The following is a 115,343-nucleotide window of genomic DNA, read 5'->3' as shown; positions in this document are numbered from 1 at the left end:
GAAACAAAACCTACACAAATTGGCGTTTGCCGGGGTCTGGCTTGTTCACAAAGAGTAATGAATGAGCTAGGTTCCGCGCCAAATTCCGGTCGTCGGCCGGGAAAATCTTTAACAAGCTGAAGGTAACGGATGCCAAAGGAAGAAGTCCTGGAGTTTCCAGGCGTGGTCACAGAACTGCTGCCCAACGCGATGTTTCGCGTCAAACTGGAAAACGAACACGAGATCATTGCCCACACGGCCGGGCGTATGCGCAAGAACCGCATTCGCGTCCTGACGGGTGACAAGGTGCTCGTCGAAATGACGCCCTACGACCTGACCAAGGGTCGCATCACCTACCGCTTCAAATAGAAGCTGTCGCGGTCGGTGATATAGCGATGAGCGCACTGCAGAAACTCGTGCTGGCTTCCGGCTCACCCCGCCGCGTCGAGCTCCTGCAGCAGGCCGGCCTCGAACCTGATCGCCTTGCCCCTGCAAACATCGATGAAACGCCGCTCAAAAGCGAACACCCGCGTTCGCTTGCCAAGCGCCTGGCGCTCGGCAAGGCCGAAAAGGCGCATGAACGCCTTAAACAGGATGGCGAGGCAGAGGGCTGTTACCTGCTGGCCGCCGACACGGTCGTCGCTGTCGGGCGTCGCATTCTGCCCAAGGCCGAGATGGTGGACGAGGCCTCCAACTGCCTGCAACTCCTGTCCGGACGCACCCACCGGGTCTATACCGGGCTTTGCCTCATCACGCCGTCGGGCAAGCTTCGCCAGCGCCTTGTCGAATCGCGCGTCCGCTTCAAGCGTCTCTCGCATGAAGAGCTCGAAAGCTACCTGGCATCCGGCGAATGGCGCGGCAAGGCCGGTGGATATGCCATTCAGGGCCTGGCCGGAACCTTTGTCGTCAAGCTTGTCGGCTCCTATTCCAATGTGGTGGGCCTGCCGCTCTACGAGACTGTCAATCTGCTGGTGGCCGATGGCTACAAGGTCCATTTCAACTGGCTCTCCGGCGCCGGAGCGCATTGAAATGGATCAGCACCAGCCCGAAAAGGTCACGCCGCTGCGTCCAAAGCGCCCCTGCCCCGAATGCGGCAAGCCCTCGCAGCGTGCGTTTTATCCATTCTGCTCGAAACGCTGCAAGGATGTGGACCTCAATCGCTGGCTTTCGGGCAGCTATGCGATCCCCGGCCGCTCGATAGACGAAGAAGACGGCGACCCGGCCTGAACTCTCTTTCCGGAACGGACCATAAAAAAGCCCGGTCCAGAGGACCGGGCAATGTGCAGGCTGCCGGGGGGAAACCGGCCTTGCGGGAGTCAGGCCTGCATTGGGAAACTTTGAGCTGTCAGGGCTTCGGGTCGGTTCCGCCGTGGAGCGCTGTCATTCGCGTGCGTTCATAAGCGATTTCCTGCAGCGCCTGCGTTGCAAGCTTTCGCGGGTTGCGCAACGCCACCATGTCCACATCGCTACGTGTCAGGCCGATATCGGCAAGTTGCCAGTCGGACATCTCGGAGAGATGTCGCATTGCCGTTCGTACCTTCCAGTAACGCGTTGCCCTGGCCAGAAGCGATGCCGTAATCGCGCGCACCACGCCGGCCGGCTGCGCGACAGCGGTCATGGCGAAGGTCTGGGTTTCGGCGCGGGTCATCGTTCTGTTCCTTTGTGTCTTGAACGAAAAAGTGGCGAGCAGGCTTCTCTGTGAAATCGAGAGGCCCGCCCCATGAACAGGTACATGGTGTCAAAGCCTTATTGATTAGTCGAACGAATGTTTCTAATCTCTATCATCAACATCAATGATAGGTTTCGCCATGGCCGCCCCGCTCGACCTCGATCAGCTTTCCACATTCATCGCGATTGCCGACACGGGCAGCTTCACCCGGGCCGCCGAGGAGGTGCATCGCACCCAGTCCGCCGTTTCGATGCAGATGCGCCGGCTCGAAGAGCGCATCGGCAAGGCGCTTTTCCAGAAGGACGGCAGGACCAACCGGCTGACGGAAGAGGGCGAACGGCTTCTGACCTATGCGCGCCGCATGCTCCGGCTTAACCGCGAAACACTCGCAGCGTTCGACGATGCGAGCCTGGAAGGGCACATACGCATCGGCACACCGGACGATTATGCCGACCGTTTCCTGCCGGAGATCATGGCCCGCTTCTCACGCTCCAATCCACGTGTCGAACTTTCAGTGGCCTGCGAACCCACCACCAATCTTGTGGAGCACATCCGGCGCGGGAATCTCGATCTCGCTCTGGTGACCCACGACGATTCCAAGGGCGGGTCGGAACCGGTCCGCCGCGAACCCGTGCTCTGGGTGAGCTCGGCAAACCACACGGTTCACGAGCGCGAAGTGCTGCCCATGGCGTTCGGACGCCCCAACTGCCTTTGGCGGCGCACCGCCTGCGCGGCCCTGGAGGAGGACGGCCGGCAGTATCGTGTTCTCTTCACCAGTTTTTCGGCCACGGTCATCGCAACGGCCGTTCTTTCCGGTCTTGCCGTCTCGGTTCTGCCGGAATGCGCGTTGCGGCCCGGCATGCGCGTTCTGGGCGAGGCCGATGGTTTCAAGCCGCTGCCCGATTGCCATATCGGCCTGATGCGCGGCCATACCGGCCAGGTGGAGATCATCGATGCGCTCGCACGGCATATCAGCGAAAGCCTCGACAACCTCTCCGTCCCGGCTTTCATCGAAGAAACCGGCAGTTTCGACTTCCAGAGCGCCTTTCTCAATCCGCGTAGCAAACGGCTACGCCCCGGCCACGTGATGAATGGCTGGTAGGGAACCATGTGGATGGAACTTTCCCACGGGCTTGACCCTGCCTGCGCGGCCCGTCTCAATCCCGTGCCATGAACACATCCCGCCAAGCCGATTCGCAGAGCAATGTCGCGGAGTTTTCCGTCAGCGAGATTTCCGGTGCCCTGAAGCGTACCGTGGAAGACGCATTCGGCCATGTGCGTGTGCGCGGCGAAGTCTCCGGCTATCGCGGTCCGCATTCCTCCGGCCACGCCTATTTCGCCCTCAAGGACGACCGTGCGCGGCTTGAAGCCGTGATCTGGCGCGGCGTCTTCTCCAAGCTCAAATTCCTGCCGCAGGAAGGGCTGGAGATTATCGCCACCGGCAAGCTGACCACCTATCCGGGCTCGTCCAAATATCAGATCGTGATCGACAGCGTCGAGCCGGCAGGTGCCGGCGCGCTCATGGCGCTTCTGGAAGAGCGCAAGAAGAAGCTCGCCGCCGAAGGGCTGTTCGACGACAGCCGCAAGAAGCCCCTACCCTTCATGCCGCGCGTCATCGGCGTGGTGACCTCGCCCACCGGGGCTGTCATCCGCGATATCATCCACCGGATTTCCGACCGCTTTCCCGTGCACGTCATGGTCTGGCCCGTGCGCGTGCAGGGGGAGACCACCGGTGATGAAGTTTCCAACGCCGTGGCCGGCTTCAATGCACTGCCCGAGGGAGGCCCCCTGCCCCGGCCGGACCTCCTGATCGTCGCGCGCGGTGGCGGCAGCCTGGAGGATCTCTGGGGCTTTAACGACGAAGCCGTGGTGCGTGCGGTCGCAGCCTCAGACATACCGGTGATTTCCGCTGTCGGCCACGAGACGGACTGGACGCTGATCGACCTCGTCGCCGACCGGCGCGCACCCACGCCCACGGGTGCTGCGGAAATGGCGGTGCCGGTCAGGGCCGAGCTTGAAGCCTCCCTCGCCCGCCTTTCCGCGCGTCTCAAGGGCGCGATTTCACGCGAGGGCGACCGCAAGCGGCAGGCGCTGCGCGCGCTTTCACGCGCCCTGCCCTCTCCCGATCAGCTTCTTGCCCTGCCGCGCCGCCGCTTCGATGAAGCCGCAGGCCGGCTCGGCCGCGCCCTTTCGGCAGCAACACAGCGCAAGCGCATCGCATTCAACAGCCTGCGCCTTTCGCCCGCGACGCTTGAACGCCGCCTCATTGAGGCGCGCCGCCGCACCGCGGCCTCCGGCGAGCGGCTGCCGGGCGTGTTTCTTGCCCTCGTGCGCGCCCAGCGCACACGGTTCGACCGCGATGCGGCACGCGTTTCCCCCATGGCGCTCAACCAGCGCATTGCCCATTGGCGCGACCGTCTTGCCCAGGCCCGACGCCGGGCGGACACGCAGGTCGACATTCTGTTGAAGCAGGGGCATGCAAGTGCGGATCAGGCCATGCGGCTCGCCAGATCGCTTTCGCATGAAGGCGTCCTGGAGCGGGGTTTTGCGCTTGTGCGCGGCCCCGACGACCTGCCGTTGAAGCGTGCAACGGACATCCAGCCCGGCCTTGAACTACAGATCCAGTTTGCCGACGGCGTTGCCCGCGCGGTGGCTGCCAGCGATGGCCGCAAGGCCGTCCCTGGCACGAAGAAGAGCAAACCGCCGAATGACGGACCGAAGGGTCAGGGAAGTCTGTTTTAAGGCATCGGCCCGAAAAGCGGAAGCGGGACGAATACCAGTCATCCTTTACCGCATCGAAACCTTGAACCTTTAGCGTTCCGACGGAATGAGGATGGTGTGATGACGACAGCGCTGCTGGTTTCCGGCGTTTTGCAGAATTTGGGGATCGCCGCAGTCGCTGCACTGTTTTACGACATCGTCCTGCGCAGCTGCCCGACGCCGAGCGTGCGGCATACGCTGGTTGCACTTGTCTTCGCCGCCGGTGCCGTCGGCTCGATGACGCTCCCCGTGGAGGTTGCACCCGGCATCATCTTCGATTTGCGCAACGCTTTCGTCATTCTTGCCATGAGCTTCGGTGGATGGCTTGCTGTCGGCGCCACCACGCTTGCCGCTTTCGCCTACAGGCTCTGGCTGGGCGGTGCCGGGGCGCTCCCCGGTGGTGTCGGCATATTGATGTGCGCGGCTGCCGGTGTCGTTTTCGCCCTCTATTTCAAAGGCCGGCGCACCGGGCTTTTCGCATTCGCCCTGCTCGGTGTTTTCTGCGCCGCTTCGCTCGTTTCGATGTTTCTGCTGCCCTTTGAAACAGCCGTGGCCATCTTGATGAAAGTGGGTCCGGTGATGCTCGTCATGAACATTCTCGGCACCATGATTGTCGGCGGCATTGTTGATCGGCAGAAGCGTCAGTTTGAGCGCGAGAACACCCTAACGCGGGAAGCCTCCACCGATTCTCTGACACGGCTTGCAAACCGGCGCGCCTTCGACATGCGCGGCCCCGACCTGATGGAAGCGGCAAGCCAGCGCGGCGATGCCTGTGCACTGATGCTGATCGACATCGATCATTTCAAACAGATCAACGATGCGCACGGGCACGATGTCGGCGACAAGGTTCTGCAGCATCTGGCCGTTCTGGTCCGTTCCAATGTGCGAAAGACCGACCTCGTGGCCCGCTATGGCGGCGAGGAGATCGCGCTCGTTCTCCCCTCGCATGATGCAAAACGCGCCTTCGGCCTCGGCGAGCGCCTTCGCAAGGCCGTTGCTGCTACACCCTATCGCCACGAGGGGACGCTGGAGATTAATCTGAGCGTGAGCATCGGTCTCTACGCCAGCGACGGCTTCGAAGATGTCGAACCATTTGCGACTGCTTTCAAACGCGCAGACATGGCGCTCTACCGTGCCAAGGAAGCAGGCCGGAATCGCGTCGAGATCGCACTCGCCGCGTAATTCGCTCTCTGGTCAGCGGTCAATCCGTCTCCACCGCTGAAGCAGTTCCGCCTCCATCCCCTTGAAGCAGAAATACAGGGTTACGATCAGAAGCCCCTTGGTGACGATGGAAAGGAACTGCAAAAGCCCTCCATCGACGATGCCCATCAGGCCGTGGGTGGCGATGAGTTCCAGATTCGCCATCGCGATGTTGATCAACTGAAAAGACAGGAACGCGGTGGCGAAGGCGCAGAACGCCATGACCAGAAACAGAAACAGCCAATGGTAACGCGACAGTCGAAACAGCTCTTTCATCGGCCTTACCAAATCTCCCCCAGGCTTCACTTCAGATCGCCGCTCCCGCGACAGCGGGTGAGATTATACCCGCTCCCGGCGCCTTTCGCACTCGGGTGAACCCGGCTGGAGGTGCGGCAATGACGCTGTCAAAACCGGCGCGCGCGCCGCCCCTTCAATGCCCACTATGAAGCGGCCTACAGGCGCCGTCGCACCACACCGTAGATCAACAGGCTTCCGCCGATGATTGACGTGGGCTCCCATGCGCTCGTATCGATCGCAATCATGGCGCCGCCTCCGACAAGTTCGAGTGCATCGTGGACCAGTTTGCTGCGATCTTCAGGCGTCGCCTGGATCGCTTCCCTTCTGGCCCGTTCGGCATAGCCGCAGCAAATGTCTCGCGCATTGTGGAACAGGCGATTGAGATTCTCTGCCTCGGCAATCCAGTCCTCGGTCTCGCCGGTTCCCACAACAACATCCTGAAGCGCAGTCAGCAACCGGACCGCGACCCGTTCGTCCATCTGGGACTGTACGAGAAGCGCGCGCTCGCGCTGTGCAAATCTTTCGAAGAAGCCGCGAAAATCCTCAAGCCATCCCGGTGCATCGGTGTCGACCGTGTCGCGCAGGGCGATGACTTCCTCGAGATCCCTTGCGTAATCCGGATCGGCAAGCACCTCGGAGAAGGTCCGGCAGCCGATTTCCAGGATCTCGGCCAGCTCCTCGTTTGAGATGGGCCGGTCAGGCGGCGGGAAACTCAGCCACATCCGGTTTGTCGCCATCACCCAGAATTTCTCGTCGACCAGAACGCCCATATCATCCTCCCATCCGCAGGCATGCCGACAGTCTGTGAGAACGATCACCGATCGGCAAATGATAAAAAGGCGTAGGTTGCCGATGGCCGGACCGGCCCAGGACTCGCCAGCCGCGCCTTTTGGACAATCCCGAATCGCATCAAGGCTCGGCCTGCCGCTCAAGCACAGCCGGGCGTGGCAGCCCCACGCACGGTGGCAGACGTCAGAGCACCCAGCGCGCGAATAAGCCGGCGCGGCGATGAACGATGTAATCGGAATGGATCTTGGGGGAAATGGTACGGTTGGGTGGATTCGAACCACCGACCTCAGGAGCCACAATCCTGCGCTCTAACCAACTGAGCTACAACCGCACACGACCGGTGACCGGCAGCCGCGTCAATACGGGCAAATGATCGCTTTTTCAAGCCAAAAGAACAAAAGAAAAAAGACCGGGGGGAGGATCCCGGTCTTTTTCACAAGGGACCGAAGGGAGGAGGTTTCGGTCCCACTCGGCAGCGACGGGAGGAGGAGTGCGCTGCCGGACTTTTCTAAGCGCTAAACGCCTCAGGCGACGCGCAGTTCCTTGACGGTCTTCTCGAAGACGTCCTTCATCGGCTTGGCTACGGTTTCGGCCGACTTCTGCGAGGCAGCCTGAAAATCCTTGATCTGGTCCACAGCCACTTCCATACGCTTGCGCATGAAGTTGCTCTGCATCTCGATCAGCTCGGCGAAGGAGCGGGCGCCGGCCAGAGCCTCAAGATGGGCCAGGTTGGCTTCGGTACCCTCGCGCAGCGCGGCAATCGACTTCGAGGTGAACTCGTTGCCAGCCGATTTCGCATTCTCAAAGGTCGCCTCGAGAGCCTTCTGGGTCTCTTCGGCATTCACCTTCATACGGGCATAAACTTCTTTCGTCTGCTCGGCGCTCTTTTCGGCGAAAGCGCGGAACTGCTCGCTCGCCTGCGTCGCGTCAAACGTCGGGAACTCGACGGTCCCATTGTCCTTCTGCGTGGTCTTGGTCATATCCGCGGTCCTTTGGTTCTCGTTCATGGCGGTTCTCCTTAGGGTTGGCACCCGCCCGACAATTCATGGTGCCTATATAGCATCGCTTATTGTGCATTGCAACATCTATGTTGCGACGCAGCATTTCGCCCGCCTGCAGTTAACCAATCAGCGAGAATTCGTGCCCGCGCGCCATTGGCATTTGTGGACCTCGCCGCCACATGCTTTTATTAATAAGGTGTTAACGTCGTTGTCGGGATGCCGCGTTCTGCGGTTGAGGATGGCAGCCCGATGCTGTTTGAACCGTTGCGGTTGTCGCGCCCTGCGAATCTTCGGTCGACCCGCGTGAAGAAAAATAGTCTGGCTCGTTTGAATGGCGTCTGTCTCATATTCCTTCGTTGACATTGCGGTTCTGGATCAGGTGCGCGAGCGCTTTGCCGCCGGCGACGCACTGCTCATACTCACCACGGCACTCGACACGGTGATCTGGGCAAACGGCCCCGGGGCGGCAATGATCGGCCATCGCAACATCGACGAGGCGATCGGCGCCGAAAGCGGCCTGTCCATGACGACCCGGCGTCAGATCTCCGCCACCCCCGGCTTTCCGAGAATTTCCAGCGAACGCACCGTCGCCACGCGCCTTGGGCGTGGACTCAGATCGCCCATTGTCAATCTGAGCGCATCCACGGTCGTTTTGCCCGGTGGCGAAGAGGCTATCCTTCTCGCGCGCAAGGCGGTTTCGACCCGCATGCGCGAGGACAGTTTCCGCGCCACGGCTGCCGTTGAGGGCTTCGACGCCGCAGACCAGTTCGCCGCCCTTGTGGATGAACATGGCTTCGTTGCCGCTGCCTCAGGCAGTTTCCAGGCGCTCGGCATAGAGCGCGAAACGCTGCGCGCCCTGGTCGGCGAAGTGCGCGATGAGGAAGACCGGCTGGTCAAGCGCATGGTGGAGGGCGGCGGGCGCCGCCGGCCCGCCGCTTTTGCCAGGCTGACTGACGATCCCGCCTGGCATCTGCTTGTCGTCGTTGACGAGCAGAACGCACCGCTTCAGCAGGATGAGCCTCGGCCTCCGCAGCCGGTTCTCGCTGCCGGAGACACTGCGCCGCCACCGGCAGTTTTGGACACCGAAACCACTGTGGCCAGCGAGCTCGAGCCTGTTTCAGCTTCAAAAGAACCGGCCGGCACACCGGCACCGGTCGATGGCCTGCCGCCGGTCGAGAGCAACGGCGACGATGAAAGCGCGCCGGAAGGCCCACAGATCACTGCCGAGGGCGCCCCTGCCGGTCCGGTCGAAGACGAAACGAAAAGCGCGCCTTCGGCTCCGGTGGAGCGCCCACGAGGAACGGTCCGTTTTGCCTGGCGCACGGACGCGGAAGGCCGCTTTACCGCGCTGTCGGACGCGTTTGCCGAAGCGGTTGGCCCGGCGGCGGCCGATGTGATGGGCCGGCGTTTCCGCGATGTCTCAAACGCGTTCGGGCTCGATCCCGAAGGGCGCATTTCGGCGTTGCTCGAACGCCGCGACACCTGGTCCGGCAGAACCGTCATGTGGCCTCTGGAAGGTACGGATCTCAAAATTCCGGTCGATCTGGCCGCCCTGCCCATCTATGGCCGAGGCCGCATCTTCGAAGGGTTTCACGGGTTCGGTCTGGCGCGTATGAGCGACGCGGTGACAGACCCGGAGGGCATCGGCCTCGTGCTGACACCTGGCGCCCCTTTGCCGACACGCGACTTGCCGACGGACCCGGCCACGGAATCCGCAGACGAAGAGGCCACGGAGCCGCTGCCGCTCGATGACCATGGGCCGGCAGGGGACCTTTCCGAACCGGCACCGGAATCCGCCGCTGATGCTGAACACGAGCCGGTCAAGATCATCCGTCTCGCCGAACATCGCGCCGCACCGGCCACGGAAGGCGGGCTGTCGCCGACGGAGACGACGGCTTTCCGGGAGATCGGTGAGCGCCTGCGCCAGGAAAACCGGCAGGAACAGGAACCCGAAAATCTCGATGCTTCGCCCGACACCGTTTCACCCGAGACAGGCGATACGGAACCGGACATCACACCGGACGCACCCGGCGATGCTTCTGGCGATGTAAACGCAGAGGAAGAAGTGCCGGCGGCCTCGAAGAGCGAGGAACCGGTCAAGGATGACGCGCAGGCAAAGCCTGCCGGGAATCGTTCCGAGGATGCACCCTCCCCACAGGCGTCGTCTTCGGCCATCGTTCCTTCGGCGTTCTACACCATGCCTGCCGACAGTGACGAGAATAGCCCCGGCCTCCTGGCCGGCCTGCCGCTGCCCATCGTGATCCATGCTGGAGACACACTCCACTACGCCAACAGGGCCTTTTTCGATCTGACCGGCTACGCGGACTTGAAAGCGCTTGAGGCAAGCGGCGGTCTCGATGTGCTTTTCCCGGAAAGCTACGAGGTTTCGCAGGCCCCTGCCGACGCGCAGGCTCTGAAAATCAGAACCGCCCGGGGCGACGAACACGATGTGCACGCGCATCTTCAGTCTGTTCCCTGGCGCGATGGAAAGGCCCTGCTTCTTGCGCTGCAACCCACCGAAACCGGGACGGAAGCGGTTGCCGCAATGGCAGGAACTGGCACAGCCGATGCGCACGCCGAAGCGGTGAGCGATGCCGAGTTGGACGCCCAGACCGCCGAGCTGCAGATGCATCTGGCCGAGATGCGGGCCATCGTCGACACGGCGACGGATGGCGTGGTGGTCATCGACAATGACGGCAATGTCCGCTCGACCAACCGGCCGGCGGAAGCGCTTTTCGGTTTCGACGATCAGGATGTGACCGGCAAACCCTTCACCGCACTCTTCGCCATCGAAAGCCAGGGGGCAGTGCGCGCGCATCTGGAAAGCCTTTCCGACAATGGCGTTGCCAGCGTCCTCAATGACGGTCTGGAAGTGATCGGCCGTGAGGCTCAGGGGCGTTTCATCCCGCTCTTCATGACCATGGGGCGCCTGCCACACAGCAGCGGCTTCTGCGCTGTCCTGCGCGACGTCACGCAATGGAAACGCGCTGCGGAGGAGCTGACCCAGGCGCGCGCCGAGGCCGAGCGCGCCTCCTCGCAGAAGTCGGAGTTTCTGGCGCGTGTCAGCCACGAGGTGCGGACACCGCTCAACGCGATCATCGGCTTTTCCGAGCTGATGCTCGATGAAAAGTTCGGCCCCATCGGCAATGACCGCTACCGCGACTACCTGCAGGACATCAACCGTTCGGGCAATCATGTGCTCGACCTCGTCAACGATCTGCTGGACATTTCCAAGATCGAAGCCGGCGAGCAGGAGATGCACTATGAGGCGGTGTCGCTCAACGATGTGCTCGGCGAAACCGTGGCCATGATGCAGCCGCAGGCCAATCGAGAGCGCGTCATCATCCGTTCGAGCTTCGCCTCGAACCTGCCGGATGTGGTCGCCGACCCGCGCAGCGTTCGCCAGATCGCGCTCAACCTTCTGTCCAATGCGGTGCGTTACACGCCCGCCGGCGGCCAGGTGATCATCTCGACAGCCTATAGTTCTGACGGGTCGGTCATCATGCGCGTGCGCGACACCGGCATCGGCATGAACCCGGCAGAAATCGAGGAAGCGCTAAAGCCTTTCAAGCAAATCAACAGCTTGAAGCGCAAACGTGGTGACGGAACCGGCCTTGGCCTGCCGCTGACCCGCGCCATGGTGGAAGCCAATCGTGCCGCCTTTACCATCAACTCGGTGCCCGGCGAAGGCACGCTTGTCGAGGTTTCGTTTCCGCCGACACGCGTGCTGGCCGACTGAGCAGCCGGCCAGGCCACGGCCAGAAAAGATGACATTCGTAGTTTAGAATATTTCTAAACTAATGATATTGTTCGCATTTTTCTTGACGATCGGTGTTTTTTCCGCGAGATACAGCCGCACTGCGGAGCAAGAGCTGCGCATTCCCTGGGACCTTGAATCCCAAAGGTTTGGAGACACCAATGCTGACAAACAAACTGATCGCTGCCCGCGCCGGTCTTGCCGCGCTTGTCGCCGCGGGAACGCTTGCCACCACCCTGCCTGCAGCCCAGGCCGAGGGAACGGTGAACATCTATTCCTACCGCCAGCCCTTCCTCATCCAGCCGCTGCTCGACGCCTTCACCGAGAAGACGGGCATCGAGACCGAAGTCCTGTTTCTGGACAAGGGGCTTGAGGACCGTATTGCCGCGGAAGGCTCCAATTCGCCGGCAGACGTCATCCTCACGGTCGACATCGGCCGCCTGATGAATGCCAAGGAAAAGGGCATCACCCAGTCCGTCGAAGACGAGACGGTGAATTCCGAAATTCCCTCCGAGTTCCGCGATCCGGAAGGCCACTGGTTCGGCGTCACCACGCGCGGCCGTGTTGTCTATGCCTCCAAGGACCGCGTCGAGCAGGATACCATCACCTATGAAGAGCTTGCCGATCCCAAGTGGAAGGGTAAGATCTGCATGCGCAGCGGCCAGCACAATTACAACATCGCTCTGTTCGCCTCCATGATCGCCCATCACGGCGAGGAGAAGGCCGAAGAGTGGATGAAGGGCCTCAAGGCCAATCTCGCGCGCAAGCCGAGCGGCAACGACCGTGCGCAGGCACAGGCCATCTATGCCGGCGAATGCGATTTGGGCATCGGCAACACCTATTATGTCGGTCTCATGATCAACAATGAGAAAGAGCCGGAGCAGAAGGACTGGGCCGCCTTGATGAAGGTCCTGTTCCCCAATTCCGAGGATCGCGGCACCCATGTCAATATTTCCGGCATGGCCATGGCCAAGCACGCGCCGAACCGTGACAACGCGCTCGAGCTGATGCGCTTCCTGGGCAGCTCCGAGGCCCAGTCGATCTATGCCGAGACCAATTACGAGTATCCGGTTCTTCCCGGCGCCACGGTTTCGGAAACCGTGCAGTCCTTCGGCAAGATCAAGCCGGACAGCCTGCCGCTTGCCGAGATCGCAAAGAACCGCAAGGCGGCTTCCGAAATGGTCGACCGTGTCGGTCTCGATGACGGCCCGGCGAGCTGATCCATCTTTAACACGTAAAAGCCGGGTCCTTTGCGGGGCCCGGCTTTTTGCATTTGCGGGGACACCCGCAATCGTATCGCACCTGTTGCCATGACCCTCCAGCCAGCGCCGACAGCACCTCTTCGTGAACACCGTTTTCCCCGCGTTCGGGGAGAGCGCCACGGTGCCGCGCGGCTCGGCAGTCTCATAATCGCGCTGGCCGTCATCCTTCCCGTCGCCACGATCCTGTTCGTCGCTCTTTCCGGCACGGGCGAAGCCTGGCCGCATCTCCTGCGCTACGTGCTGCCACAGTCGCTCGGAACGACACTCGCGCTGCTCGGACTTGTCGCCATGGGCACGGCCGTCATCGGTGTCGGATCGGCCTGGCTGGTGGTCGGCTACGAGTTTCCGCTGCGCCGGCTTCTTGCATGGGCGCTGGTGTTGCCGCTCGCCGTGCCCACCTATCTGGCCGCCTATGCCTTTGGCGAATTCTTCCACTATGTCGGACCGCTGCAGAGTGCGCTTCGCGCCGTCTTCGGTTTCGAAAGCGCGCGCGACTACTGGTTCCCCGACATCCGCTCCACCTGGGGCGCGGCCCTTGTGGTGACATCCGTCACCTTTCCCTATGTCTATCTCACCGCCCGCGTCGTCTTCCTCATGCAGGGGCGCAACATCGCCGATGTGGCGCGCACGCTGGGCGCGCGGCCAGCGCGCGTCTTCTTCCGCATTCTCCTGCCCGTCGCTCGCCCGGCCATCGTCGCAGGTCTGGCGCTGGTGATGATGGAAACGCTCAACGACATCGGCGCGGTGGAATATCTCGGCGTTCGCACGCTAACGCTGTCGGTCTATTCCACCTGGCTCAATCGCGGGAGCCTTGAAGGGGCGGCACAGATCGCTTCCGTGATGCTGGTGATCGTTTTCCTGCTTCTGACAGCCGAGCAATGGGCGCGCCGCAAGCAGCGCTTTCACAGCGCCCGCGGCACCCAGATGCATGTGCGCCCGCCTCGTCTGCCGCTCAGAGGTTTCAAAGGCATTTTGGCAACCGGCGCCCTCATCCTGCCCATCCTGTCGGGCTTCGGCGTGCCTCTTTTCGTCTTTGGCCGCTATGTCTCGAAGCGGCTCTACCAGTTTGCGGATCCGCAGGTTCTGCAGGCATTCCTGACCAGTGTCACAGTGGCCAGCATCACCGCCATCGCGACCGTTGTCATCGCGCTGCTGCTTCTCAATGCCATGCGTCTCTCGCGCTCGCCCTACACCATGGCGCTCGTGCGGCTTGCGTCAATCGGATATGCCCTGCCCGGCACGATCCTCGGCCTCGGCCTGCTTCTCTCACTCGCCGCCATTGACAACGCGGTCGACAACGCTGCGCGCACCCATGGCGGCTTTTCCACCGGGCTTCTCCTGACCGGCACAGCGGCATCCATTGTCATCGCCTGCACGATCCGCTTTCTCGCACTGGCTGAAAGCGCGGTCCGCTCGGGTCTGGAAAAACTGCCTCCCAATCTGGATCAGGCCGCCCGCAGTCTCGGCAAGACGGCGAACCAGAGCGCCCTGACCATTCTCCTGCCGCTTCTGAAGCCCGCTATCCTGACGGCGGCCATCCTCGTCTTCGTGGACACGGTGAAGGAACTTTCTGCGACCATTCTCCTTCGCCCGTTCGGCTTCCGCACGCTCGCCACGCATGTTTATGAAAACGCGTCCCGTGGTGTGGTGGAGGATGGCGCCGTCGCCGCGCTCCTCATCATCGCCACGGCCATCGTGCCGGTGATCCTTCTGTCACGCCCCCTGATGCGCGACCACAACACCTGACACTCCCTTCCGAAGGCTTACGCATCCCTGCGCCGTGCACGCGTGGACGCACCGACAGTTCGGGCAAAAAAAAGCGCCCGATAAAGGGCGCCTGAAGGATCTTGAATGCTGTCAAAAACGGGGCTTGGCGAACATCTGCATGAACAGAAGGAACCTGTGTCCGGCTCGTCAAGTTAGCCGACACTATCGCGGGCAAACCCTTAACAGAACCTTACTGGAGCGCGGAGAAATTTACCGATCCGTACCACTTGTGAAGTCTCGGTAAATTTCGGCTTCATCCTTCCTTAACCAAGCCGCGCCGACATCAGGTGCTGAGCTCGGGAATGTCGCGGTAAAGGTCCAGCGCCTCGGGGTTGGCGAGCGCTTCCCTGTTTTTCACCGCGCGGCCATGAACGATGTCGCGCACGGCAAGTTCGGTGATCTTGCCGGATTTCGTGCGCGGGATGTCCGCCACGGCGACGATGCGCGCCGGCACGTGACGCGGGCTTGCTCCCGTTCTGATCTTGGTGCGAATCGTCTTCTCCAGCGCCTCGTCAAGCGTCACGCCATCGGCAAGCCGCACAAAAAGGACGACCCGCACGTCGTCTTCCCACTCCTGACCGATGCAGATCGCCTCCAGGATTTCCGGTAGCTGCTCGACCTGGTTGTAGATTTCCGCTGTGCCGATGCGCACGCCGCCGGGGTTCAGCGTCGCGTCGGAGCGGCCATGGATGACAATGCCGCCATGCTCCGTCCACTCGGCGAAATCGCCGTGGCACCACACATTGTCGAACCGGTCGAAATAGGCCGCGTGATACTTTTCGCCTTCTGGATCGTTCCAGAATCCGATCGGCATGGCCGGGAAGGCGCGCGTGCACACGAGCTCGCCCTTTCCTTTCTCAAGCGGACGCCCTTCGTCATCCCAGACTTCGACCGCCATGCCGAGCCCGGCCGCCTGGATCTCGCCGACCCAGACCGGCAGCGTCGGTACACCGAGCACAAAGCAGGACACGATGTCCGTTCCGCCGGAGATCGAGGCGAGATGGACGTCCTTCTTGATCCCCTCATAGACGAAGGCGAAGTTTTCCGGCGCCAGCGGCGAGCCGGTCGACGAGATCGTTTCGACCGTTGAGAGATCGTGGCTTTCCATCGGCTTCAGGCCGGCCTTGCGCACCGCATCGATGAACTTGGCAGACGTGCCGAAATAGGTCATGCCCTCGGCATCGGCATAGTCGAAAAGCACGTTGCCGTCGGGATGGAACGGAGAACCGTCATAAAGCAGCAGCGTGGCCTCGGAAGCCAGCCCGCTCATCAGCCAGTTCCACATCATCCAGCCGCAGGTGGTGAAGTAGAAGAGCCGGTCGCCGGGCTTGAGTCCGGCATGCAGGCGATGCTCCTTCACATGCTGGAGAAGCGTGCCACCCGCCGAATGCACAATGCATTTCGGGATGCCGGTCGTGCCGGAAGAAAACAGGATGTAAAGCGGATGCGAAAAGGGGAGCCGCTCGAAGGCGAGTTCCCCTGCCTCGTAGCCTGCCACCGCTTCGTCATAGGCCTCGGCCCTGTCGATCTTTGCGGCGGCCTCGCGCGCGTGCCCGAGATAGTCGACAATCAAAGCCAGCTTAACGCCCGGCAGTTTGTCGAGAACCGTCGCCGTCTTATCTGAAACATCGAAGGCCTTGCCGCCATACCAGTAGCCGTCGGGCGCTATGAAGACAGTCGGCTCGATCTGGCCGAACCGGTCGAGCACGCCCTGAATGCCGAAATCGGGTGAGCAGGACGACCAGACGGCACCAAGCGACGTGGCAGCGAGCATCGCCGCGAGTGTCTCGGGCATGTTGGGCATCATCGCCGCCACCCGGTCGCCGGCTTTCAGCCCCCTGTCACGGAAAAGCTGTTGCAGACGCGATACCTGCGCACGCAGCGCATCCCAGGAGAGCCGGCGCTCGACCCTGTCTTCGCCGCGAAAAACCACCGCATCGCCGCTTCCCGAACCGCGCAGAAGGTTCTCCGCGAAATTCAGCCGTGCATCGGGAAAGAACGACGCGCCGGGCATGCGCTCGCCATCGACCAGAATGCGCTCGCCCCTGTCACCGATAACGCCGCAGAAGTCCCAGACCAGCGACCAGAAGGCCTCACGATCTTCAACCGACCAGGCGTGGAGCGTGTCGTAATCGGGCAGGCTGCGCCCGGCCACCTTCTCGGCGCACCTCGCAAAAGCCGAGACGGGCGCCTCGTTCTTCCGGGTCTCAGATGGTCTCCAAAGCGGCTCGGCTGCCCTCATCCTGTCCTCCTCATTGCCGTTCAGGCGATTGCTCTTCTTATGCGTTTCCGCACAGGAACGGCAATGGTCTCATGCGAAACAATTCCCCGCACCGCAGGCCAACCGGCCATTGCATCGCAGAAAGCGGTGCAATACCCGCCTGCAGCGCGACAAGTCCTTGAATTGCCATACGCCATGTTTAAACCCGTAAGGAGCTGTGAAGTCGGTTTGCCGGCATCGCTGCACCGTGGCGTTTCAGAGCCACCAGTTAGACAGCGTTGAGTCCGGCCTCGAAATCGCCGGGCGGAGCGCCAGGGATGAGGTTCCATGCCCTCGTCGGCAATGAAGAAGAGCATATGGGCACTGGTGATCGCTGCCGTCATTGCGGTGGCAGTGCTGGTTTGCCTGCCGATCCTGGCCTCCACGCAGATCGTGCGCGACAGCGTGGCCCAGCAGCTAAGCGCCTGGAGCGGCTATCGCGTCCGGCTGGACGATGCCCCTCAGATCCGGGTGTGGCCCTCTTTCAGTGCGGTGCTGAACGACGTCGTTCTGTCCGACTGGAACGACGATGGCGCCGCCGCCGTCATGGAAGCAGAGCGTGTCGAAGTCGACCTTTCAGCGCTCGCGGCCCTGCGCGGCAAGGTCGTTTTCACCAAAATACGCCTTGTGCGTCCGGTCCTGCGGCTTGACGATACGGACGGGGTGATGCGCGTGCCGTCGATCCCGAATTGGGGCAGGCTCGCCCAGTCGGTGGAGGTGGCGCGCGAGCTGCTTGCAGCCGATCCCGCAGCACCCGACAAATCTGCGCTGCCGAGCGACAGTTTTGCGACGGTTGAAGTAGAGGACGGTCGCGTGATCACCCTCAGCGGGGCCAACAGACCGCCGCTTCTGAGCGGTTTCACCGGGACATTCAACTGGCCTGCGCTCAACCGTGCCGCCACCCTTTCCGCCAGAGGCATCTGGCATGGCGAAAGCATCACTGTTGACGCTTCCACGGAAGAGCCCCTCCTGCTGCTTGCTGGTGGAAAGACCGCCCTTTCGCTTTCGGTCAAAAGCGCGCCCCTGACGCTCTCTTTCAAGGGCGAAGCCGACCTCGTTGGCGGAGCCTTCGTCAACGGGACTCTGGAAAGCTCCGCCCCGTCATTGCAGCGGGTGCTGGAATGGACCCTGCTGGAAGACTGGCCCGGCAGCACGATCAAGCCCGCAAAGCTTCGCAGCACAATCATCGGCGACGCCAAACGCATAAAATTCGAGACCGCGGAGTTCAGCCTTGGGGACAGCAACGCAACCGGCGTGTTCGACGTGGCGTTTACCGATCCGCGTCCGACCATCTCCGGCACGCTTGCCTTCAATGCGCTCGATCTCGGCACGTTGCTGAAGACCCTAGCGCCCGAGCCCGACGCGCCAACCCAGGCGGCGGCCGCTCCGTGGGCGCATGATCTCAATTTCGATCTTCGCCTTTCGGCCACGCAGGCGACAGCCGGATCCGTATCGATGACCGACGTGGCCGCAACCGCACAGGTTCGCGACGGGCTGGTCAGCCTCGATATCTCCGACGCCACGGCTTTTGGCGGCGTGCTTCAGCTCGGCATCCGGCTCGACAATGTGGAAGGCCGCGATCATGCCGAGCTCCGCATTGCGGCCGAGAACATCGACGGCGGTCTGATGGGAGAGAAGCTCCATTTCACCGCCTTCATGCCCAAGGCCAAAGGGTCATTTTCCGTGTTTCTGAAAGGGCATGGAGAAACGCTGAACCAGATCCTTGAAACATCCGACGGCTCCATCTCGGCCAGCTTCGGCAAAGGCAGCATTGTCGGCCTCAATCTCGAGACCTTTCGGGAGCATAACGACAAGGGCAGTTTTTTCCCGCTGCAGGACATTGCCGATGGCGAGCTTGCCATCGAGGGTGCTGACCTGAAGGCCACCCTGGCTGGTGGCATCGCCTGGATCGATACCGCCGAAGCGCGGCTGACAACCGGAGAGAAGATCACAATCGGCGGGCTCGTGCCGTTTGCCGGCCGCGGCATCGCCCTTTCTGGAAGCATTCTTCCACCGGAGGCACCTTCCGGCGGGGAGACTGCCACGGAGGAAGACAGTCCGGCTCAGGGACCGCGCGAAACCTTCTTCGTCGGCGGTTCCTGGAACGCGCCCTTTATCGCACCCTTTCTGATCGAATAGCCCACCACCTGCGTCTGCCTTAGGCCGCCACCCTTATCGCCGCCTGCTCGTCGCGGCGACGCTGAATTTCCTGCCGCTTGGTGACAATCGATGCGGCAATCACGCCCATCGCCACGATCCCGATCAGTATGGTGCAGACCGCGTTTATTTCCGGCGTCACACCAAGGCGCACCTGGCTGTAGATCTTCATTGGCAGGGTTGTCGCGCCAGGGCCGGAAGTGAAGCTCGCAATCACCAGATCGTCGAGAGACAGGGTGAAGGCCAGCATCCAGCCTGAAATCACCGCTGGCAAAATCACCGGCAGCGTGACCTGGAAAAACGCCTTCACCGGCGTCGCGCCGAGATCGAGCGCAGCCTCTTCAAGCGACTGATCAAAGCTCATGAGGCGGGACTGCACCACCACGGCGACGAAACACATGGAAAAGGTGATGTGCGCGATGGTGACTGTGAAAAACCCGCGATCGAAATTGATCGCCACAAAGAGAAGCAGAAGCGACAGGCCGGTGATGACTTCCGGCATGACGAGCGGCGCAAACACCATTCCGGAGAACAGAAGCCGCCCACGAAACCGCGTGTAGCGTGTCAGCGCAATGGCCGCCATCGTCCCGAGCACGGTCGCCACCGTGGCCGACAGGAAGGCGACCCGTGCCGTCACCCAGGCCGCATCCATCAGGCCACGATTGGAGAAAAGCTCCACATACCACTTCGTCGAGAAGCCCGCCCACACCGTGACGAGACGCGACTCGTTGAACGAGTAGATCACCAGGAGAAGGATCGGCAGGTACAGAAAGGCAAAGCCCAGCACGAGCGACACGATGTTGAAGCGTCCCCAGCTTCCAGCCATGGCTAATTCCCCGCCTCGCGTGAGCGCGCCTGTGAGCGCTGGAAGAGCATGATCGGCACGATCAGGATCAAAAGCAGGATCACCGCAACGGCAGATGAAACCGGCCAGTCGCGATTGTTGAAGAACTCGGTCCAGAGGGTCTTGCCGATCATCAGGGTCTGCGAACCACCGAGCAGATCGGGAATGACGAACTCGCCCACAGCCGGAATGAACACCAGCATGCAGCCGGCCACCACGCCCGGCAGGGACATGGGGAAGGTCACCTTCCAGAACGCAGCCATGGGCGGGCAGCCGAGATCGCGCGCTGCCTCGATCAGCGACCCATCCATCTTTTCCAGTGTCGAATAGAGCGGCAGCACCATGAAGGGCAGATAGGAATAGACAATGCCGATATAGATGGCCGTCGTGGTGTTGAGGATGACGAGCGGCTCGTCGATCAGCCCCAGGAACATCAGGAACTGGTTGAGCAGCCCCTCCGGCTTCAGAATGCCGATCCAGGCATAGACGCGAATCAGGAAGCTGGTCCAGAAAGGCAGGATCACCAGCATGAGGAGCGTCGGCCTGATCGAGGCCGGTGCACGAGCCATCCCGTAGGCGATGGGATAGCCCACGGCCAGCGTGATCAGGGTCGAAACCGTGGCGGTCCAGATGCTCGAAAGATAGGCATTCACATAAAGCGGATCATCGAACAGCCAAAGATAATTGCTGAACGAAAGCGCGCGGACTTTCTCGAAAAACGCCGAAAATCCGGCGAACAGGTCGAAAACCGGCTGATAGGGCGGCATGGCGAGTGCCGGTTCCGAAAGCGAAATCTTGAAGACGATCAGAAACGGCGCAAGGAAGAAGACAAGCAGCCACAGATAGGGCAGAGCAATGATGAAGCGGGCTGCGATTGCGGAGAGAAAGCGCGCCATCGCCCGTTACCGCGTCAGCACGACACCGGCATCCGCCGGGAAGGACACCCATGCCCGGTCGTGCCATGTCAGCACATCTTCCACCGCACGGCGGCGGTTGATGCTGCTGGCCTTGACGATCCGGCCGTCATCCAGCTTGACGTGGTGGATGGTCATGTCGCCCAGATAGGCGATGTCCCAGACCTCCCCCTCCACCGCATTGACCGCGCTCTCCGGGCGGTTGCGGGATATGTCGACCTTTTCGGGACGGACGGCGAACCACACATTCGCGCCCTTCTCCGCACCTGCGCCATTCAGCACGGAAAGCTCGAAGCCGGAGGCGTCCGCGATCCGCGCTGTTTCCCTGTCGGCAGCCGTCACGGTTCCCTCGAACATGTTGATCGAGCCCACGAAATCGGCAACGAAGCGCGAGTTCGGCGCCTCGTAGATCTCCGCCGGGGTGGCCACCTGGATGACATTGCCCCTGTCCATCACCGCGATGCGGTCGGCCATGGTCATCGCCTCTTCCTGATCGTGGGTCACGACCATGAAGGTAAGGCCGAGATCGTATTGCAGGTCGACCAGTTCGAACTGGGTCTCCTCACGCAGTTTCTTGTCGAGTGCGCCCAGCGGCTCGTCCAGCAGTAAGAGCTTGGGCCGTTTGGCGAGCGAGCGAGCGAGCGCCACACGCTGACGCTGGCCGCCCGATAGCTGGTGCGGCTTGCGCTTGGCGAAGGGCTCAAGCTTCACCAGCTTCAGCATGGCAGCAACGCGGTCGGCGATCTCGTCGGCCGGCATCCGGTCCTGCTTCAGGCCGAAGGCGATGTTCTTCTCCACCGTCATATGCGGGAAAAGCGCATAGGACTGGAACATCATGTTGACCGGCCGCCTGTGCGGGGGAATGCCCGAAAGGTCCTGCCCGTCAAGGAAGATGCGGCCGGAAGTGGGCTGCTCGAAACCCGCCAGCATGCGCAGAAGCGTTGTCTTGCCGCAACCCGAAGCGCCCAGGAGCGCGAAGAACTCGCGCTCGTAGATGCTGAGGGACAGGTCATCGACCGCCGTGAAATCGCCGAACGTCTTGGTGACATTCTCGAACGAGATATACGGCTTCGCCTGGGGATCGGCCCAGGGTGCGAAGCTGCGACGTGTGCTGCCGAGCGACTTCATCGGCGTCCCCTGCCCTGAAACCGCCTACTGGCCGGTCACCACCTTGGTCCACATGCGCGTCACCTGACGCTGCGTGCGCATGTCATAGGGGAGCGGTGCCTGCAGTTTCTCCATGGTCGTCTCGTCGGGATAGACAGCCGGGTCGCCCACGACTTCTTCGTCCATCTCTGCCTGCGCGGCCTTGTTGCCATTGGCATAAACGACATAGTTCGACGCCTTGGCGATCACATCGGGACGCATGATGTAGTTTAGGAACTCGTGCGCCTCCTCGACATTCTTCGCGTCCGCCGGGATCGCCATCTGGTCGAACCACAGCATCGCACCCTCCTTGGGGATCGCATAGCCGACCGTCACGCCCTGATCAGCTTCCGCCGCACGGTCGCGCGCCTGGAAGATATCGCCCGAATAACCGAGCGCCAGGCAGATGTCGCCATTGGCAAGACCATTGATATATTCGGAGGAGTGAAACTTGCGCACATAGGGGCGAACCGAAAGAAGCAGCTCTTCCGCCTTGGCAAGATCGTCCGAGGATGGCGTATTCGGGTCGAGGCCGAGATAAATCAGGGCCGAGCGCACCACCTCACTGGCTGAATCCAGCATATAGATGCCGCAATCCTTGAATTTTGCTGCCAGTTCCGGCGTGAACATCACATCCCAGGTATCGACCTTCGCCGTGCCGAGGATTTCCTCAGCCTTGCCGACATTATAGCCAACGCCCGTCGTGCCCCACATGTAGTTGATGGAGTGTTCGTTGCCCGGATCGTAGACGGCCACGCGGTCGCTGATCATGTCCCACATGTTGGAAATGTTGGGAAGCTTGTCCTTGTCGAGCTTCTGGAAGACGCCGGCGCTGATCTGACGGCCAAGAAACTCGCCCGACGGCACCACCACGTCATAGCCCGAGCCGCCCGCGAGCAGCTTCGTCTCCAGGATTTCGTTGGAATCGTAGACGTCGTAGACGACCTTTATGCCCGTTTCCTCGGTGAAATCCTCAAGGATCGTATCATCGATATAGTCCGACCAGTTGTAGACATTGACGACGCGGTCCTGTGCATTGGCCGCCGCCGAAACGGCAATCGCTGCAAGGGAAACGCAGGAGGCAAGAAGGGTTTTACGCAGCATGGAATTTCTCCCCAAGGGACTGTTTTTGCCGGCGCGCAAATCGCCACCGGCACCCGCAAGTTTTTTTCAACCCTATTGTCGTTTCGGAAATGCGACAAGCGGCAAATTTCTGTTTGGGCTCAAAGATAAGTGGTGCGTTCAAGCGGCGTGATCTCGCTCCAGAAGGCGATGATTTCCGCGCGCTTCAGATCGCGATAGACCTTTGCCAGAAGGGGCCCGAGCGCCCGGTCGATGAAACGGCTTTTTAACGCAAGCTGCAGAGCGTCATCCATGTCGTCGGGCAGTTCGCGGCCGAGATCCGCCCTCTCGTCATAGGCGCTGCCTTCCACCGGCGGCGGCGGCTTCGCGCCCGCTTCGATCCCCTCGATCATGCCCTGTATGATCGCCGCCATGACGAGATACGGATTGGCGTCCGCGCCCGAGATCCGGTGCTCTACGCGCCGGTTTTCCTCCGTCGAGACCGGGATGCGCAGCGCCACCGAGCGGTTGTTTTCCGCCCACACTGCGTGGGTGGGCGCATAGGAGCCGGGCGTGATGCGCCGAAACCCGTTCCAGGTGTTGATGTAGAGAATGAGCGATTCGGGCATGGTGTCGATGAGGCCGGCGACCGCCGAAAGCAGCCGCTCGCGGCCCGTCTCTCCGGCAAATATGTTCTGCCCGTCCGCATCGAGCATGGAGGTATGCACATGCATGCCGTTGCCGGCGTAGTCGATGAACGGCTTGGCCATGAAGGTGGCCGTCAGCCCATGCTCGCGCGCGCAACCCATCACGATGCGACGCAGAAGGATGACGTCGTCGGCCGCCCGCAGCGGGTCCGCCCGGTGTTTTAGATTGACCTCGAACTGGCCCGGCGCGGCCTCCTTGATGATCGTGTCGATGGGCAGGTTCTGGGCATCCGCAGCATCGCGGATCATGTCGAAGAGTGCTGCGTTCTCGGCCAGATCGTCGAGCCCGTACATGCGCAGACGGTCCGGCCCCTCGCCAGCGCCAAGCGGCGTGGGCATGCCGGCAGGGTCCTGCTTTTCGGGATCGAGCAGATAGAACTCCAGCTCAAACGCGGCGACAGGGAAAAATCCCTTCGCGTTTGCCTCCGCCACCTTGTGCTTCAGCACCTGGCGTGAATCCGCCATGAAGGGCTCACCCTCCGGCGTGAAGGTCTGGAGCAGAACCTGCGCCGTCTTGCGTCTGGCCCATGGAACGATGGAAAGCGAACCGCGCGTCGCCCGGCAATAGCCGTCCTTGTCTCCGGTTTCGATGTGAAGCCCGGTCTCGTCGACTTCCCGGCCCCAGACATCGAGCCCGTGTAGCGACATTGGGAAGTTGACGCCCTCCTGAAACGCTTTCTTCAGGCTGTCGCCCGGTGCCCATTTCCCACGGATGATGCCGTTGGGGTCGACGATGAGAAATTCGACCGCCTCCAGGTCCGGGTGCTCGTCGACAAAGGCGCGGTATTCCGCCTCGTGTTCGGCTGAGATGAAATCCCCACAGGCGCGGGTGCCTTCTGTTGAAATCTCCCCGCCTGCTTCTGGTGAAACGGAAGAACTGGGCTTAACGTCAGTATCGATAGTCGTTTCGGGGCGATTCAAGATTGGCCTGTTTCATGGTTGCGGATGACAAAGCCTGCGCCGGATTTTCAAACCTTGTCAATGGCTGGAAACGCGGCAGGAGTCGGGGCGGGAGCGAGCAGTGAGAGCAGCATGGTATGAACGCAACGGCACGGCGCGCGACGTTCTGGAAGTGGGTGACATGCCTCTTCCCGCGCCCGGCCCCGGCGAAGTGCGTGTTCGACTGGCCACCTCGGGCGTCAACCCGTCCGACGTGAAGGCGCGGCGTGGACGCCCGCTCAATGCCGGGCGCGTCATTCCACACAGCGATGGCGCCGGCGAGATCGACACCGTCGGGCCGGGCGTGGATCATGGCCGCGTCGGCCAGCGTGTCTGGGTGTGGAACGGCCAGTGGCGACGTCCCTTCGGCACCGCTGCCGAGGCGATCGTGCTACCGGAAGCGCAGGCGGTCCCCCTGCCCGCGAATGTCGACTACGCGACAGGCGCCTGTCTTGGCATACCCGCGCTGACAGCCATACATGCCGTCAATCTCTTCGAGACCGTCAAGGGCAAGACAATTCTCGTCACGGGCGCCGGCTCTTCGGTGGGGCATTATGCCACCCAGGTCGCCAAAGCCCGCGGCGCGCGGGTTATCGCCACCGCCTCGCCCGGTCGCGCCGCCCACGCCCGCGCCGCGGGCGCTGATTTCGTCATCGACTACAAGGCCAAGGACGTGGCCGCCACGGTGAAAGGGCTTACCACAGGCAAGGGTGTGGACGGCCTCATCGACATGGACCTCTATTCCACCACCGCGACCATCTCCAATGGTGCGCTGGCGCCCCATGGCAAGATCGTCTGCTACGGTTCCAGCATGCAGGGCGACATACCCGTTTCGTTTCCCACACTGTTGTGGAACAGCCTGACACTGCAGGTCTTTGTGGTCTACGAACTGCTCGCGAAAGAACGGGAAACCGCGATCGGCCAGCTCACCGCAATGCTCGAAAAGAACAGCCTCAAACACGCCATCGGCGAGCGCTTCGCCCTGCGCGACATCGTCAAGGCGCACGAAGCCGTGGAACGCGGCGACGTTGTCGGCAATGTCGTGCTCGACATCGCCTGACCGACATCACTGAAAATCGAACGCAGATAGGCCCGTCACCATCTCATCGAGCCCGAGCGGCCTTGTCACCGGCGGCTCGGCACGGGCAAGACAGCCCGCCCGTTCGCACAGACGGCAGGCCGGCCCAACCGGCGTGAGCGCATGGGTCGGCGCGCCTCCCGCCTTGCCCGGCGCACCCGGCAGCGCATCGCCATAGACCACGCTCTCTCGAAATCCGAGATCGCACCCCAGCAGAAGCGCCGTGCGGCGCGGGCGTTCGGCAAAAGCGCCCTGCGGCCCCTCCAGCGTGCGTGCGACCGTCAGGAATTCGGCGCCATCGGGCATTTCCACCGCCTCGACCAGAACCTGCCCCGGCTGCGCGAATGCTGCATGGACGGCAAGTTTCGGGCACCCGCCGCCGAAGCGCGCCTGCGGAAAGCCCAGCGCGCCCGCCTTGCGGAAACGGTTGCCCGCATTGTCCACTTCGAGCATGAAGAATGGCACGCCCGATGCACCCGGCCGCGCGAGCGTCGTCAGCCGGTTGGCCGCCTGCTCGAATGACACGCCGAAGCGCGATTTCAGCACATCCACATCGTAGTGCGCGCGTTCGGCCGCCGACAGGAATGCCTGATAGGGCATCATCAGCGCGTGTGCCGCATAGCGTCCGAGTTCAAACCGCGCGAGCCTGCGGGCCTCGTTGCTCGACAGTTTCAGTGCCTCGATCTCAGCGGCAATCGCCACTGACATGCGCAGCAGGCAGGCCTCCATGGCGATCTCGCGCAGTTGGTCGGCCGGCGACAACCGTTCGGAAATAAAAAGGCGCTGCGAATGGCGGTCGTAGCGCCGCCGCCAGTTCGGCATGGTCGCCACGGGAAGCAGGCGCACCACGATGCCGTGCTCCTGTTTCAGCCAACCCCTGATGGCTCCGGAAAGATCGTCGCCCGGCCCAATCAGCTTGTGGAAGCTCTCAGCCTCCTCTTCGATCGAGGCGAAATGGTTCGCATGCCGCTCGAAGGTCTCGCGCACCTCGTCAATCGGCAGGCGTGTTGCCGAAATAGCTGTGCTGCGCCCTTCCCGTGCCAGCATTTCCGACAGGTCCGACATGCGGTCCGCCTGCTCGCGATAGGCGCGATAGAGTTTTACGAGCGCCGCCGCCGCATTGGGCGCAGCCTCGGCCACATCCACCAGTTCCTGCTCACCGGGCAGTTCTCCGGCCAGAAGCGGATCGGAAAACACCTCTCGCAGCGCCGCGAGCGAAAGCCCCGCCTCGCCCTGCAGCTCGTCCGGGTCGACCTTATAGACGGAAGCGAGTTTCAGAATGAGCGAAACGGTGAGCGGCCGCTGGTTGCGTTCGATCAGGTTCAGATAGGACGGTGAGATGCCCAGACCTTCGGCCATGGCCGTCTGGGTCAGCCCCTTTGCTGTGCGAATGCGCCTGATGCGCGGCCCGGCGAATATCTTCTGGTTGGCCATGATCGAATCCCGTTGTTCTCCGCGTCCCCGGCGACACGCGACCGTTCCGGCATGGATCCTTGGGTCAAGCCCGAGGATCCATGCCGGGACGGACACAGCATTACACGACTTTACAAAACTTCTGCACAAACCCGTCCTTACATAATTTACAAATTTACATGCCAGCTCTGTCAAATTCCAGACATGCTGACACGAAATTTTCCGCAAAAATCCCGTTTTCTCTCCGCTTTCGCTGCGCCGCAATGTAAATTCTGTAACGAAATCGGGGCGCAATGACACCCAGTCAGGCAGCTCCGCCAGCGAAACAAATCCTGTACGGAGGCAATTATGACGGATTTTTACAACCTCGTTCCCGGCGCTGCGGAAGGCCGCTTCGATGGCCTCGAGCGTCCCTACACGCCGCAGGATGTGCAGCGCCTGCGCGGCTCGGTCACCATCCGTCACACGCTCGCCGAGGAAGGCGCAAAACGGCTGTGGAAGCTGATCCACGAAGAGGACTTCGTCAACGCGCTGGGCGCGCTCTCCGGCAACCAGGCCATGCAGATGGTCCGCGCCGGACTGAAGGCGATCTACCTCTCCGGCTGGCAGGTCGCAGCCGATGCCAACACAGCTTCGGCCATGTATCCGGACCAGTCGCTCTACCCGGCCAATGCCGGCCCGGAGCTTGCCAAGCGAATCAACCGCACGCTGCAGCGCGCCGACCAGATCGAGACGGCGGAAGGCAAGGGCCTGTCGGTCGACACCTGGTTTGCGCCCATTGTGGCCGACGCGGAAGCCGGTTTCGGCGGGCCGCTCAACGCCTTCGAGCTGATGAAAGCCTATATCGAGGCTGGTGCAGCAGGCGTCCACTTCGAAGACCAGCTTGCCTCTGAAAAGAAGTGCGGCCATCTGGGCGGCAAGGTTCTGATCCCGACGGCCCAGCACATCCGCAATCTCGACGCCGCGCGGCTGGCAGCCGACGTCATGGGCGTGCCGAGCCTGGTCATCGCCCGCACCGACGCCGAGGCTGCCAAGCTTCTGACCTCCGACATTGACGAGCGCGACCAGCCCTTCGTCGATTATGAGGCCGGCCGCACGGTCGAAGGCTTCTACCGCGTGAAGAACGGGCTCGACGCCTGCATCGCCCGTGCTGTCGCCTATGCACCGCACACGGACCTGATCTGGTGCGAAACATCGAAGCCGGATCTGGAGCAGGCGCGCAAATTCGCAGAGGGCGTGCACAAGGCGCATCCGGGCAAGCTGCTCGCCTACAATTGCTCGCCGTCCTTCAACTGGAAGAAGAACCTGGACGACGCGACCATCGCCAAGTTCCAGCGCGAGCTGGGTGCCATGGGCTACAAGTTCCAGTTCATCACGCTGGCCGGTTTCCACCAGCTCAACTTCGGCATGTTCGAGCTGGCACGCGGCTACAAGGACCGGCAGATGGCGGCCTATTCGGAGCTGCAGGAAGCGGAGTTCGCGGCAGAAGCCAACGGCTACACCGCCACCAAGCACCAGCGCGAGGTCGGCACCGGCTATTTCGACGCCGTGTCCATGGCCATCACCGGCGGGCAGTCTTCGACCACCGCCATGAAGGAATCCACCGAAACCGACCAATTCCGCCCGGCAGCGGAGTAACCCAACGGCCGAAACGGCCGGGAAAGGAGAACGGATATGACACCGAACACCCGCGTCAAGGAACGAGCAGAGGAACAGTCGAGCGCCATGTCGTCCGACCAGCAGGCCCTGATCCGGATGGTGGCAAACGACCTCCACAGGCTCAACCAGTCGGTCATGAAAGCGGTCGATTCCGGTGTGTCCGTGGAACTGGTCCGCTCAGCACGCCATCATGGCGGGGAGGGAAACTGGGGCGACCTCTTGGTGCCGGTCATCGTCACCAATCGTCTGGCTGGCTCCTGACACCGGCCTGACGACCTCCAGTCGAGCGCCCGCGCAAGGTCTCCTGCGCGGGCGCTTTTTCTTGTTCACGGGCAGTCCGTGACCCGGTGATCAAACAACACAAACGATTCAGGTTTGAAGAAAATCTTCGCCACCACACCGATGGCAAACAAATATCGATTGCAAAACAGGCACATGCCGATTCTGTCGTATTTGTAACTTGACTTCTCAACTATAGTGACATTGAGTTCTCCTAAATCACAACCGTGCATTGAAATTCACAATCCAGCCGATGGGCGAACATATGATGGTAGACAGACATGCAGCCGACCGGCCTTCCGATGGGAACGGTGCGGCCGTAGCGGGGTCCTGTGTTGCCGACCCAACGCAGGCCATGGTCATCGCCGCCTCTCCGGTCAACCGTATCGTGCTCACGCGCATTGCCCAGCGCGCCTACCTGAAAGTTCAGGCGATGGAGCCCGTGGAAGCGAGGCGCATACTCTCGGCCGCTTCCCCGCTGACCCGTCCGGGTCTGGTGATCGTCGACATCGACGCCCAGATGCAGATGTCGGACGACCTGTTCCTGCATCTGGAGCAGCACAGAAGCGCCTCGCCACGCCGGCTCCCGCTCGTCATCACCATCGTCCCTTCCCGCCTTGATGCTTCTCCAACGGTCGATCATGTGGATGCGCGCGTGGTTCGCCCCGTGACACCGGAGACGCTGCAGCCCGTCATCCAGCGCCTGCTGACGGCTGTGCAGGCGTGAGACTGGGCTCTTCCCTTTCCTCCGGCCCCAAGTCTATACTCCGGCATCCAAACAATAATCCCTGGTGATTGATGCCTGACAGGAAGAAGCTAGCCCGCCGCGCCGGCCGAGGTGAATCCGTACGCGCGCCCGCATTCTTGAAAAATCTCCGCGGTGTGAAGGACTGGAAGCAGGCCACGGCCTGGCTGGAATGGCGCGGCATCGAGGACATTGAGTGCATCACGCCCGATCAGGCCGGTGTTGCCCGCGGCAAGATGATGCCGTCCAAGAAATTCACGTCCAACACGTCGCTCGCGCTGCCTTCGGCCGTGTTCATGACGACGATCTCAGGTGAATATCCCGAGAACAGCGGCGATTTCGTCTACCCGGAAGATGATGGCGATCTGAAACTCCTGCCGGATCTTTCGACGCTCTCCTCGGTCCCGTGGGAGACCGATCCGACCGCACAGGTGATCTGCGATCTCGTGCATCAGGATGGGCGCGATGTTGCGTTCAGCCCGCGCAATGTTCTCAAACGCGTGGTGGCCGAGTATGCCAAACACGGCCTGAAGCCCATCGTCGCACCCGAAATCGAATTCTACCTGGTCCACAAGAACCCCGACCCGGATTATCCGCTCACCCCGCCCGTCGGACGTTCCGGCCGTCCCATCGGTGGCGGTCAGGGTTATTCCATTGCCGGCGTCAACGAGTTCGACGAACTGATCGACGACATCTACCACTTTTCCGAAGGCCAGGGGCTCGAGATCGACACGCTGATCCACGAAGAGGGCGCCGGCCAGCTCGAGATCAACCTGCGCCATGGCGACCCGATAGAGCTTGCCGATCAGGTGTTCATGTTCAAGCGCACCATTCGTGAGGCGGCGTTGAAGCACGACACCTACGCCACCTTTATGGCGAAGCCGATCCAGAACCAGCCGGGCTCTGCCATGCACATCCACCAGTCGGTGGTGTCGCTTAAAACCGGCCAGAACGTCTTTTCCGACGAGAAGGGCGAGGAGACTGACACGTTCCGCCACTTCATCGGTGGGCTGCAAAGGCATATCCCCAACGCGCTCATCATGCTGGCGCCCTATGTGAATTCCTATCGCAGGCTCACCCAGGGCACGGCGGTTCCCGTCAACACACGCTGGGGCTATGACAACCGCACAACGGCCTTCCGTGTGCCACGTTCCGATCCCGCCGCGCGGCGCGTGGAGAACCGCATCCCCTCCTCCGACGCCAATCCCTATCTGGCGCTGGCGGCCTCACTTGCCTGCGGCCTTGTCGGCATTCTGGAAAAGAACAAGCCCGATGCCCCTGCCGGCACCGCCGTCAACCAGGATGAAATCGAACTGCCGCGCGGCCTTCTGGAAGCCGTTGCGCTGTTTGAAGATGACGAGAGCCTGAAAGAGATGCTCGGCGCGCCGTTCGTCTCCACCTTCGCGGCGATCAAGCGGGCAGAGTTCGAGACCTTCATGCAGGTCATCAGCCCGTGGGAGCGCGAATACCTGCTGCTCAACGTTTAGGCGAACCAATGGCCTACAAGTCGCCCGTATCGCCCGGCCTCTCGTGGTATGAAGCGACGGTTGGCGCGCGTCCAGAATATCCGGCACTTGATGGCGACCGCCGCGTCGATGTCGCCGTCATCGGCGGTGGCTTCACCGGCCTTTCCGCCGCCGCGCATCTCGCAAAGGCAGGCGTCAACATCGCGCTGATCGAGGCGCACCGTTTCGGTGACGGTGCATCAGGCCGCAATGGCGGGCAGCTCGGCACCGGCCAGCGCGCCTGGGCCGAGGAACTGGAAGCCGAGCTCGGCTTTACCCGTGCAAAAGCCCTGTTTGATCTCGCCGAAGAGGCCAAGGCCCATCTGCTCGATTTCGCCGCCGCCAATGCCATCGAGATCGACTATCGGCCCGGCCAGCTTTCGGTGGTTCACAAGAAGCGCTATCTGGACGAATACCGCCAACACGCAGACATCATGCGCGAGCGCTTCGGCTATCCCCACATCACCTATATGGACGAGGCCCAGACCGCTCAACGCCTCGGCTCGACGCGCTATTTCGGCGGAACACGCGACACCGGCACCGGCCATATTCACCCGCTCAAGCTCGTGACAGGCACCGCGCGCGTCGCGGCAGAGGCAGGCGCACAGCTCTTCGAGAAGACACCAGCCACGCGGATTTTCTCAGATGCAGGTGGTGTTCGCATCGAAACTCCGACTGGCACCATCACCGCCGATAAATGCCTCATCGCCACCAATGCCTATGGCGGCGATCTGGAACCGAAGAGCGCGGCGCATGTCATGCCCATCGGCTCCTTCATCGGTGCCACACCACCACTCGGCGACGACAGCCCGGTCCTTCCCGGCGGCGAGGCGGTGGACGATTCCCGCTTCGTGGTACGCTATTTCCGGCGATCTGCCGACGGACGCCTGCTTTTCGGCGGTCGTGAAATTTATGCGCCCGGCGAAGACAGGGCGATCCACCAGCACATCCGCCGCCAGATCGCAGAGCTTTATCCGGCGCTGAGCGATGTGGAGCTCACTCATGCATGGGGTGGTTATGTGGGCATCACCGTGCCCAGAAAACCCTATGTGCGTGAGGTCATGCCGAATGTGATCTCCGCCGGCGGCTATTCGGGCCATGGCGTCATGCTGTCGAACTTTGTCGGCAGGCTCTATGCCGAAACCGTGTGTGGAAACCGCGACCGGCTGCGCCTCTTCGAAGAGCTGAAGATACCGCCCTTCCCCGGCGGTCGGCGCCTGCGCCCGATCCTGATGTTTCTGGCCCTCAACTGGTACGCCCTGCGCGATCGGCTTTAGAGGCAGAATGCTCACCGTTGCATTGCGGTCGTGCGTGGTTCGACAAGCTCACCATGAGGGTGGGTAGAGACCTGCAGGAACAATACCAGCATCGCGCAGCAAGCCGTTCTTGCACGTGCCCACATCCCTCATGGTGAGCTTGTCGAACCACGCACAGCGCCCTCACCCACCCTACAAGGGCCAGAAGAACAGGATTGCCGGCACCGACACGGCGATGATCAGCACTTCCAGCGGCAGCCCCATGCGCCAGTAGTCGCCAAAGCGATAACCGCCCGGCCCCATGATGATCGTGTTGTTCTTGTGGCCGATGGGTGTGAGGAACGCGCAGGAAGCGGCCACGGCGACCCCCATCAGGAAAGGATCAGGCGAAACGTCGAGCCCCTTGGCGATGGAAAGCCCCACCGGAGCAGCAATCAGCGCCGTCGCCACATTGTTCAAAAAGTCCGAAAGCGTCATCGTCACGATCATCAGGATCGCAAGGATCGCCCAGGCGGGCAGTGCGCCAGTCAGCGAAAGAATGGAATCGGCAATCAGCTTGGTGCCGCCGGAATCCTCGAGTGCCAGCCCGAGCGGAATGAGCGAGGCTAGGAGCACGATCACCGGCCATTCGACGGATTCGTAGACTTCGCGCGCGCCAACCACATTGAACAGCGCATAGATGGCGACTGCACCGGCCAGTGCCACGGCGAGCGGCACGAAGCCCATGACCGAAGTCGCCACCGCCGCCGCAAAAACGCCCACGGCAAACAGCGCCTTGCCGCGCTGGATCACCGTATGGCTCTTTTCAGCCAGCGGCAGCACGCCCAGCCAGTCGGCAGCATCGTTCACCCGGCTTTCAGGCCCTAGAAGAAGCACCACGTCGCCCGGCTTGATGACCAGCTTGCGCACCCGCTCGCGGAACCTGCGCCCCTGACGCGAGACACCCAGCAGGGTCACGCCGCGGCGATAAAGCAGCCGCAGATCGTTCGCGGTGCGTCCCACCATATGGGCGTTGTCGGGGACGATGGCTTCCACCAGCACCAGAGACTTGCCGCGAATGCCACCGTGTTCTTCGGAACCCGGCGCATCGAGGTCAGCAGCGCCGATGAAGGCTTCAATGGATTTCGGATCGCCTTCGAGAATGACGTGATCGCTCTTGCGCAATTCCTCGCCGGCGGCAAATCCCGGCAGGCGCTTGCCGCGCCGCACAAGGCCGAGAACGGTCACGTCGTGCTCATCGGCAAGCGGGTAGAGTTCGCTGACGGCCTTGCCGATGAAACCGGACTTTTCCTTTACACCCGCTTCCGCAACGAACAGGCCCGCCGCACCATCTTCACCGACAGCCGCCGCCTGTCCGGTATCGGGGATCAGCCGCCACCCGACCGTTGTCACGAACGCGATGCCGACAATGGCGCACACCAGCCCCACCGGCGAAAAATCGAACATGGAGAAGGATTCGCCCAGCGCCCGCCCGCGAAACTCGGCGATGACGATGTTGGGCGGCGTGCCGATCAGCGTGATCATGCCGCCGAGGATCGTCGCAAATGAAAGTGGCATGAGCGATTGCGAGACGGGGCGCTTTGCCTTTTTTGCCGCCTCGATGTCGAGGGTCATCAGCATGACCAGCGCGGCCACATTGTTGATGACAGCGGAGAGACCCGCGCCGATCACCGACATGAAGCCGATATGTGTTGAAAGGGAACGCCCCGACGAGAGCACGAAACGTGCGATCAGTTCCACCGCGCCCGCGTTCATCATGGCGCGCGAGACGATCAGCACCAGGGCGATGATGACCACAGCCTCGTGGCCAAAGCCCATGAATGCGTCATGCGCATCCACAACACCCGCCACCACCGCGATGATCAGCGCCGCGAAGGCAACCAGATCATAGCGAATGCGACCCCAGACAAGGAAAGCAAAGACGACGCCCAGCAGACTGAAGAGAAAGATCTGCTCATAGGTCATGCATGTGCCCCCTGCCTGCGGTCGCTGATTGTCTCGGTAGCTGCCTGTTGGTCGATCCGACTATAGGAAAGTCCGCGCTGGACGTCTGGTTCCCGTATCCGTTGAATTGCCGTTCAACTCCGCATCCTCAGATGCAGCGCCCGCCGTCCACTTCCAGCGCAACACCGGTGATGAATTCCGCTTCGTCGGAAGCAAGCCACAGGGCCGCATTGGCAATGTCGAGCGGTGTGGAAAGCCGGCCGAGCGGAATGGATGCGCGGAACTGCGCGCGCTTCTCCGGCGTGTCCTCACCCATGAACTGATCGAGCATACCGGTCTCGCCCGCCACCGGGCAAAGGCAGTTCACACGGATGTTCTGCGGAGCGAGCTCCACGGCCATGGACTTGGTCGCGGTGATTGCCCAGCCCTTCGAGGCATTATACCAGGTAAGACCCGGGCGCGGGCGCAGGCCGGCCGTCGACGCGGTGGTGATGATGGAGCCGCCGCCCTGCTTCTCCATGATCGGCACCACAGCCTGCGCGGCGTGATAGATCGCCTTCATGTTGACGGCGGTGATGAGATCGAAGGTTTCCTCGCCCACGTCAAGCATGGGGCCGTTGCGATGCGTATAGCCTGCATTGTTGACCATGATGTCGAGCCGGCCATGGGCCTGCATGGCGGCATCCACCATCGCGTCCACATCGGCCTTCATGGAAACATCGGCGGTGACGGGCAGCGCAGCCTCGCCAATCTCGCCGGCGATCTTTTCCGCACCCTTCGCATTCAGATCGGCAACGATGACCTTTGCGCCTTCCTCCGCGAAACGCTTTGCCATTCCTGCGCCAAATCCGGACGCCGCGCCGGTGATGACGGCGACCTTGCCTTCAAGTCGTGCCATTTCGAAATTTCCTGTCAGTGTTAGCCGTGGTTGAAAACGATTGTCTTTGTGGCGGACATGTCGAACAGGGCTTCAAAGCCCTTTTCGCGTCCATGGCCGGATTTCTTGAACCCGCCAAAGGGGAGTTCGATGCCGCCGCCCGCGCCGTAGCCATTGACGAAGACCTGGCCGGCGCGCACGCGCTTGGCCACGCGGTGCTGGCGTGCGCCATCGCGTGTCCATACGCCGGCCACGAGGCCGAATTCCGTGTCGTTGGCAAGGCGGATCGCATCCGCTTCATCTTCAAACGGGAAAAGCGAAAGCACGGGCCCAAACACTTCTTCCTGTGCCAACGCTGCCTTCGGGTCGACCGCACCGAAAAGCGCCGGCGCCTGGTAATAGCCGCCTTCCGGCGCGTCCGGATGCACCGTGCCCTCGGCCAGAAGCGGGATGCCCGCTTCCTTTGCGGCCGCGATAAATCCGGCGACCTTGTCGCGCTGCGCCGGGTTGACCAGCGGGCCGATGTCGAGATCGGCATCATGCGGTCCTGCGACCAGCTTTGAAAAGCGCTCCGCCAGGGCCGAAGCGACGTCCTCGTAAATCGGCTTTTCGATCAGAACGCGGCTGCCGGCAGAGCAGGTCTGCCCGCCATTCTGGATGATGGCGTTGACGAGCACCGGAAGCGCCGCCTCGATATCCGCGTCGGCGAACACGATCTGCGGCGACTTGCCGCCGAGTTCCATGGTCACGCCGCGATTGTTCACGGCGGCTGCCTGCTGGATTGCCGTGCCGGTCATCGGCGAGCCGGTGAAGGTCACGTAATCCACCAGAGGATGCGCGGAAAGGGCGGCACCGGCGCTGCGGCCATAGCCGGTGATGACGTTGAACACGCCTTCGGGAATGCCCGCTTCATGCGCCAGTTCGGCAATGCGGATCGTGGTCAGCGAGGCGTCCTCGGCGGGCTTCACCACCAGCGTGTTGCCCATGGCAAGGGCCGCGCCCACAACGCGGGCGAGAATCTGCATCGGATAGTTCCACGGGGTGATGCCCACCACCACGCCATGCGGCTCGCGCAGCGTCAGTGCCGTGTAGCCGTCGAGAAACGGGATCGTGTCGCCGTGGATCTTGTCGGCCGCACCGCCGTAAAACTCGTAATAGCGCATGGTGGCCGTCACATCGGCCTTGCCCTGACGGATCGGCTTGCCTGTATCGCGCGATTCAAGTGCTGCCAGTTCCTCGCCGTGCTTCTCCACCAGATGGAAAAGCCGTGTCAGGCAGCGTCCGCGCTCCACCGCCGGCATCCGGCTCCATGGCCCCTCGTCAAACGCCTTGCGGGCGGATTTCACCGCAAGATCCACATCCGCCTCATTCGAAGCGGGGATGGACGCGAAAACCCTGCCGTCGGACGGGCAGCGAACGTCGATGCGTTCGCCCGAGAGCGAATCGACGGAGCGCCCGTCGATGAACTGCATGAAAGCGCGGCCCTCAGCCACGCTGCGCGAAAAATGGGTTCCCATCCCTGCCGCTCCGGTTTGTAATGTCAGTGCGCAAGCCTATGCTCGCGAAGGGAACCATGGGAAACCCGCCATGCGAAGACATGTCAAGGCACAAATGGTTATGCAGGTTTGGCTCAGCCTCGATATGCGCGTGCGACGGAATCCCATCTGGCTTTCTTAAATCGATTAGACTATAGCAACGGCAAGCTCTACGGACGCAGACGGAGAAACCATGACCAGCCAGACAATTCCGGTCGAACCTTTCGATCTCGTGGTGTTCGGCGCCACGGGCGACCTCTCCGAACGCAAGCTGCTGCCGGCGCTCTATCAGCGCCAGCGGGCGGGGCAATTCACCGACCCGACCCGCATCATCGGTTCCTCGCGCACCAAGCTCTCCGATGAAGAGTTTCGCACCTTCGCTGAAAAGGCGATCCGCGAGCATGTCGCCAAGGACGATATCGAGCCGAGGGAGCTCAAGCATTTTCTGGCTCGTCTTTCCTACGTGCCGGCGGATGCGAAATCGGGAGAAGGCTTTGCAGATCTCAAAACCGAGGTCGGTGACAGCAAGAGCGTGCGCGCCTTCTACATGGCAGTGGCACCCAGCCTTTTCGACGACATTGTCGGACAGGTGGACAAGCATGGCCTGTCGACAGACACGGCCCGCGTGATCGTTGAAAAGCCCATTGGCCGTTCGCTGGCCTCCGCGCACGAATTGAACGACGCCATCGCCCGCGTTTTCGACGAGCAGAACGTCTTCCGCATCGACCATTATCTCGGCAAGGAGACGGTGCAGAACCTGATGGCGCTGCGCTTTGCCAATGCGCTCTACGAACCGCTCTGGAACTCCGCCCATATCGACCATGTGCAGATCACGGTGGCCGAATCCGTCGGGCTGGAAGGCCGTGCCGGCTATTACGACAAGGCCGGGGCGCTGCGCGATATGGTGCAGAACCACATCCTCCAGCTTCTCTGCCTCGTTGCCATGGAGGCGCCCGCCTCGATGGACGCCGATACGGTGCGCGATGAAAAGCTGAAAGTGCTGCGCGCGCTCAAACCCATCACCACCGCCAGTGCGGAAAAGGCGACCGTGCGCGGCCAGTACCGTGCCGGTGCTTCCAATGGCGGCGCGGTGAAGGGCTATACGGAAGAGCTGGAAAGCGGTGAGAGCAACACCGAAACCTTTGTCGCCATCAAGGCCGAGATCGAGAACTGGCGCTGGGCGGGCGTGCCCTTCTATCTGCGCACCGGCAAGCGGCTCGCCACCCGCGTTTCGGAAATCGTCATCGAGTTCAAGCCAATTCCGCACTCCATCTTCGAGGATGGCGCCGGCAAGGTCTTTGCCAATCAGCTCGTCATCCGCCTGCAGCCGGACGAAGGCGTCAAACAGTGGATCATGATCAAGGATCCCGGCCCCGGCGGCATGCGCCTGCGCCATGTGCCGCTCGACATGAGCTTTGCCGAATCCTTCAGCGTGCGCAATCCCGATGCCTATGAGCGGCTGATCATGGATGTGATCCGTGGCAACCAGACCCTGTTCATGCGCCGCGACGAGGTGGAAGCGGCATGGCGCTGGATCGACCCGATCATTGCCGCCTGGGAAGACAACGAGCAGCCCGCGCAGGGATACACGGCAGGCACATGGGGACCGTCTTCCTCCATTGCGCTGATCGAGCGCGACGGCCGCACCTGGCATGAGAGCACCTGACCATGGTGGACTGCAAATGGCATGAATTCGCCTCGCCGGAAGCGCTGGCGGAAGATCTTTCGGCCACTGTTGCCGGTAAGCTCGCCACGGCCGTAAAGGAGCGGGGCCGCGCAGCGATTGCTGTTTCCGGTGGCCGCACGCCTGCCCTCTTTTTCGACCATCTGTCACGGTGCGACATCCCCTGGAACAAGATCACCGTCATCCTTGTGGACGAGCGTTTTGTCCCGGCGGACTCACCGCGCTCCAATGCCCGGCTGGTCGCTCAGCATCTCTTGCAGAACAAGGCAGCCCGTGCCGCCTTCGTCGGCCTCTACCAGCCTGCAGACAGCATTGCCGATGCGGCCGAAAAAGCCGCAGGCGTGCTCGCGGAAATTCCGGCGCCCCTCGACGTGGTGGTGCTCGGCATGGGCAATGACATGCACACCGCCTCGTTCTTTCCCGACGCCACAACCATCGAGACGCTGCTCAAACCGGCAGAAGGGCCGGATGTGCTGCCCGTCTCCTCTGAAAGTGCCGGCGAGCCGCGCCTGACACTGTCCATAAACCGCATTGCCGGCGCGCGTTTCCTCGCCCTTCACATCGAGGGCGACGACAAGCGCAGGACGCTTGAGGAAGCGCTTGCCATGCAGCCCGGCCCGACCGCGCCCATCAGCGCGGTGCTCGCCGGGGCAAAACACCCTGCCCGGATATTCTGGGCGCCCGCCAGCCAGAGCTGAGGCACGGGACCAAACGTAAAAACAGGACGCAACGCCATGACCGCCAGACCCGAAATCGAAGCCGTCACAGCCCGCATCCGCGAGCGTTCGCGCGCCAGCCGCGAAGCCTATCTGGAGCGTCTCGACCATGCTGCCGGTCAAGCGGTTCACCGCTCCGTTCTCTCCTGCGGAAACCTCGCCCATGGGTTCGCCGCCTGCGGCCCGACCGACAAAGCGGCCCTCGCAGGCGACCGGGTTCCCAATCTCGGTATCATCACCGCCTATAACGACATGCTCTCGGCGCACCAGCCCTTCGAGCCTTATCCCAACATGATCAAGGAGGCCGCGCGCGCGGCCGGCGGTGTGGCGCAGGTGGCCGGCGGTGTGCCCGCCATGTGCGACGGCGTCACCCAGGGTCAGCCCGGCATGGAGCTCTCGCTCTTTTCGCGCGATGTCATCGCCATGGCTGCCGCCGTCGGCCTGTCTCACAACATGTTCGATGCGGCCGTCTATCTCGGCGTCTGCGACAAGATCGTGCCAGGTCTTGTGATTGCCGCCCTCACCTTCGGCCATCTGCCCGCCGTTTTCATCCCTGCCGGGCCCATGACATCCGGCCTGCCCAATGACGAAAAGGCCCGCATCCGCCAGCTCTATGCGGAAGGCAAGGTGGACCGCGCGGCGCTGCTCGAAGCGGAGTCCAAATCCTATCACGGACCCGGCACCTGCACCTTCTACGGCACCGCCAATTCCAACCAGATGCTGATGGAGATCATGGGCCTGCACACGCCCGGCTCCTCCTTCATCAACCCCAACACGCCCCTGCGCGACGCCCTGACGAAGGAAGCGGCCAAACGCGCGCTTGCCATCACCGCGCTCGGAAACGAATTCACGCCCGTTGGCCGCATGATCGACGAGCGCTCCATCGTCAATGGCGTGGTGGGGCTCAATGCCACCGGCGGCTCCACCAACCACACCATGCATCTGGTCGCCATGGCGGCGGCAGCCGGCATCAGGCTCACCTGGGACGACATCGCCGAAATCTCCGACCACGTGCCGCTTCTCGCGCGCGTCTATCCCAACGGGCTTGCGGACGTGAACCATTTCAACGCCGCCGGCGGCATGGGCTTTCTGATCCGTGAACTGCTCGACGACGGCTATCTGCATGAAGATGTGAGCACCATCTGGGGCGAAGGGCTGCGGCCTTACACGGTCGAGGCGAAGCTTGCCGATGATGGCACTGTCGCGCGCATTCCCGCGCCCGCCACCAGCGGCAACGAAAAGGTGCTCGCCACAGCGGCCAAACCCTTCCAGCAGACCGGAGGCATTCGTGTCCTGTCCGGCAATCTCGGCAAGTCCATCATCAAGATTTCCGCCGTCAAGCCCGAGCACCGGCTGATCGAGGCGCCGGCCATCATCTTCCATTCGCAGGACGAGATGCAGGAGGCGTTCAAGGCCGGCAAGCTCGACCGCGATTTCATCGCCGTCATCCGCTTCCAGGGACCCAAGGCCAATGGCATGCCCGAGCTCCACAAGCTCACACCGGCCCTTGGCGTGTTGCAGGATCGTGGCCGGCGCATCGCGCTTGTCACCGATGGCCGCATGTCTGGCGCCTCCGGCAAGGTGCCGGCAGCCATCCACGTCACGCCTGAAGCGCTCGACGGCGGCATGATCGGCAAGCTGCGTGACGGCGATCCGATGCGCCTCGATGCCGAGAAGGGTACGATCGAAGTGCTTATCGACGCGGACGAACTCGCCGCGCGCGAAAGTGCCAACCCGGACCTTTTGGCCAACGGGTTCGGCATGGGGCGCGAGCTTTTCGCCGGCTTCCGCCAGCTTGCAGGGCGCGCGGATCAGGGGGCTGCCGTTTTCTGATCTGGAACAATCAGCCGTCGCGGTGCATTCTCTCCATGATCGGAGGGGGCGGTGAACGGCTACTGGTTTCTTTTCAGACGGTTTTCGAGAGCCCTTTGGTTTCTCCCCGCGCTGTTCTGCGCGTCGGCGGTACTCGTCGTCGTACTCGCTTATCTTTCCGCCAGCCTTTTCCCCGAGGGGCTGGAGGAAAGCGCGATCCCCATCACCGTCTCCGCAGATGCCCTGCGCAATATTCTCGGCATCGTTGCCTCGAGCATGCTGGCGGTGGCGGTGTTTGCGCTCTCCACCCTCGTCAACCTCCTCACAAGCGCAGCGCAGACCGGCTCGCCCCGCGCCGTTCCGCTCTTTTCCGGCAACCGCGCCGCACGTACCACGATCTCGGTCTTCATCGGCGCCTTTCTCTTTTCCATCATCGGGATCATTGGCCTGTCGAGCGACATCTACACGCTCGGCGGGCGGTTGATCCTGTTCATCGCCACAGTGTTCGTCGTCTTCGCGGTGGTCTGGGCTTTGATCCGCTGGGTCCGCGAAATCTCGGTTGTTGGCCGTGTGGTGGAGATGACAAGCCGGCTGGAGGATGCGACCCGCGAGGCGCTCAATCGCCTTGGCCGCGACGGACTCTATGGCTGCAGTCCAGGCGAAGGCGCACCCATCGGGCATGAGGTTGCAGCCGGCAGCGTCGGTTTCGTGCAGCATTTCGATCCCCATGCGCTTCAGGAACTGGCGGACGACAAGGGCCTTGTCATCCATGTGTGTGTCCGGCCCGGAGACTATGTAGACCATGCTGCAATCATTGCCGTGGTCGTCGGTGAAGCGGATGAGGCGGTGCTGAAAGCCATCCGCGGCGATTTCATCATCGGCGAGGAGCGCACATTCGATTCCGATCCCGGCTTCGGCTTTCTCGTTCTGGCCGATGTGGCGCGGCGAGCCCTGTCACCCGGCGTCAACGACCCCTCGACCGCCAATCACGTCCTCACCGTGCAAACACGCCTTCTGGCCGACTGGGCGCTGACGGAGAGGAAGGAAGAACGGAACGAGCCACCTTATCCGCGCATTCGCTTTGCGACGGTCAGCCCGGAGCGCTTGCTGGACGAGGCCTTTCGGCCGATCTCCTATGAAGCGGCTAGTGCGGCGCCTGATGTTCAACAGGCGCTCCTGCGCGGCCTTGCCTCACTTGCCAGCGTCGCACCGGATGCTTTTCAAAAGGCCGCCGCAGCCCTTGCAGAGGATTTCATGGCCCGCGCTACCTCCGAGGGCTCGCACCAGCCCGACATTGTAGTTCTGCGAAAAGTGGCAGCCGGCTTGACCGGAGGCACCGAGCGCCTCGCCCTTCGACAAGCTCAGGATGAGGGCTGATGAGGCGCAAGACGCATGTCACCAGCCATGCTATCCGACGACGCTGAAGTAGCCCTCATCCTGAGCTTGTCGAAGGGCGAGGGCGCCTGGCACAACCATCAAAATGAGCCAGAACACCAATCTCAATAGGTGGTGCGCCGCTCTTCAGAGGGTGGGCGCCCGAACTGCTGGCGGTAGCTTTGCGCGAAATAGGAGTGCGAGGTGAAACCCGTGGCAATCGCCACGTCGAGGATCGCCATATTGGTCTGACGCAGAAGCTCACGCGCCCGCTCCAGCCTCAGCCGCATGTAATAACGCCCCGGCGTCATGCCCAGATGCCGCAGAAACAGCCGTTCCACCTGCCGCACCGAAAGGCTGGCCGCCCTGGCCAGTTGCACCGCCGAGTAGGGCTCGTCCAGATTGTCGGCCATCAGTTCGACAATCTTCTTCAGCTTTTCCGACTTGCCGGTGAGGTCACGCTCAGGCCCGGTGCGCTGGCGGTCGCCCGGCGAGCGGATGCGTTCATGCTGGAACTGGTTGGCCACTTCATTGGCCAGTTCCACGCCCAGGTCGCTCCGAACGATCTCCAGCATCAGGTCTATGGAAGTGGTCACGCCGGCGCAGGTATAGCGTTTGCGGTCGATCTCATAAACATTGCCGGTGCACTCGATCTCCGGAAACCGCTCCATGAACGAGGCGCGGTTTTCCCAGTGGATCGTGCAGCGATGACCCTCAAGCTGCCCGGCCTCCGCCAGAAGATAGGAGCCAGCCGCCAGCGCGCCAAGTGCTGCACCGCGCCGGCCGAGCGAACGCAGCCCCGCCAGCACCGTGCTCTTGCCGGGAAACTCCGTCGTCAACCCCACACACACAAAGAGAATATCGACTGGAGGCAGATCGGCGATCGCATAGTCGATCTTGATCGGCAGACCGTTGGAGGCCATCACCGCTTCACCATCGGCGGAGACGGTGACCCAGCTATAGACATCCCGTCCCAGAAGACGATTGGCCGAGCGCACGGTGTCGATGGCCGCCGCCAGCGAAAACATCGAAAATCTATCCACCAGCAGAAAGGCAAACTGCCGGGTATCCTGCCGCGCCTCGCCCATGGCCCATTGTTGTAAAGCAGGCTGGTCCGGCAGGAAAGACATGGCTGATGATCCAGTTGGGGCCTGCCCCTAGAAAGCAGGAGGCTCAAGTCCCGCAGTGCGAAATGCGGAGGTCAGCGTGTTCGCCATCAGCATGGCGATTGTCATCGGCCCGACGCCACCGGGCACCGGCGTTATGGCACCGGCATTTTCCTTCGCCTCTGCAAAGGCAACATCGCCCACCAGCCGGGTCTTCCCCTCGCCCTTTTCCGGAGCGGGGATGCGGTTGATGCCGACGTCGATCACCGTGGCGCCCGGTTTCACCCAGTCCCCCCGGATCATTTCGGGGCGTCCGACCGCCGCAACCAGAATGTCGGCGGTTCTTGAAAGTGCGGGAAGGTCCTTCGTGCGGCTATGGGCAATCGTCACCGTGGCATTGGCGGCCAGAAGCAGGTTCGCCATCGGCTTACCGACAATGTTGGAGCGTCCGATCACCACCGCCGAGAGACCGGAAAGGTCACGGCCGCGCACCCGTTCCAGCATCAGCATTGCGCCGGCGGGCGTGCAGGGCACAAAGGCGCTGCCGAGCGCGCCCGTGCCAAGGCGACCCACATTGATGAAATGGAAGCCATCAACATCCTTGTCGGGGTCGATGGTCTGGATGATGCGACCCTCATCGATATGTTTCGGCAGGGGGAGCTGCACCAGAATGCCATGGATCGCAGGATCGGCATTGAGCTCCTCGACCAACGCCACCAATTCTTCCTCGCCGGTCTCCTCCGGCAGCGAATGCTGTACCGAATGAAACCCGCATTCCTTCGCGCGGCGCGATTTGGAGGCGACATAGACCTGGCTGGCCGGATCCTCACCGACGATCACCACGGAGAGCCCCGGCGTCACGCCGGTCTCAGCGAGCCTGACGGTCTCGGTCTTGACCTTCGCCACCACATCCTCGGCGAGGGCTTTTCCGTCAATGATTTCGGCCATGTCTTTCCCCGGTGCAGCTATCAAGGGGTGCGAGGCGGCTCTTCGTTGGGACGAGGCTCGCACATGAGCCCGCATAATGGGGAAAAGACAGAACCGCAATCCCGTCACAGCGCCGTTCCCTGACGTTATTGGGAAAGGCGGTGTTTTCAGGTCAGTAGCGATGCCTGTTTGACCGCCGTGTCGTCAGCGCATCCACTTCACGACGTACAGCCTTGAGACGGTCGTGGATCTCATCGAAGCGCTCACTGCCTTCATCCTCGCCTTCGTCTTTGGCCCGCTCCGGCGCGTGCTGAGGCATGAGCCCGAAGCCGGGATGAAACGGAACGGGAGCCTGCTGCCACATCGGATAGGGCTGCATCACCGGCATTCCCACCACCTGCGGCATCGGTTGCATCATCGGCATCGGGCCGGGGACCATCATGCCGGGGTGCATCGCCATCTGCGCTGCCGGCCATGCGGGATGGAAAGCAGATGCGGCCACGGTCTGAACTTTCGACGCTGGCTCGGGCTCGGGCATGGGTCGTGGCCGGGGCTCGGGGTCAGGCGGAACACGCTTCCGCGATCGCTCCTTCATCTGCTCGACAAGTTGCTCGCCGTCATCGGTATCGAACGCGTCAACAAACGCCTCCTCGTCCTCCCAATCATGGCTCGCCTGCGCCTTCGAATAACGTTCGTTCGAACGCGGGCGCCAATCCTGCGGATATTCCTGGGAGGCGACGTGTCGACGGCTGCGTTCTTCAATATCGCGCCGGCGTGTGCCACCTCCCGGCGGAGTGGGGTCAGTTTCAGGACCGCCTTCGTCGACATCCTGATTGCCGCTCCAGCCGCCATGATCATATGCCTGCCTCTCGGCCATGTTCTCACGCAGGCTGCGAATTGCGCCTCCCATCGCGCCAAGCCCGACGCCGAACATGAAACCCAGGATCATGCCTGCCATCGCGATCGAAGAACGGGAGGGACCGGTCGGGTCGAGCGGCGGAACCGCCTGCGAAATCACGCTCACATTCGCCGTGTTCAGGCGCTCCTGCTGGCCGGTCTCACGCGCTCTCAACAGCAGGGCTTCGTAGACCGATCGCTTGGCGTTCGCCTCGCGTTCGAGTTCGCGAAGCGTCACCCGCTCTGATTCCAGGTTTCCCTTCTGCACCTTGAGCCGCGCCAATTGGCCGGAGAGATCCTGTTCGAGCTGGACCGCACGCTGCAATTCCACCTGATTGGAGGCCACCACACGGCGCAGCTCGCGCGCGATCTCATCGCGTGCGCCGGCCAGTTCCGCGTCGACGGCCTGCCGATCGGGATGGCGGGGACCGAACCGCACCGCCAGCCGACCCGCCTGTTGCTTCAGGCTCGCGTACTGGGCAAGCAGTTCCGTCATCACCGGCGAGGCCACCTGCTCCGGCAGAGCGCCGCCGAGCACCGTCTCCACATCCAGCGACCGGGCAGCCGCGGCACGCGCATTCAGCTCGGATGTACGCGCCCGCGCGGCCGAGAGTTGCTCGTTGAGACGCAGGATCTCTTCATCGGTGATCAGACGCCCCTGCGCATCGACTATGTCGTTCTTGGCCTTGAATTCTGCGACTTCGCGCTCGGCTTGTTCGACTTCCCTGCGCAATGACTGGAGCTGATCGGTAATATCGCGGTTGGCGCGGCCTGCCGTGGCCGACTGCAATTCGCCATAGGTGGAGAGGAAAACATCCCGCGTGGTCGATGCGATCAACGCAGATTTTTCGGCGTCCTTTGTGGTCGCGCCGATGGTGATGATGAATGTTTTTGCGTTGCGGCCAACATCAAGAGCCTCGAAGAGATTTTCGACTGCAATCGTATGCCGCGCCGACCCTCCATCATCATCGTTGCCGTTGATCAGTGCCGAGATCAGCGCGCGCGGGCTCAACAACAGGCTCAGAACACTGCCACTGCCCGCACCGTTGAATTCCGGATCATCAGCCAGGTCGAGCTCATCCACCACCCTGGAAAGAACATTGCCGGAGGTAATGACCGCAACCTGGTTTTCGATGAGCGCCAGTGTTGCATCGGAGGGTAGACCTCCGCGCGTGAGTTCGCGCTCAACGATCTGCAGATCGCGCGGGTCGAGCAGAAGCTGCGTGGCCGCATAGTACATTTTCGGCGTTGAAAGGGCGATCATCACACCAATCATCGCGCCGATGATCGTGGTCAGGAGGATCAGCCATTTGGCGCGCAGGATCCCGCCGATCACCTGCACGGGATCGATCAATGGCCGCCACACCTGTTCATCTGATGGTCGGCGATGCGCTCGGGGTGCCCGCCGGCGGTGCTCCTGCGCGCGGAGAGGCTCCTCATTCCCGGGCGTGAAGCTTCGTGTCGCCGGTCCTGACAGCGGATGGCGCCTGCTCTCGGCCCGTGGACGCTCTGGCGGAGAAGGCTCCACCTCAGGCAGTGGGAAAAACCGGTCGAGCAGCCGCTTGCGCAGGGATGGCTTTCGCGGCTGCGCTGCTTCAGTACGCGCCGCAGGCTGCCGTTTTACTTCCGCGCGCGCCTCAGGGTCCGTCGCGTGTCTGTGTGCTTCAGCCCGGCGCAGATACGCGTCCGCTGAAGCTGCTCTTTCCCGCCGTGTCTCCTGAGCATCATGCGGCTCCTGTGAGCGAGAGAGGAGCGATCCGCCGCCGCGATCCCTGCGCGCCGAAATCTGCTTTTGCCGCGGCGGTTCCACCGGCTCCTCCTCCGGAGCCTGCATCGACAGCAGCGAACGCACCTGCCCGCCGCTCCGAGGCCTTTTCTTGCTTGGATTGTCGGCGTCGAACATTGTACGCGCAGCTCTCGCTCATGAACGGGGAGCGGGCGCATAAGCCCGCGATTATGTTAACCCAAGCTAAAGAGGCACGGGTAACAAAGAGTTAACGGTAAGCATTTCGAAACAGGTTTTTTGCCGGCGCGGAAAACCGCGGAACAGCGCATTAAGTTTTGTCGGATAGTGTCGCCGCAAACCGCATATCGAAACCAGGCGATCCGGGGTCTTCTCATTTCGTTCCGTGACATCATATCCAGCCGGCGGCAGGTGCTGCGCGACTATCTTGCGGCGATCAGCGGGTCGGCGGGGCGGTTGGTGTTTTCTCTCGCCTATTTTGTCATTCTGGCAAACAGTCTGACGATTGCCGATTTCGGACTGTTTGCCACAGCGTCGGCTGCCGGTGTGATGGTGGGGCGGATCCTTGCGCTGGGCTTCACCGCCACGCTTTATCGCATCGCCACCGTGAAGCGCCGGCTCCTTGGAACCTACGCCGCCGGCTTCCTGCTGCTGGCGCTTGCATCGCTGCCGCTCATAGCGCTCGCGAGCGCGGTTCTGTATCTGATCTTCTTCGCCGGTGATATGCGCGTATTGCCCTTTGCGCTCGTCATCGCTTCCGAGGCGATCGCCTGGCGGCTCACGGAAACCGTGATCGTTGTCAACAACGGTCTCAACCGTTTCGGCCGAGCCGCGACGATCCTCATCGTCAGCGTTGCAATCCGCGCGCTCGCGGCCTTTCTCTTTACATTTCACGCTAGCCACGACCTTGTGAGCTGGACCGTGTTCTACCTCGCGGCCAACAGCGCCGCGCTTGTCTTCTCGCTTGCATTTTACTGTCCCCGGCAGCGACTGCGCATCCGACCGGCACTCTACGGGCGCCGTCTGCCCGACGCGCTTTATGTCGCCGGGGCGGAAGTGCTCTTCTATCTGCAGATGGAGTTCGACAAGCTGCTCGTTCTTGCGATCGGCAACCCGACACTCGCCGGCATCTACGCCATCATCATGCGGCTGGTCGATCTCACCGCGATCCCGATCCGTTCCTTCTCCATGCTGCTCGTTCAGCGCATGATGCGGACGCCGGAAATGCTGAACCGCTGGAGGCTGCGCCTCGGCATCGAGGGCGCGATTTTCGCCATCTCGACACTCGCGCTTGCGGCTCTGGCGCTCATCCTTGTCTACTACCCGACCCTGCTCGGCAGCAATGTTGCGCAGGCCGCTCCACTGGTCATCCTGGCGCTCGCGGTTCCCGGCCTGCGGAACCTGACCGAATACCAGGCCGACCTGCTATTCGCCCGTGGCCAGACCTTCATTCGCGCGGTCAACCTGGCAGTGCTCGCCACCGCCAAGGCCGCACTGCTCTCGCTGGTTCTGAAATCGTTTCATGAAACCAGCGACATCGTCCTTTCGCTGAACGCGGTGTTTGCGGTGCTCTACCTGCTGTCAATGGTGTTGACCTACCGCGCCCTCGCAAGGCCCGCCAGGCGGGTCTGATCCGCCCAGAGCACCGGACCGAAAGTGGAATCCGGTTTTCGGATTATTCCGATGCTCCATCAATGGTCTGGATCGTCCTTTGCGCGTCTGGATGGAGGACGCATGGGGATCTAGCCAATCATGCGGCGGAGCGGTCCAAGATCGGTTTCGATGAATGACTGGATGCCAATCGCCACCTGGTAGGGCTGCATCCTGGCGACGACATCCTCCACCCCGACGGCATCGAGCTCACTGCCGAACCAGAGGACATGACACAGCGCGCGGTCGTCGTGGAAATGCCCCGCGCCCGCAAGCACCTCATCCACATAGCGGCCATAGAGAATGCACTCGGAGAACCGGCGGTCTGCAGCCACTGCCCTGATCCACGGCGTGCCATTCACCTTTTCGATATGCCGCAGCATGCGGACAACCGTGTCGCGGCGCCACGAGATAAGCGTCGTGATGTAATCGTGTTCGGTTTCCTGGCCCGCGGGCAGGCCAAGCGCGCGCGCCGCGTTCGCCGACCAGTCGCGATGGCCGAGATCGACCAGCGATTTCATTCCCCCGTCGCGGCGATAAAGCCGCACCTGCCCGTCCTGCCAGAAGGCACTGCAATCGAAAGGCTTCAGGAACACGACATCGGAATCGCAATAAACCAGGGTCTCTTCCTCAGCCTTCTCGGCAAAAGCGATCCGCCGCAATTGCTGCACATGCCAGCCGCGCAGGGGCGCAAGCCGCGTGCTCAGCCATACATGACGCCGGAAGAAAACGGTGGGATCGCGCACCGCATGGAGCCAGGAGGGCAGGAGATCGCGCTCGTCCACCACCACGCGCCGGTTCGTCTCCAGTGTGCGAAAGCGCTCGACATCGTGTCCGGCCACCAGCAGGTAGTGCCGCTTATGGCCGGTCACAAAGCGATCCATCGTCTCGCAAAGAAGCCGGCAACGATCGAAGTCGCCTGCATAGCTGGGCGTGACGATCGCCGTGCTGTGCTCACCGGCCATGGCTACGCCCCGCCCCGCCTGCCCAGAAACTTCTGCCGAACCACCCGCAGGAGAAAGACGGGATTGCCCACCACATAGCGCCGCCACAGACGCCGCGGCTCCAGCCCCAGACGGAAGAGCCATTCCAGTCGCAGACGCCGCACCCAGACGGGCGCGCGAGGCACTGCGCCGCTCAGAAAATCGAGCAGCGCCCCCACGGCAATCGGCACCGTGCAGTGTTCGGGGCCGATATGATCGGCGATCCACAGTTCCTGGCGCGGCACGCCCATGGCGACGAGCAGCACATGGGGCTTCAACGCCCTGAGACGCGCGAGAATCGCTTCCTCGTCCCGCGCCTCGAAATAGCCATCGTGCAGAAAGACGAATTCATGCTGCGGTGCCTGCTCGGACAGTTTTTCGGCAGCCGCAAGAGCGTTCTCGCGCCGCGCACCGAGCAGGGCGACCGTGAGCTTCTCCTTCTGCCGGCGGAAAAACTCCGGCACGAAGTCCGTCCCGTTCAGATTGTCGGGGAATGGCTCGCCGTAGAGCATCCGGGAGGCGATGTCGACGCCGATACCGTCTGCGAGCACCAGGAACCCCGGCAGTGCCTCACGAAAACGCGCATCGGCGACGGCCACATTGGCATTGTGCGCGTTGAGAAACGTGACGGGCATAAACCGGCGGGCGGCAATGTTTTCAGCCAGCAGGGCCATCGCGCCATCCCGGCTGATGACCGACACATCCGTCCCCAGGACGTCGCGCCGCGGATAAGCCGCATGCGCACAATTTGGTGCAGCAACGTTCATGCCGCTTTATCCCGCCGGTTGAAACCAGCCTGATCAAGCCCATGAAGAATGGCCGTGTCCAGCGCTTTGCGCTGCGCCATATGGAAGGCACGCCCGTCAAGATCGACGGGATTCTTCGCCGCATGCACCAGCGCTTCGGCGAAGGCGCGCGGATCATCGGCCACGATGCAGTTTTCCGGCTTGTGAGAAATGCCGCGCAGCGCGCTCTGCGTCGCCACGCTCGGCAGGCCGAGTTCGAATGTTTCGATGGTCTTGAGCTGCACGCCCGTGCCGGCACGGCTGATCAGGGGCACCACCCTGCCGCCGCGCACGAACTCCACCGCATCCGGCACACGCCCGACGAAAGTCACACGTCCGTGCCTTTGCGCGAGATCTGCCGGGGCATCGCCCGCCACCGCGATGCGGAAGCCCTCGGGGAGATGCGGAACCACCTCTTCCAGAAACCAGTCGAGGCCGATCCGGTTCGGCGCCCAGCTCCATGTGCCGATGAGCGCCGCGTCGTGGGTCGTCTGGCGCTCACCCAGCCCGGAACCGGCCGGCTCGTGCGCCACAAGCGGCAGAACCGCCGAACGCCTGTCATCGTCCACGCCCAGAAGCCGCCGGTCCTCTTCAGAGAGCGTATAGACAAAACGTGCCCGCGCACAAAGGTCCGTTTCCAGCGCCTTCAAAAGACGCGCCTCGCGGCGAAACATGAAGCGCCCCACCAGCCCGCGCGCGGCATCAGCACTCTGCCGGGCGGAAAGATGTTCCACATTGTGCGCCACATAGATGCACGGCAGGCCGGCAAAGACCTGACGAAACGCACCGGCGAACTGCACGGAATTGAAGATCACGCCATCAACCCGCCCGAACCCTTCCAGCGCCCTGCGAACATCTCCGGGCGAGGCCCGCAGCATCTTGGCGGACGAAAACGTCATGCCCCGCATCATCGCTCCGGCCAGCCAGCCGAGCTTCGTCAGCCCGCTGGCGGCTTCGGTACGCGGCTCAAGCTCTCCAAGAACCACCGTGCCGTCGGCGATTTGTCGTTTCTCGCGCCCCTTCCAGGCGAACCCCATGACGGACATCCGGCAGCCGGCCCGCGTGAGCGCGTCGAGGACGGCCGCATTGGCGATCTCGTAGCCGCTCTTTGGCGTTCCGTCGGGAACCATGGATGTCGCAAAAATCAGATGCATGCACTTTTCCTGTTTGGATTGTTTTTTCAAACAGCAATGAACTCTTGATTAAGGAGACGGGGCCATCGGCCACTTTTCGCGGGCATAGCACCATCTGCCTCCCGCAAAAACCAGCCGTATTTAACGCCGCCTTAATCGCCAGCACTGCTTATGAGGAGCGAAAAAGGGGGTTGGCGGGATCGTGACGGAAAGCCACGCGGAAAAATCGGTTTCAGTGGTCGCGCGCACGCCATCGCTTGCCGCGCAGGCCATTGCATGCGTTGTAACGGTTCCAACGTTCAAACGGCCGGAGCAACTGTTGAACACGTTGCACTCGCTTGCCTCCCAGGCCACCGAGCGCCCCTTTGCCGTCATCGTCATGGAAAATGAGGCCGGAGAGCGCGCCGGAGCCAACGCCGCCGCACCGCTTTTTGCCGATGGAACCCTCAACGGCCTCGTGATCATCGCCCACAAGCGGGGCAATTGCTGCGCCTACAATGCCGGCTGGGAAACGGCCCTCACCGAATTCCCGAACTTCCGCCATCTCGCCGTTATCGACGATGACGAACTGGCATCCCCGCACTGGCTGGAGAATCTCTGTGCCACGGCCGAGCGCTTCGAGGCCGATATCGTTGGCGGCCCGCAGGTGCCCGTCTTTGCAAAGCCCGCTCACGAGCGCTGGGCCAGCCATCCCGTCTTCGCCCCGCCCTATGATGAAACCGGCCCTGTTTCGGCTCTGTACTCATCAGGCAATCTGCTCGTGTCGCGGCGGGTTCTGGAGGCGATGCCGCGCCCTTTTCTCGACCTTCGTTTCAATTTCATGGGCGGGGGCGATTCGGATTTTCTAAGCCGCGCCAGCGAGAAAGGCTTCCGCCTCGCCTGGTCGGCGGAGGCCGAGACACAGGAGATTGTGCCGGCGCGCCGCGTCGAGCGGGACTGGATTCGCGCCCGTGCGCTGCGCAATGGCGTCATCTCCACGCTTGTCGAGAAGAAGAAGCGGCGAGATCAGGGCTTTGGCAAAATGCGGGTCTTCGTAAAGAGCCTCGCGCTGCTCGCCGCCTCGCCGTTTCGCGGTGCGCTCCGCCTTGCCGCGACGGGCTCCGTCTCCACGGCCATGTATCCCGTCTATGTGGGGCTCGGCCGCGTCATGGCCGAATTCGGCTATGCCAACGAGCAATATCGCGAGCCGGAGAAGAATTAACCTCGCAGACGGTCGACTTCCCAACGCCGATTGTGTATCGCTCCCCTCCCCCAAATCGAACCACATTCCGGCAAGGATAGTCTCATGCGAGCGCTCAGCGGCGGCATCGACTTCGGCACGTCGAATTCCACAGTGGGCTTCATGGAGAACGGCGCGCCCCGCCTGATCGCGCTCGAAGCGGGCGAGGTCACCATGCCGAGCGCCGTGTTCTTCAGTTTCGAAGATGACCGCACCTATTTCGGACGGGGTGCCGTGAGCCGCTACACGGAGAATGTGGAGGGTCGCCTCCTGCGGGCGCTCAAGAGCGTTCTGGGCTCATCGCTCATCCATGAAAAAACGCGCATAAAGGCGCATTCCATCGCATTTTCCGACATTATCGGCTCTTTTCTGCATTTCCTGAAAGACAATCTGGAAAACCACCTTGGCGGCCCGGTGGACAACATGGTGCTTGGACGCCCGGTGCAGTTTGTCGATGACAATCCGGAAGCCGACAGGCGCGCGCAGGACGAACTGGAAAAGGCCGCGCAGCGCCGCGGCTTCGCCCATATCGAGTTCCAGTTCGAGCCGATTGCAGCCGCCCTCGATTATGAGCAGCAGGTTGACCGCGAAGAACTCGCACTCATCGTCGACATCGGCGGCGGCACGTCCGACTTTTCCATCGTCCGCGTCTCGTCCGACCGTGCGAAACAGGCAGACCGCAAGGAGGATATTCTCGCAAACCATGGTGTGCATATCGGCGGTACGGATTTCGACCGGCTTTTAAGCCTCGCCCGCCTGATGCCGGAATTCGGCTATCGCACGCAGACGAAAGACGGCAAACGCTTTCTGCCGGCAGGCTACTTCAACGATCTGGCCACCTGGCAGCGCATTCACATGCTCTACACCAACAGGTCCATGACCGATCTGAAGCAGATCCGCTATGAGGCCGCCCGGCCCGAACTGGTCGAGCGTATGATCGACGTGGTCGCCAACCGGCAGGGCCATGCGGCAGTCGGTGCGGTGGAACGGGCAAAGATTGCCCTCACGGACGAAACCGAAAGCGCCATCAATCTGCGGCTTACCGACGAGACGCTCGACCTGCCGGTCACCCGCGACCAGCTGAACGACGCCATTTCCGCCACCGTGGACCGGGTTCAGAAAGCGGTTTCGGAAACCCTTGTCCATGCCGGCATCGCGTCCGAACAGATCACCGCCCTCTTCCTCACCGGCGGTTCCTCTGCCATCCCGCTCCTGCGCGAGAATGTCCTGCGCATGCTACCCGCTGCGTCCGTTGTCGAAGGCGACATGTTCGGTTCCGTCGGGCGCGGCCTGGCGCTGGATGCGGGCCGCCGGTTCGGCGTTTAAGCTGATCAGAATGCGGGCCGTTGGCCCGGCCCGCATGCCTGTTCTGGTTCAGCCCCGCCCTCGCAACCGCATTAACGCAAGAAGCGTAACCGCGACCATGACGGTTACATAGGCAAACAACGGCCAGGCCGTGGCCCCATCGAGCGCGACAATAAAGACCGTCCCGACAAAGCCGACGATCAGACTCTGTATGCAGAAATGGAGGGCGACCGCCGTTCCCGCCATATCGCCGAAATCCTTCAGAGCCCCGTTGGCGGTGACAGAGGTCGTGAAGACGATCCCCATTGCCATCAGCCACATCGGCAGGATGAAGGACAGGAAGGATGGCGGCAGGCACAGTTCGCCGGCAAGAAGCAGGAACGCACCCAGCAGCATGGTGGCCATACCGCGCATGACACTGCCGGCGATCCCCCACTGTTCAGTAAAATGCGCGGCGAAGCGGGCCGTCGCCATCATCACGAACGCGACGGTCGCAAAGGCGAGACTGAAATCAAACCCGGAATAGCCTGCCTTCTCGATAAGCACGCGCGGAGCGGTGGAAAAGAACACGAAGAATGTGCCCATCGCCGCTCCGAAAGCGAGCGTATAGGTCCAGAATGGCAGGCTGCACAGCATCGGACCGAAGGAGACCCTGCGCGCGCCCTCATCGCGCGGCCGTGTCTCGTGCCATCCGGCGAGCGCCCACACAAGCATCGCTATCGCGGGAGCGGCAAGTGTGACAAATATCCCGCGCCAGCCGATGCTTTCGGCGATCAGCGCACCGACAATCGGGCCGAACGCCGGAACGCAGGCGAGCATCGCGTTCAGAAGGCTGTAGACCACGGCACTTTCGGGCCGTCCGGCGTAAACGTCCCGAACGGTCGCGAAGAGCGCCACCAGCATCGCCGAAGCGCCTGCGGCCTGCGTCAGCCGCAGGGCAAGGAACAGCGTGGCCGATGAGGTTGCCGCAAGCGCCAGCGATGTCACGGCAAAAAGCAGTGCTCCACCCAGAAGGACCGGCCTCCGGCCCCAGCGGTCCGACAGGGGACCGAACACGATCTGCCCCAGGCCGAGCATGATCATGTAGAGTGTGAGGGTCAGTTGTATCGTGGCCGGCGTGGTACCGAGAATTGCCGGCATTGCCGGAACGACCGGCAGGTAGACATCCATGCCGAGCGAGGCGAGGATGTTGAAAGGCGCAAGCAGCGCGAGCGCCACCGGCAGGCTGTAACTCCACAGCTGTTGATTTCTATTAGGCATGACAAAGCACCCGTCAAATGAAAGACATCTGGCGGCGCCTGCAGTTCATGGAGATTTTCAAGGGAACCCGGACAGGCAGCCGCAACAACAGAAAAAGTCGCTGCGGCTTATTTGCGTGCTTTCTTGGCGCTCATGGTTCGGCCCTGTGTCCGGTGGTTGATCAATTGCGAGATCGCGCTTTAGCAAACCCTCCCCCTGGCCGCAAACGGGAATTTCACTGTGCAGACCTCGCAGCCGTTGCATTCCCCGCCTGCACGCGGCATTCATTTGCGGTCATCAAGGGAGAAGTTTCATGGGCAAATCGGTCATCCTCGTCGGCTGCGGCAATATGGGTTACGCCATGCTGAAGGGCTGGATCGCCGCGGGCAAGCTGGCCTCGAAGGACGCCACCGTCATAGAGCCGAACGAGGGACTGCGCGCACGCGCCGCGGCGCTGGGTGTCACGGTCGCGGAAAGCGTCGACGAGCTTGCCGCCGGGGCGGACATGATTATGTTCGCCGTCAAGCCGCAGGTCATTCGCGACATCGCCCCCGCCTATGCCCGTTTTGCCGACAAGGCCACCTTCGTCAGCGTTCTTGCCGGCACCGGCACGGCCACCTTCGAGGAAATTCTTGGCCGTCATGCCGCGATCATGCGCTGCATGCCCAACACGCCGGCCGCCATCGGCAAGGGCATGATGGTGCTCTTCTCCAACCGCAATGTGACCGGCGAGGCAAAAGCCTTCGCCGGGGAGCTGCTTGGGACCAGTGGCGCGGTCACCACCATCGAAAATGAAGAGCTGATGGACGCCGTCACCGCCGTTTCCGGCTCCGGTCCGGCTTACGTCTTCCACTTCATCGAATGCCTGACTGCTGCCGGTGAGAAGGCCGGCCTGCCTGCGGAAACCGCGAAGCTTCTTGCCATGCAGACGGTTTTCGGTGCGGCCTCTCTGGCGAAAGAGAGCGACGATGAGCCCGGCAAGCTGCGCGAGCAGGTGACGAGCCCCAACGGCACCACCGCCGCCGCGCTCTCCGTTTTCATGGATGAAAACCGCCTTCTCGATCTGGTCAGCGACGCCGTCGACGCCGCCAAGAAGCGCTCCATCGAACTGGGGAAGTAGAGGATCGGCGCAGGCCCTGGCGCTTGCCCCTCATCCGCCTGCCGGCACCTTCTCCCCGCCAGCGGGGAGAAGGAAGAAAATCCGAAAGGGAAGCGCCAGTTTCAAACCTCCCCCCAAGCAACCCGCATGGCGCCGCCTTGCCTTCTCTCCGCAGACAGGGAGATGGGACATCAAAGGTGACACGCCTTCCGGTTACGACGCGCTTCCTTCTCCCCGCCTGCGGGGAGAAGGTGCCGGCAGGCGGATGAGGGGCGAGCGCCCCACGCATCACCCTTCGCCGAACACCATCGCATCCTGCCGCGCCCTGAGCGCCACCAGCCGCGAAGCCGCATCGGGCGCAACATTCGCATAGGTCAGAAGCGCGCCCTTCTTCACCGGGGCCGTCACCGTGCCGCCCTCCAGCAACCCGCATGGCACGGCCTTCGCCGTGCGCGCCTCTTCCGCCGTCATGATCCATGAGCGGTAGGAATATTCGCCGATGGCGTCGAGCCGGTCGCCCGGGTTCAGATCCTTCTTCGCCACCGCACAGACTTCCGCAACCGGCCTGTCGAGCGGCACCATGTCCGCCTTGTTGTAGAGCACGGCGCGCGCGCAGGTAAGCGGCACTTCCAGCGAGGTCAGGTGATAGGGCCGGAAGAAGGTGTAATACGGCCCCTCGCCAAGCTTCAGATCGTTCATGCGCTCGCGCAGGCGCGGATGATCCATCTCCGCCACCACGAACACGCCCGGCGCAACACCCTTGCCGACCGTGAAATCGACGCAGCCTTTTTTCGAGAGCACGCCGCCATCGGCAATCGGGCAGAGAACGCTTGAAAGCGCCTCGCGGCTTGCCGCCGGGCCATGCATGCCCGGCCTGTCCGGCACGAGGCCCGTGGCATTGGCGATGGCCGCCATCTCCACCATCGTCTTGGAGCCGTCGACGAACTCGACCAGCATGCGCACATTCATGTTGCGCCGTTCCGCCTCCTCGGCGTAGTCGTCCGGCACAGCGTCGATGTTGAGCGGGTTGTTCTTGCCCTTGCCGGCGGCAACGATGTCGTGCCCCATGGCCGAGACGAACTCGATCAGCTCCATGCAGGAAGACGGCTCGTCGCCCGCGCCCAGCGAATAGGTCACGCCCAGCCGCGCCGCTTCGCGCTTCAGATAAGCGCCAATGGTCACGTCGGCCTCGACATTCATCATGACGAGATGCTTGCCCGCCTCCATGGCTGAAAGCCCGATCTCCGCGCCCACCGCCGGCTTGCCCGTGGCGTCGATCACCACGTCCACCAGATCGTTTTCGGAAACCAGCCGGGAATCGCCCGAAAGCGCTGTCTTTCCGGCGCGGATCGCGTCGCTGATCGCGCCTGCCGTTTCAGCCTCCACCGCGCTCTCGGCAGCGCGTCCGGCAATCTCGATGGCCTTTGCAGCGCGTTCAGGCCGCGTGTCGGCAATGGCCGCCACCTCGATGCCCTTCATGCGCGCCACCTGCGTGACGATGTCCGTGCCCATCTCGCCGCAGCCGATCAGGCCGATGCGCACCGGCCGCCCCTCTTCCGCCCGCTGCTCAAGATCGCGCGCAAGACCCGTAAGCGCCACATTCGTCATCCGATGTCCTCCTCGTTTGGCGACCGAGATAGAAGCGGCCCGGCGCGGTATGTCAACCGGTCTTCACCTGCACCGGAACCGGACTGTTTTTCTTGATATCTTTCAGAACAAGGTTGGTGCGCACATTGGCGATGCCCGGCAGGCGGAACAGGAAATCTTCCAGAAACCGGTTATAAGCCGCCAGGTCGCGGCACACGACGCGCAGATGATAATCCGCCTCTCCCGTCGTGGAGTAGCAGTCGAGCACTTCGGGCCGCCGCCGCGTCTCGGCGATGAACGTATCCACATGCCGGTGGTCATGCCGCGTCAGCGACACATGCACGATGGCCTGAAAACCGAGCCCCGCCTTCTCCACGTCCAGCAGAGCCGCATATTGCGTGATCAGCCCCGCTTCCTCCAGCGCCTTCACCCGCCGCCAGCAGGCCGAAGCCGACATGCCGGCCCGCTCCGCCAGTTCCTGGTTCGAGAGCCGGCAATTCGCCTGAAGCGCGTCCAGAAGCTTCTTGTCCTGTTCGTTCAGCTTTTCGGGCATAGGTCTAAATCCTGAAAAATTATCCGATACACCCATACATATCGGACAATTCTTCCAGAAACCAAATTCCAATCGCCAAATCTGGCACAAAATTCCACCTCTGCCGGTTTAGAATTCTTCCAGTCTGCACTGGAGGAATTGCATGACCGTCCAACCCAAGGCCAGCGAACTCGCGCGCTATCAGCTCGAGGACCGCTACACCCAGGAAAAGGGCCGCGTGTTCATGACCGGCACGCAGGCGCTCGTGCGCGCCGTTCTCGATCAGGCGCGCCGCGACCGCGCGAGCGGCCTTAACACGGCAGGTTTCATCTCCGGCTATCGCGGATCGCCGCTGGGCGCGCTCGACCTGGAGCTATGGAAGGCGAAAGAGCGGCTCGACGCCGCCCGCATCGAATTCCTCCCCGCCGTCAACGAAGATCTCGCCGCCACCGCCGTGCTCGGCAGCCAGCAGGTGGAGACCAATCCGAAGCGCGAGGTCGAAGGCGTTTTCGGCCTCTGGTATGGCAAGGGCCCCGGCGTCGACCGCTCGGGCGATGCGCTGAAGCATGGCAACGCCTATGGCTCCTCGCCCCATGGCGGTGTGCTGGTGGTTGCCGGCGACGATCACGGCTGCGTCTCCTCCTCCATGCCGCACCAGTCGGACGTCGCCTTCATGGCGTGGTTCATGCCGACGCTCAATCCCGCCAGCGTGTCGGAGTATCTGGCCTTCGCAGAATATGGCTACGCGCTGTCGCGCTTCTCGGGCATGTGGGTCGGTTTCAAGGCCATCTCGGAAACGGTGGAATCGGCAGCCTCCATCGAAATCCCCGCCCCCCGCGTGTTTGCCACACCCGATTTCACCCCGCCTCCCGGCGGGCTCCACTATCGCTGGCCGGACCTTCCTGGCCCGCAGATCGAGGAGCGCATGGAGGCGAAGAAGCACGCCGTGCTGGCGTTTGCCGAAGCCAATCCCATCGACCGCCACATCTATGACGTGAAGGATGCCCGTTTCGGCATCGTCACCACCGGCAAGGCCCATCTCGACCTCATGGAGGCGCTGCGTCTTCTGGGCGTCGGCGAAGCCGAATGCCGGCAGCTCGGCATCGACATCTACAAGGTCGGCATGGTGTGGCCGCTCGCCTGCCGCGCAGCACTCGACTTCGTGAAAGACAAAGAAGAAGTCCTCGTCATCGAGGAAAAACGCGGCATCGTCGAAAGCCAGTTCAAGGAATATTTCTACGACTGGCCCGGCCACAAGCCGCACGCCATGGTGGGCAAACGCGACGAGGATGGCGAACGCCTCGTGCCGTGGACCGGCGAACTTTCGCCACGCCTGCTTCTGCCCATCGTCGCCCGGCGGCTCGAAGGCATTTTCCCCGGAAACGGTTTCGTGGCTCGCGCTGAAGAAATCCTCGCAGCACCGGCCATTTCGCTTCAGGTGGAAGGCGCGACCCGAACCCCCTATTTCTGCTCCGGCTGCCCGCACAACACCTCGACCAAGGTGCCCGATGGGTCCGAGGCGCTGGCCGGCATCGGCTGTCACTTCATGGCAAGCTGGATGGACCGCAACACCACCTCGCTGATCCAGATGGGCGGCGAGGGCGTGAACTGGGCAGCCTCCTCGCTCTTTACCGGCAAGAACCACGTCTTCCAGAATCTCGGCGAAGGCACCTGGTATCACTCCGGCTCCATGGCCGTGCGGCAGGCGATTGCCGCAAAGGCCAACATCACCTTCAAGATCCTCTACAACGACGCCGTCGCCATGACCGGCGGCCAGCCGGTGGACGGTCCCGTCAGCGTTCAGGCGATTGCCCACGCCTCGCGCGCCGAGGGTGTGGAGCGCTTAGCGCTCGTCTCCGATCACCCGGACAAGTTCCAGCCTGGCGAACTGCCGGCCGGTACCACCATCCATCACCGCCGCGAGATGGACGCCGTCCAGCGCGAGCTGCGCGAGGTGAAGGGTGTCTCGGTCCTCATCTATGAGCAGACCTGCGCCACCGAGAAGCGCCGCCGCCGCAAGCGCGGCCAGATGGAAGACCCGAAGAAATTCGTCGTCATCAACGACCTCGTCTGCGAGGGCTGCGGCGACTGTTCGGTGGAGTCCAACTGCCTCTCCGTCGAGCCGCTCGAAACCGAGTTCGGCACCAAGCGCAAGATCAACCAGTCGTCCTGCAACAAGGACTTCTCCTGCGTGAACGGCTTCTGCCCGAGCTTCGTCACCATCGAAGGTGCAACCCGCAAAAAGCGCTCCGGCATGGAGATCGACCTGACACGGCTTGCCGCTGGCCTCCCCGATCCGGAGCCTGCTGCTCTCGACAAGCCCTTCGACCTGATGATCACCGGCGTCGGCGGCACCGGCGTCGTCACGGTTGGCGCGCTCATCACCATGGCTGCGCATCTGGAGGGCAAGGGCTCCAGCGTGCTCGACTTCACGGGCTTTGCCCAAAAGTTCGGGCCGGTGCTCTCCTATGTCCGGCTGGCGTCATCACCCGACGCCATTCATCAGGTGCGCATTGACCGGGGCGCCGCCGACGCCCTGATCGGCTGCGACATTGTCGTGTCGTCCTCCCCCAAGGCGTCGGCCAGCTACCGTCCCGGCATGCGCGCGGTGGTGAACCTTGCCGAGATGCCCACCGGCGATATCGTGCGCAAGCGCGATGCGAGCCTTCGCGTCGACCGGCGGCTTGCCGCAATCGAAGGCGTGACGGGCAAGGATGCGCTCGCTGCCATGGACGCCAACCGTCTTTCCGAAAAGCTCATGGGCGACACGGTGTTCGCCAATGTGATGATGCTTGGCTTCGCCTGGCAGAAGGGCCTCGTGCCCGTCTCGCTCAATGCGCTCACCCAGGCCATCGTGCTCAACGGCGTCGCCATTGAGAAGAACCACCGCGCCTTCCTCATCGGTCGTCTGGCGGCAGAAAAGCCTGACGCGCTGAAGGGCCTGCTCGACCCGAAACCGCAGACCGACGGAACGCTCGACGCGATCGTCACCCGCCGCGAGGCCTTCCTGACCGACTATCAGAACACGGCCTATGCCGCGCGCTACCGCCGTCTGGTGGATCGCGTTCGTGCCGCCGAAGCGCCGCTGGGCAATGATGCCGTCAGCCGGGCCGTCGCCCGCTCCCTGTTCAAGCTGATGGCCTACAAGGATGAATACGAAGTCGCGCGGCTCCACACTGAAACGGGCTTTTCTGCCCGCATCGCAGACGAGTTCGAGGGCGACTATCGCATCGTGCACCATCTCGCCCCGCCCTTCCTTGCTTCCGGCAGTGACGCGCGCGGACGGCCGCTCAAGCGCGAGTTCGGCCCCTGGGTGCGCCTGCCGTTCCGCATGCTCGCCCGCATGAAACGCCTGCGCGGTACCGTCTTCGATCCGTTCGGCTACACCGCCGAGCGGCGCATGGAGCGCGAACTGATCGGATGGTACGAGGCGCATGTGGAGAAGGCGCTTTCAAAACTCGACGCCGGCAATGCGGCAGAACTTGCCGAGACGCTTGCATTGCCGATGCAGATCCGCGGCTACGGCCCGGTGAAAGAGGAAGCCGCAAAGCGCATCCGCGAAGAGGTGGATGCGCGTCTTTAGGCACAGCCCGATAGTCCCCCCTCCCTCCCCGCTCCTTCGTTGTCCTCGGGCCCGACCCGAGGATCCATGCCAAAACGCCAAGGTTAAATCGCAGCCTCTCAAAAAGAAGCGCTTCATTTTCCACGCCTTTGCCGTCGCCACAGCTACGGCATGGATCCTATGGTCAAGCCATAGGATCACGAGGGAGAGGACGGGCACCTTGCATGTCAACCAGAGGGAGTGCGGTGCAAACGCTCGTGAAACGCGCTTTGCGTCCGGCCCCTCACTCTGCGCCAACCCCTCGTAAGGCTCTGATATAAAACAATTTCACAAAATCTTTTGACCTTCTTGTCGTCCCATTTGCTTGCTCCGGTCCGCCGCCTGTGCAAATAGCATTGGTCGAAGACATTCCGAGAGGTCCCCATGACTGCCATCACCCGCCGTGCGCTCGGCGCACTTGCCCTTTCCACCGCAATTGCCGGATTTGCGCTGCCGTCACAGGCTGCAGACAAGATCAATGTCGGCATTCTTTCGCTCACGTCCCATTCGCCCAGCATCATTGCCGAGGCAAAAGGCTATTTCGAAGCGCAGGATCTCGATGTCGAGTTCGTGTCCTTTCAGGCCGCGCAGCCGATGGCAGTTGCCATCGCATCGGGCGATGTCGATTTCGGCATGACAGCCATTTCCGGCGGTCTGATCAGTCTTGCCGACAAGGGCGTGATCAAGATCATCGGCGGCGCGCTGCAGGAAACGCCCGAGATCGACGGCCAGAAGATCCTCGCCTCCAGGGCCGCCTACGACGCCGGCGTAAAGACACCCGCCGATCTGAAGGGCCACACCTACGGCATCACCACCACCGGCTCCTCCTTCCACTACATGGCGCACAAGATCGCCGACAAGGAAGGCTTTGACCGTTCCGAAATCCACGTGAAGCCGCTGCAGAAGGTGCCAGCCATCATCGCTTCGCTCAAGAGCGGCCAGATCGATGCCTGGTCCATCGTGCCCAACATCGCCGGCGCGCTGACCAGAGGCGATGAAGTGGTCGAGATCGGCAAGATTTCCGACTATATCGACAATTATCAGGTCACCACGGTCTTCACCTCGACAAAAAATGCGACCGAAAAGAAGGATCTGGTCGAGCGCTTCCTCGCCGGCCTTTCCGAGGGCATCAGCGATTACAATGCGGCGCTCGTCGACAAGACCATGAGCGAGGAAGACACGGCCGCAATCGTCGAGATGATCCACAAATACGTCTATTCCGACCAGCCGCTCGAAAAGGCCGATCCACGCATTCGTGCCGGCGCGATGCGCATCAATGAAGGGGCAGCCCTCAGCGTCGCCAGCGTCGAGGATCAGCTTGAGTGGTTCAAGTCCGAAGGCCTCGTGCCCGAAGGCGTGACGATGGAAAAGCTGGTTGACACCAGCTTCGTGGAAACCCGCTAACAGCGAAACCGCCCCGGCCCGCCCGGGGCGGCATTCTTTGAGCCGATGCAGCTTCTTCTCAGAAACATTACCCATCACTATGGCGGCAGGACCGTCCTCGACGACATCTCGCTTACGGTGGATGATGGAGAGATCGTCTGCATCGTCGGTCCCTCGGGCTGCGGCAAGTCCACGCTTCTGCGCATCGCCGGCGGGCTGGAAAAGCCCGATGCGGGCGAAGCGCTTCTCTCCGGCCCGGAGCCGGAAGGCTCGCTCAATCCGCTGACCTACATCTTTCAGGATTTCGCCCTTCTTCCCTGGCGCAGCGTGGAAGGCAATGTCAGCCTCGTACTGGAAGATCACGGCATCGCCACTGCCGAACGGCGTACCATCATCGCCGATGTGCTCGCGCGCACCAATCTTTCCGATTTCGCAAAGGCGCTGCCGCGCCAGCTTTCCGGCGGCATGAAGCAGCGGGTGGCGATTGCCCGGGCGCTCGCCGTCAAGCCGGCCATCATGCTGATGGACGAGCCGCTTTCCGCGCTCGACAGCCAGACCCGCGAACTCCTGATGGACGATCTCGTGGCGTTATGGACCCGCGAGCGGTTTTCCGCCTGCTACGTGACGCACAACCTCAACGAGGCCGTGCGCCTGGGCAGCCGCATCATCGTTCTGTCTCGTCGGCCGGGACGTATCCGCGAGGTGGTCGAAATCGACATGCCGCTTGCTGAACGTGCCGACCGGCTGGCAGAGCTCGAAACCCTCCAGCGCCGCGTCTGGGAGATCATGCGCGAGGAAGCACGCGAAGCCGACCGGGAGATTTCCGATGTCGCATGATGCCACGCGCGACGTGCCTGCCAGCCATGCCGCAGCGCCCGAAACAAGTGGTCGGCGTCCGGTTCCATTCCGGGGCGGCGGTTTCGTTCACCGCTCGCTCGGCCCCGTCGCGCCAATTGTTTTCCTCGTCATTCTGGCGGTCTGGGAACTCGGCTCGCGTTCAGGCTTCATCAGCGCGATTGCACTGCCTGCTCCATCCGAAGCGTTCGGTGCGCTGGTCGATCTCTTCCAGACGGGCATGCTGTGGAAGCATCTGGGTGCAAGCCTTTATCGCCTGATCGTCGGCTGGACGCTCGGGAGCCTGCTTGGCATTGCTGTCGGCCTTTTCATCGGCCTCTTCTCCCTTGCCCGAGCCGGGCTTCTGCCGCTGGTCTCCGCCCTTTTTCCGGTGCCGAAGATCGCGCTTTTACCGCTCTTCATCATCTGGTTCGGCATTGGCGAAGGCTCGAAGGTGGCGACCATCCTGTTCGGAACCTTCTTTCCGACCGTGATCGCCACCTATGGCGGGGTGGATAATGTCGACCGCAATCTCATCCGCATGGGCCAGTCCTTCGGCCTTTCGTGGCTGTCCATCGTGCGCAAGATCATCGTGCCGGGCGCGATGCCGGCCATCCTGTCGGGCTTTCGCATCTCCGCTTCCATCGCCATCGTCCTGCTTGTGGCGGCGGAGATGATCGGCGCTGAATTCGGCGTCGGGGCCTATATCCTGATGGCCGGTGCGCTTTTTGCCCTCGACCAGCTTATCGCCGGTGTGGCGCTTCTCTCGGTCATCGGCCTCATCATTGCCTGGCTGATCGGCAAGCTTGAAAAGCGTCTTCTTTCATGGCGAACATGAGGGTTCACGGGGGTTTTGAAAAAAGTCCCTGCAAATCGACCGAAGGGCGCTTGTCAGCGGAAAATCTCGTGCTATAACCCACGCGCTTCCGGCGGAGAACCAACCCCGCCACCGCCCGCAGAAATCTCTGTCCCGGCGATGCGAAGCAGGGTTTGCCCAGGTAGCTCAGTTGGTAGAGCAGCGGACTGAAAATCCGCGTGTCGGTGGTTCGATTCCGCCCCTGGGCACCATTTTTCATCAATCTTGCGAAATCTTGCCTTGGACAGGTCCGACGACACCCGCGCAATCGAAATCCGCCCTCTGGAACGCCCGGAAGTGGTGCTTCTCTGGCAGATCGACAGACGCGAACTCGTGGAAGAGACCTATTGCGTGAGAGATGGCGCTCTGCATCTGCAGCGGCAGTTTTACGATACGCGCGACTGGCCGGAAGGTGAGCCGGAACAGTACACCCCCATCCTGCTCGACTGTTTCGATCATGGCGGCGTCTTTCTCGGAGCTTTCTGCAGGGAAGAGCTGGTGGCGACCGGTGTCGTCGATGCACGCCCGGTGGGAGATTACCCGGACCTGCGCCAGCTTGCATTTCTTCATGTAAGCCATGGCTGGCGAGGTCGTCGGCTGGCCGCCCGGCTCTACGCGGAATGCAGGAAAGCGTCGGAAGGCCCAGGAACTGCAGGGTTTTATATCTCATCCACCTCGACGCGACGAACGGTGGAATTCTATCTGCACCAGGGTGCCGTGCTGGCGCCCAGACCGGACAAGACGCTGGTCACGATGGAGCCTGACGACATTCACCTGATTCACCGGTTCTGACCGGCCACTTATCTCCTCGCAAACACGCGCCCGATGGGCAGCACGCGACACCCCGGCAAGAGAAGAACGCAAACCAGGGGGCGGTCGTCAGCCGACCTGACGGCCTTCGCCGGCCAGCCAGTCGGCATAGGTCGGGCGGTCGATCTGAAACGTATCGCTGGAGCGGGCATACCAGCCGCGGCCGTGCATACGGGCGATAAGGCCGAGCGCGGGCGTGTCGATGTGGCCGCGTTCGGCGTCGATGACGAAATCGTCGGCCACGCGGATTTCGACCACGCGGCCAACGACCAGCGCCTGATGCGGACCGGTGACGAGAACGCTGTGGCTGACGCATTCGAACGAGACCGGTGCCTCGGCTATGTGAGGCGGCGCCACCTGCTCGGCGGGCAAAGCCGTCAGGCCGGCGCAGTCAAGCTCGCTGACATCTTCCGGCGCATCCATGGATGTGATGTTCATCGCTGCCGCGAGACGCTCGGGAACAAGGTTCACGACGAACTCTCCGCCGCCGACAATATTGCGTGCCGTATCCTTGAAGCCGCGCTGGGGGTCCGCCATCACACCGATGGCGACGGTGGGCGGCCGGTGCCCCATCACATTGAAAAAGCTGTAGGGCGCGGCGTTGACCACGCCTTCGGAGGACACGCTCGTCACCCAGGCGATGGGGCGCGGCGTGACGGTCGCCGTCATCACCTTGTAGCCGATCTGCGGATCGAGTTCGTCAAGCTTGAAGCGCATGTGGTGGTTCACTCGAACAAGGGTTCATCGCTCATGTTGGAAACGGCACGCTTGGGACGGTCATCCACCTTGAGCTGGAAGATGTCCGGCCGCGCATAGTGGCCCGTCACGTCGAAGTCGTATTTTCCGCGCGCCACGGCGGCCATGTCGATGTCGGCGTAAAGCACCGTTTCGCCCTCGAAATCCGGCCCGGCGAGGACGTTTCCGAGCGGATCGACAATGGCGCTTCCGCCGCGCATCAGCACGGTGTCGGGATCATCGCCCAGCGCGCATTCGTGATCGTCGGGAAACGCGCCGCGCGTGATGTGCTGGCAGGCGCTTAAAACGAAGCAGCGGCCTTCCAGCGCGATGTGTTGCATGGATGGAAGCCAGGTGTCGCGGTCATCGGCGGTGGGGGCGCAATAGAGGCTGACGCCCTGGCTGTACATATGCATGCGCAGCATGGGCATGTAGTTTTCCCAGCAGATGACCGCGCCGATGCGGCCAAGCGGGGTTTCGAAAACCGGCATGGTGGAGCCGTCGCCAAAGCCCCATATCAGGCGCTCGCCGGCCGTCGGCATCAGCTTGCGGTGCTTGCCGATGAGGCCCTTCTCACCATCGAAGAAGAGAACGGTGCAATAGAGTGTGCCACCGTCGCGCTCGATACAGCCCATGACAGCGAAGAGACCCGTCTCAGCCGTCGCCTCGGCGATCAGCGCCACTTCCTCGCCGTCGAGATCGATGGCGCGTTCGTAATAATCCCTGAAAGCCTCGCGGCCCTCGGGCTTGCGGATGCCGATGGGCGCGCCGAAAGAAGCGCCTTTGGGATAACCGCCGAGGAAGGCTTCGGGAAAGACGATGAGTTTCGCCCCCTCACCTGCCGCCTCGCGAATGATCGCGGCCGCCTTTCCGGCGGATGCAAGCGCATCGGCGGGGTTGGACGCCGCCTGTGCGACGGCTGCCTTGAACGATTTCATACGATTTCTCCCTGAGTATCTCGGACAATCGCGGCGCGGACGGCCTCGACCAGCACACCTTCGGGCTCGCAAAGACTGAGCGCAATATCGAAATGATTGTGCGACGGCATGTCGATCACCTGCGTCGCATGACCGGCTGCCTTCCAGGCCGCGGCATAGTCCAGCGTCTGACGGATGAACTCGCCTGTCTCGAGCCCACCGACCGAGGCAATCAGCCGCGCCCCGGATGTCGCGGGGATGTGCCGGATCGGGGAGTTTTCGGCAATGGAGGCCGTGTCGAACCGCATCCAGCCATTCACCTGCGTGTGCTGCAGGGGTTCTAGCTCGTGCAGCCCGCTCAGGGCGAGAACCGTGCCGATCGTGTCCGGCGGCAGGTCGAAAGCCTCAAGCCAGCCATCGGCAAGCACCATGCCCGCCAGATGCCCGCCGGCAGACGAGCCGCCGACATGGATCCGCTCCACATCGAGACCGCGCTCAGCGCCATTGTTCCTGAGCCAGGCGACGGCGCTGCGCACCTGACGCACCATCTCGCCAATGCTGACCTCAGGCGCCAGCGTGTAATTCATCACGGCCACCGAGATGCCGTGTGCCGTCAGGCCGCCCGCTGCAAAGGCATTGTCCTCCTTCGAGCCACCGCGCCAGTAGCCACCGTGAATCCACAGGAAGACGGGGCTGCCTTCACCCGCCAGGTAAAGATCGAGCATTTCGCCGCTCTGCGGATCGTAGACGATATCGCGCTTTGCAGCGCGGCTTTGCCGAACCTGCTCGCTCTCGGCAACGTAGCGGGCGTGCTCGGCCTCATAGGAGGCGACGCTTTCGCGCGCATTGTATTCACGCTCCAGCGTCGGCTGGTCCATGCCCCTGAAAAGCGGTGCTGCGGCATCCATGCTCATACCCCCAGATAGCGATGGGCGAGGTCTTCATTGGCTGCCAGCTCCTGCGGCGAACCCTGCCAGACCACCCTGCCCTTCTCGACGATGTGGTGCCGGTCGACGAGCGGGGCCATTTCTTTCAGGTTCTTGTCGACCACGAGGATCGACTGGCCAAGTTCCTTCAACCGGCGCAGCGTCGCCCAGATGTCGGCGCGGATGACGGGTGCTAGCCCCTCCGTCGCCTCATCCAGGACGAGAAGCGCGGGATTGGTCAGAAGCGCGCGGCCCACGGCCAGCATCTGCTGCTCGCCGCCCGAAAGTGTCGCGGCAAACTGGCCGCGCCGCTCCTTCAGGCGCGGAAAGAGATCGTAGACGCGTTCGAGGCTCCAGCCGTCCGCACCGCCCGGCCGGGAGGTGGCGACCAGATTTTCCTCCACCGTGAGCGAGGGGAAGACCCGCCGCCCCTCCGGAACGAGACCGATGCCACGGCGGGCAATGGCGTTGGGCTGCAGGGCGGTGATGCTCTCGCCTTCAAGCTGGATGTCGCCGCCACGCGCGCGCACCATGCCGAGAATGGTGTGAATGGTGGTGGTCTTGCCCATGCCGTTGCGACCGATCAGCGAGGTGACGGAACCGCGCGGCACCTCGAACTCCATGCCGAACAGCACCTGGCTGACGCCGTATCCCGCTTCGAGACCCGTGACTTTCAGCATGCTTCGTCTCCCAGATAGGCGCTGCGGACTTCCGGATCCTGTCGCACGGCATCCACCGTGCCTGTGAAGATCACGCGGCCATAGACCAGAACGCTGACACGGTCGGCGAGGGTGAACACGGCATCCATGTCATGCTCGACCAGAAGCATGGGGTATTCGCCCTTCAGCTCCTGAAGCAGGTCGACCATGCGGGCGGATTCTTCTGCGCCCATGCCTGCCATTGGTTCGTCCAGCACCAGCACATGCGGCTTGCGCGCAAGCGCCACGGCAAGTTCGAGCTGGCGGCGCTCGCCATGGGCAAGATTGGCGACCTGCCGGTTTTCGCGGCCCGCCAGCCCCGCCTTGCCGATCCAGTGCACCGCTTCTTCCCGAAGCGCGGCATCGTTGCGCGGGTTGGCAAAGAGGTTGAACGACCCGCCTTCCATGCAGTCGAGCGAGAGGATGACGTGTTCGAGCACACTGAATTCGAGGCAGAGCTGTGTCGTCTGGAACGAACGCCCGAGCCCTAGCCTTGCGCGTCTGAAGGCGCTGAGGTCGGTCAGGTCGCGTCCCTTGAAGTGCACACGGCCGGAATCCGACCGCAACTCGCCGCAGATCTGCGCGATGAGCGTGGATTTGCCGGCGCCATTCGGCCCGATCAGCGCGTGGATTTCGCCGCTGCGCACATCGAGTGTGACATCGTCGGTGACTTTGAGTGCGCCGAACGCCTTGTGCAGGTGGTCGAGCGAGAGGACTGCCTCGCCTGGTTTGTGTGCGGGTACATCAGTCATGACGGCCTCCCTTCAGGAAGCGGCCAAGCATGCCCTGCTGGCCAAACAATGCGATCAGCACCAGGATCGGGCCCATGACGATCATCCAGTGCTCGGTCCAGATGGTGAGTATCTGCTCAAGCCCGATGAAGGCGGCTGCACCCGCGATGGGGCCGAGAAGCGTGCCCAGCCCGCCCAGCGTGACGATGGCCATGAACTCGCCCGACTTCGCCCAGGTGGCCATGTCGGGTGTGACGAACTCGGCATAATTGGCCCACAGCACGCCGGCGAGCCCGGTGCCGACGGCCGAGATGACGAAGGCGGCGAGCCGGAAGGGCAGCGGGTTGACGCCGAGATTGACGGCGCGGCGCTCGCTCTGGCGCAGCCCCTGAAACACCATGCCGAAGCGCGAGTTGACGATCAAGCGGCAGAAGAAGACCCAAAGAACGAGCAGGCCGAGGGCGAGATAGTAAAACGCGAAGGGGTCATCCAGATCGATGCCGGGCATGGTGTTGCGCATATCCATCATGAGCCCGTCATCCCCGCCGTAATATTGCAGCGAAACGAGAATGAAATAGACCATCTGGGCAAAGGCGAGCGTGATCATGATGAATTGCACGCCGCGTGTCTTGAGTGCGAGATAGCCGATCACGAGACCGAGCAGCGCACAGGCAAGTAGCGCCAGCGGCCAGAGGATAAGCGCCGAATTGGTGCCCTCCCAGCCAAAGATCGTGTCACCCATATTCGTGTGGTATGCGAGGACCGCCACTACGTAGCCACCGACGCTGAAGAACATGGCATGGCCGAAGCTCACCAGCGCGCCATAGCCGATGATCAGGTCGAGACTGACCACGGCCAGCGCATAGATGACGATACGTGTGAGAAGCGGCAGGCCGCCATGCCAGCCCGTCTGCGCCACCACGATAGGTGCGACGATGAGCAGGACAAGCATGACAATGCCGGTCAGCGTGAAACGGTCGAATTTGGACATCGGCTCAGCTCCGGGCGGGGAAGAGGCCATAGGGCCGAACGAGAAGGACAAGCGCCATCAGCACATAGATGCTCGCCGAGACCAGGCCGGCCGCCAGCGTGTCGGCCACCGAATAGGGCAGTAGCGCGGTAAAGATCTGCGGCACGTAGGCCCGGCCGAGACTGTCGACCATGCCCACCAGCATGGCGCCGACGAAAGCGCCGCGGATGGAACCGACCCCGCCAATGACAATGACCACGAATGTGGTGATGAGGATGCGCTCGCCCATGGCAATCTCGACGGCAAGCAGCGGCGCGGCCATGACGCCGGCAAGCCCGCACAGGATCGCGCCAAGGCCGAAGACGCTCATATAGAGCACGCGCATGTTGACACCCAGCGCGTCGACCATCTGCCGGTCATCGGCGCCGGCGCGCATGAGCATGCCGAAGCGTGTGTGGTTGACCATAAGCCAGAGCCCAAACGCCACTGCGAGACCGACCGCGATCAGCGCGAGCCGCATGAGCGGATAGGCAAGTCCCGGGAAGAGCGTCACCGAACCTTCAAGGAAGGGCGGAATGTTCATGAAGATCGGGGAACGACCGACAATCAGCGTCACCGCTTCATTGGTGAAGAGGATGAGGCCGAGCGTCGCCAGAACCTGGTAGAGATGGTCGCGATTGTAGAGCCATCGCACCACGGCGCTTTCGACAAGGAGGCCATAGAGCCCCGCCCCCGCCATGGCCGCCAGGAGCCCCATGAGAAACGAGCCCGTGGAGGCAACGGTGAGCGCGCCGCAATAGGCGCCGATCATGTAGAACGTGCCATGGGTGAGGTTGATCACCCCCATGATGCCGAAGACGAGGGTCAGGCCCGAGGCCAGCAGGAAGAGGAACGCGCCATATTGCAGGCCGTTCAACAACTGTTCAATGAAGAGGATCATGGCGTTCCAATGCTCGCCGGTCTGGGTTCGGTGGGCTGCCCGCACCGATCGGGCCGGTGCGGATGGAGCGCCCGGCAGCGTTTTGCCGCCGGGCAATTCCGTTCAGGAAACGGCTTTGGCCATCAATCCATCTTGCAGTCTTTGGCGTAGGCGTCCTGATGGTTCTCGGCGATGCGCTCCACCACGTTCTGGACGATCTCGCCATCCGCATTCTTTTCGAACCGCGTCAGATAGTAATTCTGGATCGGATGCTGGTTCGGGCCAAACGTGTATTTGTCGCGGATCGGCTCGAAATCGGCCTTCGCAAGCGCTGCACGGAATGCGTCTGCATCGTCGATGTTTCCGCCCACTGCATCGAGCGCCGAGGCGATCAGGTTTGCCGTGTCGTAGGCCTGTTCGGCATACATGGTGGGCGTGCGGCCATAGGCTTCCTCGAAGCGTTTGACGAAATCACGCGAGGCGTCGTTGTCGAACTCCGTCGTCCAGAGAGCCGAGGCATAGACGCCATCGGCGGCATCGCCTGTCGCCTTGACCATCTGCGCGTCGAGCGAGAAGGCCGGCACCAGCATGGGCACGCTGTCCTTCAGACCGGCATTGTCATACTGCTTGGCGAAGTTGATGCCGGCGCCGCCCGGATGGAACTGGTAGATGGCATCGGGTGCCGCCGAGCGAATGCGCGCCAGCTCGACAGAAAAGTCAGTCTGGTTGAGCTTGGTGTAGATCTCCTCCACCACCTCGCCCTCATAGGTGCGCTTGAAGCCGTTCAGCGCGTCGCGGCCCGCCTGATAGTTGGGCGCAAGGATCACGACCTTCTTGTAGCCGAGCTTGTTGGCCGCAAGACCCGCCGCCTCGTGGAACGCATCGTTCTGATAAGAGGCGACGAAGTAGTTGGGGTTGCACTTCTCGCCGGCAAAGACGGACGGTCCCGGATTGACGCTGACATAGAAGCCGCCGGATTTCATGACGGTCGGCTGCACGGCGGCAAGCACGTTGGAGAAGTTCACGCCCGTGAACAGCTTGACGCCCGACTGCACCAGACGGTCTGCCGACTGCTTGGCATTGGCCGGCTTCAGGCCATCGTCCTCGACCTCGAGCACCACCGGCGTATCGCCCAGCTTGCCATCTTCGCCGATGGCCAGCATGAAGGCGTCGCGGATGTCCTCGCCAATATAGCCGGCCGGTGTCGAAAGCGTGGTGATGAAGCCGATGCGCAGCTCTTCCGCCGATGCCTGCGCAGCCATGACCGTTGCCAGCGCGGTGGCCAGAAGACCGGTCCGCCTTGCCTTGCCCTTAAGTCCCATTGTCATGTTCTCCTCCCTTGAATTGCGCGTACGAAGCCGGGTCATCCGGCCTTGCGCTGACGTGAGAAATCATTGCCGACCGCCACAACCGGATGGCGGATCGTGCCGATGCCCTCGACACAGGCTTCCACCACATCGCCAGGCCATAGCCATTCCTGCGGATCGCGGCCCGCACCGACACCTTCGGGCGTGCCGGTGGCTATGATGTCGCCGGGATCGAGCGTGATGGCGGCCGAGATGTCGGAGATGAGCGTCGGTATCTTGAACAGCATGTGCTTCGTGTTCGATCCCTGCTTGCGCTCGCCATTGACGGTGAGCCAGAGGTCGAGATCGTGCGGGTCTCCGATTTCGTCGGCAGTGACGATGCAGGGACCGAATGGCGCAAAGCTGTCCTGTCCCTTGGAATAGATCCACTGACCGGCGCGGCGGTTGTCGCGCGCACTGACATCGATCATCACGCTGTATCCGAACACATAGGAAAGCGCATCTTCCTCGCTCACCTTGGTGGCCTTGCGCCCGATGATCGCGGCAAGCTCCACCTCCCAGTCGAGCTGCTGCGTGATCGAGGCATTGTGCTCGATTGGATCGTCCGGCCCGACAACCGCCATGGGCGGCTTGCTGAAAATGACCGGCTCCTTGGGCAGGTCCTTCGACGTGTCGAGCGTGCGGCTCGATTCCTCCACATGCTCCACATAGTTGAGGCCGATGCCGAAGATGTTCTTGCGGGGCCGCGGGATGGGTGCAAGCAATCGCACATTGGCGAGCGGAACGGTCGTGCGCACCGGCCATGCGCCGCGCGCCTCGTCCAGAAGCCGCTTCAGCGCCGCCAGCCCATCCGGACCGAGATCGATCAGCTCCAGCATGGAGGCGGGGAAGTCCTCGCCAAAGGCAATGCCGAGCGCTTCCACATCGACAACGCTCTCGCCCTCGATGACGCCGAGACGCGCAGGCGCCTCGACCGTGGCCCTGTAGGTAACCAGTCGCATTCAGATATGTCCTTGATCAGTCTTGTGGTTGGTGACCGCCATTGTCGGCCAGCGCTTCTTCCCGGTAGAGACCGAGCGAACGCATCACCGGAAGGTCGTTGAAACAGAACAGGCAGGCATCGTCGCTGTCGGACAGATTGGCGTGTTCGTGCCATGCCCAGGACGGCACGCAGAAAATGTCGCGTTCCTGCCAGTCGAACCGCCTGCCGCCGATGATCGAGTAGCCCTTGCCCTTCGCCACCTGGTAGAGATAGCTGCCGGTGTGACGGTGTGCCTTCGTCTTTTCGCCGGGGCGCAGCATCTGCATGCTGGCGCCGATGGTCTGCATGACGGGGCCGGAATTGACCGGGTTGACGTACTCCATCATGACGCCGTCATAGGGCGAGCCGTCGGTCGCGTCGGCATAGCGCTTCAGCGCTTCATAAGTGCGCTCCCACTCATATTTGTAGAGCGGAGAATAACCCTTGTCCCAGGCGCCACCGCCCGGCGTCAGACCCGGATTGCCCCAGGTCTTCGTCATGTCATCGACAGCAAAGCCGACGGCCTGCCGCAGGTCCGGGTGGACTTCATAGAAATTCGCTTCGAGCGTGTTGACCAACGGGATATCAAGCCCGTCCTGCCAGATGCAGGGGCTGCCGCTTTCCTCAACGCCGTGTTCGTGCCAGGTGCCGTTTGGCGTCAGCACGAAGTCGTTGGCATTGAGCGTCATCTTGTGGCCATCGACGATGGTGTAGGCGCCTGCACCCTCCATGATGAAGCGCAGCGCCGAGGCCGAATGCCGGTGCGCTGAAGCAGCCTCGCCCGGATGCATCACCTGAAGCCCGGAATAGAGCCAGCCGACAGCGGCGGCGAATTCGCGACGACCCGGGTTGTTGAGATAGATCACACGGCGACCGGCTTTTTCCGGTGTTACCAGCTCGACCGAACGCAAGACGTGCTCGCGCAGATCGCGATAGCGCCAGATCATCGGCACGGACGAGGACTGCGGCTCCCAGGGCTCGATCTTGTTGGCGACGGTCCAGAGCGCCCCCGCCTCCAGCGCCTCCAGCTCGTCGTAATAGGCCAGAAGCTCCGGCGTATCCTCCACATTGGCGCGGCCCGCCACGTCCTCGCGGTAGTTTTCCCTGCCTGACGACATCTCAACCTCCACTCTTCAATGACGGAAGGATAACAGCCGGATTTTCGCTGTAAATAGATATTTTCGAAAATCTTGATTTTTTCGTTTGTTGCGCAAGACGCTGTGCTATGCTGTTCTCCTGAAAAACCGAAGCAGCAATGCCGGGGAGAAGACGTGTCGGGAAAGAAGAACCCGCGTGAAACCACGCTGACGGAAGAGGCCTATCAGAAGCTACGCTGGGACATTGTCAGCGGCACGCTGGAGGCCGGCAGCCCGTTGCGGCTTGAAAACCTCAAGCAGCGCTACGGGCTGGGCTATTCTCCCCTGCGCGAGGCGCTGAACCGCCTGCACAGCGAGCGTCTTGTCATGTCGGTTGCGCTGCGCGGCTTTACCGTCGCGCCGCTTTCGCTGACCGAGATGTGGGATGCGGTCGACACAAGGATCCACATTGAGGCCGAGGCATTGCGTCGCGCCATCGAGTTCGGCGATGACGATTGGGAAACGGAGGTGATCTCGGCTTTTCACGGGCTCTCCCTTAAAGCCAAGAAACTGGAGCAGATGGACGCGCCACCCATGGATGAGATGAAGGCGCTCGAAGACCGGCATCACCGGTTTCACCGCGCACTCATCAGCGCCTGCCGGTCAAACTGGCTTCTCGATTTTTCGGACAAGCTCTATGTGGAAACCGAGCGTTATCGCTTCCCGGTTCTCGGCGGCCCCCGCGCCCGCCCCTCACGCGATCTCACGCTGGAGCATCAGGAGATCATGGACGCGACCATCGCGCGCGATGCCGAAAAGGCAATCGCCCTGCTGAGCCGGCACTATCGGCGCACCGGGGAAACGCTTTCCGCCCGATACCAGCCGGACGCGAAGCCGATGGCCGCCGGCGCAAGCGCTTAGCGCCGGCAATATGTGCGGCCACTGCCGGCCGCACACGTTTTCGAGCCACTGCTATTCTGCGGGCACCGGGCGCGCTTCCGCCGCCGCCCCGGCTTCACGCAGGGCCAGCTCTTCCGCCTTCGGCACCGACAGCCATACCGCCAGCATGAAACCTGCCGCGCCGCCGAGCAGCTTGCCGAGCATCAGCGGCAGGATCATCGTCGGCTGGAAATTGGCCGAAAATGCCAGATGATCGCCGAAGGTGAATGCCGCGCATACAGCAAATGCGATGGCCAGAACCTTGTCGCGCGGCTGCATCTGGCCGACCAGGCGGTACATGGCGAGAATGTTGGCGCTTGCCGCCAGAAGCCCCGCCGCACCTTCCGGTGAAACGCCGATGCGTGCGCCGATCACCTGCATGGGCCCCGCCAGATATTTGGTCAGGAGATAGACCATCGGAAACGCACCGGCGAGCATGATGCCGATATAGCCGGCGATCTCCAGAGCGCGGAACTGGTCCTGTTCATCGGCAATGATGGGATCAAAACCCCAGGAGCCGAACACGGTGGAGAAAAAGCCGGTGAAATATTCCACGATCGAAGCCACAAGAACCAGCGTGATGCCGGCATACATGATGCGACCGAACCAGAGGAAACCGGTGATCATGGCGTCGGGCGCGAAGCGCAGGCCAAGGGCGATGGCGACGCAGAAAACGATCAGCGGCAGAAGATTGCGCAGAATGTCGACGACTGTCAGCGCAATCTGATAGCTCGCCTCCGAGCTCGTGGAGACATCGGGCCTGATGTCGAGCCCCGTCATGGCGATCAGCGTACACGCGATGAAAACGCCGACCGGCACGCTTAAGATGCCCGACATGATGCCGAGCGCCATATATTTGTGGTCGGATTTTGCCAGCATTGCCAGCCCGACCGGAATGGAGAAGATGATCGTCGCGCCCGACATGTAACCGACGACGGTCGCCATCATCCAGGCATCGCGCGACTGTGCCAGCGCGTCGGCAAGTTGATAACCGCCCATATCGACGGCGATCACCGTCGTTGCCGCGATGGATGGATCGGCCCCGATCATCGCAAAGAGCGGCCCGGCGACCGCCCGGATAAACTCCGAAAGATAGGGGATCGCGGCCATGATGCCGGCCACGGGTATGAAAATCGGGCCGATGGAATGAAGCCCCTCGATGAACTCCTTGCCGAGCCCCGTTTCCGGGTTGCGGATCGAGGCGATTGCGCCGGCGACCGCGCATGCCATGATGATGTAGATGACGTAGGTACCGATTGAAGCCATTTGCCTTCCCTCCCAGTGTGCGAAATGCGCCCCGACATCTTTGTGCGCCGGTTTTTCGATCAGCCCTTCACGCGTTCCCCCGGCGGATCGTAGAGCGGCGCCAAATGAAGCGTGGCGGCGAAGCGTTCGTTCGCCACGATGAGTTCGTACTTTCCCGATGCCAGAAACGCGTCGTCGACACCGTTTTCCGAGCGCACATAGCCATAGCCGATGGGCTTCCCGACCGTGTAGCCATAGCCACCGCTGGTCAGATAGCCGACAGGCTCGCCATCGCGCAGGATCGTTTCCCGGCCAAGCAACACCACGTCCGCGTTCTCGGTCGTGAAGCAGGCCAGTTGCTTTGTCAGCGGATTGGCGGCCGCCATCTCACAGGCCTCGCGGCCGATAAAAGGCGTGTCGCGGCGCAGTTTCACCGCCCAGCCGAGCCCCGCCTCGAACGGGTTGTCATTCGGCGTGACGTCCGAACCCCAGGCGCGATAGCCCTTTTCAAGCCGCAGCGATTCAATGGCGCGATAGCCGACCGGGCGGATGTCATGGGCGCGACCCTTCTCCATCAGCACATCGAAAACGTCGCCGGTCCCCTCGATGGGCACATGCAGTTCCCAGCCCAGCTCCCCCACATAGGTCACGCGCATGGCGCGCACCTTATGACCGGCAATCTCGATCTCCTGCACGCGGCCAAAGCGGAAGGCGTCGTTGCTCACATCTGCATCCGTCACCGACGAAAGCACGTCCCGCGCGCGCGGCCCCATCAGCGAGAGTGTTCCGAAATCCTCGGTCACGTCGACAAGCCGGGCGTCCGCCCGCGCCGGAAGATGTTCCCTGATCCAGCCGAAATCATGGGTGCGCGAACCGGTGCCCGTGACGATGTAGAAGCGGTCATCGGCAAGGCGCGCCACGGTGAGATCGCATTCGATGCCACCGCGCGAATTCAGGATCTGCGTATAGGTGAGGCGCCCGGCAGGCTTCGCCACGTGGTTGGCACAGATGCGTTCAAGCGCATCCGCCGCATCGGGTCCGGTCATTTCATATTTGGCAAAGGACGACTGATCGAACACACCGACCTTCTCGCGCACATGCGCATGCTCCTCGCCCACCGGACCGAACCAGTTCTGACGGCCCATGGAATAGTCGTCACGAGGCTCCATGCCTTCAGGCGCGAACCAGTTGGGTCGCTCCCAGCCGAGCTTCGAGCCGAGCACGGCGCGGTGCTTTTTCAGACGTTCGTAAAGGGGCGAAACGATGCGCGGCCGGCCGCTTTCATACTCCTCGTGCGGGAAAGCCACTGTGTAGTGCTTGCCATAGGCTTCGAGCGTGCGCCCCTCGACCCATTTGCGGTCTTCATGAAGCGTCGAGAAGCGGCGAATATCGACCACCCAGAGGTCGAGCGGAGCTTCGCCGCGCACGGCCCATTCGGCAAGCACCCAGCCCGCGCCGCCGCCAGCGGCGATGCCGAAAGCATTGAAGCCTGCGCCGACAAACATGTTGGCGCATTCGGGTGCCTGTCCGAGAATGAAGTTGCCGTCGGGCGTGAAGCTCTCCGGCCCGTTGATCATCTGCCGAACGCCCACTTCGCCAAGGGCGGGCACGCGCTCGATGGCCTGCGTCATGTGCTGTTCGAAATGATCGAAATCATCGTCGAAGAGCTGGAACTCGAACTCGTTGGGCACGTCGCCCCCCGGCAGCCCGGTCACCCAGCTTTGCGGGTTCGGCTCATAGCCGCCCATCACCAGACCGCCCACCTCTTCCTTGAAGTAGATGCGCCGGTCGGGGTCGCGCACGGTCGGCGTGTCGGAGGTCAATCCGTCGATCTTTTCGGTCACGATATACTGGTGCTTGACCGGCTGCAGTGGCACCGAGACGCCGGCCATCGCGCCGATCTGGCGCGCCCACTGGCCGCCGCAGTTCACCACCGTCTCGCAGACGATACGCCCGCGATTGGTCTCAACCGCCGTGATGCGGTCGCCATCCATTTCGAAACCGGTCACGCGCACGCCCTCGAAGAGACGCGCACCATGCATGCGCGCGCCCTTGGCGAGCGACTGGGTGATGTCGGAGGGGCTGGCCTGACCGTCGGTCGGCAGCCATGACGCACCCAGAAGATCGGACGTGTCCATCAGCGGCCACATCCGCTTCACCTCTTCGGGACCGACCAGTTCCATGTCCATGCCGAAACTGCGTGCTGTTGTGGCAAGCCGGCGAAATTCGGTCCAGCGGTCCTCATTCGTCGCCAGCCGCAGGCAGCCCGTCATCTTCCAGCCGGTCTCAAGACCGGTTTCTTCATGCAGTCGCTTGTAGAGATCGACCGAGTATTTCAGCACTTTCGTGATTGAGGCCGAAGACCGCAATTGCCCGACCAGCCCGGCCGCATGCCAGGTGGAGCCGGATGTCAGCTTGCCCTGTTCCAGGAGAACGACATCCGCCTTGTGATCACGGGCGAGGTGATAGGCTGTCGAGCAGCCGATGATACCGCCACCGATGACAACGATCTGGGCATGGGAAGGAAGAGGCTGGGTCATCAGGAGAGGCGTCCGTATTGAGAATAGAAAGTGTCCAGTGCAGCCTCCAGCCGCGACAGGTTCTCATGCGTATAGGCGACGTAGTCCGTGCCGGGCGCATCGAGATAGAGTTCGGAGACCATGCTCCACATGGCCTCCCGCAGAAGCGACGCGCATTGCATTGCCGCCATTGAGCGGCGCAGCGGTGTCTCCGGCGTGCGGTCGAAATAATAGCCAAGCAGCGCCGCGCTCTCCTCGTCGGAGAAGCTGGCATTGGAGGAAAGGCCCGCGAGGTCGAACATCGGCGTCGAGAACCCGGCATATTCGAAATCGATCAGCCAGAGCCTTTCGCCATCATCGAGGAGATTGGCCGGCAAGAGATCGTTGTGGCCGAACACGATGGGCAGTGGCTCCTGCACCGCTTCCAGTTCGTCGGCAAGCGCCAGATAGGCGGGCAATTGCTCCACCATCCGGCTCTTGCCGTTCTCCAGCGTGCGCGCATAATCGCGGATCACATGGAAAGGCCAGAACATGAAGCCAGGCCCCGAAACGTGGTGCGGCATCTTGCGATGAAAGGCGCGCACGATGAGCGCCACCCGCTCGATATTGGCGCGCACATCGGCCTCGGCGTAGGTCTTGGCATTGAGGTGCCGACAGACCATGACGCCGGGTTCCGCATGCTCGACTGCAGGCGCGAGAGCCGCTTCTTCGGCAGCACGCGCCGTCATCAATTCACGGTCGCGGAGAACGTGGTGAAAGGGGTAATCCTTGCCGAAACGGACGACATGCCCGCCCCTATTGTCGGTGACGAGCCAGCTTTCGTTGCTGATCCCGCCGACCATCGGCTTGATGTCGATAGCCCCGCTCCAGATCGGCAAGGCAGCGATCTGTTCAGAGCGCGCGGTGGTGATATTCCGAGCGTCCACCATATCTCCTCCCGCAGCCTTTGGCCGCCTGTTTTGCGGAAAGAATTGATGTCAGCCAATGGGAAGTCAACACAAAAATGTGGTTATTTGACCGATTTTCTCATTTTCTGGAATCATTTTCAGGCTAAATCGGTCAAAATACGTTAGAAACGGTCATCTCACACAGAGAGAAAACATGAGCTATTCACCGCGCCATGGTCAGATCCTCGACCTTCTCACGAAGGAAGGCACGATGGGTGTGAACGACCTCGCCCAGCATCTGGACGTTTCGGTCGAAACGGTGCGGCGCGATGTGAAAGCGCTCGCCGGACGCGGTGAAATCGTGCGCATGCACGGCGCGATCGCCCTGCCCTCCGTCGTCAACGAAGCACCGTTTGAGCGCCGGATGCGGGAAAACCGCGAGGCGAAGGAAACCATTGCCCGGCTTGCCGCCGCGACGATCCGCGACGGGGAATCGGTGATGCTCGACACGGGCACCACGACAAGCCTTCTGGCGCGCGCGCTGCTCGACCACCGGCAACTCACCGTGGTGACCAATTCATCCGACATCGCCCGCACGCTAGCGACCGTCAACGGCAACAAGGTCTATATGGCAGGCGGGGAGCTGCGGAGCGACAGCGGCTCGGCGCTGGGCTTTTCAGCCATCGAGTTCATCAGCCGCTTCAGCGTCGATCACGCCATCATTTCCGCCGGTGCCGTGAACGCGGTTACCGGCATTATGGACTACGATCTGGAGGAAGCGCAGTTCGGCAATGCCGTGCTTGCCCGCGGTCGGCGCCGCGTCGTTGTCACCGACGCTTCCAAGTTCGGGCAGAAGGGGCTCGTCCGGGTGTGCGCCCTCACCGAGGTCGATGAGTTGATTGTCGACCGCCCGCCACCGGCCGACCTTGCCGATGTGCTTCGCCAGGCCGAGATCAGGGTGACAAGCGACACATGACGCGCTCAGGCCTTTTCCTGTGAAGCGGTTTCATTGCTGGAAGCGGCCCGCCGGTCCCTTGCGGGCGTGAAGCTGACCACGCGATCATCGACAGATGGCGTTCCCGCGGCACCGGCGGCAAAAACGATCTTGCCGGAGGGTTTTACCCACAGAAGCACAATCGTCTCTTCGGCCCGGCTTTTCAGATAGGCATCGTAGTCGAACTCATCGCTGAGCTTCGTTGCCTGAAAGGTCCAGCCCTGCCAGTGCCGTTCGCGCAGGGTGCGGAAGTCCACGCCGTCTTCGGTAAGCGGACGTCCGCCGAGGGTGAAGTTGAGCGACATGCGCTTCGACTGATCCGCCCCGCGTCCGAGCTGATAGACGTGCGAGCGTCCAAGTTCCGGTGCGAAATCGGTGCAGACGAGCGAGTTGTATGCGTCATTATCGGTGACGGCGATCAGCGTCGAAAACCGCTTCGGGTCGATGCTGTGATGCGCTTCTTCCGAGAGGATGTCGCCGTAGAACACGGGTATTTCGGAAAGACGCGCTTCCGCGATATGGTTCCAGTTCGGGTCTGCGATCATGACCGGCACATCCATATCGCGCAGCTTGCGCGCCAGATCGATGGCCCATCTCGGCCCGCCGGCAATCAGGAGGCCGGGCTTGTCAGCGCTTTTCAGGTTCAGAAGCGAAGCCAGCGGACCGAGTGTGAAACCGTGCAGCACGATCGTTGTGACAACCACGGCGAAGGTGAAGGCCACCATACGGTTTGCATCGGCGATCCCTGCATCTGCCAGGGCGCCGCCAAACAGGCCCGACACGGCGACGGCCACGACACCACGCGGCGCGATCCAGCTTGAAAGCGTGCGCTCAGCAAGGGTTGCGCCGGATCCGGCCGTGGCGGTCATGATCGCCAGCGGGCGCACGATAAAGAGAACCGATCCGACAAAAAGCACCGCGCGCCAGTCGAGACTACGGAAGTCGTCGACGGTGAGCGAGGCCGTGAGCAGGATGAATATCCCGGAGACCAGGAAGACCGTGATCGTTTCCTTGAAACGCCGCATCTCGGCGAGGCTCGCAATGCGGGTGTTGGCCAGGACGATGCCCATGACCGTGACCGTCAGGAGCCCCGCCTCCTCGAGCACGAGATTGGTCAGTGCATAGGCCAGGAGCACCGTGGCAAGCAGGATCGGCGCCTTGAGGAATTCCGGCACAACACCGCGCACAAACGCCCAGCGGATGGCCCGCGCCGCCAGATAACCGCCGGCAACCGCAACGACGAAAGCTGCCGCCACCACATAGGCGAGGCTCCCGCCCTGATGCTGCCCGATCAGTACGAGGATGACCTCGAACGCAACAACGGCAAAGAGCGCTCCGATCGGATCGTTGACGATGGCCTCCCATTTGAGCAGCGAGGCCGGCCGCGCGGCGAGCTGCGCCTGACGCAGAAGCGGCGTGATGACGGTAGGGCCAGTCACCACCAGAATGGCGCCGAGCACAACGGCTGTCGGCCACGAAAGCCCGCCAATATAGTGTGCCGAAAGCGCGGTCATCACCCAGACCATCGGGCCACCGATGATGATAATGCGGCGCACCGCCGTCGAAGTCTCACTGATCTCCTTGAAATTGAGCGTGAGCCCGCCCTCGAACAGGATAATCGCGACCGCAAGCGAGACGAGCGGCCGGTAGATGGCGCCGAAATCCTCGGTCGGGTTTACGAACCCGGTGGCCGGCCCGGCGAGAACGCCGGCGAGCAGCAGAAGCACAATGGCCGGAAGACGCAGCCGCCAGGCGAGCCACTGCGCGCCCATGCCCATCACGCCGATCAGCGCGATCTTCAATCCAATGTCATGCATGGAGCAAATCCGTTTATCCGAGAGAGATTGGGGCAGCCGGGCGGCCAGTGAGCATCACAGCGACAATAACCAAACTTCCGGCTCCGGTCGCGGATCAATTGCGGATATGGGCTTCTCCGGCGCAGATCAGCAGATGATCACCGGACATTGCCCTGCGCATCTGGGGTCAGGTGGTGACGACTGTCCGGCCTATGGTGCAGATCATATGTCCGGCTGCAACCCCGTCACGACAGACTTTTGTCTGTGCCCCTGTGGAACGATGCCAAATTTTCCGTTCGCCACGGTCAGGATGCACCCAGCCGTTGCAATGTCATTTAATATGACTATAAAACTCCAATTAATTTTCAAAAGCAGGATGTGTTCATGACCACGCATGGTTCGTTCCGCGCACAGTTACGCCTCCCATTCAATCCGGAAAAGCAGTTGCTGGAGGCCCTCGCGGCAGGCGATGCAGGGGCGGTGGTGGAGGAAACCACGACGGGATGGCAGTTGCAGCATTCCCTCGGGCGCATCGCCCTAAAGCCGCAGTCTTCCAACATGGACATCCTGCTTGACGCCGAAGACCGAACGTCCCTCGCCTATCTTCAGCTCGGAATCACCCATCGCCTGCAATCCCTCGACAAAGATCTCGATCTTGACTGGCAGAGCGACAACACACCCGGCATGCTGCTTCCCTATTTTCGGGAAATGCGCGTCGTCTCCGCGGAAAACCTGACACCATTCATGAAGCGGGTCCGGCTTGCGGGGGAAAACCTTGCCCGTTTCGCACGTGGCGGCCTTCATATGCGGCTTCTGTTTCCTCCCGTCGGCACCGCCAGCCCTTCATGGCCGTGCATCGGAAAGAACGGTGAAGCGATCTGGCCCGACGACGAGAACAGGCCAGTCGCCCGCGTCTACACGATCAGGGCAATCGACGTGGACCGGGGGCATGTCGATGTCGATATGGTCCTCCATGAAGGCGATGCCTATCCGGGTGCTGGCTGGGCCGCGCAGGCGAAACCGGGCGACATTGTCGGCATGACGGGCCCCGGAGGCGGTGAGGCGCCCGAGGCGCACAGGCTGGTGCTCCTGGGCGACGAGACCGCCCTGCCGGCAATTGCCCGCATTCTGGAGGGGTTGTCCAGCCAGACGAAGGCGATCGTTCGCGTGGAGATTGCCAATCAGTCCGAAACCCAGCCCCTGGCGACACGCGCGGAACTCGATCTCGAATGGCTGGTGCGCGATGACCGGGCAGCCGGCAGCACGACGCTTCTGGAAGAAGCGGCAAAGGCGTTGCCCATCAAAGGAGACGACCCTGACCTCTTTGTCTGGGCCGGATGCGAGTTCTCCGCCTTCAAGGCCATACGCGGCCATCTGCGCAAATCGCTACGGCTGCCGAATGCGCAGCATCTGGTTGTGTCCTACTGGCGGCGTGGTGTGGCTGGTGTGCATTGAGCCGCAACCGAAAGCAGAGGGAAACCGTCTGGTGGAACGGTTTTAAGTTGACTCGTATTATCAGGTAAAAATATATAGCACCGCTATTTAAAATCGCGGATGAGATCAGATATGCGCAGGTCCAGTTCCTCTTTACCCACCAGCCGTCTGGCGGCAGCACTGCTTTTGTCAACGGCGCCCATATTCACTGCACATGCACAGGACGGTGCGGAGAAAAGCACCACTTTGGAGCGTCTTGTGGTCGAGGGTGACAGCATGTCCGCTTCACCCGTGGGGCCAGATGACGGTTTCGTGGCAGATAACAGCGCCACAGCCACCAAGACGAACACGCCGATCGACCGCGTGCCGCAGTCGATCTCGGTCGTCACCCGCGACCAGATGGACATGCAGGGTGCCGACAGCGTCGGCGCGGCGGTGCGCTATACGCCCGGCATCCGCAGCGAGGCGTATGGTGCCGACACGCGCTATGACTGGTTCTTCATGCGCGGGTTCTCGGCCCAGGCCCGCGGTCTCTATCTGGACGGCCTGCAGCTGCGCTCGCAGGCTTTCGCCAATTTCCGCGTTGAGCCCTACGGCCTCGAGCGCCAGGAAGTGTTGCTCGGACCGAGCTCCGCACTGTTCGGGGCGGGAAGCCCGGGCGGGCTCATCAATCTGATTTCCAAGCGCCCGCAGGAAGACACGTTCTATCGCGCGTCGGTCGCGGGCGGCTGGCCAAAAAAAGGAGAGGTCGCCCTCGACCTCAACGCCGCCCTGCCCGGCCATGACGGGGTCTATGCCCGCTTCACTGCGCTCGGCCGCCTTGGCGAAACGCAGGTCGATCATGTCGACGACAACCGGCTCTATCTCGCCCCTTCCATAACCTTCAAACCGCAGGCGGGAACCGAACTCACCATCATGGGCAAGTTCCAGATGGACCGCACCGGCACGGTGACGAGCTTTCTGCCCTACGACGCGACCGTGCGCCCGGCTTCCTTCGGGCGCATTCCGACCGACTTCTTCAGCGCCGACACGAATTTCGACCGTTACGACCGCAATCAGATGATGCTCGGCTACGAGTTCGAGCACGAATTCGAGAACGGCCTGAAACTCTCGCAGGATTCGCGCTATTCCTACATTTCAACCGAATACGAAACGCTCTATGGCGTAGGCCTCGTGAGCAGCTACCTGCCGGGTTACCCCGACAATCTGCTCGCCCGCCAGGCGCTTGCCACGGATGACAGCATCGGTGCCTTCCAGACCGACAACCGCATCGAAAAAACATTCGACACGGGCCCGGTAAGTCACCAGCTTCTGGCCGGCCTGGACTATCGCTACGAGGTCTTCGACAACCGCTCCGGCTATGGCGACGATCCGAGCGGAAATTTTTACATTATCGACATTCTCAATCCCGTTTACGGGATCAACGTCCAAAGACCCGCCTACTCGACGGATTCGACCACGCGCTCGCACCGGATCGGCCTTTACGTACAGGATCAGATTGCACTGACCGACCGCCTCGATGTGACGGCGGGCCTGCGGCACGACTGGGTATCGAGCCGGTTTGACAACCATCTGACGGGATCGCGCACCGATCGCGACGACACGGCGCTCACCGGCCGCATCGGTGCAAGCTATGAGGTGCTGCCGGGTCTGCGCCCCTATGCGAGCTATGCGACCTCGTTCGACCCGCTGTCCGGCACCGACATCAACGGCAATCCGTTCGACCCGGAAACGGCTGAGCAATATGAGGTCGGCGTTAAATATCAGGATCCGCTCGACCGGTTCCGCCTCACTGCCGCCTGGTTCGACCTGACGCGCGAAAACGTTCTGACCAACGACCCGGCCAATCCGAACTTCAAGGTGCAGACCGGCGAGGTGCGATCGCGCGGCATCGAACTGCAGGCGCAGGCAAACCTCGCCGAACGCTGGGACATCGTGGCCTCCTACACGAATTACGATCTGGAGATCACCCGTTCCAACAATGGCGATCAGGGCATGGTGCCGATCGGTGTCCCGCAGCAGATGGCCTCGCTGTGGGTCAACCATCGTTTCGGCGGGCAACTTGAGGGCCTGCGCGTCGGTGCGGGCGTGCGCTATGTGGGCAAATCCTACGCCAACGCCGCCAACACGCTGACCGTGCCTGACCATGTGGTTGCGGATGCGAGCATCGGCTACCGGTTCGACAGGACCGAGCTGTCGCTCAATGTGAGCAACCTCTTCGACAAGCACTATGTCGCCGCCTGCGCCGGCCAGAACGCCTGTTACTACGGCGACCGGCGCAATGTGAAAGCCAAACTGACCTTTGAATGGTGACCGGCGCGCCGGCGCGCGCTTTTCACCCAAACGCTGATGGAATGCCGATGAATGCACACAGTCTGACGGGATTTGAGGTTGAAAATCTGGAATTCCGGCCAAACGGCCGGGCCATTCTCAGCGGTCTCAACGCTTCTTTCAATTGCGGGCGCATCTACGGCATCATCGGCCCCAACGGCGCGGGCAAGAGCACGCTGATGAAACTCCTTGCCCGCCACCTTCGGCCGACCTCAGGCAAGGTCCGCTTTGCCGGAGACGATGCGAATGGCTGGAACGGCCGCGCCTTTGCGCGCGAAGTTGCCTATCTGCCGCAGAGCCTGCCGACGGCCGAACACCAGACCGTGCGCGAACTCGTCGCGCTCGGTCGCTATCCCTGGCACGGTCCCTTTCGCAAGCTCTCATCCGAAGACCGGAACGCGGTCGATACCGCACTCGATGAAACCGGCAGCCGCGAGCACGAGAACCGGCTGGTGGGTACACTTTCGGGCGGTGAGCGCCAGCGCGCGTGGATCGCAATGGTGCTGGCGCAGGCGCGCCACTTCCTGCTGCTCGACGAACCAACCTCCGCGCTCGATCTGGCGCATCAGGCACGCATTCTCGCCCTTCTGCGCGACATCGTTGACAGGCGCGGCATTGGCGTCGCGCTGATCGTGCATGATCTGAACATCGCCGCCCAGTTCTGCGACCGCATCCTGGCTCTGCGCGATGGCAGGCTGATCGCCAGCGACGCGCCCTCGCAGATCATGACACCGAAGGTTCTGACGGATCTCTACGATATCCCCATGGAGGTGTTCGCGCATCCGGCCGATGGCCGGCCAGTGGGATATATCGCGTCATGAGGCGTATCGTTCTCGCGCTGGCCCTGGCGCTTTCCGCGACAATGGGTGCCGCAGCCGGAGAAACCGGCAAACCACGCCTCATCGCGCTCGACTGGGGTCTTGCCACCACGCTGCTCGGCATTGGGGTCAATGTCAGCGGTGTGCCGGAGAAACCGGCCTTCCTCGACTGGGTTCAGGACCCGGCGCCCGCCCCTTCCTCTCCCGATCTCGGACTGCGCCTTGCACCCGACATGGAACGGCTCGAAGAGGCAGACCCCGATTTCATTCTCATATCGCCTCAGTTCGCCAGTATCGAAAAGCGCCTCGAAAGCATCGCTCCGGTGCGCTCTTTTGCAATCTTCACGCCGGAAAAGACGCCGCTGGCCAATGCACGCAGCGTTACACGCGCGCTTGGCGATCTCGCAGAAAATCCCGAAGGGGCCGAGGCCCTTATCGCCGACACCGACAGGGCAATTGCCACCCTGCGGGAGAAAGCCGAGGCGCAACGCAAAACCTGCGGGTTTCTCGTCGTCAACTTCGTTCGCGGCGGGACCGTTCGCGTCTTCGGTGAAGGGAGCCTTTACGGCGGGGTTCTGGAAGAAGCCGGCCTCTCCAATGGCTGGACCGGAGCGACAAATTTCTGGGGGTTTGCCACCGTTCCGGTCTCCGAGCTCCTCCACCACCCGGACGATGAACTCATCATCGTTTCACCCGTTCCCGTCGAGGTTCGCCAGATGCTCGCGGCAGAGGACGACCTCCTTTCAAAGGGACTTTTTGGAAAGATTCCCGCGCTCCGCAAGGGCCGATACACGATGATGCGGCCGGTATGGTCGTTTGGCGGGCTGACCGAAGCGCGCACCTTCGCGCGGGAACTTTCCGCAACAGACCTGCCGGACTGCAGCAATGACAATTCGTAAGAGCCGCCCCCTTCCCCTTTTGCTGGCGCTGGCAAGCCTTGTGCTGCTTGGCCTCTTCATCGCCGGGAACACGACCGCAATCCGCGGTGAAGAATCGCTCACCGCGCTCATTTTCGGGCAGACGGAGAACCCCTCGGTTTCCATCGAATACTGGTATGCCTATCTGCCCCGGCTTTCCGTGGCCCTGCTCGCCGGTGCGGGGCTTGGCATCGCCGGTGCGGTGTTCCAGCAGATTCTCCAGAATCCGCTCGCCTCTCCGGCCACGCTCGGTGTGTCATCGGGTGCGCAGCTTGCACTGGCCTTGGCCCTTCTGGTCGCCCCCGAACTGCACGCCGACCACCCTTTCCTTGTCGCGCTGGCCGGCTCCTTTCTGGCCTGGGGGCTCGTCAGCCTTCTCGTGGGCCGGCGCATGGACGATCCCGTCAGCCTCGTCCTGACAGGCATGGTCGTGAGTTTCACGGCCGGGGCCGTGACCACCTGCCTTTTGCTGCTCAAGAACCAGTATCTCACCAGCCTCTTTCTCTGGGGCTCGGGCGATCTGACCCAGTATGACTGGCAGGGCGTGCATTTTCTCCTGCCAAGGCTGGTGCTGGGCGCTGCCGCCCTCCTTCTTCTCAGCCGCCCTCTCGCGCTGATGGGGCTCGGGCGGGAGAGCGCGCGTTCTTCCGGGCTTTCCACCGGCCTGTTCAGCTTTCTCGCTCTCGGGATTGCGATCTCTCTCGCATCGGCGGTGACGGCGACGGTCGGCCTGATCGCCTTTGTCGGTCTCGCAAGCCCGCATCTGGCAACGATGCTGGGCATGCGCAGGATCGGCCCGCGTCTGCTCACGGCAGGCTTCGTCGGTGCACTGCTTCTCGGCCTTGTTGATCAGGGCATGCAGTTCGGCCTGAGCGGCCTTGGCCGCTTTCTGCCCGCGGGCGCCCTGACCGGGATTCTCGGAGCGCCGCTGCTGCTCTACCTCCTGAAGCGCCTGCCGCCGGCCAGCGCATCCTCGGCCGGGGAAGTCCTGCCCGTTTCCGCCGGCCTTTCGGGTCGCGCCGAACGCTACTTCCTTGTCCTTCTCACGACGATCCTCGCGCTGGCGATCCTGATTGCGCTCGGCCTGCCCTCGATAAGCTTCGAAACCATCATGGACTGGCGTGCCGCGCGCGTGTTCGCGGCAGCCCTTTCCGGCGCTGCGCTCGGCCTTGCCGGCTGTCTGGTCCAGCGCCTGCTTTCGAACCCGATGGCAAGCCCGGAGATCATCGGTGTTTCCACCGGTGCCGTCATGGGCGTGATCGTGGTCATGATCGCGCTCCCTGCCGCCACGGCCGCCATGCAGATGACCGGCGCCCTTTTCGGAGCGCTGGCAATCCTCCTCACAATCCTCGCCTATGCACGCAGGCACGATCTCGAACCGCGCCGGCTCATTCTCGCCGGTATTGCCATCACCGCCTTTGCCGACGCACTTGTGCTGACGTTTCTGGCAACGGGCGACCCGCGCGGCAATTCTGTGCTGGCCTTCATGTCGGGGTCGACCTATCGCGTCGGCATGGGTGATCTGGCCCTGCCCGCCATCATGGCGATGGCAGGCGCCGGCATCGCGCTTTCAACGCTGCGCTGGCTTGATATTCTGACGCTTGGTGGCGCTGCGGGCCGTTCGCTCGGTCTGCCGCTGGGTCCTGCGCGTTTTTTCATCATCCTCGCAACGGCACTCCTGACAGCATCCGCCTGCCTGTTTCTGGGCCCGATCAGCTTCGTCGGACTGACGGCGCCGCACATTGCCCGCCTTTGCGGATTGCGCCGAACAAGGGTGCAACTGCCCGGAGCCGCCCTGACAGGCGCCATTCTGGTCGTCATGGCCGACTGGACCGGCCGCCAGATCTTCAAACCGTATGAGCTCCCGGCGGGCCTGCTATCGGTTCTCCTGGGAGCACTGATCCTTGGCATAATTCTGTGGCAACACGGAAAACGCGCGCAACCACACACCCGCGCCCAATCGGCTGCCTGAACGATCCTTGAAGAGATTTCCACCGACGGCAAGATCGCGTAGAGATTGACCTTTACGGATAAGGATGCGAGCCCGTTGGATCAACGTGACGTCAAATCGCTCGAAAAGCAGACCGCACTTGCACTCGAGCGTCTCGCCATAAAACTGGGGCAGTACCGTCCGGCCGAGGCGCGCGCCCACCGGCTGAGCAATCAGCAGGTCATCATCATGGCCGTGATTTTCGACAGGCCGGGATGCAATGTAAAAGCGATCACCGAAGAGACCGGCATGTTTCAATCGACGATCAGCCGCAGTCTGGAAGGGCTGATCGCGAGTGGACATGTCCGGCGCGGACGCTCAAATCTCGATTCCCGCATGACGGAGCTTCACCTGAGCGAGACAGGAAGCGACATACTGAAGGCGGTGCGCGGCGAATGGCGCAGCCGCGTTTCCGCGCTCCTATCGGGCCTCCAGCCCGCCGACAGACGCGCCGCGGCAGCGGGCATTGAACTGCTCTCGAAGGAGCTGGACCTTCAGTAAGGAGCCCGCCAAACCTCGGGTCGCCGGTTTCATGCCTCGCCCGCAGCAATCACGTCCAGCGCCCTGCGCTGCCGGTGCATCTCCAGAAAGACGCGATAATCCCGGTCGAGACGCTCCCGCGCGGCGGGGTCCGGTTTCCGTGCCCTGCCTTTCCGGGCCATGGCCACGCAGGCATCCCCCAGACTGTCGTAAAGCCCGGCAGCCGTGGCCGCCGCCATCCCGGTTCCCAGAAGCATCGCGTCTTCGGCTCCCGGCTCCACCACCGTGCAGCCGGCAGCGTCCGCGTAGAGCTCCATCAGGAGCGGGTTCTTCGTGTGCCCGCCCGTGACATGAAGCGTGTCGATCGCATAGCCCCGCTCGTTGAGCGCATCGAGGATGTGGCGGATACCGAAGGCGATGGCGATGGCGGTGCGCCAGTAGAGACGGCAAAGACTGTCGAAAGAGGCATCGAGCGTCAGGCCCGATATGACGCCAACCGCGTGGGGATCGGCCAGTGGCGAGCGATTGCCGTGAAAGTCCGGCAGGACATGCAGCCGGGCGGCGAGCTCGTACCCCTCGACCGCGCGCATCTCCATGATGCGATCACAGATGCGCCTGTGGGCCTGCGCGTTGGGTTCGCCGCCGGCGGCATGCCAGCGAATGATGTGATCAAGCAGCGCGCCTGAAACGGACTGGCCGCCCTCGCCAAGCCAGCAGCCGGGCAGCGCCGCGCCGAGATATGGCCCCCAGACGCCGGGCACCGGGCGCGCCTCGCGCGAAAAGGCCATGACGCAGCTCGATGTGCCGGCAATCAGCGCCATGTGCCGGTCGATGCTTTCGAGCTCGCCTGCAAAACCGCCCAGCACGCCAAGCGCCCCGCCATGGGCGTCGATCAGCCCGGCACCGACGCGACACTCTTCCGTCAGGCCGAGGGCGTCGGCTGCCTCTGCGGTGAGCGGCCCGAGGTCGGTGCCGATGGGGCTTGCGCGCTCGGGCAATTGCCCGCGCCCGGGCATGTCCGGAATGCCGACGGTTTCAAAGAAATCGCCCTGCCAGCCCGGTTCCTCATGGGCGAGGTAGGTCCATTTGCAGGTCAGTGTGCATTGCGAGCGCGCGAGGGAACCCGATGCCTTCCATGTGAGGAAATCGGCCAGATCGAAAAAATGGCCGGCCGCGTTCCAGCATGCGGGCAGATTGCGCTTCAGCCACATCAGCTTGGGCGTCTGCATCTCCGGCGACATGACGCCGCCGATATAATCAAGTACGCGATGGCCGGTTTCCGTGCATTCATCCGCTTCTGCCAGCGCACGATGATCAAGCCAGACCACCGTATCCCAGCGGGGTTCTCCATCCGGCGACACACTCACCTGTCCGCCATCGCGGCCACGCACCACCAGGGAGCATGTGGCATCGAAACTGATACCGGCAACGCTTTGCGGCGTGACGCCCGCACGTTCCATCGCAGCGCGCACCGAGGTGCATACCGCATTCCAGATTTGTTCCGAATCCTGCTCGGCAAAATCAGCCGCCGGCTGGTTCATCCGGATCGGATGCTCCGCCCGCCCTAACAGTCTGCCTTTACGGTCAAGAACACCAGCGCGGGCACTGCCCGTGCCCACGTCCACCGCCACCACAAAATCACGCATCAATTCTCTCTGGACCTCCCCACCCGGACAAGGAGGTCCGGCAGTTGCCGCATCCTGTCAAAAAATGCCTCAGGTTCCAAGCACTCTCCGCACTGGAAACACCGCCAGGGGTAACCGGAAAAGCCGATAACAAGACCTGGCGTCATCAAAGGTCGTATTGACAGATCCGCTCCGGCAAAGAAACTTCGTAAAAGATCACCAACAGGCCCGGCAAGGGAAACGGCGTGGAGGACGCCAGCGGGGCATGGGAGGAAAACCATGGATGGACGTGGCCTGTCATATCATGCTGACAGGGTTCTGGCGGCGGTGGACTCCGATCGCGCAGCCAAGTCGGCGCTTGTCGCTTCGTGGCAGCGTTCGTGCCGGCTGCACCGGCTCGACCCGGCCGAGCGGCGGGGGCCCGAGCGCATTTCCGATGCGGAACTGACCGCCGCCCGCGCGCGGCTGGAACCGCTTCTCCGCTCCGCGCAAACCCCGCTCGACCAGCTTTTCCTTGCTGTCGGCAGTTCCGGCTGCTGTGTGGTTCTCGCCGACCGGCAGGGCATCCTCATGGAGCGGCGCGGTACGCCGGGCGATGACGAGACCTTCCGTCAGTGGGGGCTGTGGACCGGCACGGTCTGGAGCGAGCAAAGCGAAGGCACCAATGGCATCGGCACCTGCCTTGTGGAGCGCCGCACGCTCACAATCCACCGCGACCAGCACTTCCACTCCCGCAACACGCTTCTCTCCTGCACCACCGCGCCGGTCTACGATCATGAGGGCCATCTGGCGGGCGCGCTCGACGTTTCCTCCTGCCGGGCCGACCTCACAGAGGGTTTCGTCAGCCTCATCGCCACCGCAGCCGGCGACGCCGCCCGCCGCATCGAGGCGGAAGCGTTTCGCCTCGCCTATCCTCAGGCGCGCATCATGCTCCTGCCAGCGGCAGATCCGTCAGCCCTCATCGCGGTCGACAGCGACGATCTGGTGATCGGCGCAACCCGCACGGCCCGCGCGCTTCTGGGCCTCCCAGCTGGCCCGCTTGCCAATCCGCTACCCGCATGCGACGTGCTGGGCGGCCCGCAAGTCACGTCGCCCGGCCTTGCCGGGGCCGAGCGCAGCGCCCTCCAGCGCGCGCTTGTCAGCGCCGGCGGCAATGTTTCCGAGGCCGCCCGCCAGCTCGGCATTTCCCGCGCCACGATGCACCGCAAGATGGCCAGGCTCGGCGTCGGCCGCACCCATTGAGGCTTTCCGGGACGTTTTTTACGCCCAACCTGTCGCAGTTCTGAGACAGGTGACGCATGCCCCCGCTCTTCCCCCTCTGCCGCACCGGAAAACCCGCGCCTAACCTTCCCTTCATGCCGCATGACGCGGTCTGAATTCGGGAGGATTTCATGAACAAGGTTGAATTCGCGCGTAGTGCCAAAGTGCCTTTCGCCAAACGCTACGACAATTTCATCGGCGGCGCATGGGTGGCGCCGAAATCCGGGCGCTATTTCGAAAACACCTCGCCGGTCACCGGCCAGCCCTTGGGCGAAATCGCCCGCTCCGACGCAGCCGACGTGGAGCTGGCGCTCGACGCCGCCCACAAGGCCAAGGACGCCTGGGGCCGCACCAGCCCGGCCGAACGCGCCCTGATGCTCAACCGCATCGCCGACCGGATGGAAGAAAACCTCGAGCTTCTGGCGCGCGCGGAAACCTGGGACAATGGCAAGCCGATCCGCGAAACCACCGCAGCCGACCTGCCCCTTGCCATCGATCATTTCCGCTACTTTGCCGGCGTCCTTCGCAGCCAGGAAGGCTCCATCTCGCAGATCGATGACGACACGGTCGCCTATCATTTCCACGAGCCGCTGGGCGTGGTCGGCCAGATCATCCCGTGGAACTTCCCGCTGCTCATGGCCTGCTGGAAGCTTGCGCCCGCGCTTGCCGCCGGCAACTGCGTGGTGCTGAAGCCCGCCGAGCAGACCCCGGCCTCGATCATGCTGTGGGCCGATCTCATCGGCGACATCCTGCCGGAAGGCGTTCTGAACATCCTCAACGGTTTCGGCCTTGAAGCCGGCAAACCGCTCGCATCCTCCAACCGCATCGCCAAGATCGCCTTCACCGGCGAAACGACGACCGGCCGGCTCATCATGCAGTATGCCAGCCAGAACCTGATCCCGGTCACGCTGGAGCTGGGCGGCAAGTCGCCCAACATCTTCTTCAAGGATGTCACCGCCGAGGACGACGACTTCTTCGACAAAGCCATTGAAGGCTTCGTGATGTTCGCGCTCAACCAGGGCGAGGTCTGCACCTGCCCGAGCCGCGCCCTCATTCACGAGGCGATCTATGACGAATTCATGGAGCGCGCGCTCAAGCGCGTGGAGCAGATCGTGCAGGGCGACCCGCTCGACCCTGCCACCATGATCGGTGCGCAGGCCTCCTCCGAGCAGCTTGAGAAGATCCTGAGCTATATCGACATCGGCAGGCAGGAAGGCGCGGAAGTGCTGACCGGCGGCGAGCAGGCGCATCTGCCGGGCGATCTGGCCGGTGGCTACTACGTCAAGCCGACGGTCTTCAAGGGCCACAACAGGATGCGCGTCTTTCAGGAAGAGATTTTCGGCCCCGTCGTCTCGGTCACGACCTTCAAGGACGACGCCGAAGCCATGGCAATCGCCAATGACACGCTCTATGGCCTCGGTGCCGGCATCTGGAGCCGCGACGCCAACCGGCTTTATCGCTTCGGCCGGGGCATTCAGGCAGGCCGCGTGTGGACCAATTGCTACCACGCCTATCCGGCCCATGCGGCCTTCGGCGGCTACAAGCAGTCCGGCATCGGCCGCGAAACGCACAAGATGATGCTCGACCACTACCAGCAGACCAAGAACATGCTGGTGAGCTACAGCCCCAAGAAGCTGGGCTTCTTCTGAGTTCAGGCAATACGACGGTGTCTGACCGGTTCCCCGCAGATCAGGCATTGCGAGATGCTTCTTCCCGTTTCGGGAAGAAGCTGCCCCGGCAGGCGGGAGGCTTTAGCCGCCAGCTTTCGGCCCCCCGCCTGCCATTCTCCGAGAGGGTTTGCGCATGTCCATAAACGACAAGGTTTCAGCAACGCCCGAAGCACGCGAGCTTCTTGCCGAGATCATCGCCGATCACGGCCCCGTCCTCTTTCACCAGTCGGGCGGCTGCTGCGACGGCTCTTCGCCCATGTGCTACCCGCGCGGCGATTTCATCGTCGGCGATCAGGACGTGCTTCTTGGCCATATCGGCGACACGCCGGTGTTCATCAGCGCATCGCAGTTCGAGGCGTGGAAACACACCGACCTGATCATCGACGTGGTGCCCGGGCGCGGCGGCATGTTTTCGCTCGACAACGGGCGCGAAAAACGCTTTCTCACCCGCTCGCGCGTCTGCGCCGCACCCGTCCGCGAATAGGCGCTATTCGGCGGCTTCCGAGTAGGAGGCCGGCAGATAGTTGAGCACCGGCCCGAGCCAGCGCTCCACATCCGCCACGTCCATGCCCTTGCGCGCCGCATAATCTTCCACCTGGTCGCGCTCGACCTTGGCAACGCCGAAATAATAGCTTTCGGGATGCGAAAGGTAGAGACCCGATACCGAGGAGCCCGGCCACATGGCCATGCTTTCGGTCAGTTCCACACCTGCATTCTTCTCCGCATCCAGAAGCCTGAACAGCGTCACCTTCTCGGTGTGGTCGGGCTGCGCCGGGTAGCCCGGAGCCGGGCGGATGCCGAGATAGGGTTCGGCAATCAGCTCTTCGGGCGTGTAGCTTTCATCGCCCGCATAGCCCCAGAACTCCTTGCGCACCTTCTCATGCATGCGTTCGGCGAAGGCTTCCGCAAACCGGTCGGCCAGCGCCTTCACGAGGATCGAGTTGTAGTCGTCGTTTGCCCGCTCGAAGCGCTCGGCAATCGCCACTTCCTCGATGCCCGCCGTCACGACGAACCCGCCGATCCAGTCCGGCTTGCCGCTGTCCACCGGCGCAACGAAGTCCGACAGCGCAACATTCGGCTTGCCGCCGCGCTTGGTAAGCTGCTGGCGCAGCGTGAAGAAGGAGCCAAGCTCCTCTTTCCGCGTTTCATCGGTGAAGAGGCGCACATCATCGCCCACGGCATTGGCCGGCCAGAACCCGATCACGGCGCGCGGCACGAACCACTTTTCGTCGATGATCTTCTTCAGCATTGCCTGCGCGTCGGCAAAGAGCTGCCGCGCGGCCTCGCCCTGTTTCTCGTCCTCGAGAATTTTCGGATATCGCCCCTTCATCTCCCAGGTCTGGAAGAAGGGTGTCCAGTCGATATAGCGCGCAAGCTCTTCCAGATCCCAGTTTTCGAAAACCTTCGTGCCGGTGAAGCTCGGCTTCGGCGGCGTGTACGCCGCCCAGTCGATCCTGTGCGGATTGGCGCGGGCCTTGTCGATCGGCAGGCGCTGCTTGTCACGCTCGGAGCGTTCATGCGCTTCCGTCACCTTGCGATATTCCTCGCGCAGATTTGCAACAAAACCGTCGCGCGCTTCCGGCGAAAGCAGGTTCGAGACCACGCCCACCGCGCGGCTCGCATCGTTCACGTGAACCGCCTGCCCGCGATCATAGCTCGGATGGATCTTCACCGCCGTGTGCACACGGCTGGTCGTCGCGCCACCGATCAGAAGCGGAATGTCGAACCCTTCGCGCTCCATCTCTGCCGCCACATGCACCATCTCGTCGAGCGACGGGGTGATGAGACCGGACAGACCGATGATGTCGACCTTCTCTTCGCGGGCGGTCTCAAGGATCTTTGCCGCCGGCACCATCACGCCAAGATCGATGATCTCGTAATTGTTGCAGGCGAGAACCACGCCGACGATGTTCTTGCCGATGTCGTGCACATCGCCCTTCACCGTGGCCATCAGGATCTTGCCGGCGCTCTCGCGCTCGCCGCCGCCATTGGCGCGTTTTTCTTCCTCCATATAGGGAAGAAGAACCGCCACGGCCTGCTTCATCACACGTGCGGATTTCACCACCTGCGGCAGGAACATCTTGCCCGCGCCGAACAGATCGCCGACCACGTTCATGCCGGCCATCAGCGGCCCTTCGATCACGTGCAGCGGGCGCTCGGCGTTCAGCCGTGCTTCCTCGGTGTCCGCGTCGATATATTCGGTGATGCCGTTGACCAGCGCATGCTCCAGCCGCTTCTCGACCGGAAGCTCGCGCCAGGAAAGGTCCTTTTCCTTGGCCTCGCGCCCGCCGGTGCCGCGATAGCGTTCGGCGATCTCCAGCATGCGCTCCGTCGCCGTGCCGCCGGCCTTGGGCGCGCGGTTGAGCACCACATCCTCGCAGGCCTCGCGCAGCTCCGGATCAATGGCGTCATAGACGGCCAGCTGACCGGCATTGACGATGCCCATGTCCATGCCCGCCTGAATGGCGTGATAGAGGAACACCGCGTGCATTGCCTCGCGCACGGGCTCATTGCCGCGGAACGAGAAGGAAAGGTTCGACACACCGCCCGAAATATGGACATGCGGCAGGGTGCGAATGATCTCGCGCGTCGCCTCGATGAAGTCGACACCGTAATTGTCGTGCTCCTCGATACCGGTCGCCACGGCAAAGACGTTCGGATCGAAGATGATGTCTTCCGGCGCGACGCCGGCCTTCTCGGTCAGAAGCTTGTAGGCGCGGGTGCAGATTTCCACCTTGCGCGCCTCGGTGTCGGCCTGACCGGTTTCGTCAAAGGCCATCACGACCATTGCTGCCCCATACATGCGGCACAGATTGGCCTGATGCAGGAACGCCTCCTCGCCTTCCTTGAGCGAGATGGAGTTGACCACCGCCTTGCCCTGAACGCATTTCAGGCCGGCCTCGATCACCTCCCATTTGGAGGAATCGATCATCACCGGCACACGCGCGATGTCGGGTTCCGCCGCCACCAGGTTGAGGAACTCGATCATCGCCTTTTTGGAGTCGATCAGGCCCTCATCCATGTTGATGTCGATGATCTGCGCGCCGCCTTCCACCTGGTTGCGCGCGACATCCAGAGCGGTCGCATAATCACCCGCGGTGATGAGCTTGCGGAATTTTGCAGAGCCCGTGACATTGGTGCGCTCGCCCACATTGACGAAGGGAATGTCGTCGGTCAGCGTGAAGGGCTCCAGCCCCGAAAGCCGCATCAAGGGTGCTCGCTCGGGGATTTCGCGCGGCGGATGGTTCGCCACCGCGTCGCGGATCGCGGCGATGTGCTCCGGCGTCGAGCCGCAGCAGCCGCCGACCACGTTGATCAGCCCCTCGCGCGCGAATTCCTCGACCTGCTCGGCCATCATCTCCGGGCTTTCGTCATACTGGCCAAAGGCGTTCGGAAGACCGGCGTTCGGATAGGCGCAGATCAGCGTATCGGCCACGCCCGAAAGCTCCGCCAGGTGCGGGCGCATGGCCGCAGCGCCCAGCGCGCAGTTCAGACCGATCGTAATCGGCTTGGCGTGCCGCACCGAATGCCAGAAGGCCGTGGGCGTCTGGCCGGAAAGCGTGCGTCCGGAAAGGTCGGTGATCGTGCCGGAGATCATCACCGGCAGGCGAATGCCACGCTCTGCGAAGATTTCCTCGCATGCGAAGATCGCCGCCTTGGCGTTGAGCGTGTCGAAGATGGTTTCGATCAGCACGATGTCCGTGCCGCCATCGAGCAGCCCGCGCAGCTGTTCGCCATAGGCAATGCGCAGATCGTCGAAGGTCACGGCGCGGTAGCCGGGATTGTTCACGTCCGGCGAAATGGAGGCGGTGCGGTTGGTCGGCCCGAGCGCGCCGGCCACGAAACGGCGCACGCCGTCCTTCTGCTCGGCGCGGATCGCCGCGCGGCGGGCAAGCCGCGCACCATCGCGGTTCAGCTCATAGACCATGTCTTCCATGCCGTAATCGGCCTGGGCGATGGTCGTGGAGGAGAAGGTGTTCGTCTCGAGAATGTCCGCACCCGCCATCGCATAGCGGAAGTGTTCTTCCTCGATCGCCTTGGGCTGCGTCAGGTTGAGCAGGTCGTTGTTGCCCTGCTGGTGGCAGGCGCAGCCGGTGAAGCGGTCGCCGCGGAAATGATCCTCGTCGAAGCCGAGCCCCTGAATCTGCGTGCCCATCGCGCCGTCGAGGATGAGGATACGCTCGCGCGCTGCCTTGTGCAGCGCGGCGAAGATTTCCGATCCATCCGGCTTTTCGCCAACGGGGCCAAACAGTTCATCGATAGACGACATATGCGACGCTTTTCATCCTTGATACGACAATGGACCTGCATCACATAAAGATATCTTTATGTCAACATGCACGCGGCGTCATATCACGGCTCAGCGTTGCACCGGCGCGGGGCCGAACATCCCTATTCGGCCCTTGTCACCGCCTCGAAACTCTCTTCCAGAACGCCGAGCAGATGGTCCGCATTGGCTCTAGAAAAGATCATCGACGGGCGCATCTTCAGCACATTGTCATAGGGGCCTTCGGTGCCCATCAGCACCCCGCGCGCCCGCGCCTCGTTGCAGATCGCGCGCGCTGATGCCGTGGCCGGCATCTTCGTCTCACGGTCCTCGACAAGCTCGATGCCGAGGAACAGGCCCATGCCGCGCACATCGCCGATCAGCGGATAGCGGTGCTGAAGCTCGATGAAGCCCGCCTTGAGATACGCGCCGATTTCCGCCGCATTCTCCCGCAGGCCGTCACGCTCGATCGTGTCGATCACCGCGAGACCCACCGCGCAGGAAACAGGGTTTCCGCCGAATGTGTTGAAATACTCCATCCCGTTGTGGAAGCTTTCGGCGATCTCCCGACACACCACCAGCGCGCCCATGGGATGACCATTGCCGATGGGCTTGCCCACCGTGGCGATGTCCGGCACCACGCCCTGCGTCTCGAATGCCCACCAGTGGCTGCCGATGCGGCCAAAGCCCACCTGCACCTCGTCGGCGATGCAGATGCCACCCGCCGCGCGCACCATGCGGTAGACTTCGTCCAGATAGCCTTCCGGCATGAACACCTGCCCGGCAACGCTCGGGATGGACTCGGCGATGAAGAAGCCCGGAGCCTCGCCCTTGGCCGCCATCGTGTCGATCTGCTCGGCAACACTTGCCGCAAACCGCTTCGCCAATTCTTCCTGCGGCCAGTCGGCCGGCGCGCGATAGGCGTCGGGCAGGTCGGCCACATGCACATGCGGCTTCGGCCCCTGCCCGCCCTTGCGGCGGAACTTGTAGGGGCTGAGATCGATCAGTTCCTGCGTCGTGCCGTGATAGGACCAGTCGAGAACGATGGCGTTCTCCCGGCCCGTATGCGCCCGCATCATGCGCAGCGCCAGACTGTTTGCCTCCGAGCCCGAATTCACGAAGGCCGCAATGGAGAGCTCCTTCGGCATGGTCGCCGTCAGGCGTTCCGCATAGGCGACGATGTTGTCGTGCAGGTAGCGCGTGTTCGTGTTGAGCGTCGCCGCCTGTGTGGCGAGCGCCTCCACCACCGCCGGATGGCAGTGGCCCAGATGGCAGACATTGTTGAAGCAATCGAGATAGGCGCGACCCCGGTCATCGATCAGCCACACGCCCTCGCCCTTCACGAACTTGATCGGCTCCTCATAGGAAATCGACAGGTTCGGCAGGAGCAGCGACTGGCGTTTTTCCACGATCTCGGCCTTGGAAAGCCGGCCCGCATCAACCGCCACAAGCCCGGCAAAGTCGCTGGCGTCGGGGAAGAGTTCGCCCCACGTTTCCAGATAGCGCGTCTCGCCAACGCCCAGAATGTCGTCGGCGCTCATCGTCGTGTCGCAGGCGATCTGCAGATGCAGATGCGGCATCCAGCCGCCATTTTCCTTCGGCCCGCCCATATGGGCCAGAAAGGCGCCGGCCTCGACCCGGTCGCCCACCTTCAGCCGGTCTGCAACCTCATGGGCAAGATGCCCCCACAGCGACAGGAAGGCCGGGCCATCTTCCGGCTCATGCTCCAGCACCATCACCGCGCCATAGCCAAGCCGCGCAGCCTCGACGCCCACTTCCTTCACCGTGCCGGCAAGCGGCGCATAGAGCGCGGCTCCCGCCGGCAGGAACAGATCGAGCCCCAGGTGACGCCTGCGGCGCTCGCCGGCGATCAGACGGGATTCGAAAATCTCGCTCGTGTAGACGCTGCGTTCCTCGCCCCATGGGCCAATACCCAGAATGCGCGTCGCGTCGCCCACCGCGTCTTCCCAGAGCGCCTGCGCCTCGTCCGGCCGTTCTTCAGCCGAGGCGATGGCAATTGGGTCGCTCTGGTCGCCAAGCGGCACATGGGCGGTCGGATAGCTCGCCGCCGCGCGCACCAGCACCGGCGCGAAATTGCGGCGATTATTCGCCAGCCAGCTTTTCACCGCGCGTGCGCCCGGCATCGCCTCGAAGCCACAGGCATTGCGCAGGATCGCCGTGGCGAAACGCGGGTCCATCGCGCCAAGCCGGCGCAGCAGGTCCCAGGCAGGCTTTTCACTCACCGCGAGATAGGGATTGTCGGCCACTTCCGACTGGCGGCTGGCCGAGATCGTCACCGAGGTGACGAGCCGCATGGCAACGAGATCGAACAGGAGATCGACCTCTTCTTCACGCAGCGGATACCGCGCATGGAAACCGGCCGCCAGCGCGCCGATGGCCCCCAGCGGATCATCGCAGTCGAGCGCGCCATAGGCGCCGGCAATGGCCACTTCGCAGATCAGCGCGCTGTAGAGCGCATCGCCGAAATCGATCAGACCGCAGATCTTCGTGTGGTCCGCCGGATCGACCAGCACGTTCCAGTCATTGGCGTCGTTGTGGATCACCCCGCCGCGCAGGCGGTTAAGCTGCGGCAGAACAGAAACCTCAAAACGGTCGATGAAGCGCTCTGCCAGCGCGCGGTCGTCCGCATCCCGGATCCTGTCCAGTCGCGCGCGGCTGTTGCCGGCAAGGCGCAGATCCCAGTCCAGCGGGCGCACCGCGCCGGGATGCATGAAACCGTTGAGCGCATTGTTGAACCGGCCAAGCAGTTCGCCGAGGCTCTCCATGGCCGCCTCGCTGCGTGGCGCCTCGGCAAGCGGCATGCCCTCAATCCAGCTGACAAGCCGCAGCCGGTGCGTTCCGCCACTGGCGGAAACCGCCTCGCCAAGCGCCTCACCCTTCAAGGTCGGCAGGAGCGCCGGCACGGGCAGGTCGGGCGCGTGCCGCGCCATGTGCTGCAGGAGCGCCGTCTGGAAATCGCTTTCCTCGACGGGTTCAGCCGCATTGATGATCTTGAAGATGAATGCGCCGTCCGGCGTCTTCACCCGGACATTCTGGTCCCGCTCGCTTTCCAGCACCGACAGCGCGCCTTCGATGCCATAGATATCCAGCAGAAGCCGGCGCACCTCTTCCTCGGAAAAGCGCGGAACCGTGTCGAGAATTGCAGTCATTCGCCCTAATCTCCCAAGCGCAGCTCTGGATCGCCCTGCGTCCACCCGGACGCATATGAACGATCCGGACCGGGCGGCAGACCTGTCATCCACCCATGCCTGCCCGGCCCGATGCCGCTATCCGTTTCACGATGCGGCCCCGTTCGCAAGCCGCCCGGGCGAAACGTCACACAGCTTTCGACTGAAGTTCCGCGATCAGCTCCGCCGTCGTCACCTGCCGGCAATAGCCCTTGATGGTGCGCAGCGAATTGTCGTGGCGCTCCTGGCTGTAGGTCAGGCAGGCATCCGTCACCTGTGTCACCAGATAGCCCAGATCGCAGGCATCGCGAATGGCGCTCTCCACGCACTGATCGGTGATCAGCCCGCAGATGATGAGCTGCTTCACGCCGAGATTGCGCAGAATGTAGTCGATATGGGTCGAGACGAAGACCGACGAGGAGGATTTCGGCAGCACGATCTCGTCTTCGCCCGGCGCGATCTGGTCGATCACCTTGCCGTCCCAGGACCCCTTGGCCACGTTGAAGCCAGTGATCTTGTAGTCGAGGCTGCGGTCGCGCCCGTCCAGCGTCAGGCTTTCAATGGTGGTGTACATCACCTCCACGCCGGCGCTGCGGCAGGCCGCCTGCAGTTCCTGCATGCGCGGGATCACGTCTGCGTCGAGCCGGTCGAAATACCAGCGGTATTTTTCTTCAAACGTCTTCTCGTCGAGATCGGCGAATTCCGCCCCTTTCCTGTGGGCGCTGAAATTCTGCACATCCACATAGAGGATCGCTGCCTGGCCCGGCTCGATGGGAACGTTGCGCGTCAGTTCCATTCCTATAACTCCGTTACGAAGCGATGCACGACGGCGGTCATGAGCTTGGCCCATTCTGCCTGCCCGCCGGCATCTGCGATGAGATCGTTGCGAATTTCAATAAGGCTGTGCGGCAACCCGCTTTCTTCTCCATGACGCGGCACAAACCAATCCGACTCATCATCGATCTGGTAGGGCTCGTTCATGCCAATGGTCAGGTCCGGCGCATTCTCCAGCACGAGTTGTCGCAGGCGCTCGGAGGTCGCTGTGTCCTTGCGATAAAGGAAGCTGATTTCCCAGGGGCGCGGAACACCGTCCTGTAGCTGCGGGTTGAAACTGTGGATCGACAGGATCGCCCGGCAGTGCGGCGCTTCGCGCATCATCGTCACCGCCGCATTGAACGGCTCGAATATCTCCTGCGTGCGGTGGGCGCGCGCATCGTCGCTCAGGGAGCGGTTGCCCGGCACGATCACGCCATCGCTTACCTCCGGCATCGCGTCGGGTGCTTCCGGCGGTCGGTTGCAGTCGATCACCAGCCGGCTGTAGCTCTGAAACACCGCCGGCGCACCCAGCTGTTCGGCCATCAGCCGCGTGACGGCGGCGGCCCCGATGTCCCAGCCGATATGCGCCTCGCGCGCATCGTCCGGAAGACCGAGACCGTTCAGGGCTGCCGGCACCGTCTTGCCCGCATGCTCGCAGACCAGCAGCACCGGAAAGCTGCTTTCCTGATTGATAATGGTGACCGGATCCGGATCGAGCGGCGACAGAAGCCGACCGCTTTCCCCGATAGATGTGTGAAGGCTCATACTTTCTCCGCCTTGAGGGCTGGCGACGGGATAAGGCCGTTCGGGCGGAAGATCAGCACGAGAACGACCAGGCAAAGGGCGATCGGATCACGGAACTCCTGCATGCTGGCCGGCAGATAGGCGGCCAGATAGATTTCGATGAAACCGAGCAGGAAGCCGCCGGCCACGGCACCGCGCAGCGAGCCGAGCCCGCCGAGAATGGCCGCGATGAAGGCCTTGAGAACGGGCGTGAAGCCCATCAGCGGATCGACCGAGGCGCGCTGGCTCACCCAGAGAACGGCGGCAACGCCGGCAAGGAAGCCCGACAGTGCGAACGCGCCGGCAATCACCGTGTTGGCGCGAATGCCCATGAGGCGCGCCACCGAGAAATCCTCGGCTGCCGCCCGCATGGCGATGCCGATGCGGTGATGCTTCATGAAGCGGTCGAGGAAGATCAGCATGACGATGGTGGTGGCGATGGCCGCAATCTTGTTGACGCCGATCACCAGCCCGCCGAAGCGCACGCTTTCAGACAGGATTTCCGGCACCAGAACGGCCTGCGAACGGGCGGAAATGAAGTTCTGGAACAAAACCTGGAGGATCATCGAGACCGCGAAACTGGTCACCAGCATGGTCGCGCCGGAGGCGTTTCTGACCGGCCGGAAGGCAATGCGCTCCATCGCCACGGCGGCAAGCACCGCCGCCGCAATGGCCAGCAGAATGGAGAAGGCGAAGGGAACGCCCGCCAGCCCGCAGGCCATCAGGATATAGCCGGCGATGGTCATCAGCTCGCCATGGGCGAAGTTGATCAGCCCCATGGTCGAGAAGACCATGGCAAGGCCCAGCGCCAGCAGCGCATAGGTGCCGCCCAAGGCAAACGCATTGACGGTTTGCTGTAGAAACAGATCCATTACTCGGCCCCCAGATAGGCAGCTTGCAGCGTGTCGGAATTGCGCAGTTCGGCGGCCGTGCCGGAAGCTGCGATGCGGCCGCTGGCCATCACGTATCCGCGATCCGCGACCTCGAGCGCCATCGAGACGTTCTGCTCGACAACCACCATGGTCACCCCCTGCTTGCGCAACACGGTGATCAGCTCGAAAACCTGCTCGACGATCTTCGGCGCGAGCCCCAGCGACGGTTCGTCAAGCAGTAGAAGACGCGGATTGCTCATCAACGCGCGGCCAACGGCCAGCATCTGCTGCTGGCCGCCCGAAAGCGTTCCAGCAAACTGCTCACGGCGCTCACGCAGGATAGGAAACAGGTCAAAGACCCGTTCAAAAGCCGTTTTCACCTCGGCCTTGTCCCGCATCGAATAAGCGCCCATGAGCAGGTTTTCCTGCACGCTGAGCGTGCCGAAGACGCGCCGCCCCTCCGGCGACAGCGTCATGCCAAGGGAGGCAAAACGCTCCGGCGCGCTGCCGGTCACATCCTGCCCCCTGAAGGTGATCCTGCCTGCGCTGGCCGGTGCCAGACCGACCAACGCATTGAGCGTCGAGGACTTGCCAGCGCCATTGGCGCCCAGAAGCGCGATGATTTCGCCTTCACGCACGTCCAGATCGATACCGCGCACCGCCTGCACGGCACCGTATTGCACCTGGAGCGACTGGACTGTCAGTAGCGCAGACACGTCCTGCCTCACTGAACGCGGGGTTCGGGGATGAGCGCGGCGTCAGGCGTCGGCTGGCCGATCAATTCGCGCCCGCCATCCTTCACGCGGATCAGGCTCACCTCGCGCAGGGGCATGCCATCCGTGCCCTTGTAGGTGATGGTGCTCGTCGCGCCCTGGACGTTCTCCAGATTGGCGATCGCATCGCGCAGCGTTTGCGCATCGGTGGAACCGTCCGCTGCGATCACCGCCGCCTCGATGACCTTGATGAGGTCGTAGCCAACCGCGTTGAACACGGTTTCTGGTGCCTTGCCGTTCACCTCTTCAAACTTCTTGTTGAAGGCTTCGAGCGGGCTACCCTCGGTCGGGTGACCTGCGGTGGTGAAGACAAGTCCTTCGGCCACCGCGCCAAGCGAGAAAGTGGTCGGGCTGTCGATGCCGTCGGAACCGATGATCTGGCTTTCCACGCCCGCCGCACGCAGCGCCTTCAACATGGAGGGGAAATCCGGCTCATAGGTCGAGGTCATGATCACATCGGGCTGCGGGTCGAGCGCAGCGATGCGGGTCGCGATGGCCGAGAAATCCTGCTGGCCGATCGTGTGCGTGTCCTCGCCCAGCATCTTGCCGCCAAGCTTCTCGAACACTTCGGCGAAGTAGAGCGGCATGGTCGTGTACTGCGTGTCGGGCGAATAGATGATGTAGGCGCTGCGGTGGCCCTCGTCATAGGCCCATTTGGCCGAAACGGTGGCCTGCACATTGTCGCCCGGGAAGTTGGCGAACATGTAGTCGCCGCCGATCTGCGGCAGGGTGGGCGAAGAGGCACAGGTGGAAATGGCCGGGATCTGCGCTTCGGTCACAACGCCGATTGCCGCCAGCGCCGGGTCGGCATCGCAGGGCAGCACGATCACGGAAACGCCCTCATCCACCAGTTCCTGGGTGGCAATGGAGGTCTGCGCCGCGTCGGAACGCACATCCTTTTCCAGAAGCTCGATCTTGATCTTGCCATCGATGCCGCCGGCCTCGTTGATTTCGTTTACTGCGATGTGAATGCCGTCGATCACGGGCGTATCAAAGGGTGCGAGTGCGCCGGTCTGTGCGGTTGCGACACCGACGCGCAGCGTTTCTGCCGCAGCCGGAAACGCCATCGCACTGGCGAGAAGCGTGGATATGAGCAGTTTGTTCATGTCAGTTCCCTCTTTCTTTTTCGTTCGTTTGTCAGGCGGCCTTGCCCGGCCCGAGATATGCCTCGATGACCGCCGGGTTCTCCCGAATGGCAGCCGGGGCGCCATCCGCAATGAGCTTTCCTTCGTTGAGCACGACAATGCGGTCGCACAGTTCGTTGATCAGCTTCAGATCGTGGTCGACAAGCACGACGCCCAGTCCCAGATCGGCCGATAGCACCTTCAGCCGTTCGATCAGATCGTCGGTCTCTTCGCGGTTCATGCCGGCAGCCGGTTCATCGAGCAGAAGCAGCGTCGGTTCGCAGGCGAGTGCGCGCGCAATCTCCACCCGGCGCTGCTCACCATAGGAGAGTGTTCCAGCATCCTCGCCGGCGCGTTCCTCGATGCCGAGGCGCGCGAGTGCGGCACCGGCCCGCTCCTCCGCATTCTTTCCGCCATGGGTGGAAAGGGCCGCTGCCAGAACGTTCTGATAGACGGTCAGCGTCGGGAACAGGCGAATGTTCTGGAATGTGCGGGCGATGCCTGCGTCGGCAATCTTCTCCGATGCCACGCCGGTGAGCGATTTCGAACCCAGCACCACATCGCCTTCGGTCGGCTTCAGCACGCCGGAGATGATGTTCAGAAGCGTCGTCTTGCCAGAGCCGTTGGGGCCGATGAGGCCCAGAATTTCGCCCGGATTGACGGAGATGCTCACATCGTCCACCGCTCGCAGACCGCCAAACTGCATCGAAACATGCTCGACCTTCAGAAGGTCGTCGCTCGTGCGTTTGCCGAGCGCTTCGGCCCGACCTCGCTTCGGCCTGAACGGGAAAGCGCGCTCTTCCCATTCCTTGAGCCCCATCACGCCTTCCGACATGCGGAACATGGCAAACAGGATGAGCAGGCCAATACCGATCTGTGTCGTGCCGAACACGGCAGGCAGCTCGAAACCGCCAATGGAAAGACCGCTTTCAAAGCGGCGCAGGATTTCGGTGATAACCGTGATCAGGATCGTGCCAGAGATGGCGCCCGTCACGGTGGTCATACCACCGACGATCAGCATCGCCAGAAGCAGGAACGTGTCGTGGAAATAGAACTTTTTGGGACTGAAAGCGCCCAGAAAATGGGCGATCAGCGCGCCCGAGAGCGCCATGATGGCGGCACTCAGAACCCATGAGACGAGGCGTTCGCGCTGCACATTGATGCCAACGGCCTTGGCCGCAATGGCGTTCTCACGGCCCGCCCTCAAGCGTAGACCCGAAAGGGAATCGCGATACCAGCGCGCCGCGATCAGCGCGATCACACAGGCCACCGCGGCGATGATCAGCGTCGTGTCACGCGGAACGCCGAAAAAGGACTGCGCGCCACGCGTCACGTCGCGCCAGCCGATGATCACGCCATGCACAATCACCAGCAGGCCGAGCGTGGCGATGGACGCCGCCGACCCTTCCAGCCTGCCGATGGCAATGCCGATCAGAAGCGCAATGACCGCCGTCACCAGAACCGCAACGATGATGGCCGGGATGAGCGAAAGTTCGGTTGCAGCAAGCCAGTCCGGCAGCCCGCGCAGCGTCGCCATTTTCAATCCCGCCGGCAGCGTCAGAAGGCCCGACACATAAGCACCGATGCCCATGAAGGCCACATGACCGAAGCTCAGGATTCCGCTGTTGCCGCTATAGACGCCAATGCCCGTCACCGCGATCAGCGAGATGAAGAAAACAGTCAGCACGCGCTCGGCAGCGGCACCGAAAAGACCGGCAACGACAACCCCCGCCACCGCCAGAACGATAATGGCGAGAGCGGCTGCAGTGAAATGCTGGCGCGATGACGTGAACATGAATTCCCCTCTGGCTCCCTTCCCCCTAGCTTTGATATTATTTTTTCATAGTCAACCAGAATTTTTCATATTGACTTATGATTTTCAAAATCGTCTCTTCGCCTCGGAGGAGATCAATGCAAGTCAGACAAAGGCTGGAGAACCTGTCGAGCGAGCTCACGGCGACCGAAAGGAAGCTGTGCACCGCGCTGTTGCTCGACTATCCCTATGCGGGTCTCGACACGATCCAGGATCTCGCCAGCAAAACCGGCACCTCATCGCCCTCCATCTCGCGTTTCGTCACCAAGCTCGGCTTTCAGGGCTATCAGGATTTCCAGCGTCATCTGATCGACGAGATACGGCAGGCGAACCGCTCTCCGCTCGATCTCCATGTGGGCGACCGCCCGATTCAGGGAGACTTTCTCGAAGACTTCGTCTCCCGCGCCGTCAACCTTATCTCGGCATCGGCATCCGCAATCACCAGCGCGCAGTTCGAGCGGGTCTGCGATCTTCTTGGCGATGAAAAGCGCAACATCTATCTGATCGGCGGGCGCATCAGCGATGCCATCGCGCTCTACGTCTCGCGCCATCTGCGCCAGGTGCGCAGCGGTGTCTTCCACCTGCCGGCGGACCCGGAAATCTGGCCGGAATACATGCTGCGCATGCGTTCGAAAGACGTGCTGTTCATGGTGGATTATCGCCGTTACCAGCGCAATCTGGCCGAGCTTGCCCGGCGCGCCAAGGCGCAGAGCGGCGTCCAGATCGTTGTCCTGACCGACAAGTGGATGTCGCCCGCCGCCAATCACGCCAATGAGGTCTTCGCCACCCCCATCGAAAGCGGCACCGTCTGGGACAGCTATTCCGGCGCCATGGTGCTGATGGAGGCGATGCTGACCCGCATTGCCGAAACGAACTGGGACAAAACCCGCAAACGCATCGAAGCCTGGGACTCGCTCCGCTTCGATCATGGAGCACGCGACGATGATCAGTAATCCCTTGATGTTTGCCGCCACCTCGGACTTTTCCGGCATCACGCGCGGCAAGGCCTTTCCCTTGAAGGAAATGGAAAAGCGCTTTCGTCAGGGCGTGGGCTGGACACCCACCAATGTGCAGATCACCTGTTTCGACACAATTGCCGAGAGCCCCTTCGGCTCCTTTGGCGATCTGATCCTCGTGCCGGATGCCGACACGGCCGTCACGCTCGATCTCGAAGATGGGGGCCCCGTCGAGCGCTTCGTGCTCGGCGACATCCTCCATCTTGAGGGCGATCCATGGAGCTGCTGCACCCGCTCCATCCTCAAGACCGCGCTGAAGCGGCTCGAAGATGTCTCCGGCCTGCGTCTTGTCGCGGCCTTCGAGCACGAATTTCAGTCCCGCAATCCATCACAGGGCCCTGGCGAAGCCTTCGGTCTGGCCAGCTTCGGCAAGCACCGCGCGTTCGGCGAAACGGTCATGGCCGCGCTGGAAGTGGCCGGTGTGAAGCCGGATACCTTCCTGAAGGAATACGGCTCCGACCAGTTCGAGGTCACCAACGGGCCCGATCTCGGCGTTACCGCCGCGGACACCGCCGTCAAGGTGCGTGCGGTCACAAAGCTTGTCGGCGAGCGCATGGGCGAGCCTGTAACCTTCGTGCCCATCCGCGATCCCGCCGGCGTCGGCAATGGCGTCCATGTGCATATGAGCTTCGTGGATGAAAACGGCGCACCCGCCACCTACGACCCCGACGCACCGTGGGGCATGGCGCAGAAGACCGGCTCCTTCATCGCCGGCATCCTGAAATATATGGACAGCATTGTCGCGCTGACCGCGCCGTCCGCCATCTCCTACACACGCCTCACGCCGCACCGCTGGAGCGCAGCCTTCAACAATCTGGGCTATCACGACCGCGAGGCCGCCGTGCGCATCTGCCCGGTGACGAGCGCCAGCGCGGAAAGTGCCGCAAAACAGTATAATTTCGAGTATCGGGCAGCCGATGCAACAGCCTCCCCCTATCTGGTTCTCGCAGCGCTTGCCCATGCCGGCGCGCAGGGCATCGAAGAAGGTCTTACCGCACCGCAGGTGACGGAAGAAGACCTCTCCGAACTGCCCACCGCAACACTCGCCGAGCGCGGCTTGGTACGTCTGCCGCAGTCGCTCGGTGAAGCGCTGGAACGCCTCGAACAAAACCCGCGCGTGGCCGAGTGGATTGGCGCGGAAGCGCTCGACGTCTACCTCAAGCACAAGCGCGGCGAGCTTGCCCAGACCGCCGACCTCAGTGAGGCGGAACGCTGCGCGCGCTACGAAGCCGTCTACTGATCAGCCGTCCAGGGAGGGAGAACCAGAATGACCGGTCTCTACGAACGCGAAAGCCGCAGCGTTTCCACGCTCGCTCATCTGCGCTTTTTCCCGCAGGCGGTGACGGGCGGCAAGGGCTCGATGCTGCGCGGCGATGATGGACGCAACCTTCTCGACGTCGCCGCCTCCTGGGGGGCGGCCAGCCTCGGCCACGGCCACCCCGCACTCGCCGAGGCCGTCAACCGGGCGCTGTCCGACCAGGCCGGAGCCAGCTATCTCTCCACCGCCAACGAGCCCAGCGTCCTCCTTGCCGAGAAGCTGCTCTCGCTGGTGCCGGAGCGCGCCGCCGGCCGTGTCTGGTTCGGCCATTCGGGCTCGGACGCGAACGAAACCGTCGCCCGCGCGGTGGTTGCAGCAACCGGCCGGCCGCGCATCATTTCCTTCAAGGGTGCCTATCACGGCGGCACGGTGGGCTCGGTGGCTATTTCCGGGCACCCCGCACAGGGCGGCATCGAAAAGGCGGCTGGCCTCAGCCTCGTCCCCTATCCGGATTCCTATGCATCGGGCAGCCCGGAAGCCGCATCGGAGGCAGGGCTCGCCCATATTGAAGAGCTCTTCGCCACCTCCGTCTCACCGCAGGACGTGGCGGCCTTCTTCATCGAGCCGATCCAGTCGGATGGCGGAATGCTTGTGCCACCACCGGGCTATTTCAAGGAAGTCGAAGCGCTCTGCCGCAAGCATGGCATTCTGCTTGTCTGCGACGAGGTGAAGGTGGGTCTCGCGCGCACCGGACGCCTCCACGCCTTCGAGCACAGCGGCATCGAGCCCGATATCGTCGTGTTCGGCAAGGGGCTTGGTGGCGGGCTGCCCATCTCGGCGGTCGTCGGCCCCGAAGCCATCATGAACCACGCCTCGACCTTTTCATTCCAGACCCTGCATGGCAATCCGGTCTGCGCGTCGGCGGGCCTCGCCGTGCTTGAAACCATCGAGCGCGAAAATCTGGTCGAAAACGCCGCCAGAGTCGGCGACACGATGCTTTCCGCCCTGCGCGCGCTGCAGGAAAAACACCCCCTCATTGGCGATGTGCGCGGCCACGGGCTTGCCATCGGCGTCGAGCTTGTCAGTGACCGCGAAGCCCGCACGCCCGCCATCGAGCAGACGGCGCTCACCGTCTACCGCGCCTTCCAGCTCGGCCTCGTCATCTACTATGTGGGCCTCAATTCCAACGTTCTGGAATTCACCCCGCCCCTGACAATGAGCGAGGACGAAGCCCTTCGCGGGATCGCCATTCTCGATCAGGCTCTGAGCGACGTGGAAGCCGGCAGGGTGGACCCGCAATTGCTGGAGCGCTTTGCCGGCTGGTAAGTGCGTCAGGACTGGGCGATGGCCGAAATCTGCTCCAGTTCGGCATAGCTGCCGCCGGTGGCCGCGAGCACACGCGCCGGTGCGTGGAAACCATCGCGCGGGAAAGGCAGAACCGTGCCACCGGCCTCGCTGACGAGGCAATAGCCGGCCATGCAATCCCAGGCGTTCATACTCGGCTCCGCATAGCCGACCAGCCGGCCCGCCGCCACATAGGCAAGCATCAGCGCCCCCGAACCGTTGCGGATGAACGTTCCGCCGATCTCGAAAAGGTTTTCCACGATGCGCGCGGCAGCAGCCGGCTCGACGCGATCATTGGAGCCAAGCCCCACCACGCCGTTGCGAAGATTGAGCTGGTCCGCAACACGGATCGGCTTTCCGTTGAGCGTCGCCCCACCGCCACGGCGGGCGCTGTAGCACTCGTCGAAGCAGGGCGCGACAATGACACCGAGCACCGGCTCGCCATCGATCGCGGCACCCACGGAAACACACCAGTTCGGCATGCCGTTCAGGAAAGCGCTGGTGCCGTCGATCGGATCGATCACCCAGGTCAGGCCGCTTGTGCCTTCGGTCAGCCCGTACTCCTCGCCAAGCACGCCGTCCGAGCCGAAGTGCTTCGCGATCTCGGCGCGGATCAGCTCTTCGACCTTCTTGTCGGCCTCGGAAACCAGATCCTGCGGGTTGCGCTTGGTCTCGATGACCAGTTCGTCGCGCCGTGTGAAATAGTCGAGGGCGGCAGCCCCCGCAGCCTTGGCCATGGTCTCGGCAAAACCCAGCCGTTCGGCAAGGTCGGTATCGGAAAGGGACACGCGGTTCTCCTGAATGGTCGTTGTCATACGGTTATCAAGGCTATGCCGCGATCGCGGAAGCCGATGGAAACATCGGTCGCCGGCGGCAGCGGGTCGGTCGTCGCATTGTCGACGACGAAGATTGTTCCGGATGCGAGTTCCACCTCATATTCGACATGGTCGCCGAGATAGGCCGAGCTCTGAATCCGGCCGGGCAGGCTGGCATCCCCGCCCGCCTCAAGGCGGATGGCGTTTGCCCTGACGGCCAGTTTTGCCGGGCCGGGGCGTGCCGCCTTCCGTGTCGGCAGCGTGTGCTGCAGGCCGCCCACCTGAACCGTCGCGCGCCCCTCTGCAATGTCCAGCACCTCGCAGGCGAGCACATTGGCCTCGCCCATGAAGTCCGCGATGAATTCGGAAGCCGGTTCCTCATAGAGTTCGCGTGGCGGGCCTTCCTGCGCAACCAGTCCGCTTTCCATCACCACAATCCGGTCGGAAACGGCCAGCGCCTCTTCCTGATCATGCGTCACATAGACGGCGGTGAAGCCGAGCCGCTGCTGCAGCTCGCGGATTTCGGTGCGCACACGGCGGCGCAGCCTCGCGTCGAGATTGGAGAGCGGCTCATCGAGCAGAAGCACCTGCGGCTCCAGCACCAGCGCGCGGGCAACGGCGACGCGCTGCTGCTGCCCGCCGGATAGCTCCGCCGGCAGGCGCGCGCCAAACCCTTCGAGGCCGACCAGCGCCAGGCCCGCATGCGCATTCTCCCGCGCTTCGGCCTTCGACTGGCCGCCTGCCTCCAGCCCGTAGGCCACATTGTCGAGCACGCTCATATGCGGGAACAGCGCATAGGATTGAAACACCATGGCCACGTCGCGCTCATTGGCCGGCAGGCGCGTCACATCATGCCCGCCGATCTCGATGGTGCCCGCACTTGGCGTCTCCAGCCCGGCCAACATGCGCAATGTGGTGGTCTTGCCGCAGCCCGAGGGGCCCAGAAGCGTGACCAGCGTGCCCGGCTCGATCTCCAGATCGAGATCGCGGAT

Annotated in this window: 92 protein-coding genes and 2 tRNA genes (2 of these 94 only partly in view); 45 read left to right on the top strand and 49 right to left on the bottom strand. The window is 62.6% G+C overall.

Annotated features, from left to right (window positions below):
* The 4 genes from AC07E3_RS07195 to yacG form a co-directional block, all read left to right on the top strand.
* Positions 1–2: a 2-nt sliver of an arsenate-mycothiol transferase ArsC gene (locus AC07E3_RS07195; protein WP_336066793.1), read on the top strand. It extends 445 nt beyond the left edge of the window; a 2-nt sliver of its 447-nt coding sequence is all that appears in the window; its start codon lies off the left edge, out of view; its stop codon straddles the left edge of the window (only 2 of its three bases are visible, at positions 1–2).
* Between the two features lie 127 nt (positions 3–129).
* Positions 130–348, top strand: coding sequence for a translation initiation factor IF-1 (gene infA, locus AC07E3_RS07190; RefSeq protein ID WP_006200926.1), 219 nt, complete (start codon positions 130–132; stop codon positions 346–348).
* A 26-nt stretch (positions 349–374) separates the two neighbouring features.
* Positions 375–1,007 carry a Maf-like protein gene (locus AC07E3_RS07185; protein WP_065816394.1) on the top strand — a complete coding sequence of 211 codons (633 nt, stop codon included), beginning with the start codon at positions 375–377 and terminating at the stop codon, positions 1,005–1,007.
* Position 1,008: 1 nt separating this feature from the next.
* A complete protein-coding gene (gene yacG, locus AC07E3_RS07180; RefSeq protein ID WP_336066996.1) occupies positions 1,009–1,206 on the top strand; it encodes a DNA gyrase inhibitor YacG in 198 nt (65 codons plus the stop codon).
* A gap of 118 nt (positions 1,207–1,324) precedes the next feature.
* On the opposite strand, the gene AC07E3_RS07175 is transcribed toward yacG, so the two are convergent.
* Positions 1,325–1,627: a DUF1127 domain-containing protein gene (locus AC07E3_RS07175; protein ID WP_223004842.1), complete on the bottom strand. Its 303-nt coding sequence runs from the start codon at positions 1,625–1,627 to the stop codon at positions 1,325–1,327.
* A gap of 160 nt (positions 1,628–1,787) precedes the next feature.
* Here AC07E3_RS07175 and AC07E3_RS07170 point away from each other — a divergent pair, with 160 nt between their 5' ends.
* The 3 genes from AC07E3_RS07170 to AC07E3_RS07160 all read left to right on the top strand — a co-directional run bounded on the left by AC07E3_RS07170 (position 1,788) and on the right by AC07E3_RS07160 (position 5,590).
* Positions 1,788–2,750, top strand: coding sequence for a LysR substrate-binding domain-containing protein (locus AC07E3_RS07170; RefSeq protein WP_223005233.1), 963 nt, complete (start codon positions 1,788–1,790; stop codon positions 2,748–2,750).
* 68 nt (positions 2,751–2,818) lie between these two features.
* Positions 2,819–4,390: an exodeoxyribonuclease VII large subunit gene (xseA, locus tag AC07E3_RS07165; RefSeq protein ID WP_336067000.1), complete on the top strand. Its 1,572-nt coding sequence runs from the start codon at positions 2,819–2,821 to the stop codon at positions 4,388–4,390.
* 99 nt (positions 4,391–4,489) lie between these two features.
* On the top strand, positions 4,490–5,590 hold the full coding sequence (locus AC07E3_RS07160; RefSeq protein WP_478360897.1) for a diguanylate cyclase: 1,101 nt from the start codon (positions 4,490–4,492) through the stop codon (positions 5,588–5,590).
* Between the two features lie 12 nt (positions 5,591–5,602).
* Here AC07E3_RS07160 and AC07E3_RS07155 read toward each other — a convergent pair whose 3' ends face one another.
* From AC07E3_RS07155 to AC07E3_RS07140, 4 genes are all read right to left on the bottom strand, one after another.
* Complete coding sequence (locus AC07E3_RS07155; protein WP_478360895.1) at positions 5,603–5,884, bottom strand: hypothetical protein; 282 nt, start codon at positions 5,882–5,884, stop codon at positions 5,603–5,605.
* Between the two features lie 176 nt (positions 5,885–6,060).
* Positions 6,061–6,675: a hypothetical protein gene (locus AC07E3_RS07150; RefSeq protein WP_478360893.1), complete on the bottom strand. Its 615-nt coding sequence runs from the start codon at positions 6,673–6,675 to the stop codon at positions 6,061–6,063.
* 273 nt (positions 6,676–6,948) lie between these two features.
* Positions 6,949–7,025, bottom strand: a tRNA-His gene (locus tag AC07E3_RS07145).
* A 193-nt stretch (positions 7,026–7,218) separates the two neighbouring features.
* Positions 7,219–7,701: a phasin gene (locus AC07E3_RS07140; RefSeq protein ID WP_374730059.1), complete on the bottom strand. Its 483-nt coding sequence runs from the start codon at positions 7,699–7,701 to the stop codon at positions 7,219–7,221.
* 325 nt (positions 7,702–8,026) lie between these two features.
* Here AC07E3_RS07140 and AC07E3_RS07135 point away from each other — a divergent pair, with 325 nt between their 5' ends.
* The 3 genes from AC07E3_RS07135 to AC07E3_RS07125 all read left to right on the top strand — a co-directional run bounded on the left by AC07E3_RS07135 (position 8,027) and on the right by AC07E3_RS07125 (position 14,460).
* Positions 8,027–11,434 (top strand): ATP-binding protein, encoded by a 3,408-nt coding sequence (locus AC07E3_RS07135; RefSeq protein ID WP_478360891.1) that lies wholly within the window; start codon positions 8,027–8,029, stop codon positions 11,432–11,434.
* A gap of 179 nt (positions 11,435–11,613) precedes the next feature.
* The gene (locus AC07E3_RS07130; RefSeq protein ID WP_478360889.1) at positions 11,614–12,672 is read left to right on the top strand and encodes a Fe(3+) ABC transporter substrate-binding protein; all 1,059 of its coding nucleotides are present in this window, start codon (positions 11,614–11,616) and stop codon (positions 12,670–12,672) included.
* Positions 12,673–12,762: 90 nt separating this feature from the next.
* A complete protein-coding gene (locus tag AC07E3_RS07125; protein ID WP_478360887.1) occupies positions 12,763–14,460 on the top strand; it encodes an ABC transporter permease in 1,698 nt (565 codons plus the stop codon).
* 304 nt (positions 14,461–14,764) lie between these two features.
* On the opposite strand, the gene AC07E3_RS07120 is transcribed toward AC07E3_RS07125, so the two are convergent.
* Complete coding sequence (locus AC07E3_RS07120; RefSeq protein WP_478360885.1) at positions 14,765–16,723, bottom strand: acetoacetate--CoA ligase; 1,959 nt, start codon at positions 16,721–16,723, stop codon at positions 14,765–14,767.
* A 306-nt stretch (positions 16,724–17,029) separates the two neighbouring features.
* On the opposite strand from AC07E3_RS07120, the gene AC07E3_RS07115 reads away from it, so the two are divergent.
* Complete coding sequence (locus AC07E3_RS07115; protein WP_478360883.1) at positions 17,030–18,880, top strand: AsmA family protein; 1,851 nt, start codon at positions 17,030–17,032, stop codon at positions 18,878–18,880.
* 19 nt (positions 18,881–18,899) lie between these two features.
* Here the strand turns inward: AC07E3_RS07115 and AC07E3_RS07110 are convergent, their stop codons facing one another.
* The 5 genes from AC07E3_RS07110 to AC07E3_RS07090 form a co-directional block, all read right to left on the bottom strand.
* Positions 18,900–19,724 (bottom strand): ABC transporter permease, encoded by an 825-nt coding sequence (locus AC07E3_RS07110; RefSeq protein WP_065816404.1) that lies wholly within the window; start codon positions 19,722–19,724, stop codon positions 18,900–18,902.
* A gap of 2 nt (positions 19,725–19,726) precedes the next feature.
* The gene (locus tag AC07E3_RS07105; RefSeq protein WP_478360881.1) at positions 19,727–20,638 is read right to left on the bottom strand and encodes an ABC transporter permease subunit; all 912 of its coding nucleotides are present in this window, start codon (positions 20,636–20,638) and stop codon (positions 19,727–19,729) included.
* Between the two features lie 6 nt (positions 20,639–20,644).
* Positions 20,645–21,784, bottom strand: a complete 1,140-nt coding sequence (locus AC07E3_RS07100) for an ABC transporter ATP-binding protein (RefSeq protein ID WP_336067022.1) — start codon at positions 21,782–21,784, stop codon at positions 20,645–20,647.
* Positions 21,785–21,808: 24 nt separating this feature from the next.
* Complete coding sequence (locus tag AC07E3_RS07095) at positions 21,809–22,906, bottom strand: polyamine ABC transporter substrate-binding protein (protein WP_336067025.1); 1,098 nt, start codon at positions 22,904–22,906, stop codon at positions 21,809–21,811.
* A 119-nt stretch (positions 22,907–23,025) separates the two neighbouring features.
* Complete coding sequence (locus tag AC07E3_RS07090) at positions 23,026–24,492, bottom strand: glutamine synthetase family protein (RefSeq protein ID WP_478360878.1); 1,467 nt, start codon at positions 24,490–24,492, stop codon at positions 23,026–23,028.
* 100 nt (positions 24,493–24,592) lie between these two features.
* Here AC07E3_RS07090 and AC07E3_RS07085 point away from each other — a divergent pair, with 100 nt between their 5' ends.
* Complete coding sequence (locus AC07E3_RS07085) at positions 24,593–25,570, top strand: NADPH:quinone reductase (RefSeq protein ID WP_223004833.1); 978 nt, start codon at positions 24,593–24,595, stop codon at positions 25,568–25,570.
* A gap of 6 nt (positions 25,571–25,576) precedes the next feature.
* Here AC07E3_RS07085 and AC07E3_RS07080 read toward each other — a convergent pair whose 3' ends face one another.
* The gene (locus AC07E3_RS07080; RefSeq protein WP_322339717.1) at positions 25,577–27,022 is read right to left on the bottom strand and encodes a helix-turn-helix domain-containing protein; all 1,446 of its coding nucleotides are present in this window, start codon (positions 27,020–27,022) and stop codon (positions 25,577–25,579) included.
* Between the two features lie 327 nt (positions 27,023–27,349).
* Between AC07E3_RS07080 and aceA the strand changes: the two genes are divergently transcribed.
* The 5 genes from aceA to AC07E3_RS07055 all read left to right on the top strand — a co-directional run bounded on the left by aceA (position 27,350) and on the right by AC07E3_RS07055 (position 32,466).
* Positions 27,350–28,639 carry an isocitrate lyase gene (aceA, locus tag AC07E3_RS07075; protein WP_478360875.1) on the top strand — a complete coding sequence of 430 codons (1,290 nt, stop codon included), beginning with the start codon at positions 27,350–27,352 and terminating at the stop codon, positions 28,637–28,639.
* A gap of 36 nt (positions 28,640–28,675) precedes the next feature.
* A complete protein-coding gene (locus tag AC07E3_RS07070; RefSeq protein ID WP_007006956.1) occupies positions 28,676–28,921 on the top strand; it encodes an SMc00767 family acetate metabolism repressor in 246 nt (81 codons plus the stop codon).
* 283 nt (positions 28,922–29,204) lie between these two features.
* Entirely contained in the window at positions 29,205–29,666 is a 462-nt protein-coding gene (locus AC07E3_RS07065) for a response regulator (protein WP_478360871.1), read from the top strand.
* A 71-nt stretch (positions 29,667–29,737) separates the two neighbouring features.
* Complete coding sequence (locus tag AC07E3_RS07060) at positions 29,738–31,171, top strand: glutamine synthetase family protein (protein WP_065816412.1); 1,434 nt, start codon at positions 29,738–29,740, stop codon at positions 31,169–31,171.
* Between the two features lie 8 nt (positions 31,172–31,179).
* Positions 31,180–32,466, top strand: coding sequence for an NAD(P)/FAD-dependent oxidoreductase (locus AC07E3_RS07055; protein WP_478360868.1), 1,287 nt, complete (start codon positions 31,180–31,182; stop codon positions 32,464–32,466).
* Positions 32,467–32,637: 171 nt separating this feature from the next.
* Here the strand turns inward: AC07E3_RS07055 and AC07E3_RS07050 are convergent, their stop codons facing one another.
* The 3 genes from AC07E3_RS07050 to AC07E3_RS07040 all read right to left on the bottom strand — a co-directional run bounded on the left by AC07E3_RS07050 (position 32,638) and on the right by AC07E3_RS07040 (position 36,783).
* Positions 32,638–34,410: an SLC13 family permease gene (locus AC07E3_RS07050; protein ID WP_223004827.1), complete on the bottom strand. Its 1,773-nt coding sequence runs from the start codon at positions 34,408–34,410 to the stop codon at positions 32,638–32,640.
* A gap of 127 nt (positions 34,411–34,537) precedes the next feature.
* Complete coding sequence (locus AC07E3_RS07045; protein ID WP_322339722.1) at positions 34,538–35,287, bottom strand: SDR family oxidoreductase; 750 nt, start codon at positions 35,285–35,287, stop codon at positions 34,538–34,540.
* Between the two features lie 20 nt (positions 35,288–35,307).
* Entirely contained in the window at positions 35,308–36,783 is a 1,476-nt protein-coding gene (locus AC07E3_RS07040; RefSeq protein WP_478360865.1) for an aldehyde dehydrogenase family protein, read from the bottom strand.
* A gap of 211 nt (positions 36,784–36,994) precedes the next feature.
* Here AC07E3_RS07040 and zwf point away from each other — a divergent pair, with 211 nt between their 5' ends.
* The 4 genes from zwf to AC07E3_RS07020 are packed head-to-tail and all read left to right on the top strand — an operon-like array spanning position 36,995 to position 42,390.
* A complete protein-coding gene (zwf, locus tag AC07E3_RS07035; RefSeq protein WP_478360863.1) occupies positions 36,995–38,467 on the top strand; it encodes a glucose-6-phosphate dehydrogenase in 1,473 nt (490 codons plus the stop codon).
* 2 nt (positions 38,468–38,469) lie between these two features.
* Positions 38,470–39,183, top strand: coding sequence for a 6-phosphogluconolactonase (pgl, locus tag AC07E3_RS07030; protein ID WP_478360861.1), 714 nt, complete (start codon positions 38,470–38,472; stop codon positions 39,181–39,183).
* A 36-nt stretch (positions 39,184–39,219) separates the two neighbouring features.
* Complete coding sequence (gene edd, locus AC07E3_RS07025) at positions 39,220–41,034, top strand: phosphogluconate dehydratase (RefSeq protein WP_478360859.1); 1,815 nt, start codon at positions 39,220–39,222, stop codon at positions 41,032–41,034.
* Positions 41,035–41,085: 51 nt separating this feature from the next.
* Positions 41,086–42,390, top strand: coding sequence for a DUF2254 domain-containing protein (locus tag AC07E3_RS07020; protein ID WP_478360857.1), 1,305 nt, complete (start codon positions 41,086–41,088; stop codon positions 42,388–42,390).
* 122 nt (positions 42,391–42,512) lie between these two features.
* Here the strand turns inward: AC07E3_RS07020 and AC07E3_RS07015 are convergent, their stop codons facing one another.
* From AC07E3_RS07015 to AC07E3_RS07005, 3 genes are all read right to left on the bottom strand, one after another.
* The gene (locus tag AC07E3_RS07015; protein WP_336067617.1) at positions 42,513–43,475 is read right to left on the bottom strand and encodes a GlxA family transcriptional regulator; all 963 of its coding nucleotides are present in this window, start codon (positions 43,473–43,475) and stop codon (positions 42,513–42,515) included.
* Positions 43,476–43,544: 69 nt separating this feature from the next.
* Positions 43,545–44,441, bottom strand: a complete 897-nt coding sequence (folD, locus tag AC07E3_RS07010; protein WP_336067056.1) for a bifunctional methylenetetrahydrofolate dehydrogenase/methenyltetrahydrofolate cyclohydrolase FolD — start codon at positions 44,439–44,441, stop codon at positions 43,545–43,547.
* A 151-nt stretch (positions 44,442–44,592) separates the two neighbouring features.
* Entirely contained in the window at positions 44,593–46,671 is a 2,079-nt protein-coding gene (locus tag AC07E3_RS07005) for a GumC family protein (RefSeq protein WP_478360854.1), read from the bottom strand.
* Positions 46,672–47,472: 801 nt separating this feature from the next.
* Between AC07E3_RS07005 and AC07E3_RS07000 the strand changes: the two genes are divergently transcribed.
* Positions 47,473–48,693, top strand: coding sequence for a lipopolysaccharide biosynthesis protein (locus AC07E3_RS07000; protein WP_478360852.1), 1,221 nt, complete (start codon positions 47,473–47,475; stop codon positions 48,691–48,693).
* Between the two features lie 110 nt (positions 48,694–48,803).
* Here the strand turns inward: AC07E3_RS07000 and AC07E3_RS06995 are convergent, their stop codons facing one another.
* The 3 genes from AC07E3_RS06995 to AC07E3_RS06985 are packed head-to-tail and all read right to left on the bottom strand — an operon-like array spanning position 48,804 to position 51,633.
* Positions 48,804–49,676: a DUF6492 family protein gene (locus AC07E3_RS06995; protein ID WP_478360850.1), complete on the bottom strand. Its 873-nt coding sequence runs from the start codon at positions 49,674–49,676 to the stop codon at positions 48,804–48,806.
* 2 nt (positions 49,677–49,678) lie between these two features.
* Positions 49,679–50,461 (bottom strand): WecB/TagA/CpsF family glycosyltransferase, encoded by a 783-nt coding sequence (locus AC07E3_RS06990; RefSeq protein WP_478360848.1) that lies wholly within the window; start codon positions 50,459–50,461, stop codon positions 49,679–49,681.
* A complete protein-coding gene (locus AC07E3_RS06985) occupies positions 50,458–51,633 on the bottom strand; it encodes a glycosyltransferase (RefSeq protein ID WP_478360846.1) in 1,176 nt (391 codons plus the stop codon). The genes AC07E3_RS06990 and AC07E3_RS06985 overlap by 4 nt, the downstream gene beginning before the upstream one ends.
* Before the next feature lie 181 nt (positions 51,634–51,814).
* Here AC07E3_RS06985 and AC07E3_RS06980 point away from each other — a divergent pair, with 181 nt between their 5' ends.
* Together AC07E3_RS06980 and AC07E3_RS06975 are read left to right on the top strand one after the other, a co-directional pair.
* The gene (locus tag AC07E3_RS06980) at positions 51,815–52,813 is read left to right on the top strand and encodes a glycosyltransferase family 2 protein (protein ID WP_478360844.1); all 999 of its coding nucleotides are present in this window, start codon (positions 51,815–51,817) and stop codon (positions 52,811–52,813) included.
* Between the two features lie 84 nt (positions 52,814–52,897).
* A complete protein-coding gene (locus AC07E3_RS06975) occupies positions 52,898–54,157 on the top strand; it encodes an Hsp70 family protein (RefSeq protein ID WP_478360843.1) in 1,260 nt (419 codons plus the stop codon).
* 48 nt (positions 54,158–54,205) lie between these two features.
* Here AC07E3_RS06975 and cml read toward each other — a convergent pair whose 3' ends face one another.
* Positions 54,206–55,396, bottom strand: a complete 1,191-nt coding sequence (gene cml / locus AC07E3_RS06970) for a CmlA/FloR family chloramphenicol efflux MFS transporter (RefSeq protein ID WP_478360841.1) — start codon at positions 55,394–55,396, stop codon at positions 54,206–54,208.
* Positions 55,397–55,688: 292 nt separating this feature from the next.
* Here cml and proC point away from each other — a divergent pair, with 292 nt between their 5' ends.
* Positions 55,689–56,495 carry a pyrroline-5-carboxylate reductase gene (gene proC, locus AC07E3_RS06965; protein ID WP_336067080.1) on the top strand — a complete coding sequence of 269 codons (807 nt, stop codon included), beginning with the start codon at positions 55,689–55,691 and terminating at the stop codon, positions 56,493–56,495.
* Between the two features lie 267 nt (positions 56,496–56,762).
* Here proC and AC07E3_RS06960 read toward each other — a convergent pair whose 3' ends face one another.
* Positions 56,763–58,082, bottom strand: a complete 1,320-nt coding sequence (locus AC07E3_RS06960) for an NAD(P)H-dependent oxidoreductase (protein ID WP_478360838.1) — start codon at positions 58,080–58,082, stop codon at positions 56,763–56,765.
* 52 nt (positions 58,083–58,134) lie between these two features.
* Positions 58,135–58,614 (bottom strand): Lrp/AsnC family transcriptional regulator, encoded by a 480-nt coding sequence (locus AC07E3_RS06955; RefSeq protein WP_336067086.1) that lies wholly within the window; start codon positions 58,612–58,614, stop codon positions 58,135–58,137.
* Between the two features lie 142 nt (positions 58,615–58,756).
* On the opposite strand from AC07E3_RS06955, the gene AC07E3_RS06950 reads away from it, so the two are divergent.
* The 6 genes from AC07E3_RS06950 (at position 58,757) to AC07E3_RS06925 (ending at position 66,059) form a co-directional block, all read left to right on the top strand.
* Entirely contained in the window at positions 58,757–62,176 is a 3,420-nt protein-coding gene (locus AC07E3_RS06950; protein ID WP_478360836.1) for an indolepyruvate ferredoxin oxidoreductase family protein, read from the top strand.
* Positions 62,177–62,578: 402 nt separating this feature from the next.
* Complete coding sequence (locus AC07E3_RS06945; RefSeq protein WP_336067093.1) at positions 62,579–63,598, top strand: ABC transporter substrate-binding protein; 1,020 nt, start codon at positions 62,579–62,581, stop codon at positions 63,596–63,598.
* A 45-nt stretch (positions 63,599–63,643) separates the two neighbouring features.
* Positions 63,644–64,414, top strand: a complete 771-nt coding sequence (locus tag AC07E3_RS06940; protein ID WP_478360833.1) for an ABC transporter ATP-binding protein — start codon at positions 63,644–63,646, stop codon at positions 64,412–64,414.
* A complete protein-coding gene (locus AC07E3_RS06935) occupies positions 64,404–65,249 on the top strand; it encodes an ABC transporter permease (protein ID WP_478360831.1) in 846 nt (281 codons plus the stop codon). Before AC07E3_RS06940 ends, AC07E3_RS06935 begins: the two co-directional genes overlap by 11 nt.
* A gap of 154 nt (positions 65,250–65,403) precedes the next feature.
* Positions 65,404–65,479, top strand: a tRNA-Phe gene (locus AC07E3_RS06930).
* A 28-nt stretch (positions 65,480–65,507) separates the two neighbouring features.
* Positions 65,508–66,059, top strand: a complete 552-nt coding sequence (locus AC07E3_RS06925) for a GNAT family N-acetyltransferase (protein ID WP_478360829.1) — start codon at positions 65,508–65,510, stop codon at positions 66,057–66,059.
* 87 nt (positions 66,060–66,146) lie between these two features.
* Here AC07E3_RS06925 and AC07E3_RS06920 read toward each other — a convergent pair whose 3' ends face one another.
* The 10 genes from AC07E3_RS06920 to AC07E3_RS06875 all read right to left on the bottom strand — a co-directional run bounded on the left by AC07E3_RS06920 (position 66,147) and on the right by AC07E3_RS06875 (position 75,419).
* On the bottom strand, positions 66,147–66,794 hold the full coding sequence (locus AC07E3_RS06920; protein ID WP_065816434.1) for a flavin reductase family protein: 648 nt from the start codon (positions 66,792–66,794) through the stop codon (positions 66,147–66,149).
* An 8-nt stretch (positions 66,795–66,802) separates the two neighbouring features.
* Positions 66,803–67,750, bottom strand: a complete 948-nt coding sequence (locus AC07E3_RS06915; RefSeq protein ID WP_478360827.1) for a carbon-nitrogen hydrolase family protein — start codon at positions 67,748–67,750, stop codon at positions 66,803–66,805.
* Positions 67,747–68,637, bottom strand: coding sequence for an alpha/beta hydrolase (locus AC07E3_RS06910; RefSeq protein WP_478360825.1), 891 nt, complete (start codon positions 68,635–68,637; stop codon positions 67,747–67,749). The genes AC07E3_RS06915 and AC07E3_RS06910 overlap by 4 nt, the downstream gene beginning before the upstream one ends.
* Positions 68,638–68,639: 2 nt before the next feature.
* Positions 68,640–69,335 carry an ABC transporter ATP-binding protein gene (locus AC07E3_RS06905; protein WP_478360823.1) on the bottom strand — a complete coding sequence of 232 codons (696 nt, stop codon included), beginning with the start codon at positions 69,333–69,335 and terminating at the stop codon, positions 68,640–68,642.
* Positions 69,329–70,105, bottom strand: coding sequence for an ABC transporter ATP-binding protein (locus AC07E3_RS06900; protein ID WP_478360821.1), 777 nt, complete (start codon positions 70,103–70,105; stop codon positions 69,329–69,331). The genes AC07E3_RS06905 and AC07E3_RS06900 overlap by 7 nt, the downstream gene beginning before the upstream one ends.
* On the bottom strand, positions 70,098–71,075 hold the full coding sequence (locus AC07E3_RS06895; protein ID WP_478360819.1) for a branched-chain amino acid ABC transporter permease: 978 nt from the start codon (positions 71,073–71,075) through the stop codon (positions 70,098–70,100). The genes AC07E3_RS06900 and AC07E3_RS06895 overlap by 8 nt, the downstream gene beginning before the upstream one ends.
* Positions 71,076–71,079: 4 nt before the next feature.
* Complete coding sequence (locus tag AC07E3_RS06890; RefSeq protein ID WP_336067258.1) at positions 71,080–71,994, bottom strand: branched-chain amino acid ABC transporter permease; 915 nt, start codon at positions 71,992–71,994, stop codon at positions 71,080–71,082.
* 122 nt (positions 71,995–72,116) lie between these two features.
* Positions 72,117–73,301, bottom strand: coding sequence for an ABC transporter substrate-binding protein (locus AC07E3_RS06885; protein WP_478360817.1), 1,185 nt, complete (start codon positions 73,299–73,301; stop codon positions 72,117–72,119).
* Positions 73,302–73,336: 35 nt separating this feature from the next.
* Positions 73,337–74,281: a fumarylacetoacetate hydrolase family protein gene (locus AC07E3_RS06880; protein WP_223004804.1), complete on the bottom strand. Its 945-nt coding sequence runs from the start codon at positions 74,279–74,281 to the stop codon at positions 73,337–73,339.
* Between the two features lie 16 nt (positions 74,282–74,297).
* Positions 74,298–75,419, bottom strand: coding sequence for a cupin domain-containing protein (locus AC07E3_RS06875; RefSeq protein ID WP_478360815.1), 1,122 nt, complete (start codon positions 75,417–75,419; stop codon positions 74,298–74,300).
* A 153-nt stretch (positions 75,420–75,572) separates the two neighbouring features.
* Here AC07E3_RS06875 and AC07E3_RS06870 point away from each other — a divergent pair, with 153 nt between their 5' ends.
* On the top strand, positions 75,573–76,298 hold the full coding sequence (locus AC07E3_RS06870; RefSeq protein ID WP_478360813.1) for a GntR family transcriptional regulator: 726 nt from the start codon (positions 75,573–75,575) through the stop codon (positions 76,296–76,298).
* A gap of 51 nt (positions 76,299–76,349) precedes the next feature.
* Here AC07E3_RS06870 and eutH read toward each other — a convergent pair whose 3' ends face one another.
* From eutH to AC07E3_RS06855, 3 genes are read right to left on the bottom strand one after another with little or no spacing between them, the layout of a single operon-like run.
* A complete protein-coding gene (gene eutH / locus AC07E3_RS06865) occupies positions 76,350–77,582 on the bottom strand; it encodes an ethanolamine utilization protein EutH (protein ID WP_478360811.1) in 1,233 nt (410 codons plus the stop codon).
* A gap of 59 nt (positions 77,583–77,641) precedes the next feature.
* The gene (locus tag AC07E3_RS06860) at positions 77,642–80,101 is read right to left on the bottom strand and encodes a GcvT family protein (RefSeq protein WP_478360809.1); all 2,460 of its coding nucleotides are present in this window, start codon (positions 80,099–80,101) and stop codon (positions 77,642–77,644) included.
* Positions 80,101–81,009, bottom strand: coding sequence for a phosphotransferase family protein (locus AC07E3_RS06855; protein WP_336067275.1), 909 nt, complete (start codon positions 81,007–81,009; stop codon positions 80,101–80,103). Before AC07E3_RS06855 ends, AC07E3_RS06860 begins: the two co-directional genes overlap by 1 nt.
* Positions 81,010–81,181: 172 nt before the next feature.
* Between AC07E3_RS06855 and AC07E3_RS06850 the strand changes: the two genes are divergently transcribed.
* A complete protein-coding gene (locus AC07E3_RS06850; protein WP_223004800.1) occupies positions 81,182–81,943 on the top strand; it encodes a DeoR/GlpR family DNA-binding transcription regulator in 762 nt (253 codons plus the stop codon).
* Positions 81,944–81,948: 5 nt separating this feature from the next.
* Here AC07E3_RS06850 and AC07E3_RS06845 read toward each other — a convergent pair whose 3' ends face one another.
* Entirely contained in the window at positions 81,949–83,778 is a 1,830-nt protein-coding gene (locus AC07E3_RS06845; RefSeq protein ID WP_478360807.1) for a cation:proton antiporter, read from the bottom strand.
* 363 nt (positions 83,779–84,141) lie between these two features.
* Here AC07E3_RS06845 and AC07E3_RS06840 point away from each other — a divergent pair, with 363 nt between their 5' ends.
* From AC07E3_RS06840 to AC07E3_RS06815, 6 genes are all read left to right on the top strand, one after another.
* Complete coding sequence (locus AC07E3_RS06840) at positions 84,142–85,212, top strand: siderophore-interacting protein (protein WP_478360805.1); 1,071 nt, start codon at positions 84,142–84,144, stop codon at positions 85,210–85,212.
* Between the two features lie 111 nt (positions 85,213–85,323).
* Entirely contained in the window at positions 85,324–87,504 is a 2,181-nt protein-coding gene (locus AC07E3_RS06835) for a TonB-dependent siderophore receptor (protein ID WP_478360803.1), read from the top strand.
* A 47-nt stretch (positions 87,505–87,551) separates the two neighbouring features.
* On the top strand, positions 87,552–88,343 hold the full coding sequence (locus tag AC07E3_RS06830) for an ABC transporter ATP-binding protein (protein WP_478360801.1): 792 nt from the start codon (positions 87,552–87,554) through the stop codon (positions 88,341–88,343).
* Positions 88,340–89,239 (top strand): ABC transporter substrate-binding protein, encoded by a 900-nt coding sequence (locus tag AC07E3_RS06825; protein WP_478360799.1) that lies wholly within the window; start codon positions 88,340–88,342, stop codon positions 89,237–89,239. The genes AC07E3_RS06830 and AC07E3_RS06825 overlap by 4 nt, the downstream gene beginning before the upstream one ends.
* Positions 89,226–91,229 carry a Fe(3+)-hydroxamate ABC transporter permease FhuB gene (gene fhuB / locus AC07E3_RS06820; protein ID WP_478360797.1) on the top strand — a complete coding sequence of 668 codons (2,004 nt, stop codon included), beginning with the start codon at positions 89,226–89,228 and terminating at the stop codon, positions 91,227–91,229. Before AC07E3_RS06825 ends, fhuB begins: the two co-directional genes overlap by 14 nt.
* A gap of 75 nt (positions 91,230–91,304) precedes the next feature.
* The gene (locus tag AC07E3_RS06815; protein WP_336067293.1) at positions 91,305–91,748 is read left to right on the top strand and encodes a MarR family winged helix-turn-helix transcriptional regulator; all 444 of its coding nucleotides are present in this window, start codon (positions 91,305–91,307) and stop codon (positions 91,746–91,748) included.
* A 29-nt stretch (positions 91,749–91,777) separates the two neighbouring features.
* Here the strand turns inward: AC07E3_RS06815 and AC07E3_RS06810 are convergent, their stop codons facing one another.
* On the bottom strand, positions 91,778–93,373 hold the full coding sequence (locus tag AC07E3_RS06810; RefSeq protein ID WP_478360795.1) for an FGGY-family carbohydrate kinase: 1,596 nt from the start codon (positions 93,371–93,373) through the stop codon (positions 91,778–91,780).
* Between the two features lie 258 nt (positions 93,374–93,631).
* On the opposite strand from AC07E3_RS06810, the gene AC07E3_RS06805 reads away from it, so the two are divergent.
* The 3 genes from AC07E3_RS06805 to AC07E3_RS06795 all read left to right on the top strand — a co-directional run bounded on the left by AC07E3_RS06805 (position 93,632) and on the right by AC07E3_RS06795 (position 96,766).
* Positions 93,632–94,594, top strand: coding sequence for a GAF domain-containing protein (locus AC07E3_RS06805; protein ID WP_336067299.1), 963 nt, complete (start codon positions 93,632–93,634; stop codon positions 94,592–94,594).
* A 149-nt stretch (positions 94,595–94,743) separates the two neighbouring features.
* The gene (gene adh, locus AC07E3_RS06800) at positions 94,744–96,261 is read left to right on the top strand and encodes an aldehyde dehydrogenase (RefSeq protein WP_478360793.1); all 1,518 of its coding nucleotides are present in this window, start codon (positions 94,744–94,746) and stop codon (positions 96,259–96,261) included.
* A 154-nt stretch (positions 96,262–96,415) separates the two neighbouring features.
* On the top strand, positions 96,416–96,766 hold the full coding sequence (locus AC07E3_RS06795; RefSeq protein ID WP_336067303.1) for a DUF779 domain-containing protein: 351 nt from the start codon (positions 96,416–96,418) through the stop codon (positions 96,764–96,766).
* 3 nt (positions 96,767–96,769) lie between these two features.
* On the opposite strand, the gene metH is transcribed toward AC07E3_RS06795, so the two are convergent.
* The 8 genes from metH to AC07E3_RS06755 form a co-directional block, all read right to left on the bottom strand.
* Positions 96,770–100,552 carry a methionine synthase gene (metH, locus tag AC07E3_RS06790; RefSeq protein WP_478360790.1) on the bottom strand — a complete coding sequence of 1,261 codons (3,783 nt, stop codon included), beginning with the start codon at positions 100,550–100,552 and terminating at the stop codon, positions 96,770–96,772.
* Between the two features lie 122 nt (positions 100,553–100,674).
* A complete protein-coding gene (locus AC07E3_RS06785; protein WP_478360788.1) occupies positions 100,675–103,719 on the bottom strand; it encodes an aminotransferase class III-fold pyridoxal phosphate-dependent enzyme in 3,045 nt (1,014 codons plus the stop codon).
* A 166-nt stretch (positions 103,720–103,885) separates the two neighbouring features.
* The gene (locus AC07E3_RS06780; RefSeq protein WP_206546927.1) at positions 103,886–104,533 is read right to left on the bottom strand and encodes a cysteine hydrolase family protein; all 648 of its coding nucleotides are present in this window, start codon (positions 104,531–104,533) and stop codon (positions 103,886–103,888) included.
* A 2-nt stretch (positions 104,534–104,535) separates the two neighbouring features.
* Positions 104,536–105,318 (bottom strand): N-formylglutamate amidohydrolase, encoded by a 783-nt coding sequence (locus AC07E3_RS06775; RefSeq protein ID WP_478360786.1) that lies wholly within the window; start codon positions 105,316–105,318, stop codon positions 104,536–104,538.
* Entirely contained in the window at positions 105,315–106,208 is an 894-nt protein-coding gene (locus AC07E3_RS06770) for a branched-chain amino acid ABC transporter permease (protein WP_336067316.1), read from the bottom strand. Before AC07E3_RS06770 ends, AC07E3_RS06775 begins: the two co-directional genes overlap by 4 nt.
* Positions 106,208–106,924: an ABC transporter ATP-binding protein gene (locus tag AC07E3_RS06765; RefSeq protein WP_336067318.1), complete on the bottom strand. Its 717-nt coding sequence runs from the start codon at positions 106,922–106,924 to the stop codon at positions 106,208–106,210. The genes AC07E3_RS06770 and AC07E3_RS06765 overlap by 1 nt, the downstream gene beginning before the upstream one ends.
* A gap of 8 nt (positions 106,925–106,932) precedes the next feature.
* Positions 106,933–108,087: an ABC transporter substrate-binding protein gene (locus AC07E3_RS06760; protein WP_336067322.1), complete on the bottom strand. Its 1,155-nt coding sequence runs from the start codon at positions 108,085–108,087 to the stop codon at positions 106,933–106,935.
* Positions 108,088–108,118: 31 nt separating this feature from the next.
* A complete protein-coding gene (locus AC07E3_RS06755; RefSeq protein ID WP_478360783.1) occupies positions 108,119–109,900 on the bottom strand; it encodes a branched-chain amino acid ABC transporter ATP-binding protein/permease in 1,782 nt (593 codons plus the stop codon).
* 116 nt (positions 109,901–110,016) lie between these two features.
* Here AC07E3_RS06755 and AC07E3_RS06750 point away from each other — a divergent pair, with 116 nt between their 5' ends.
* The 3 genes from AC07E3_RS06750 to AC07E3_RS06740 are packed head-to-tail and all read left to right on the top strand — an operon-like array spanning position 110,017 to position 113,518.
* On the top strand, positions 110,017–110,871 hold the full coding sequence (locus tag AC07E3_RS06750; protein ID WP_223004783.1) for a MurR/RpiR family transcriptional regulator: 855 nt from the start codon (positions 110,017–110,019) through the stop codon (positions 110,869–110,871).
* Positions 110,861–112,174 carry a glutamine synthetase family protein gene (locus tag AC07E3_RS06745; protein WP_478360781.1) on the top strand — a complete coding sequence of 438 codons (1,314 nt, stop codon included), beginning with the start codon at positions 110,861–110,863 and terminating at the stop codon, positions 112,172–112,174. The genes AC07E3_RS06750 and AC07E3_RS06745 overlap by 11 nt, the downstream gene beginning before the upstream one ends.
* A 27-nt stretch (positions 112,175–112,201) precedes the next feature.
* Positions 112,202–113,518 (top strand): aspartate aminotransferase family protein, encoded by a 1,317-nt coding sequence (locus AC07E3_RS06740; RefSeq protein ID WP_478360779.1) that lies wholly within the window; start codon positions 112,202–112,204, stop codon positions 113,516–113,518.
* 5 nt (positions 113,519–113,523) lie between these two features.
* On the opposite strand, the gene AC07E3_RS06735 is transcribed toward AC07E3_RS06740, so the two are convergent.
* Positions 113,524–114,351, bottom strand: a complete 828-nt coding sequence (locus AC07E3_RS06735) for an inositol monophosphatase family protein (RefSeq protein ID WP_478360777.1) — start codon at positions 114,349–114,351, stop codon at positions 113,524–113,526.
* Positions 114,348–115,343: the 3' portion of an ABC transporter ATP-binding protein gene (locus AC07E3_RS06730; RefSeq protein ID WP_478360775.1), read on the bottom strand. Its footprint extends 69 nt past the window's final position; 996 of the gene's 1,065 nt are visible here — the last part of the coding sequence; the start codon falls outside the window, past its right edge — the gene reads right to left on this strand; the stop codon is at positions 114,348–114,350. The genes AC07E3_RS06735 and AC07E3_RS06730 overlap by 4 nt, the downstream gene beginning before the upstream one ends.

Source organism: Nitratireductor lacus, assembly GCF_056431025.1.
The sequence above is the reverse complement of the archived record's forward strand: the minus strand, read 5'-3'. Positions and strand labels throughout refer to the sequence as shown.

Bases quoted from the DNA above. Each gene is read 5' to 3' on its own strand.
- infA (WP_006200926.1), top strand. From the start codon at position 130: ATGCCAAAGGAAGAAGTCCTGGAGTTTCCAGGCGTGGTCACAGAACTG.
- AC07E3_RS07185 (WP_065816394.1), top strand. From the start codon at position 375: ATGAGCGCACTGCAGAAACTCGTGCTGGCTTCCGGCTCACCCCGCCGC.
- yacG (WP_336066996.1), top strand. From the start codon at position 1,009: ATGGATCAGCACCAGCCCGAAAAGGTCACGCCGCTGCGTCCAAAGCGC.
- AC07E3_RS07175 (WP_223004842.1), bottom strand. From the start codon at position 1,627: ATGACCCGCGCCGAAACCCAGACCTTCGCCATGACCGCTGTCGCGCAG.
- AC07E3_RS07170 (WP_223005233.1), top strand. From the start codon at position 1,788: ATGGCCGCCCCGCTCGACCTCGATCAGCTTTCCACATTCATCGCGATT.
- xseA (WP_336067000.1), top strand. From the start codon at position 2,819: ATGAACACATCCCGCCAAGCCGATTCGCAGAGCAATGTCGCGGAGTTT.
- AC07E3_RS07160 (WP_478360897.1), top strand. From the start codon at position 4,490: ATGACGACAGCGCTGCTGGTTTCCGGCGTTTTGCAGAATTTGGGGATC.
- AC07E3_RS07155 (WP_478360895.1), bottom strand. From the start codon at position 5,884: ATGAAAGAGCTGTTTCGACTGTCGCGTTACCATTGGCTGTTTCTGTTT.
- AC07E3_RS07150 (WP_478360893.1), bottom strand. From the start codon at position 6,675: ATGGGCGTTCTGGTCGACGAGAAATTCTGGGTGATGGCGACAAACCGG.
- AC07E3_RS07140 (WP_374730059.1), bottom strand. From the start codon at position 7,701: ATGAACGAGAACCAAAGGACCGCGGATATGACCAAGACCACGCAGAAG.
- AC07E3_RS07135 (WP_478360891.1), top strand. From the start codon at position 8,027: ATGGCGTCTGTCTCATATTCCTTCGTTGACATTGCGGTTCTGGATCAG.
- AC07E3_RS07130 (WP_478360889.1), top strand. From the start codon at position 11,614: ATGCTGACAAACAAACTGATCGCTGCCCGCGCCGGTCTTGCCGCGCTT.
- AC07E3_RS07125 (WP_478360887.1), top strand. From the start codon at position 12,763: ATGACCCTCCAGCCAGCGCCGACAGCACCTCTTCGTGAACACCGTTTT.
- AC07E3_RS07120 (WP_478360885.1), bottom strand. From the start codon at position 16,723: ATGAGGGCAGCCGAGCCGCTTTGGAGACCATCTGAGACCCGGAAGAAC.
- AC07E3_RS07115 (WP_478360883.1), top strand. From the start codon at position 17,030: ATGCCCTCGTCGGCAATGAAGAAGAGCATATGGGCACTGGTGATCGCT.
- AC07E3_RS07110 (WP_065816404.1), bottom strand. From the start codon at position 19,724: ATGGCTGGAAGCTGGGGACGCTTCAACATCGTGTCGCTCGTGCTGGGC.
- AC07E3_RS07105 (WP_478360881.1), bottom strand. From the start codon at position 20,638: ATGGCGCGCTTTCTCTCCGCAATCGCAGCCCGCTTCATCATTGCTCTG.
- AC07E3_RS07100 (WP_336067022.1), bottom strand. From the start codon at position 21,784: ATGAAGTCGCTCGGCAGCACACGTCGCAGCTTCGCACCCTGGGCCGAT.
- AC07E3_RS07095 (WP_336067025.1), bottom strand. From the start codon at position 22,906: ATGCTGCGTAAAACCCTTCTTGCCTCCTGCGTTTCCCTTGCAGCGATT.
- AC07E3_RS07080 (WP_322339717.1), bottom strand. From the start codon at position 27,022: ATGGCCAACCAGAAGATATTCGCCGGGCCGCGCATCAGGCGCATTCGC.
- aceA (WP_478360875.1), top strand. From the start codon at position 27,350: ATGACGGATTTTTACAACCTCGTTCCCGGCGCTGCGGAAGGCCGCTTC.
- AC07E3_RS07070 (WP_007006956.1), top strand. From the start codon at position 28,676: ATGACACCGAACACCCGCGTCAAGGAACGAGCAGAGGAACAGTCGAGC.
- AC07E3_RS07065 (WP_478360871.1), top strand. From the start codon at position 29,205: ATGATGGTAGACAGACATGCAGCCGACCGGCCTTCCGATGGGAACGGT.
- AC07E3_RS07060 (WP_065816412.1), top strand. From the start codon at position 29,738: ATGCCTGACAGGAAGAAGCTAGCCCGCCGCGCCGGCCGAGGTGAATCC.
- AC07E3_RS07055 (WP_478360868.1), top strand. From the start codon at position 31,180: ATGGCCTACAAGTCGCCCGTATCGCCCGGCCTCTCGTGGTATGAAGCG.
- AC07E3_RS07050 (WP_223004827.1), bottom strand. From the start codon at position 34,410: ATGACCTATGAGCAGATCTTTCTCTTCAGTCTGCTGGGCGTCGTCTTT.
- AC07E3_RS07045 (WP_322339722.1), bottom strand. From the start codon at position 35,287: ATGGCACGACTTGAAGGCAAGGTCGCCGTCATCACCGGCGCGGCGTCC.
- AC07E3_RS07040 (WP_478360865.1), bottom strand. From the start codon at position 36,783: ATGGGAACCCATTTTTCGCGCAGCGTGGCTGAGGGCCGCGCTTTCATG.
- zwf (WP_478360863.1), top strand. From the start codon at position 36,995: ATGACCAGCCAGACAATTCCGGTCGAACCTTTCGATCTCGTGGTGTTC.
- pgl (WP_478360861.1), top strand. From the start codon at position 38,470: ATGGTGGACTGCAAATGGCATGAATTCGCCTCGCCGGAAGCGCTGGCG.
- edd (WP_478360859.1), top strand. From the start codon at position 39,220: ATGACCGCCAGACCCGAAATCGAAGCCGTCACAGCCCGCATCCGCGAG.
- AC07E3_RS07015 (WP_336067617.1), bottom strand. From the start codon at position 43,475: ATGGGCGAGGCGCGGCAGGATACCCGGCAGTTTGCCTTTCTGCTGGTG.
- folD (WP_336067056.1), bottom strand. From the start codon at position 44,441: ATGGCCGAAATCATTGACGGAAAAGCCCTCGCCGAGGATGTGGTGGCG.
- AC07E3_RS06995 (WP_478360850.1), bottom strand. From the start codon at position 49,676: ATGGCCGGTGAGCACAGCACGGCGATCGTCACGCCCAGCTATGCAGGC.
- AC07E3_RS06990 (WP_478360848.1), bottom strand. From the start codon at position 50,461: ATGAACGTTGCTGCACCAAATTGTGCGCATGCGGCTTATCCGCGGCGC.
- AC07E3_RS06985 (WP_478360846.1), bottom strand. From the start codon at position 51,633: ATGCATCTGATTTTTGCGACATCCATGGTTCCCGACGGAACGCCAAAG.
- AC07E3_RS06975 (WP_478360843.1), top strand. From the start codon at position 52,898: ATGCGAGCGCTCAGCGGCGGCATCGACTTCGGCACGTCGAATTCCACA.
- cml (WP_478360841.1), bottom strand. From the start codon at position 55,396: ATGCCTAATAGAAATCAACAGCTGTGGAGTTACAGCCTGCCGGTGGCG.
- proC (WP_336067080.1), top strand. From the start codon at position 55,689: ATGGGCAAATCGGTCATCCTCGTCGGCTGCGGCAATATGGGTTACGCC.
- AC07E3_RS06960 (WP_478360838.1), bottom strand. From the start codon at position 58,082: ATGACGAATGTGGCGCTTACGGGTCTTGCGCGCGATCTTGAGCAGCGG.
- AC07E3_RS06955 (WP_336067086.1), bottom strand. From the start codon at position 58,614: ATGCCCGAAAAGCTGAACGAACAGGACAAGAAGCTTCTGGACGCGCTT.
- AC07E3_RS06950 (WP_478360836.1), top strand. From the start codon at position 58,757: ATGACCGTCCAACCCAAGGCCAGCGAACTCGCGCGCTATCAGCTCGAG.
- AC07E3_RS06945 (WP_336067093.1), top strand. From the start codon at position 62,579: ATGACTGCCATCACCCGCCGTGCGCTCGGCGCACTTGCCCTTTCCACC.
- AC07E3_RS06940 (WP_478360833.1), top strand. From the start codon at position 63,644: ATGCAGCTTCTTCTCAGAAACATTACCCATCACTATGGCGGCAGGACC.
- AC07E3_RS06935 (WP_478360831.1), top strand. From the start codon at position 64,404: ATGTCGCATGATGCCACGCGCGACGTGCCTGCCAGCCATGCCGCAGCG.
- AC07E3_RS06920 (WP_065816434.1), bottom strand. From the start codon at position 66,794: ATGCGCTTCAAGCTTGACGAACTCGATCCGCAGATCGGCTACAAGGTG.
- AC07E3_RS06915 (WP_478360827.1), bottom strand. From the start codon at position 67,750: ATGAAATCGTTCAAGGCAGCCGTCGCACAGGCGGCGTCCAACCCCGCC.
- AC07E3_RS06910 (WP_478360825.1), bottom strand. From the start codon at position 68,637: ATGGATGCCGCAGCACCGCTTTTCAGGGGCATGGACCAGCCGACGCTG.
- AC07E3_RS06905 (WP_478360823.1), bottom strand. From the start codon at position 69,335: ATGCTGAAAGTCACGGGTCTCGAAGCGGGATACGGCGTCAGCCAGGTG.
- AC07E3_RS06900 (WP_478360821.1), bottom strand. From the start codon at position 70,105: ATGACTGATGTACCCGCACACAAACCAGGCGAGGCAGTCCTCTCGCTC.
- AC07E3_RS06895 (WP_478360819.1), bottom strand. From the start codon at position 71,075: ATGTCCAAATTCGACCGTTTCACGCTGACCGGCATTGTCATGCTTGTC.
- AC07E3_RS06890 (WP_336067258.1), bottom strand. From the start codon at position 71,994: ATGATCCTCTTCATTGAACAGTTGTTGAACGGCCTGCAATATGGCGCG.
- AC07E3_RS06885 (WP_478360817.1), bottom strand. From the start codon at position 73,301: ATGACAATGGGACTTAAGGGCAAGGCAAGGCGGACCGGTCTTCTGGCC.
- AC07E3_RS06880 (WP_223004804.1), bottom strand. From the start codon at position 74,281: ATGCGACTGGTTACCTACAGGGCCACGGTCGAGGCGCCTGCGCGTCTC.
- AC07E3_RS06875 (WP_478360815.1), bottom strand. From the start codon at position 75,419: ATGTCGTCAGGCAGGGAAAACTACCGCGAGGACGTGGCGGGCCGCGCC.
- eutH (WP_478360811.1), bottom strand. From the start codon at position 77,582: ATGGCTTCAATCGGTACCTACGTCATCTACATCATCATGGCATGCGCG.
- AC07E3_RS06860 (WP_478360809.1), bottom strand. From the start codon at position 80,101: ATGACCCAGCCTCTTCCTTCCCATGCCCAGATCGTTGTCATCGGTGGC.
- AC07E3_RS06855 (WP_336067275.1), bottom strand. From the start codon at position 81,009: ATGGTGGACGCTCGGAATATCACCACCGCGCGCTCTGAACAGATCGCT.
- AC07E3_RS06850 (WP_223004800.1), top strand. From the start codon at position 81,182: ATGAGCTATTCACCGCGCCATGGTCAGATCCTCGACCTTCTCACGAAG.
- AC07E3_RS06845 (WP_478360807.1), bottom strand. From the start codon at position 83,778: ATGCATGACATTGGATTGAAGATCGCGCTGATCGGCGTGATGGGCATG.
- AC07E3_RS06840 (WP_478360805.1), top strand. From the start codon at position 84,142: ATGACCACGCATGGTTCGTTCCGCGCACAGTTACGCCTCCCATTCAAT.
- AC07E3_RS06835 (WP_478360803.1), top strand. From the start codon at position 85,324: ATGCGCAGGTCCAGTTCCTCTTTACCCACCAGCCGTCTGGCGGCAGCA.
- AC07E3_RS06830 (WP_478360801.1), top strand. From the start codon at position 87,552: ATGAATGCACACAGTCTGACGGGATTTGAGGTTGAAAATCTGGAATTC.
- AC07E3_RS06825 (WP_478360799.1), top strand. From the start codon at position 88,340: ATGAGGCGTATCGTTCTCGCGCTGGCCCTGGCGCTTTCCGCGACAATG.
- fhuB (WP_478360797.1), top strand. From the start codon at position 89,226: ATGACAATTCGTAAGAGCCGCCCCCTTCCCCTTTTGCTGGCGCTGGCA.
- AC07E3_RS06810 (WP_478360795.1), bottom strand. From the start codon at position 93,373: ATGCGTGATTTTGTGGTGGCGGTGGACGTGGGCACGGGCAGTGCCCGC.
- AC07E3_RS06805 (WP_336067299.1), top strand. From the start codon at position 93,632: ATGGATGGACGTGGCCTGTCATATCATGCTGACAGGGTTCTGGCGGCG.
- adh (WP_478360793.1), top strand. From the start codon at position 94,744: ATGAACAAGGTTGAATTCGCGCGTAGTGCCAAAGTGCCTTTCGCCAAA.
- AC07E3_RS06795 (WP_336067303.1), top strand. From the start codon at position 96,416: ATGTCCATAAACGACAAGGTTTCAGCAACGCCCGAAGCACGCGAGCTT.
- metH (WP_478360790.1), bottom strand. From the start codon at position 100,552: ATGTCGTCTATCGATGAACTGTTTGGCCCCGTTGGCGAAAAGCCGGAT.
- AC07E3_RS06785 (WP_478360788.1), bottom strand. From the start codon at position 103,719: ATGACTGCAATTCTCGACACGGTTCCGCGCTTTTCCGAGGAAGAGGTG.
- AC07E3_RS06780 (WP_206546927.1), bottom strand. From the start codon at position 104,533: ATGGAACTGACGCGCAACGTTCCCATCGAGCCGGGCCAGGCAGCGATC.
- AC07E3_RS06775 (WP_478360786.1), bottom strand. From the start codon at position 105,318: ATGAGCCTTCACACATCTATCGGGGAAAGCGGTCGGCTTCTGTCGCCG.
- AC07E3_RS06770 (WP_336067316.1), bottom strand. From the start codon at position 106,208: ATGGATCTGTTTCTACAGCAAACCGTCAATGCGTTTGCCTTGGGCGGC.
- AC07E3_RS06760 (WP_336067322.1), bottom strand. From the start codon at position 108,087: ATGAACAAACTGCTCATATCCACGCTTCTCGCCAGTGCGATGGCGTTT.
- AC07E3_RS06755 (WP_478360783.1), bottom strand. From the start codon at position 109,900: ATGTTCACGTCATCGCGCCAGCATTTCACTGCAGCCGCTCTCGCCATT.
- AC07E3_RS06750 (WP_223004783.1), top strand. From the start codon at position 110,017: ATGCAAGTCAGACAAAGGCTGGAGAACCTGTCGAGCGAGCTCACGGCG.
- AC07E3_RS06745 (WP_478360781.1), top strand. From the start codon at position 110,861: ATGATCAGTAATCCCTTGATGTTTGCCGCCACCTCGGACTTTTCCGGC.
- AC07E3_RS06740 (WP_478360779.1), top strand. From the start codon at position 112,202: ATGACCGGTCTCTACGAACGCGAAAGCCGCAGCGTTTCCACGCTCGCT.
- AC07E3_RS06735 (WP_478360777.1), bottom strand. From the start codon at position 114,351: ATGACAACGACCATTCAGGAGAACCGCGTGTCCCTTTCCGATACCGAC.